Consider the following 112,427-nt stretch of genomic DNA (forward strand, 5'->3'; position numbering starts at 1 on the left):
CGGCGAGCGTCTCCGCGATCGGGGTGTGCGGGTCGGGACGGTGGATCTGGTACAGGTCGATGTAGTCGGTCCGCAGCCGCCGCAACGAGGCCTCGACGGCACGTCGGATATAGGCGCGGCTGCCCGGTGCGCCCGCGGCCGGACCGTAGCCCATCTCGCTCGCGAACTTGGTGGCCAGCACCACCTGGTCACGCCGGCCCTTGAGCACCTGGCCGAGCAGCTCCTCCGAACCGCCCCGGTTGCCGTAGGAGTCGGCGGTGTCGAAGAACGTGATCCCGGCGTCCAGCGCGGCGTCGACGACCGCGCGGGTGCGATCCAGGTCGAGCCGGCTGCCGAAGTTGTTGCACCCGAGGCCCACGACGGACACGCGCAGGCCGGACGTCCCCAAGAAGCGGTAGCGCATGACGGCGAGCCTATCCACGGCCCCGCGGTCACGCGCGGCACGCCGTTCACCCAGAGATCACCGCGTGGTGTGGCGGCGGGGAGCAGGATGGGCCCATGGGAGTCGACAGCGGCGGGACCGTCCGCGTGCGTGTGGACCGGCACGTCCTGCAGCTGTCCAACCTCGACAAGGTGCTCTATCCGCGCACCGGGTTCACCAAGGGCGAGGTCATCGACTACTACAGCCGGGTTGCCGACGTCCTGCTCCCCCACCTCGAGTCCCGGCCGCTGACGCGTAAACGGTGGCCGGACGGCGTCGAGGGCGAAGCCTTCTTCGAGAAGAACAAGCCTCGCGGCACACCCTCCTGGGTGCGCACGGTGACCATCGACTCCCCGGGCAGCACCCGCGGATCGGAGGTCGTCGAGTACGTCGTCGTGGATCGGCTCGCGACGCTGGTCTGGCTGGCCAACCTCGCGGCACTCGAGCTGCACGTGCCGCAGTGGCGCGTCGGCCCGCGAGGCCGGGTCCACCACCCGGATCTCGTGGTCGTCGACCTCGATCCCGGGCCACCCGCGGACCTGGTGGCGTGCTGTCGAGTCGCGCTCCTGCTCCGTGATCTGCTTGACGCTGACGGCCTGCGCGCGTGGCCGAAGACCTCCGGCTCGAAGGGGATGCAGCTGTACGTGCCCGTGGAGGAGACGCCGGGCGAGACCACCTCGGCCTACACGCGCGAGCTGGCTGAGCGGCTCGCGCGCGACCATCCCGACCTGGTCGTGGCATCGATGACCAAGTCGCTGCGCAAGGGGAAGGTCTTCCTCGACTGGAGTCAGAACAACCCGGCCAAGACCACCGTCGCCCCCTACTCGCTGCGTGGCCTGGAGCGACCGACCGTCTCCACGCCCGTGACGTGGGAGGAGGTGGAGGCGTGCCGGACCGTGGGCGACCTCACCTTCGAGGCGACCGACGTGCTCGACCGCATCCAGGCCATGGGCGACCTGTTCGCGCCGCTGACCACGACCCGGCAACGACTTCCCTGAGCCGGAGGATCCCCGGAGCTCGCGGGCTCAGGCGAACACCGCGAGGTGAGAAGCCGGGAGCAGGTGAGAAGCCGGACAGCGACCCCCTCGCCGGACCGTCCCGGGCGAGAGCCACTTTCGGCGGGTTGGTGGCGCTGCGTGGCGCCTGCCCCGGACGCCGTCCCGCTCGTCGTACCTTCCTGGCCGAATCACCGCTAGTGTCGTGGCTAGGCGGGCGGTCCCGGCCGGCGACGACCGTGGGGTGGTCATTCGTGGCCAACCTCGCAGGTGTCGCCGAAGGGCACCCGTCCGGCTCCCGGCGGTTCGAGTGGGCGACGGGAGTCGCCGACTGCCACAGACTCGGCCGAGCAGAGGAGGCGAGCGCCGTGTCCGACATCGAGGTCCCGTACGAGGACGCGCTGGAGAACACGCCGGTCGACGAGGAGGAGGACGACGAGCAGGTCGAGCTGCGGGCCGACCAGCTCGACCTGGAAGCGCCCGTCGCTGACGTGTTCGAACAGCAGCTCAGGGTCGACATCGACGAAGACGATGAGTACCAGTGAGGCCGCTGAGCCACCACGAGGTGGTCTCGACGAGATCGCCGTGGTGACCTGCCGGGGCCCGGCCTGCCCACGCCGGCGGTGACGAGGGCCGGCAGTGAGGAGGGATCGAGGTGACGATGTCCGACACTCGCCCACGGAGCGGCCGGATGCCCCGGCAGGAGCGGCGCGCGCAGCTCCTTGACGCCGCACGCGAGGTGTTCGTCTCAGTCGGCTACCACGCCGCCTCCATGGACGACATCGCCGAGCGCGCGGGCGTCAGCAAGCCCGTGCTCTACCAGCACTTCCCGAGCAAGCTGGACCTCTACCTCGCGTTGCTGGACGCCTCGTGCGAGGAGCTCGTCGAAGCGGTGCGCTCCGCGCTCGCCTCCACCACCGACAACCAGCAGCGCGTCTGGGCGACCATGGACGCCTACCTCGGCTTCGTGGGCGACGAGAAGGGCGCGTTCCGTCTGGTCTTCGAGTCCGACCTCACCAACGAGCCGGCCGTCCGCGAACGCGTGGATCGGGTCAGCCGCGATTGCGCGGAGGCGATCTCCCAGGTCATCGAGGAGGACACCGGCCTGCCCCGGGAGGAGTCGATGCTTCTCGCCGCTGGGCTGGCCGGGATGGGCCAGGTGACGGCCCGGTGGTGGGTGTCGAGCGGCGGCTCCATCGATCGTGAGGAAGCGGCGCGATTCCTCGCCACGCTCGCCTGGCGCGGCATCCGTGGGTTCCCCCGGGCCGGCACCGAAGGGTGAACCTGGCGCCCGGCGCGGGCTGGCCTGGCGCCCCGGGTCCTCCCAGCAGGCTTCGCCACCCTCGGCGAACCGGGGCGGGCCACCGACTGGTGGTGGTCTGGGCTAGCCTCGACAACGGCGGTCCTGGCTCGTCCCCCAGGGGCACGGACCGATCGCTCGGAACGACCGGGCCTGGCCGAGGCCCACTCGGAAGCGAAAGAGGGTGACCTGTGGAGGTCAAGATCGGCGTCCTGCACGCTCCGCGGGAGATCGTGCTCGAGAGCGACGAGCGGCCCGAGGACATCGAAGCCGCCGTGAGCAAGGCTCTCCAGGCGTCCGACGGCCTGCTCAGCCTGGTCGACGAGAAGGGCCGCCGCGTCTTGGTCCCCGCCGACCGCATCGCCTACATCGAGATCGGGCCGCAGCTGCGCCGCATCGGCTTCGGCGCCATGTGACGCCCCCGGGCCGTGCGGCACAGGGGAGCCCGTTTCGTCCTGGTTTTCTCCCTTCGACGCCACAACACAGCGTCATGTGCCCACCACTCTCCGCCTCTCCGGAGTAGCGTGGCCGGGGAGGGAGGGATGGCCCATGAGCATCATCGGCGTCATCATCGCGGGGATCATCATCGGCCTGCTCGGCAAGTGGGTGGCTCCCAAGCACCGCGACAACATCCCGCTGTGGCTCACCGTCATCTGCGGGATCGCCGGTGTCCTGGTCGGCTACTGGCTGGCTGGGCTCTTCGGGGTCGCCGAGACCTCGGGGGTCGACTGGATTCGGTGGCTGATCAGCATCGCGGTGGCGGCGATCTTCGTCATCATCGCGGCGAGCCTCACCGCGCGCCGCGGTAGCAGGATCTGACCGGCGGTTCGACGAGGGGGCGTCGCCTCGTTCAGGCGTCCAAGCCCAGCGTCGCCATGCGTTGGACGTGCTTCTCGGTGAGTCGGGCGAACATCCGCCCGATCGCCGCGAGGTCCATCCCCGGTCGGTCGACTCCGCCCACGAGGAGGGCGGTCAAGGCGTCTCGTTCGGCCGCGACTCGCTGGGCCTGGGCAAGCGCCTCCCCGACCAGGCGGCGTCCCCACAGTGCGAGCCGGCCGGCGACCCTGGGGTCGTCCGCGATCGCCTTGCGAACCCGGTCGACGACGAAGCTCACCTGCCCGGAGTTCTCGAGCACCTCGAAGACGAGCGCTCGGGTGTCGGCATCGACGAGGGCAGCGACCTCGCGGTAGAAGTCCGTGGCTATCCCGTCGCCGACGTACGCCTTGACCAGGCCCTCCAGCCAGTCCGACGGAGCGGTGTGGCGGTGGAAGGAGTCGAGCGCGGTCCGAAACGGCTCCATGGCGGCGACCGGGTCGACACCCAGGTCCTGCAGTCGGTCCCGGAGCCGCTCGAAGTGGTGGAACTCGGTCACGGCCAACGCCGCGAGCGCGGCCTTGTCCTCCAGGGTCGGTGCCAAGGTGGCGTCGTCCGCGAGCCGCTCGAAGGCCGTCAGCTCACCGTAGGCGAGGACCCCGAGCAGGTCGATGACGGCCTCCCGGTAGACCGGGTCGTCGTAGGCCGCGACACCCGCCAAGCTCGTGTCCTGCTCGACCGCTCGCGGCTCGCTCTCGCTCATAGCTCGAGCCTAGAGCGACCCGCGACGGGCGGTTTCAGTACCCGGCGCCCACACGTCCGAAGATGGTCTGGTTGCCTGCCCTGTCGACGCCGAGGAGGTGCCGCGCCAACGTCGCCCCGGACTCGGGGCGGACGACGGATAGACTGCGCAACGAGGAGGCGGCCGACCGCCTCCCCTGTGCCTAGAGGGTGGCGGCTCCTCGGCACCGCCGGGGAAGGCCCCTCTCCCACCCCGACTCCACCACGCCGCCAGGCGTCATGAGCAAAGGGCGAGAAGCACTGACGACGTTCAAGGATCTTGGGGCGCTGCCCGACATCGTTGAGGCGCTCGAGCGCGTCGGCATCTCCGAGCCGTTCCCGATCCAGGAGATGGCCATCCCCATCGCGCTCACCGGCAGTGACCTGATCGCGCAAGCGCGGACGGGCACCGGCAAGACGCTCGCGTTCGGCATCCCGCTGCTCCAGCGCATCGTCGGGCCTCGAGACCGCGACTACGCCCACCTCGACGCGCCCGGCAAGCCGCAGGCCCTGGTCGTCGTGCCGACCCGCGAGCTCGCGATTCAAGTAGCCGACGACCTCACCGCCGCCGCCGCGCTGCTCGGCACCCGGATCATCACCGTCTACGGCGGCGTCGCCTACGAGGCGCAGCTGGAGGCGCTGGCGAAGGGGGTCGACGTCGTGGTCGGCACCCCGGGCCGACTCCTGGACCTCGCCGACCGCGGCGCCCTGACGCTCTCCCACGTCAAGGTGCTGGTGCTCGACGAGGCCGACCGCATGCTCGACCTCGGCTTCCTGCCCGACATCGAGCGGCTGATCGAGCTCACCCACGAGCTGCGCCAGACGATGCTGTTCTCGGCGACCATGCCGGCTGACATCGTCGCGTTGGCTCGCCGGCACATGCGCCATCCGGTCAACGTGCGGGCGGAGGCGGCCGGCGAGAGCGAGGTCGTTCCGGCCACCGCCCAGTTCGTCTACCGCTGCCACGAGCTCGACAAGCCCGAGGTGCTCGCCCGTGTCCTCCAGGCCGAGAACCGTGGCAAGGTCATGGTCTTCTGCACGACCAAGCGTGCCGCGCAGCGGGTGGCCGACGACCTCGCCGAGCGCGGGTTCGCCGCCACCGCCATCCACGGTGACATGGGTCAGGTCGCCCGGGAGCGAGCGTTGGACGCGTTCCGGCAGGGCGAGGTGGACGTCCTGGTCGCGACCGACGTCGCGGCCCGCGGGATCGACGTCGAGGGCGTGACCCACGTCGTCAACTACACCTGCCCCGACGACGAGAAGACCTACCTGCACCGGATCGGACGGACCGGCAGGGCCGGCGCGGCCGGCATCGCGGTGGCCTTCATCGACTGGCCGGATGTCCCGAAGTGGAAGGCCATCAACGCCGCTCTCCAGCTGCCCTTCGACGAGCCGGTCGAGACCTACTCCACGTCCGAGCACCTCTACCACGACCTCGGCATCCCGAAGGACGCCGGTGGACGGGTGGGCGAGCCCCGCTCCTCGCAGATCACCGCGACCGGCCGGAGCCGGCGGCGTTCCCGCCGAGGGCGTGAGGACGATCGCCGAGGTCGCCGTGAGGAGCGTGGTCGGCGGTCCCGCCAGGGCACCGAGACGCGAGACGGCGAGGAGCGCACGGAACGCCGGACCAGACGTCGTCGTCGGCGCCGCCTGCGGCGCGGAGTCCCGGTCGAGGAAGGGACGCCGACCACTGACGCGCCAGCGAGGACCGACGCCGCATCGAGCGCTGAGGCCGTCGAGAGCACAGACGCAACGGAGGGGGCCGAAGCGGTGTCGTCCGATGCGCAGCCGGCTGACGCGTCGAACCCCGGTGCGCAGCGTTCGACGCGGCGGCGGCGTCGGATCCGGCGCTGGCGCGGTGTGATCCGTGGCGAGGCCACGACCTCCGGCCCCGGCGAGCAGGACACGTCCTCCACGTAGCCCAGGAGTGCACCCCTCAGCGGCACGGTTTGCTCAGGAGCGGGCTACGCGGGAGCGTCGCCGCAGGTCGGTCACCCGGCCCGCCACCCTCGGTCACGCCAGGACGATGACGGGAGTGCCGGGCGGCGCGAAGTCCCACAGCGCCTTGGCGTCCGGCCGCGCCTGGCGCACGCAGCCGTCGGACAACGACTGACCGAGCTGGTCCAGCCGCTGCACCGGCTTGCCTGTCTTGATGTCGACGGGGATGTCGTGGAAGCCGATGGCCGCGTTGCGCCCGAAGGTGAACGTCACCATGTACTGCATCCGCTCGGTGCCGTGCCAGCTCGTGGTGTAGCGCCGCTTGCGGATGACCTTGTACGTACCGGGCCGGACCTGGTTGAACCTGGTGCCCGAGACCAGGTAGGTGCGGACCACCTCGTTGCGCTCGTTCACCAGCCACACGCGGTTCGCGGACAACGCGTAGACGATGCGCTTACCGCTCCCGCTCCCCGGTGGCAGTGCCGTGGGGTTGGGGCTGGGGCGTCGTGGTGAGGGTGTGGCCGATGCGGTGGTCGTCCGCGGCGAGGGCGCTGGTGAGGTGTCCCGCCTCGCTCGGTCCGCGACGACTCGGGTGCGCTCGGCGAGGTCGGCCTCGGCCGTGACGCTGGTCGGCGACAGGTCCACCGGCAGCACGCCCGCACCGCCGAGGAGAGCGACCACGAACGTGAGGGCGGACGTCGTCGCCGCCACCACCCGTCCACGTCGACGACGCGGGCGCCGGTGGCTGGCGTGCTTCATCCGTGAAGCCCCTCCCTCCGTGCGTCCTGCGTGCGGTGGTCCGCCCAGGTCGTGGACGAGCACCAGGGCGTCCAGAACGTGGACGGGTGAAGATTGTCACGACTCGGCAACGATCGCAAATGTCCCGGCGTGGCGCCGTCACGCCACCACACGAAGCGCCCGTGCCTCCGCCTCACCGCCCCGTCCGCAACCCAGCGAACACGCCGGTCGGCGGCCTTTCACAGCCCCATCGGGAACAAGGCGCCGTAGGCGACGATGGCGAGCGCCCAGCCGACGAAGAGATAGAGCCACCCCTTGACGGCGCTCTCCACCTTCCACGCCACGACGCTGAGGACGACCACCGGCAGCAGTAGGTACATGCCGGTCGTGATGCGACCCTCCGACTGCCCGAACGCCCAGAGCCCGGCGAGGACCGCGAGCACGACGGTCGCGCCACCGAACAGCTTGCGCGGCTCAGCCAACAGCCGGAGCAGATCCATGCCTCTACGGTAGGGCGACGATGATCGCGATGCGAGCGTGTGCGGGCGTGGCGAGGTCCAGGCGCGTGACCCGGTCACCCCACGGTGGAGTCCAGCCCGTCCCAGGGGAGACGCGTCGGGTACGCGCGGCGTCCTTCGGGACAGTGCGCCGCGAAGTCACACCACTGGCACTGGGGTCCGGGTCGAGGCGGGAAGAGCTCGTCCTGCTCACTCGGTGACAGGCCTCGCGCGTATGCCTCCTCCGCGGCCGCCGCCTCCTCGCCGATGCTGTCGGCACGGGACAGATGCCGGGCCAACGACTCCGGTGTGTGGTCCCACGCCACCACCGCGCCTGTCGGCAGGTGATGCAGCTCCACGCGACGGCAGGGGCGTCGCAACGTGCGGCTCGCGGCGGCGGCGTAGATCGCCAGGGCCAGGGAGGTGCGGGCGTCCGCGGTGGTGAGCGTCCGACGTCCGGTCTTGTAGTCGACGACGACCAGCTCCACGCCCTGACCGTCGTCCAGCACCCGCTCATCGATGCGGTCGACCCGGCCGGACAGAGCGAGCGTCGACGTGGTCAGCGCGACCGTGCGCTCCACACCCACCGGCTCGTCCAACGGGTCGAGCTCCGCCACGTAGCGCTCGACCATCCCACGGGTGTAGTCGCGCCAGCGCAGGCTCTGCGCGGCGTCGCGGAAGCCCTCGTCGATCCAGGAGCGCACGAGGAGGTCGCCGGCCGCGTTCGGCGTCCGCTCGTCCGGTGGCAGCCGCCACCACCCAGCCAGCGCGGTGTGGACGGCGGCACCCACGCTGTTGTGGGCCCACGGCGGCCCCTTCGGCGGCGTTGGACGCTCGAGATAGCTGAAACGGTATCGACGCGGGCAGTCCAGCCAGCTCATCAGCCGCGTCGGCGTCGCCCGAAAGAGTCGGCGCGGCATGGCGTCGAAGCCGAGCTGCTGGGGTGCCGTCATACCGCCATCCTGCCAACCTCCACCCCCGCTGAACGCGACGGCGTGCCCGGGTGACCTCGCGGACGTCACCGTCGAGGCGGGATGAACTCCGGGACGCGTCGCTGCGCCCGCTCGGCGTTCGTTCGCGCGCGGTCGAGCAGCCGAGCGAACTCCTCCTCGGTCGTCGTGTGGCAGCCGAGCTCGTGCTCGACCTTGCCTCGACCGTGGTAGTCGCTGGAACCGGTGACGACCAGGTCCAGCTCGGCCGCCAGAGCGCGGAGCTCGGTTCGGACGTCAGGCGCATGGTCGTGGTGGTCCACCTCGATGCCGCCCATCCCCGCGGCGGTGAGTTGGCGTACGACCTGGTCGGTGAGCACGGTTCGGCTCTTCCGACCGCGAGGGTGTGCCAGGACGGGGACACCCCCAGCCGACAGGACCGTCCTGATCACCTCGGTCGGCTCGGGCGCGTCGTGCGGAACGTAGGCCGGCCTGCCCTCACCGAGCCACCGCTCGAACGCCTCCTGCCGGCTGGCGACGTACCCGGCGCTCACCAGCGCGTCCGCCACGTGCGGCCGCCCCACCGACGCCGTCGAGGGAGCGTGCGCGGCCACGTCGTCCATGCTGAGGTCCATGCCGTACGAGCGCAGCCGGTCCAGGAGGGCGGGCACCCGAGCGGCCCGGGCGTCGCGAACCCACTCCAGCATGGCGAGCAGCCCGGGATGGGTCGGATCCACCAGGTAGGCGAGCATGTGCACGCTGGCTCCGGCGAGGCGACACGAGATCTCCACACCGACCACGAGTCCCACGCCGTGACGCCAGGCGGCTCGGATGGCGTCATCCCAGCCGGCGAGCGTGTCGTGGTCGGTGAGCCCCACGACGTCGATCCCCGCCGCCGCGGCGTGCTCGACCAGCCCAGCTGGTGAGTCCGTGCCGTCCGAGCGGCTCGAGTGCGTGTGAAGGTCGATGCGCACCACGCCTCCTGGAAGTCACGCCCATTCTCACCCTGCGTCGCACGTCATCGACGTCTGCGACGCCCGGAACTGCCGCCTGTCGCCAGATGGTCGACTCACGGCTCGTACATGCGCGGCGTCAACGCGCCGTACGGAAGTAGCTCGATCTCGTGTCCCAGCCCTCGCATATCCGCCAACTGGAGCAGGTCGAGCAGCAACGCTCCAGCAGTCTCGGGATAGAACACCAGCCACAGCCAGTGCCCCTCAGCCTCCCCGACGTAGATCGCGCGATCGTCCGGACCGGGCACCACCCACAGCGGCGTGAGCCGTCCCGCGGCCTCCACCTTCGCCTGGGGGCCGCCCCGACCGATCGACTCGCCCGGATCCGGTCCGGGAAGTGCGGCGTATCCGGCGCCGACCCCGACACCCATGTCCTCGGCGACGAGCATCAACTCACCGGCACCACCGAGCGGGTTCGGCCCCGAGCAGGCGACGACGCTCGCCCGGGCGGACTTCGGGTCTCGCCCGGCGTATCCAGCGCCGGTGAGGACCCAGCCGTGCGGGAGGGGCCACGGCAGCCAGGCCGGCAGCTGGATCTCGTCGGCGAGCCAGGTGATGAACTCCGTAGAGGGCTGGGCGAACGGCCACAGGGGCTCCACGCGCCCGTGGACGGGACAGGTCCAGCTGGCTTCCCACACCGACGGCGATCGAAGCTTGCCGTGACATCTCGGACAAAGCGGATCGCCCCTCATGCGTTCGACGCTCCTCCGTGCGCCGTGGAGCGTCAAGGGTCCATGGTCACTCGTCGACCCAGCGGTCACTCGTCGACCTTGGTACGTGGCGACCCATGGTTCCTCGGCGACTGGTTCCTCGGCGATGCCGTATGCTGCCGCGGTGGCGAGCCGGCGGGTGCCCTGTGTGGGAGCGGTCGTCAAGGACGCGAGCGGCCGGATGCTCATGGTGCGTCGCGGCCGACCACCCGGGATGGGGCTGTGGTCGCTGCCGGGCGGACGGGTCGAGCCTGGCGAGAGTGATGAGGACGCGGTGGTGCGCGAGGTCTGGGAGGAGACCGGTCTCGCCGTCACGGTGGGGCGCCTGCTGGGGACGGCGCAGATCCCGACCGCTGACGGCGACATCCAGGTGGTGCGCGACTACGAGTGTGCCGTCGTCGACCCGTCTCGGTCCGACCCACGACCCGGCGACGACGCCGCCGACGCGCGCTGGGTGACGCTCGAGGAGGTGCGTCGCCTCCCCACGTCGCCCGGGCTGCTCGATGCCCTCACCCGATGGGGCGTCCTGCCGACCTAGGCGACATCACCGTTCGACATCATTTCCCGGCCGGACCTTACGCTCACGGCCGACGACCCGATCGTCGGGTGCGCCAGATCACGGTGATGTCCTCCTGACCATACGAGGGCCGCACGAACTCACGGGGGGGGTTCGTCATGAGCCGGCGCGCGTGGACGTTTGGGTGTCCGCTCGCGATCGTCCTGGCCTTCGTCGCCTCCCTCGGCGCGAGGGAGGCGCCGGCAACACCCGAGCCGAAGCCAGGAGTCTCGACGAAGGTGGGCCCCTACCTCGAGCACCCCATGGCCACGCTCGCCTTCGAGCGTCGGAAACTCATCGACGGCCCGGGCAGCTCCGGGATGGATCCCTACCTCAACGTCGCCTGCGGTCTCGCGGACATCACGACAAAGAAGCCGACGAAGCCGGTCGACCCGAAGAACATCATCGAGTGGACTGACTGAAGAAGGCCTTTCCGGGCCTCTACAAGGTGCTCGACCTCAGCCCGTCGGTGCGGGAGCTGCTGCTGGTCTGTCGGTTCAACAACACCAAGACGGACTCGGTGACCGACTCTTCCCACTCGGAGCGACGGATCAAGCAGTTCCTCGATGACCTCGACGTCCCCTGGACGAACCTCGTCGCCTTGTACACCGAACGACCGCCGTGCTCTCCGAAGAGGGCCAACTGCCAAGCTCTGGTCGCTCAGACGAACGCCAAGGTCTTCCGCTCGTTCGAGGGCCCAAAGCCACACTTCGAGATCACCGAAGAGCTCGAGAAGGCGTTGAAGAAGTACACCAAGACGTCTTCCACGACGCTCGCGCCAAGGCCGCCCAGGAGCGCATGGAACGGGAGTGCGGTGGCTCAGGCAAGGTCCCCGGCAACTGCGTCAGCACCGAGAGCGACAGCGCACTGTCCAGATCCTTGGTGAGGGCCGCATCGGAGACAGGGGGCATTGACTTCACTTCCCTCGAACTTCGTTTCCTGGCCGAACGAAGCGGCCAGGTCGAGTACGCGTCCAAGGCGACGTCGGACCAGGGCCCGCGCAGCCGGTCTCGGACGTGAGCGGCTACGCATGGTCCTTGGTTGCCGCCGCCATCACCACGCTGGGATGCGTTCCCGTCGTTGTGGGCCCGCTGCGCTCGCGGCGTACTTGATCGCCGGCGGTGTTCCCGGCCACGATTGCCCGCATGCCGCCTAGTCGCCGATCGCTGCTCGCCGGTGGTGCTGGATTCCTCGCCGCTGGAGCCGCCGGAGTCGGGTTCATCGAGGCCGGTTTGCTACCCGGTCGAGTTCACCTCCACGCCGCTCTCGGCCTCACCGGCCCGGACGGCGTGGTCCCGTCGGTGACTCCCGGCGCCCGGGTGACGAAGTCCTTCCGGTCGCGGGCGCGTCGCGGTCAGCGGGTCACCTGGTCCGCGTCCTACCCGCCCGACGTGCCCACGACCGCGCGCCTTCCGGTCGTGCTCGCTCTGCACGGCCGAGGCGGTGACCACCGGTCGGCCTTCACCGACTTGGGGATCGACCGGTTCGTGGCAGCCGCGGTCGCGGAGTGGCCCACGCCGTACGTCGTCGTCTCCGTCGATGGCGGATCGCTGAGCTTCTGGCACCGTCGCCGCGACGGTGACGACCCCCAGGCCATGATCGTCGACGAGCTGCTCCCCCGCTTGGCCGAGCGCGGTCTGCGCACCGACCGCATCGGGCTGCTCGGGTGGTCCATGGGCGGATACGGCGTCCTCCTGTTCGCCGAGCGGCACCCGGACCGGGTCGCCGCGGCGGCCGCGATGAGCCCGGCACTCTGGCGGGACTACGACGACGTCTGGCCGGGCGCGTTCGACGACGTCACCGATTTCCGCGCCCACGACGTGTACGCGCGTCAAGCCGCGCTGCGCGACATCCCGCTCCGCATCGATTGCGGGCGCGACGATCCCTTCGCGCCGGCGGCCCGGGCGTTCATTGCCGGGCTCGACCGGCGACCCGCGGGCGGCTTCCAGCGCGGCGCGCACACGTTGGGCTACTGGCGGAGGATGCTGCCCGCCCAGCTGGCGTTCCTGGCCTGGAATCTGTGAGCGACGTTGGCGCGGGCGAACGTCATCCGAACCGTCTGCCTCGCGTGGGCAGCCGGGAACCGACGCCGGTCACGTGTTCCACCGGACGACCGCCGGGGCCTCGCGCTCCCAGCCGAGGACCGACACCGTGGCCACGTCGAGCACCAGGTGAGCGCCGACCTCCGGCGGTAGGCCGACCCAGCGGGCCGCCAGGACCCGCAGAAAGTGGCCGTGCGCAAAGAGCAGGGCACGCTCGCGCACGTCACGTCGGATCCGTTCGATCAGCCGGTCGGCGCGCTGGGCCACGTCGGCAATCGTCTCCCCGCCCGGCACGGGATGAGTCCACACCGACCAGCCCGCGATCTCCCGGCGGATCTCCGCGGTCGTGCGCCCCTCGTAGGCGCCGTACCGCCACTCGTGCGCGTCGGGCTCGATCCTCACCCGGTCACCGAAGCCGGCCAACCGGGCGGTGTCGAGCGCCCGGCGCAACGGGCTGGCAAGGACCAGGTCGAAGCTCGTGCTCGCCAGCCGTTCGCCCACCGCTCGCGCGGCGCGTTCGCCCTCCTCGGTCAGCGGCAGGTCGGTGACGCTGGTGAGCTGCCGCGACCGACTCCACGCGGTCTCCCCGTGCCGGACGATCCACAGCTGTGCAGACGTCGGCACGTGTCCTCACAGCTTGCCGGTATGGAGCGCGAACCGCGCGAGCAGGTTGCGGGCCTCCTCCGCGTGCGCCGGTTCGCAGAGGATCTCGTAGCTGCCGGCCACGACCTGGGTTCTGGACGTGAAGTCGCGCTGGCCACCGGTCGCCCGGTACGCCAGCCACCCGAAGATCGCGCCGAACACCGCGCCGATCACCACACCGGCGACGATCAACGCGATCGCGCTCGCGCCGGTCGCGGCGAACAGGCTTATCAGCACACCGACGAACAGGCCCCACCACGCGCCACCACCGGCCCCGATCGCGACGGCCCGACCCTGCGTGAGCCGCCCCGTGACACGTTCGACCAGCCGCAAGTCGCTGCCGACGATCGTGACGTTCTCGACCGCGAACTTGTGGTCGGACAGGTAGTCAACCGCCTGTTGCGCCTCGGCGTAGGTGGGATACGAGCCGATTCGTATGCCCGAGGGCGGCTCTGGCAGCGGCAGTGACATGGACATCCGGGACCCCTTCCGGTTCGTGAGACTCCCCGAGAGGACACATCCGTCCAAGCGGTGTGACCACCACGGGCCCTCCTTCGAGGATGCCCCAGGCACCGTGCTCGGCGCTGCTAAACTGACGCGCGGGTCGTCTTGCCCGGCTTGCCTCGTGGTGTCCACCGAACGTCTTCCGGGCAGGCCCGTCTGTCTGTCTCATCTCGCCCCGTGGGGCCCGGCACGAAGGAGGTGGACCGGGTGAAATCTGCCCATTCTGGCAGTACCCGCGCCCTCCGACGCCGACGGTCCCGCGGTCGCTGAAGCACGCGATCTCGCTCGCCGGCTCGCACCGGTCGGCCTCGGAGGGCGTCCGCCCCGTTCGATCCGGTCCAGTGGACAGTTCCGTTCCGAGACCTTGGAGGAGGTGCGCACTCATGGCCGCGCGGAGCACTCCGATCAGCCCGAGCCGCAACGCCGTTCTCGCCAAGGGTCGTGCGCGCGCGATGATGCGCGCACTCCGCCGTCGCTCGGAACTCTCCGACCGCCACGGGTTGGTCGAATCGAGGACGCCGCACGACGAGCTCGAGTCCGCGGTCGTCGACTGGGCCCTCTACCGCGACGGCAAGCGCCGCGACGACGTGACCTCCTACGCCGAGGCCGTTCGTGAGGCGCGGGAAGGCGGCGGCTTCGTGTGGATCGGGCTCTTCGAGCCCACGCAGCATCAGCTCGCTGGGATCGCCGAGCAGTTCGGCCTGCACCCGCTCGCGGTCGAGGACGCCGTGACCACGCACCAGCGGCCCAAGCTGGAGCGCTACGACGACTCGCTGTTCGCGGTGTTCAAGACGGTGCGGTACCGGCCGGAGCCCGACCCGACGAGCACGAACGAGGTCGTCGAGACCGGCGACGTCATGGTGTTCGTCGGGCGGGAGTTCGTGGTGACCGTCCGGCACGGCGACCACAACGAGCTGCACCAGGTTCGCCGTCAGCTCCAGGACAACCCAGACCAGCTGGCGCACGGTCCCTCCGCGGTCCTCCACGCGGTCGCCGACCGGGTCGTCGACCACTATCTCGCCGCGGTGGACCGGCTCCAGGAGGACATCGAGGAGCTCGAGATCTCCGTGTTCTCCGCCCGCGGCGCCCGTGACGTCGGACGCGTCTACCAGCTCAAGCGGCAGGTGCTGGAGCTGAAGCGGGCTGTCGCACCCCTCGCTGGCCCACTTCGCCAGCTCGCCGAACGTCCCATCCGGCTGATCGCACCGGAGATCCGCGAGTACTTCCGCGACGTCGAGGACCACCTGACCCGGGTCCGCGAGCAGGTCGCGGCGTTCGACGAGCTGCTCACCTCGATCCTCCAGGCGAGCCTCGCGCAGCTCACGGTCGCCGAGAACGAGGACATGCGCAAGATCTCCGCGTGGGTGGCGATCATGGCGGTCCCGACGATGATCGCCGGGATCTATGGCATGAACTTCTCGTACATGCCGGAGACCGAGTCGCGGTTCGGCTACCCGGCGGTGCTCTCGGTCATCCTTGTCACGTGCTTCGCCTTGCACCGGTCGTTCAAGCGCAACGGCTGGCTCTGAGGCGCGTGTCCGTTCGCTGATCTCACCACCGCTCTGATCTCGCCAACTCTCTGATCTCGCCGACCCCTGGACTCGTCGGCCTCTGGACTCGTCGGCCGGCTGTGCTGTGCGGGCGAGCAGGCCCGCACAGCACCCGCCCTGGGGCGTGCCCGGACTTGGACACGCCCCAGGGCGGTCTGAGAGCACCACACGAACGTCGCCCTGACCACCCCTTGGGTTGGGACCCCGCCCCAGGCGATGCGAGAAGTGGCCGCCTCGGCACGGCGTGGGGTCGTCGACCCCACCGAGCCGCGCCCGCGACGGCCCTTCGGCCCCGGCTGCGCGACGTCACACTCGTCACTTGACAACGAGTGATCAATTCCTAATACTCGAAGTCGAATATTACTCACGAGATATTCTGTGGCGGTGTCCCAGCAGGCGGGGCATGAGCAGGCCCGGCGCCGGGAGGAGGACGAGCGCGATGAGCCGACGGAAGGTCTCCAACCCTCTGGCGTTGGTCGTCCTCGGCCTCCTGCTGGAGAAGCCGATGCACCCCTACGAGATGTCGCGCACGCTTCGGGAGCGCCACAAGGAAGGCAGCATCAAGCTCAACTACGGCTCCCTCTACTCCGTGGTCGACAAGCTCGTCGCCCACGGGTTCATCGAGCCGCAGGAGACGGTGCGCGAGGGCCGCCGTCCCGAGCGCACCATCTACCGGGCGACGGCGGCCGGCCGAGCCGAGTTCGAGGACTGGCTGTCGGAGCTGCTGATGACGCCGGTCAAGGAGTACACCCAGTTCGAGGCTGGGCTCTCGCTCCTCCCCGGCCTTCCCCCGGATGAAGTGGTCGCGCTGCTCGAACGCCGCTGCGAGCAACTCGAACGCACCCTCGCCAGCTTCGACGCGACGCACGCCAACATCAACCTCCCACGTTTGCTCTGGATCGAGTGGGACTACGTGCGCGCCCACCTCGAGACCGACCTGCGCTGGACCCGTCAGCTGGTGCAGGAGATCCGGGAGGGGTCACTCGAAGGCATCGAGCTGTGGCGCTCGTTCCACGAGCACGGGACGTCCATCGACGACGAGCTCGACCGCTCTGTCGACGGCGACAAGGCTGCCGGCACCCGGAAGGCCGGCGACACGGGGACGGCGGACGACGCCAGGGGCCCCGGCCACACCGACGAAGCTCGCAGCGTCGGCTCCCACGACGAGAGCGGGGCTGGTGAGACGTCGCGGTCCTCGACCACGGGAGCGAGGTTGAGGCGCGTGCGGTAACCGGCCAGCGACACGTACACACGAACGCGCCCCGGCCCATGGTGCGGCAACACCTCGAGCCGGGGCTCCATCCCGGATCGCTTCACCCGCGACCGAGCTCGCGACCCGGATCCGCGTCCTCACCATAGCGCGAGGTCGTGCGGGCGAAGTGGCCATGTCCCATGTCCGAATCGGCGCACGGAAAGGACGTTCATGTCGCGCACGACAAGCGCCACGGTGCCGAGCGGGCCGTCCAGGTCGACGGCGCCCGCCATCGAGGCACGTAAGCTCACCAAGACCTACGGCGAGGTCAAGGCCCTCGACGGGGTGAGCTTCACCGCGCAGGCGGGGACGATCTTCGCGCTGCTCGGCCCCAACGGCGCGGGCAAGTCGACCACCTTCAAGATCCTCACCACACTGACCAGGCCGGACTCGGGCACGGCCACGGTGGCCGGACTCGACGTCGTCCGACAGGCCGACCAGGTCCGGACGACGATCGGCTGCGTCGCGCAGAAGCCACAGTTCGACCCGGACGCGACCGGACGGGAGAACCTCCACCTCCAAGGCCGCCTCTACGGGGTCTCCCGCGCCGAGACCCGCGCTCGCGCGCAGGAACTGCTCGACCGGTTCGGGCTGACGAAGGCGGCCGACCGGGTCGCTCGGACCTACTCGGGCGGCATGCAACGCAAACTTGACGTCGCCCTCGGCCTCATGCACCGACCGCGAGTGCTGTTCCTGGACGAACCGACCACCGGCCTCGACCCCGAGGCGCGGGCCGAGATGTGGAAGGAGATCACGCACCTGGTCGCCGACGAAGGGCTGACCATCCTCCTCACCACCCACTACCTGGACGAGGCCGACCAGCTGGCCAGCCAGGTGGCGATCGTGGACCGGGGTCGTGTCGTCGCGCAGGGCAGCCCCGAGGCGTTGAAGAGCCAGCTGCGCGGTGACGCCATCCACATCGAACTGACCCATCCACCGCTCAACGGCGAGATCCACAGGGCGCTGGACCGCCTGGGCACCGTCCGCGAGGTCACCGTCGACGCCACCACGGTCCGGGCGCGCGTCGACGATGGCGCGCGGGCCGTCCCCGCAGTGCTCGCCGCGTTGGAGTCCGTCGGCGTCGGCGTCGCGTCGGTCACCGTGTCGCGGCCATCCCTCGACGACGTGTACCTGCGGTACGCCGGACGCGCGTTCGCCCAGGCTGACACGGAGGTGACCGCATGAGTGCCGTCCTCGTCCAGGCGGGCAACCTGACCCTGCGCGAGCTGCGCGCACTCGCCCGCCAGCCCTTCTACGTCGCCGTCTCGCTGGTCCAGCCGCTGATCTGGCTGCTGCTGTTCGGGCAGCTGTTCACGAGCGTGGCAGAACTGCCGGGTTTCGGCGGCGCCTCCTACATCACGTTCCTGACACCCGGGGTCGTCGCGATGACGGCGCTGTTCACCAGCGGCTGGAGCGGCATGGGCTTCATCGACGACATGGACCGTGGCGTGATGAACCGGCTCCTCGTCTCGCCGGCTCGCCGTGGCGCCATCGTCGTCGGCAAGCTGGCACATCTCGCGGTCACTCTCACCATCCAAGCCCTCATCGTGATCGGGGTGGGGCTCGTCGCCGGCGCGCGGTACCCCGGCGGCGCGCCTGGAGTCCTCGTGACGGTGCTCGTCACCGTCCTGCTCGCCGTCGGGTTCGGGTCGTTCTCCAACGCGGTCGCGCTCATGGTGCGCAGCCGCGAGAGCCTCATCGGCATCGCGCAGTTCCTCACCCTGCCGTTGTCGTTCCTCTCGACGGCGATCATGGCGGAGGAGGCGGCACCGGGCTGGATCCGCACCGTCGCTCGCGTCAACCCGGTCAACTGGGCGGTGTCGGCGAGCCGTGACGCCTTGTCGGCTGACCCGGACTGGGCGGCGGTGCTGACGAACTGCGGACTCCTCCTCGTGCTCGCGATTGTCTTGGCGTTCCTCGCCACCCGAGCGTTCCGGGCGTACCAGCGCTCGGTGTAGGAGGAGTCATGGGTCGGCAGGCCTCGACGCAAGAACGACTTGCGGCGTGCCGGCAAGGCGGGCACGCGCTCGGTCGAGGCGCCTGCGCGGCTCGACGGGGCGTGGGACGACCACCCGGTTGTTCCACGCCCCGTCGCCGTCTCGACGTGCAATCAAGCTCACCATGATCGAAAACCGTTTGGCCGACGGCCGAACCACGCGCCTAGGCTCGACCCATGAGTTCGCAGACTGTCGCCCCGTACGGTGAGTGGGTCTCCCCCATCACCGCCTCGATGCTGACCTCCGCCGTTCGCCCGCTCAGCTTCCCCACCTTCGTCGGTGACGAGATCTGGTGGGTGGAGGGACGTCCGCAGGAGGCGGGTCGCAGCACCGTCATGGCCCGACGCGCTGACAGCAGCGTCGTCGAGCTGCTGCCCGCGCCCTGGAACGTCCGCACTCGCGTGCACGAGTACGGAGGCCGGGCCTTCCTCGGCGTGCCGACACCGAGCGGACCCGCCCTCGTCTTCGCCCACTTCGACGACCAGCGGCTCTACCGGCTCGATCCGGGCGCGAGCGAGCCCGTGCCGCTGACCCCCGTGCCGACGATCCCGAGCGGCCTACGGTACGCCGACCTCGTCCTCGCGCCCGACGGGGCGACCATCGTCTGCGTCCGTGAGCGCCACACCGACAGCGACCTCGACCGGCACCTGGTGGCCGTGCCCCTGGACGGCAGCGCCGCAGAGGACGCGAGCGCGGTCCGTGAGATCGTGGGCGGCTCGCGGTTCCTCGCCTATCCGCGCGTCTCCCCCGACGGACGCCGGGTGGCGTGGCTGGCCTGGGACCACCCGCGCATGCCCTGGGACGGCACCGAGCTGCGCGTCGGGACCCTCGAGGACGGGCGCGTCGCCTCCTGGACCACGGTCCTCGGCGGTCCGGCGGAGTCCGTGTTCCAGCCCGAGTGGGCGGACGCGGAGACCCTGTACGCGGTCTCCGACGCGACCGGCTGGTGGAACCCCTACCGCGTGCCCGCGTCCGGAGGTCAGCCGGAGTTGCTGTACCAGGCGGAGGAGGAGTTCGGCTTTCCGCTGTGGATGCTGGGCCTCACCTCCTACGGCCTCCTTCCCGACGGCGCCCTGCTGTGCGTTCACGGCACGGGCACGCAGCGACTCGGTCGGCTCGATCCCCGCACGGGGGAGCTAGCCGACCTGGACCTGCCATATGACGTGTTCGGCTACACCGTCGAGGCGTCCGGCCACCGGGCGGTGGCGGTGGTCGGCGGCCCCACGGTTCCCAACCAGGTCGTGGTGGTCGACACCCGCTCCGGTGAGGCGGAGGTGATCCGCACGTCGATCGACCCCTCGGCGCTCCCGGACGAGGCCTACCTGCCGCGGCCGGAGTCGACCGCGCTGCGCGGCCCGGACGGCAGGGAGATCCACGTCCACATCTACCCGCCGACCAACCCCGACTACGTCGCGCCGGCGGACGAGCGGCCGCCGTACGTGGTGCACGTGCACGGCGGCCCCACCGCCAACTCCCCCGCGGCGCTCGATCTGTCCAAGGCCTACCTCACCAGCCGCGGGATCGGGGTCCTCGACGTCAACTACGGCGGTTCCACCGGCTACGGGCGTGCCTACCGGGAACGCCTGCGCGGTCAGTGGGGCATCGTCGACGTCGAGGACGCCGCAGCGGCGGCGCAGGCCCTGGTGGCTCGTGGGGACGCGGACCCCGCGCGGCTCGCGATCGAGGGCGGCAGCGCGGGCGGCTGGACGACCCTGTGCGCGGTCACCCGAACCGACGTGTTCGCGGCGGGAGTCTCCTTGTTCGGGGTGAGCGACCTGCGACTGCTGGCCGCCACCACGCACGACTTCGAGTCGCGCTACCTCGACGGCCTGGTCGGTGGCGACGTCACCACCCCCGAGTACGCCGCCATCGCCGACGAGCGGTCACCGCTCACCCACGCCGACAAGACCCGGTGTCCGGTCCTGCTCCTGCAGGGCGGGAAGGACCCGGTCGTACCGCTCGAGCAGGCGGAGAAGTTCCGCGACGCCTTGGCCCGGGCGGGGGTGCCGCACGCGCTCGTCGTCTTCGAGAACGAGATGCACGGGTTCCGCTCCGCGGAGGCGATCATCGCCGCGACCGAGGCCGAGCTGGCGTTCTACGGGCAGGTCATGGGCTTTCGCCCACCGGGGGTGGAGCCGATCGAGCTGACGAGCTGAGCCTCGTCCACGCTCACCTCGCGCGTAGGCCAGACGATCGGCCTTGCCGGGCCGGACAACGCCTCGACCGTGGTGGTGTCCGGCCCGGCATGGCGCCCTCAGCGTCGCGGGCCCAGCGCGGCGGCAGCTCACGTCGGAGACGACGGCCGAGCTGACACCGAGACCGGTGATGTGGGACGCTCCCACCATGGCCGGTGTGACGCCAGACGCGACGGCTGACGAGGTGACCACCGTGGGCTCCGACGTGGGTCGGGCGCTGGTCGAGGAGGCGGCTCGCCGCTCATCCGTGCTGTGGGTGCGACCGGACGGCGCCGACCGCGCCCGTCCCGCCTGGCACGTCTGGCACGACGGCGCGGCCTACCTCGTCGTGGCGCGCCAGACCGAGGCGCGCCCAGCCCCACGGGTGGCAGCCGAGGCCGCGTCGGAGGACGGTGCGTCGGAGCAGCTCGTGCCCGGCCTGGCTCAGGCCCGCGCCGCCACCGTGATCTGCCGAGCCAAGGACAGCCGCGCGCGCCTGGTCACCTGGCGGGCGTCCGTCACGGTCGTGGCACCCGACACCCCCGAGTGGCAGCAGGCGGTGGAGGTCCTGCGCGGCGAGAGGCTCAACGCCACGAACGCGACCGACCTGCCGACCCGCTGGTCCACCAGCGCGGACGTCATCCGCCTCACCCCGACCGGGGAGATCCTCGAGGAGCCCGGACGAATGCCGACCGACGACGGCGCCGCACCACCTCCACCCACCCCGGCCACGACAGTGCGCGGGGCCCCCTGGGTGGTCCACCGCAGACCACGCCACCGACCGCGCCTGTCCTGATCCCTGTCCTGATCGGCCACACATCGGACCGGCTCCCGCGGCCGCGCGCGAACTAACCCCTCAGGACGGGACGACCGGGACGAAGAGGGGCGGCCAGCCGGAGCAGAGGTCGAGGGTCGCTCTGGGCCTCGAGGTCCTTCCCCGAGCCGCGGCTCCGCGGCTGGCGCGAGGCGTTAGCCTGACCATGGCGACGAGAGGGGCGCAGGAGTGGGCGGAACCCCAGACAGAGTTTTCGTCGCGCGGTTGGCGGGCACAGCCGTCTTCGATCCTCGTGGCGACCAGGTAGGAAAGGTCCGCGACGTCGTCGTGATGCTCCGACCGCGCGGCCTCGTTCCGCGCGTCCTCGGGCTGGTCGTGGAGGTTCCCGGACGCCGTCGCATCTTCCTCCCCATGACGCGCGTCCTCAGCATGGCCGCCGGCCAAGTGATCACCACCGGGCTCGTCAACCTTCGGCGCTTCCAGCAACGCCCCACGGAGACACTCGCCCTCGGTGAGCTGCTCGACCGCACGGTGACCCTCCAGGAGACCAACGAGGAGGTCACGGTGGTCGATCTCGGCATGGAGCCGACCCGGGCTCGCGACTGGCTGATCACGAAGGTGGCGGTGCTCAAGCCCGGAAAGAAGCGGTTCCGGCGCCGGGGTGAGCTCCTCGTGGTCGACACCGACCAGGTCACCGGCCTCAGCCTGGTGGAGAAGAACCAGGGCGCCGTCCACCTGCTCGCCACCCTCGAGAGCATGCACGCCGCCGACCTGGCGAGCGTCCTGCACGACCTGCCGCCCAAGCGGCGGGCCGAGGTCGCCGCCGCCCTCGCCGACGATCGGCTCGCGGACGTGCTGGAGGAGCTGCCCGAGGAGGACCAAGTCCAGATCCTCAGCGTCCTCGACATGGAGCGGGCCGCCGACATCGTCGGGGAGATGTCCCCGGATGACGCCGCGGACCTGGTCGCCGAGCTTCCCCGCGAGACCGCCGACTACCTCCTCACCCTCATGGAACCGAAGGAAGCCGACGACGTGCGCCGGCTCCTGACCTACGAGGAGCGAACAGCCGGAGGTCTCATGACCACGAGCGCCGTCGTGCTACCACCCGACGCGACCGTCGCGGACGCGCTCGCCCAGATCCGCAACCCCGACCTGACACCCGCCCTCGCCGCCATGGTGTACGTGTGCCGGCAGCCGCTCGAGCCGCCCACCGGCCGGCTGCTCGGCATCGCTCACTTCCAGCGTCTGCTTCGTGAGCCGCCGTCCGCTCTGGTCTCGGGCGTGGTGGACACCGACCTCGAACCCCTCCGGCCCGACGCCCCGCTGGAGGAGGTGACCAGCTACCTCGCGACGTACAACCTCGTCGCGGCACCTGTGGTCGACTCCACTGGCCGGCTGCTCGGTGTCATCACCGTGGACGACGTCCTCGACCACCTGTTGCCGGAGAACTGGCGGGAGCGGTTCGCGGAGGTGTCGCGTGCACGAGCCTGACAGCCGGCCGAACACCGACGCCGCCCGCCGTCGACGGCGGGAGCTCATCCTCCCGACCCGGGAACGCGACCGTCTCGACATCCCACGTGTGCCACGGCGTTCGCTCCGGCCCCGATACGAGCCCGACCTCCTCGGCCGCTTCGCGGAGAGCTTCGCGAAGTTCATGGGGACCGGCAAGTTCATCGCCTACATGACGGTGTTCGTCCTCCTCTGGGTCGCGATCAACCTGGTCGGCGCCTTCGGCCTTCGATGGGACCCGTACCCGTTCATCCTGTTGAACCTGTTCTTCTCCGTTCAGGCGTCCTACGCCGCGCCGCTGATCCTCCTGGCGCAGAACCGTCAGGAAGCACGCGACCGGGTGCAGTACGAGCAGGACCGCGACATGACCGCGCGCACCCGAGCCGACATGGAGTTCCTCGCCCGTGAGATGGCGTCGTTGCGCACCGCCCTGGGTGAGTCCGCCACGCGCGACTTCGTGCGGTCGGAGCTGCGCGCGCTCCTCCACGAGCTGGACGCTCGGCTCGGACCACCCCGCGAGCAGTCCGACGAGAACCGACGCCGCGCGGAAGCCGACCCGCCGACCTCGGCGGCAAGGCGCGGTGATCGACGCTAGGCGGCGCTGGCGCGCTCCGCGTCGCGGCCGCCGCCTCCCGTTCACTGCCTGGTCTCCGGTCCCGGCGCGCCGAGTAGCGCGCCGTAGCATCGGGGTATGCAGAAGGTGCCCACCAAGGAGCAGGTCCTCGCCGCGTTGAACGGCGTCCTCGACCCGGAGATCCGCCGACCCATCACCGACCTGGGCATGGTCGAGTCGGTCGAGGTGCGCCCCGACGGCACCGTCCTCGTCACCGTGCTCCTGACCGTGGCCGGCTGTCCGATGCGCGACACCCTCACCAAGGAGGTCACGCGGGCGCTGTCGCCGCTGCCGGGCGTCACCGACGTGCGGGTCACCCTCGGCGTGATGTCCGACGAGCAGCGGCGCGATCTCCAGAATCGGCTGCGGGGTGCGGCGCCTGCGAAGCAGAACCCGTTCACCAGGCCGGACTCCCTCACCCGGATCTACGCGATCGCCTCCGGCAAGGGCGGTGTCGGCAAGTCCTCGGTGACGGTCAACCTCGCGGTCGCGATGGCCCGGCACGGGCTGAAGGTCGGCCTGCTGGACGCCGACGTCTACGGTCACTCGGTGCCGGCCATGCTCGGCATCGCGGACCAGCGTCCGACCCAGGTCGAGAACATGATCATGCCGGTGCCGGCCTATGACGTGAAGGTCATGAGCATCGGCATGCTCAAGCCGGGCCGGCAGCACGTCGTGGCCTGGCGTGGGCCGATGCTCCATCGCGCCTTGACCCAGATGCTGACCGACGTCTTCTGGGGCGACCTCGACGTTCTTCTGCTGGACCTGCCCCCCGGCACCGGCGACATGGCCATCTCGGTGGGCCAGCAGCTCTCCAACGCCGAGGTGGTGGTGGTGACGACGCCTCAGGAGGCAGCCGCCGAGGTGGCTGAGCGAGCCGGCACCATCGCGTCGATGCTGCGTCAGAAGGTCGTGGGCGTGGTGGAGAACATGTCGTGGCTGCCGTGCCCGCACTGCGGGCCGAGCCACCGGATCGACGTGTTCGGCAGCGGCGGGGGTAGCCGAGTCGCCGCCACGCTGACCCAACGATTCGGGTACGAGGTCCCCCTCCTAGGCGAAGTGCCACTCGACCCCCGCCTGCGAGCGGGTGGTGACAGCGGGGTCCCGGTCGTCCTCGACGATCCGGACTCGGCGGCCGCGGAGACGCTCACACTGCTGGCCAAGCAGCTCGCCGAACGGCGGCCCAGCCTGGTCGGGCGCTCGCTGACCATCACGCCGACCCGCCACCCCACCAGCGACACCGCCGCCAGCGGACGCTGAGCTGGAAGGTCAGGTCGCCTCGGTGTCGAACGGGGGCGTGGGCGGGTCTGCCGACGTGTCGTCGGTCGCCGTGGCGGTCGCCGTGCCATTCGTCGACGCAGCTGTCGCGTCGGCGCTGTTCGACGCGACGTCGCCACCGCTCGAGGTGCCGCTGCCGTTGGCCCGCACCGACGTCTTCTTCGGCGGGCTGTCGAGCCTGAGGTCGTCTCGGAGATCGAGGTCGCGGTCGAACCGCAGGTCTTCCTCGTCGAGCACGTCGAGCACGTGCTTGCGGACGAACGTGCGCGGGTTGAGGTCGCGGATGTCGAGGTCTTCGAACTCAGGACCCAGCTCGCGACTCAGCTCCCGCCGGGCATTGGCGGCCATGGAGCGCAGCTGACGGAGGCCACGGGCGGCCTGCCGGGCCATGTCGGGCAGCCGGTCGGGCCCGAAGATGAACAGTGCGGCGATCGCCAGCACGACGAACTCCAGGGCACCGATGTCGAACACGCGCCCAGCGTAGCCTTCCCGCGGCCAAACGGCGTCGCAGAGGAGGGCCAAGGTCCCTCGTCGGCCAGCGCCGGACAGTTCTCCGGGTCGAGCACGCGCCGTCGCGCGCCACGCTCACCCGGTCTCCTCACCGAGGGTGACGATCGCCTTACCCGTCTTTCCGCCTCGGGTGTAGACCAGCTCCACCCGCTGACCTGGCACGAAGCTCCGAATTCGAACGATCAGGTCCTCCGCCCCGGTGACCTTGTGTCCGTTGATCGCCGTCACGATGTCTCCGCGCTGCAAGCCCGCCTTGTCGGCCCCGCTGCCCGGCTGGATCTCGCCCAGCCGCGCACCGGGCCCCTGGTGACGGACGTCGACCACCGCGCCCACGACCGGATAGACGGCGCGCCCGGTGCGGATGATCTGGTCCGCGGTCCGTCGCGCCTGGTTGACCGGGATGGAAAAGCCGACGCCGATGTTGCCCTCCTGCTGGTCGGTGCGGAACGGCGCGCGGTCCCCCACGGTGGCGATCGCGGAGTTCACACCCACGACCTGCGCGCGCAGGTTGACCAGCGGCCCGCCCGAGTTGCCGGGATTGACCGCGGCGTCGGTCTGGATCGCGTTGATGAACGACATCTCGCTGTCGCCACCGCCGGCGGTCACGGGGCGGTTCCGGGCGCTCACGATTCCGCTCGTCACGGTGCCCGTCAGGCCCAACGGTGAGCCGATCGCGACCACCGGCTCGCCGACGCGTACCCGATCAGAATCACCCAGCGCCACCGGCTTGAGTGGACCGACTCCCTTGACCCGAACCACAGCGAGGTCGTACGAGGGGCTGCGCCCCACGACGGAGGCCTTCGCCTCCTCACCGTCGTGGAAGACGATCGTGATCGTGCCGTTCCGCTTCACCGCCGGGGCGATGACGTGGTTGTTGGTGAGGATGTAGCCATCGGCACGGATCACGAAGCCGGAGCCGCTCGAGTTCCCCTCGCTCGAACTGACCTTGATCTGCACCACGCTCGGCAGTACGGCGTCCGCGACCTCGGCGACACTCGACGGCTTGGGCAACGCAGATCCCGCCGACCCTAGGTCGTCGTCCGGCTCCGGCGGCTCGGTCGCGATCAAGGCGGGCCCGAAGCGCAGGGTCGCCAGGACCCCCGCGCTCGCGCCGGCCGCGGCGGCCACGAGAGCGATCGCGACGGCGAGCGCGACCAGGACGCCACGGCGCGGCTGCCACGGGCCACGTGCGGTGGGCGGCTGAGCGGGCGCTGTCTTCGGTCCGAGCGGCGAGAGACCGGTCACGCCGGCTGGAGGAGTCCCGTTCGTGGGCGTCGGACGAGCCCACGGCGGTGGCGGCTCGAAGTCCGGCCGGCCCGCAGGGTAGTTCGGCCCAGGCCCGGGCCAACGGTGAGGCTCGCCGGAGTGGGAGGTGGACTCGACCCTCTGGTGTCCTCGCGCGCGGTCCCCCCAGCCGACCGAAGACTGGGACATCGCCGGCCGGTCCCCGCTCTGGTCCACTCGGCGGACAGATGGCCCATCCCGTCGCTCACTCATCCGGCCCGCCCTTTCTGATCCGTCCATTCCAGAGAAGCGGCGCCGACCCCCGCGAACCCCCGCTCCATGGCGAGCCGCGAGAAGTCGCCGGGCTCCCCTCGGTCGTCAGTCGGAGGGATTCAACCAGGACACCACCCGTCCCAGCCCTCGGTCCAGCTGTTGGTCGAAGCCGGTCGGCCGCGACAGGGGATCTTGGTGAGATAACCCCACAACCACGGTATTCGGAGCCTGGGACGGATCAACCACCGTTGCAGCCACGGCACATCCGATCCCTCGCCGGCATACATCACGAGTCACCGCGGATCGGTTCGCCGACGGACATGTCACGACAGGCCCCTGCGGGCCGACGAGAAACCGCGATGCCTCGCGTGGCGCGTCAGCGGCGGGTGTCGATGTCGAGAATGCCTCGTTCGAAGACCGTGCTGACCACACCGGGGTCGGCGAAAGGAAGCCGTGCCGTGGTCCCAGGGTGCTCGACGATGTACCGCCGTCCCGGCGGCTCGACCGTGATCTCGGGCTTGTCGGCCGGCTGGCTCCCAGCCGCGAAGGCGCTCGCCACCGCCATGCTCGCGAGCGCCGCGGCGCCGAGGAAACCGATGGTCGCCCGACGGCGCCGAGAGGGTCGGCGCGCCGGCATTCTCCCCGCCGCACCCGGGCTCGGCCGACGGGAGCCGGGCTGACCGGGCGGGCGTCCGAATCCGAACGCGCCAGGCGGGACACCGTGGGTGCCGTCGGACCACGTCCGCGCCGTGTCGGCGATCGCGAGCAGCGAGACCCCGAGCCCGGGTGGCGGCGTCGGGTCGGCCAGGCCGGACAGCAGCGACTTGACCTGGCGTTCGGCCTCGGCGTCCGCGCGGCACTCCGCACAGTGGGCCAGGTGGACGAGCACCCGGTCTCGCGTGGCGTGGTCGAGCTCACCATCGACCAGAGCGGACAGCAAGTCGTGGGGGTGCTTCACCACTCTCCTCCGCCACGTCGTGCCCGCTGACCCGCCGGATGCGGCGTCCGGCCGACGTCTTCGTCATGGTCCGTGTCGCCCACCGGCGGGTGGTCCGCACGCTCGGCGTCGGCCGTGCCGGCCGCCTCCTCGCCGGACGCGACGGTGGCCATCTCCGCCCGACTGGGCATGCGATGCGCCAACGCCTCGCGCAACTGCGCGCGCCCGCGGTGGATCCGACTGCGCACAGTGCCGAGCTTGACGCCCAAGGTAGCGGCGATCTCCTCGTAGGAGAGTCCTTCGATATCACACAGGACGACCGCGGCCCGAAACTCCGGCGGCAGGGCGTCGAGCGCCGCCTGGATATCCGCGTCGAGGTGCCGGTCGTCGAACGCCTCGGCCGGACTCGGCTCCGCGCCGGGCAGCCGCTCTGGCGCGTCCTCCGGCAGCGCGTCGAACCGGATCCGCTGCCGACGCCGGGCCAAGTCGAGGAACAGGTTCGTGGTGATGCGGTGCAGCCAGCCCTGGAACGTCCCCGGCGTGTAGGTGGACAGCGACCGGAACACCCGCACGAAGACCTCCTGCGTGAGGTCCTCCGCGTCGTACCGGTTACCCGTCAGGCGATAGGCCAGGCGGTAGACCCGGGACGCGTGCGTGCGGACGATCTCGTCCCACGACGGAGGGGTCCACACCTCAGGCGCCGTACCGGCGAGGTCCTCAGACACTGGACCACCTCCCGTCATCCGTCACGCGGCCGTGGCCCGAAGGCCATTGTCACCCTCGTGCCCCACAGCTCCGCAACCGCCGCACCGAGTGGAAACGGCGGCACCGCCACCTGTGTGACACCTGTCCCCAGTGTCCACGGCGAACGGCCTGGATGGCTCCGGTTCGACCCCGGATTTATCACCTTTTCAGGTACCGGCGTCTCAGGGTTCTCCCGGAGGGCCGCAGGAGCCCATGTCCCACGAGTCCCCCACGAGGGCACGGCACGCACCGTACGCCCGGGACCGGCGCTAGGGATGACGTGGCGAAGGGCACTACGCTTCCCCCTTGACGCGACGTGTCCGGCATGACCGGAAAGACCCGCCCGCGGCACTCGGCCAGGGGCTCGACGAAGGAGGTAGCCATCTCCACTGAGATGAAGCCCGCCACCTGGGCATACGCCGAGAGCTACGTCGCCGAGGACGACGTTCTCGCTCGGGCGCGTCTACGCGCGGCCGAGGTCGGCGCCACCCCCATCGGTCAGGGCGGCGGAGCCGCGCTGCGGTTCCTCGCCGCCGTCCTCAACGCCCGAGCGGTCGTGGAGATCGGCACCGGCTGCGGTGTCTCGGGCATCTGGCTGCTGCGCGGCATGGCGCCCAACGGCACGCTCACCAGCGTCGATATCGAGGCGGAGCACCAGCGTCTGGCGCGCGAGTCCTTCGCCGAGGCCGGCTTCCCTCACCAGCGCACCCGCCTCATCACCGGCCGCGCCCTCGACGTCCTGCCGCGGTTGACCGACGGCGCCTACGACCTGGTCTTCTGCGACGGGGACAAGCGTGAGTACCCCGAGTACTACGAGGAGGCGCTCCGCCTCCTTCGTCCCGGCGGTGTGGTCGCGATCGACAACACGCTGTGGCACGACCGGGTGGCCGACCCGGCGCAGCGCGACCCGGAGACCGTCACGATCCGAGAGCTGGGCAAGCGAGTCCTCGACGACGACCGGGTCGTGCCGGTCCTCCTGCCGGTGGGTGACGGCCTGCTCTGCGCCGCGAAGAAGGCCTGACGTCGCCGACCGCCCGACCGCGTCCTGGTCAGCGTGGGACTGGCTGTCCCTTCCCGAGCACGGTGACACCGCCGGCGCTGATGGTGAAGCCGCGGGCCCGGTCCTCGGCGTGGTCCACGCCGATTCGTGCGCCAGGTGGCACCACGATGTTCTTGTCCAGGATCGCGTTGCGGACCACCGCGCCCTCCTCGATGACGGTGCCGTCGAGGATGACACTGCGCTCCACCACGGCCCCGCGTTTGACGACCACCCCTGGCGACAACACCGACTCGCGCACGACGCCACCCGCGACAACCGAGCCTGGCGAGAGGATCGACTCGCTCGCCTGGCCACCGTCGACGAGTTTCGCGCCCGGGTAGGCCGGCAGGTTGGTGTAGACCGGCCACTCCCGGTTGTGCAGGTTGAACGCGGGGTCCGCCGAGACCAGGTCCATGTGGGCCTCGTAGTAGGAGTCGAGCGTCCCGACGTCACGCCAGTAGTCCCGGTCACGCGCGGTCGCGCCCGGCACCTCGTTCGCCGCGAAGTCGTAGACCTGGGCGTCTCCACTCGCCACCAGGAGCGGGATGATGCTGCCGCCCATGTCGTGGGAGGAACCTTCGTCCTCAGCATCCCTGCGGAGCGCGTCGACCAACGCCTCGGTGGTGAAGACGTAGTTGCCCATCGACACGAAGCTCTCGTCCGGGCTGTCGGGAAGCCCAGGCGGGTCCGCGGGCTTCTCCAGGAAGGCCTGGATCGTGCGGCCATCCGATGCCGTCTGGATGACGCCGAACGCCGACGCCTCGCGGCGAGGCATCCGAATGCCCGCCACGGTGACGCCGGCGTGCGAGGCCACGTGAGCGTCGACCATCTGCGCCACGTCCATCCGGTAGACGTGGTCGGCTCCGAACACCGCCACCAAGTCGGGCTTCTCGTCATCGATGAGGTTGAGGGACTGGTAGATGGCGTCCGCGCTGCCCTGGAACCAGCGGGGCCCCAGCCGCTGCTGTGCCGGAACCGGGGTGACGTAGTTCCCGAGCAGCGTCGACATCCGCCACGTCAGCGAGATGTGCCGGTCGAGGGAGTGCGACTTGTACTGGGTGAGGACGCAGATCCGCAGGATGCGCGCGTTGACGAGGTTGGACAGCACGAAGTCGACGAGCCGGTAGATGCCGCCGAACGGTACGGCGGGTTTGGCGCGGTCCGCGGTGAGAGGCATGAGGCGCTTGCCTTCCCCGCCAGCGAGGACGATGCCGAGGACACGCCGATCCTTGCCCACGCCGGCCACCCTACGACGCGGGCACGGCCGTCACAATGAACGTCGTGCCCGCGCTGGTTGACCCCACGACGAGCGTCCACGCGTCCTTTCTCGCCGCCATGGAGGAGTTCCGCGCCGAGGGGCGAGGTGGTCCAGGGGACTACACCATGATCGGCCACGACCTTCGGACCTACGCCACCACATGGCAGACACCCGAGGGTTTCGCCGCCTACGTCGCGTCCCTGTTGGCCGACCGTCTCGAGGAGACGCCACGTCCGCGCGGCTTCGTGCCCGCCACGACCCTGTGGTACGTCGAGGGCACGACCTACCTCGGACGGCTCGCGATCCGACACCGACTCACCCCGGCGCTGCGTGAGCGAGGCGGTCACATCGGCTACGACGTGCGGCCGTCGGCTCGGCGACGCGGCTACGCCACCGCCATGCTGCGGGAGGCCCTCCCCATCGCCCGTCAGCTGGGAATCGACCGGGCGTTGGTCATGTGCGACGTCGACAACGAGGCGTCCCGGAAGGTCATCGTCGCCAACGGTGGCGTGCTGGAGGGCGAGCGCGGCGGCAATCTGCACTTCTGGGTGCCCACCGGTTGACGCCGCCACTGTGCGCCGACGACGCACGTCTCGGGCACTCCGACGGCCGTCCCGACCGCTCGCTCAACCGTCGAGCTGGGCCAGGAGCCGCTTGGGCGCGACCACCCGGTAGGCGTCCTCGACGATCTCGGCGACGCGGTTCCAGTCGACCGGCACGTCGAGGTAGACACCGAGCCAGCCACGGTGGCCGACGTACGGCGGACGGAAGAAGCGAGTCGGCTCGGCCGCCACGAGCATCTCCTGGACTCCTTCCGGCGCCGCACACCAGAAGGCCACTCGGTCGTCGTGGTGATGGTCGGCGTACTGGACGAAGACTCGGCGACCGACGAACCAGGTCGGTTCGCCGTGACTGAGTCGCTCACTGACCTCGGGGAGCGCGAGGCACAGGGCCCGCAGCCGGCCGAGAGGGTCGTCAGGGGGTTCGGGCGTCATCGGCCGATGGTCGCACACGGCACCGTCAGGTCGGGCCGCCCTGCCCTAAGGTCTGGGCCATGCGAGTCGCCCTGCTCACCCGGGAGTATCCGCCACACGTCTACGGCGGGGCTGGCGTGCACGTCGACCACTTGAGTCGCGAGCTCGCCTCACGTGTCGACCTCGAGGTGCACTGCCTCGGCGAGCCGCGGCCCGGGGCGATCGCTCACTCCGAGGACGACCCGCGGCTGGCCGGCGCCAATCCCGCGCTGCGGATCTTCGCGGCCAACCTCGAGATGACGGCGGCGGTCGCAGGCGCGGACATCGTCCACTCCCACACCTGGTACGCCAACCTCGCGGGTCACCTGGCGAGCCTCCTCCACGGCGTCCCCCACGTCGTCACCGCCCACTCGCTCGAGCCCGCGCGGCCCTGGAAGCAGGAGCAGCTCGGCGGCGGCTACCGGCTGTCGTCGTGGGCTGAGGAGACCGCCTATCGCGGCGCGGCGGCGGTGATCGCGGTCAGCGAGGCGATGCGAAACGACATCGTGCGCTGGTACCCCGGGCTGGATCCGGCTCGCCTGCATGTGGTCCCGAACGGCATCGACACCAGGACGTACGCGCCCGACCCCGGCACGGACGTCGTGAAGCGGCTCGGCATCGACCCGAACCGGCCGTCCGTCGTGTTCATCGGACGCATCACCCCGCAGAAGGGCCTCGACCACCTGCTCGCCGCGGCGCACCAGCTCGACGCCTCCGCCCAGCTCGTCCTCCTCGCCGGCGCCGCCGACACACCCGAGCTGGCCCGCGAAACCGAGCGCGCGGTCGCGCGACTCCAGGCCGCCCGGGCCGGCGTGGTGTGGGTCCAGGAGATGCTGCCGCGCCACGAGGTCATCCAGGTGCTCTCGAACGCCACGGTGTTGTGCTGCCCGTCGATCTACGAGCCGCAGGGCATCGTCAACCTCGAGGCCATGGCGTGCGAGACCGCCGTGGTGGCGAGCGCCGTCGGTGGCATCCCCGAGGTGGTGGTGGACGGAGAGACCGGCCTGCTGGTGCCGTACACCGAGGACGACCCGACCCGCTTCCGCCGCGATCTCGCGGCCGCCCTCAACGCCCTGATCCGGAACCCGGCGCGGGCGAGAGCACTGGGGCGGGCCGGCCGGGAGCGCGTGGTCCGCCACTACGGATGGGAGGCGATCGCCCGGCGCACCGTCGACATCTACTCCACCCTCACACCGCCGCGACGGCAGCACGGACGAGGCCCGGTTACCACGTGAGCTCTCCACGCGCCGCCGGGCCGGCCGCCATGGCGACGACCTCTCAAGGCCGAATCAGGCGATTCTGGTCACGCCAGGACGACGGACCGGCACACGAGGACCCCGGCCGGCTCGAAGGTCACGGCCGGGGTCCCTCGAGCGCACAGATCTGGTGTCGCTAGCCCACGACCGACTTGAGCGCGTCACCGAGCTCGTTGGCCTCGTCTGCCGTGAGCTCGACGACGAGCCGCCCGCCGCCCTCGAGGGGAACCCGCATCACGATGCCTCTCCCCTCCTTGGTGACCTCGAGCGGTCCGTCGCCCGTCCGCGGCTTCATGGCCGCCATGCGCGCACTCCTTCCTGCCATCCGTGCGCGACGACTCACACCGAGAAACGGTGACACGCCGCCGACGCGTGTCGATTTGAGTCGCCATTATCCCGCATGGCGTCACCCGGCCGGTAGCCAAGATCCGCCTCGCGCCCGCGCACACCCTCCGCATACCCATCCGGAGCCGCTCTGACCTGCGCTTCTTCCGATCCTTGCGGATGCCCCGTCGACTTCCGGCGGCCTGTGGAAGACCGGGCTCAGCCGCCCAGGACCTTGGCGAGCCGGCCGCGTCGGGTCTCCAGCACGGCCTCGGCTTCGATCTCGACCTTCCACCGAGGGTCGAGCAGGCCGGCCACGACCACCATCGTGCAGACCGGACGGATGTCACCGAAGACCTTGCCGTGGACCCGGCCGACCGCCTGCGCGTCAGCCGGGTCGGTGAGGTAGATCCGGGTGCGCACGACGTGCTCGGGGCCGGCGCCCACCTGTGCCAGAGCGGTCAGGATGATCTCGAGGCAGCGCCGAGTCTGGACCGCCGGATCCGGGTCGACGTTCCCGTCCTCCCAGATCGGCGCGGTCCCCGCGACCAGCACGCGGTCGTCGACGGCGACGACGCGACTGAACCCGATCTCCTTCTCATACGGTGAACCAGAGGCCACCCGGCGACGTGCCATGCGCCTACTCCCTCCGTCGAGGTCATCTCCTCGCCCGCCTGGACGGGCCGGCCGGCGCTCCCTCCGGAGCGCTGCCGCACACCTCTCGCACCACGCAGTCGGCCAGGTGATCGTTGACCATCCCGGTCGCCTGCATGAGGGCGTAGCAGGTCGTGGGCCCGACGAACCTGAACCCCCGCCGCTTGAGCGCCTTGGCCATGGCTTCGGACTCCGGCGTGTGGGACGGGATGTCGGCGGGCGTGCGCGGTACCGGACGCGCCCGGTCGGGCGCGAACGACCAGAGGAACGTGGCGAGCCCGTCGTCGAGCTCTGCCGCCGCCCTGGCGTTGTGGATGGCCGCGCGCACCTTGGCACGGTTGCGCACGATTCCGGGGTCGGCGAGGAGCCGAGCCTCGTCGTCAGCGTCGAAGCTGGCGACGGTGGCGATGTCGAAGTCGGCGAACGCTCGCCGAAAGGCCGGACGCTTGCGCAGGATCGTCAACCACGACAGACCTGACTGGAACGCCTCCAACGTGAGCCGCTCGAACAGTCCACGGTCGTCGTGGACCGGTCGGCCCCACTCCTCGTCGTGGTAGGCGACGTAGTCGGGCGCGATGCTGGCCCATGGGCAGCGTCGGACGCCGACGGGATCGGAGGCCGTCACGATCGGTCCGACCCTGAGGTCCAGCCTGCCCTGTCGCCAGTATCGGTCCGGCCGCCGGTCCCCGTCCGCCAGGTCGCCGGCGACTGGCTGGTGGGCTCGACGGGCCGCGGCGCGCCGTCGGCTGGCTGGTAGGGATGGGCCTGGTGAGGGCGGGGACGGTCGACAGGCTCGGCGCGGCCGGGTCGCTGCGAGCCGGAGACGTCCCAGCCTCGCCGCGTGTTCCCCTCCTCGGATGCGAGGGAGCGCTCCAGCGCGGCGATCCGGGCGTCCCGCGCGGCGAGCTCGCGGGCCAGGTGCTCGATCACCTCATCGACCTCGTCCATGCGGTAGCCGCGGAGCACGACCGAGAACCGCACCTTCGACAGGTCGGCGGCGGTCATGGGCCGGCCCGCGGGGAGTCGTACCTCACGTCGGTCCGGGTAGGCGCGCGCCATCGCGCCGCCGCGTCCCGCAGCGACGGCGGCGGTGAGGCCGATGATGACGACCACGAGCACGACCCACAGCCAGGTCATGCCCCCGATCGTGCCATGCCGGGTCGACGATGCGCACGCGTCGGCCAGGCGAGCGTCTCGAGCGCTTGGACATCCGCTGGCGGCGCCCACCGCGGTGCGCACCGCACGACGGGCGTCCCCGACCGGCCCCGCGGGACTCGATGCCGCATCCATCGACACGACACGGCAGGCTGACCCTCATGGCGGCGGGAGATGAACAGCGGCGATCGCGTCGGGCGACAGGGCCCGGTGGTCCACTACGGCTGGGGAGGCGCGAGTTCGGCCCCGACGAGTACGTCGTCATGGGGATCGTCAACCGGACACCGGACTCCTTCTACGACCGCGGCGCCACCTACGGCGAGTCCGCTGCCCTCGACCGCGTCGACCGTCTCGTCGAGGAAGGCGCGGAGATCATCGACATCGGCGGTGTGAAAGCCGGCCATGGCGAAGACGTCTCGGTCACTGAGGAGCTGCGACGCACGGCGTCGTTCGTCGCGACCGTCCGCGCTCGCTACCCCGACCTGGTCATCAGTGTCGACACCTGGCGTGCCCCGGTGGCGCGCGAGCTGTGCGCGGCCGGCGCTGACCTGATCAACGACACCTGGTCGGGCGCCGACCCCGAGCTGGTGGAGGTGGCCGCCGAGTACGGCGTCGGGCTGGTCTGCTCCCACACCGGCGGCCTCGCGCCTCGGACCGACCCGCACCGGGTCAGCTATCCCGACGTGATGAGCGACGTGATCGAGCGGGTGGTCGGACTAGCCGAGCGGGCGGTAGCGGCCGGTGTTCGCGACGACGCCATCGTGGTGGACCCGACCCACGACTTCGGGAAGAACACTTGGCACTCCCTGGAGATCACGCGGCGGCTCCCCGAGCTGGTCGCGACGGGATGGCCGGTTCTGGTCGCGATGTCGCGCAAGGACTTCATCGGCGAGACTCTCGACCTCCCGGTCGAGGAGCGCCTCCCCGGGACGCTCGCGGCGACCGCGATCTGCGCCTGGGCGGGCGCCCGGGTGTTCCGCGCGCACGACGTCCGGGAGACCCGTCAGGTGCTCGACATGGTGGCGTCCATCCGAGGAGTGCGCCCGCCCAGCGTGGCTCGCCGTGGCCTCGCCTGACCACCGTGTCGGGTCTCGTGACCGAAGCAGTCACGCATCGAGAAAACAGGACTACATCCCGGCCGCGTCGTGGCAAGCTCTGGCATGCCCTTCGACAGCCGGAGCTTCCGCGACCAGACCGTGCCCACCGGGTACGGCGCCGACCAGCGTGATCGAGCCCACCAGGCCGGCGGCCATCAGGCGAGCGCCGCCCAGCCCAGCGTCGACTGGGCCAGGGAGATCGTCGTCCGACACGTCCGCACGGCGTTCCCGACCCTGTGCGCGGCCCTGCTCTCTGGCTCGATCGTGCGTGCGGCCGCGACCGAGACGTCCGACATTGACGTCGTCGTCCTCCTCCCCGAGAGGGCCGGCAGCCGGCGGGAGACCACCACCTGGGACGGTGCGCCGGTGGACCTCTTCGTCTACGACCCGGACGGCCTGACCCGCTGGCTCGGCAAGGACACCCAAGGCCGTCGCCCGGTCCTCTGCTCGCTCCTCATCGACGGGCACGTGGTGGCGGGTGACGCGGCGGCCGCCGAGCAGGCCAAAGCGCTCGCCCGCAAGGTGTACGAGGCGGGTCCGGCGAAGCTCTCCGACGCCGAGCTGGACCGCCTGCGCTTCGAGGCGACCGATCTCATGCTCGATCTGCAGAGCACGGTCGACCGGTCCGAGGCGCTGCTGCTGGCCGCCATGCTCGTGCAGACGACCGGTGACCTGGTGCTCAACGCCGCGGGACGGTGGACGGGCCGGGGCAAGTGGCTTCCTCGCGAGCTCCGGGCATACGACCCCGAGCTCGCCAGGGACCTCGCCGCTGCTCACGACGACCTCGCGCGGACCGGGGACGCCGAGATGCTGATCCGCCTCGTCGACAACATCCTGGCGCGGCATGGCGGCCGGATGGTGGCTGGTCGCATGGAGGCCGGCTGAACCCACCGGGGTGCACCGCTCTCCGTCCGACGGTGCCAGCAAGGCTCAGCGGACGTCCAGGCGACGCTGCGCGGCGCACATGATGCGCACGACCTCGCTCACGTCGTCGGTGACGTGAAGGAGGTCCACGTCCTCGGGGCTGATGCGACCCGTCTTGGCCACCGTGTCCTGCAGCCAGTCCACGAGGCCGGACCAGTAGTCACTGCCCATGAGCACGATCGGGAACGAGGTGACCTTCTTGGTCTGGACCAGGGTGAGCGCCTCGAAGAGCTCGTCGAACGTGCCGAAACCACCGGGGAAGACGACGAAGCCCTGGCTGTACTTGACGAACATCGTCTTCCGGACGAAGAAGTACCGGAAGTTCAGCCCCAGGTCGACCCACTCGTTCAAGCCCTGCTCGAACGGCAGCTCGATGCCCAGGCCGACCGAGACCCCGCCGGCCTCGCTCGCCCCCTTGTTGGCGGCTTCCATGATCCCCGGGCCACCGCCGGTGATCACGGCGAATCCCGCCTCGGCGAGCGCCCGGCCAACCCGCTCGGCCAGGGCGTACTCGGGGGCGCCCGCCGGCGTGCGCGCACTGCCGAAGACGCTGATCGCCGGGCCGAGCTCGGCGAGCGCGCCGAACCCCTCGATGAACTCCGCCTGGATGCGGAGCACCCGCCAGGGGTCGGTGTGCACCCAGTCGGCTGGGCCACGGGAGTCGAGCAGGCGCTGGTCGGTCGTGGTCGGCTGGACCTGACGGCCACGACGCACGACAGGGCCTTGCCGAACCTCCGCGCGGTGCTTGGGGCCGGTGGACGTCGGCTTGGGGAGAGCTTCGTCTACCTCGGACATCGGTGGGAAGGGTACGTGGCGTCAGCAGCTCATGCGACACGAGCCCACGACCCGATACGGCACGTCACCGTCCGGATACACGGCATGGGGAGGGGTGTCCCCCGCAGAGCGTGGCGTCGTCGACTAGCCAGCCAGCCAGCCGCGCAGTCGCTCCTCACACTGGTACAGCTCGTCGACGTCGACGTACTCATCCGGGGTGTGAGCGAGCTGGGGCTCGCCGGGCCCGTAGTTGACCGCCGGAACACCCAGCTCAGCGAACCGCGCGACGTCCGTCCAGCCGAACTTCGGCCTCGGCTCCCCACCGACGGCCGCCACGAACGCGGCGGCCGCGGGTCGGTGCAGACCCGGAGCCGCGGCGGGGGCGCTGTCGCGCAGTTCCACCTCGTACCCGTGCATGAGCGACCGCACGTGTTCGAAGGCCTCGTCCGGCGACCGGTCCGGTGCGAAGCGGTAGTTGATCGTCACTCGGCACTCGTCGGGGATCACGTTCCCCGCGACCCCACCGCTGATCCCGACCGCGTTGAGGCCCTCCCGATAGACCAACCCGTCGACCGGTACCTGTCGCGGCTCGTAGCTGGTCAACCGGTTGAGCACGTCGGCCGCCTTGTGGACGGCGTTCTCCCCCATCCAGGCCCGCGCGCTGTGAGCCCGCTTGCCGCGCACGATGACGTCGGCGCGCAACGTGCCCTGACAGCCGCCCTCGACATGGGCCGCGGACGGTTCCATCAAGACGGCGAAGTCAGCGGCGAGCAGGTCGGGGTGCTCCCGCGAGAGCCGGCCCAGTCCGTTCCGCTCCGCCTCGATCTCCTCGCAGTCGTAGAAGACGTACGTCACGTCCCGGACGGGTTCGGTGACCGTCGCGGCCAGCCGGAGCGCCACCGCCACCCCACCCTTCATGTCGCACGCACCGAGGCCGTAGACACGATCGCCCACGCGACGCGACGGCAGGTTGCCCGCAGGCGGCACGGTGTCGAGGTGCCCGGCGAGCACGACCCGTTCCGATCGGGCCAGCTCGGTCCGGGCCACCACCGTGTTGCCAAAGCGCCAGGTCGTCAGGTGAGGGAGGGTGCGCAGCGCGGCTTCCACCGCGTCGGCGAGCTCGGCCTCGTTCCCGCTCACCGACTCCACATCGATGAGCGCGGCGGTCAACGTGGCGACGTCGGCGTGGATGTCGAGGCTGGCCATGGCGGCAGTCTGCCAGTCCTCGACGGCGCGGTCAGGGCGAGCCTCGTCCCGCCGCGGCGACGAGCTTGTCGAAGAGGGCGTCGGTCCGCTCGTCGACCACCTTGTGCTCCGGGTGGGCGTCGTACCACTCGACGATCTCGCGCGCGCCTTGGCTGAACGGCACCGTCGCCACGTAATCCGGTACGAGCGCCTTCACCTTCGTGTTGTCGAAGATCACCGAGTGCGCCTTGTCGCCCAGGAGCGGGCCGGCGAGGCGAGGCTCGGCCGCGGCGATCGTCTCCGAGGCGACGTGGACCAGGCGCGGCTCCACCCCGGCAGCGGACGCCATCGCGGCGTAGATCTGGTTCCAGGTCAGCACCTCGTCGGAGGTGATGTGGAAGCTGTCACCGATCGCCTGGGGACGGCCGAGAAGGCCGACGAAGGCCTTCGCGAAGTCGGTGTGGTGCGTCAGCGTCCACAGCGAGGTGCCGTCACCGTGCACGACCACGGGCAAGCCGCGCCGCATGCGGTCCACGGCGGTCCAGCCGCCGGTCAGCGGGACGGACGTTCGGTCGTAGGTGTGCGACGGTCGCACGATCGTGGCCGGGAAGCCGCTGTCGCGATAGGCCGCGACGAGCACCTCCTCGCAGGCGATCTTGTCCCGGGAGTATGCCCAGTACGGGTTGCGCAGCGGAGTGGACTCCACGATGGGCAGCCGCTCCGGAGGCTTCTGGTAGGCCGAGGCCGAGCTGATGAAGACGTACTGGCCGACCCGGCCGGCGAAAAGCTCGATGTCGGCTCGTACGTGGTCGGGCGTATACGCCACGAAGTCGACGACCACGTCGTACTCGCGGCCGCCGAGCGCCGACCGCGCAGCGTCGACGTCGCGAACGTCGGCTCGCAGGACTCTGGCGCCCTCGGGGAGCGGCCGTAGGGAGGTCCGACCGCGGGTGAGGACGGTGAGGTCGTGTCCCGCCTCGAGCGCGCGAGCGGCACAGGCGGAGCTGATGATGCCGGTGCCGCCGATGAACAGGATCGACAAGGACGCCATGCGCACCATCCTTTCGTCGGAGGCCCTTCGCGAGAGGCCCTTCATCAGAGGCCCTTCGCTGGGAAGGCCCCTCAGGTCGCGTCGTACAGGGGTCCGCCACCCTCGTCCCTCGGCGTTGTCCTCGTCGGCATTGGGAAGCGGCCCTCCTCCCCCTGCGTGGCCGGCATCCTTCCACCGATCCGGCGGCGAGCGGCGCTCGTGTCCGATCTTGGTGCCTGATCGCGCGCCCGACCGCGGTGGTGGACCGCGGTGTCCGATCAGGGCGACCGATCAGGGTCCGGCGGACGACCCGTGACGGCCGATCACGGCGGTCACCGGACGCCCACGACGAGCGGCTGGAGGACGGACCGATGTTCGTGGACCCCCGCCACGGCCGTCGACCTGGTCTGGCAGGCTGAGATCCATGAGCGACGCACCTGGCGCCTGGGGCTTTGGAATCGCCACGACCACGTTCGAGGGCAAGATCCTCGACACCTGGTATCCGGATCCGAAGCTGGGCCGACCCACGGCCGACAACGACGATCCACCGGCCGAGCTTCGGGCGCTCGAGGGTGACGACGAGCTGCGACGGGTCCGTCGGACCGTCGTCCGGACGGTCGTCGACTCACTCGACGAGCCGCCCGCCGACGTGCCCGACGCCTACCTGCGGTTGCACCTTTTGTCCCATCGGATCATCCGCCCGCGCGAGGCCAACCTCGACGGGATCTTCAAGGTGCTGCCCAACGTGGTGTGGACCAGCCTCGGCCCGTGCGACCCCGAGGGGTTCGAGGTGACTCGCCTCCGGCTCCGCGCCGCGGGACGCGAGGTCACCGTCCACGGCGTCGACAAGTTCCCGCGGATGGTCGACTACGTCGTCCCGACCGGGGTGAGGATCGCGGACGCCGACCGTGTGCGCCTCGGCGCTCACCTGGCGGAAGGCACGACGGTCATGCACGAGGGGTTCGTCAACTTCAACGCCGGGACGCTCGGTGCCTCGATGGTCGAGGGTCGGATCTCCGCCGGCGTCATCGTCGACGAGGGGTCCGACATCGGCGGCGGCGCCTCGATCATGGGCACCCTCTCCGGCGGCGGCACTCAGGTGATCTCGGTAGGCAAGCGGTGCCTGATCGGCGCGAACGCCGGCATCGGCATCTCGCTCGGCGACGACTGCATCGTCGAGGCGGGGTGCTACGTCACCGCCGGCGCGAAGGTTCGGCTGCGCGGCGGTGAGATCGTCAAGGCAGTCGAACTGTCCGGCACCCCCGGCCTGCTCTTCCGACGGAACAGCATGACCGGTGCGCTGGAGGCGATCCCACGAGGGGGCACGACCATCCAGCTGAATACGGCACTGCACGCCCACAACTGATGATCCGCAAGATCCTTGGCTACCTGCTCATCGCGCTCATCGCCGGTGGTCTTGTCGTCGTGGGCTCGGTCGTCGCGAGCGAGCTCATCCTCCGCCAGCCGCTCAAGGAGCACTGCTCGGCGTCGGCGGGTGGCGCGACGGTGCGGCTGACGGTCGAGGAGGCGGAGAACGCCGCGCTCATCTCCGCCCTGTCGATCCGTCTCGGGATGCCACCTCGGGCCGCGACCATCGCCCTCGCGACGGCGTTCCAGGAGTCGGGGATGCGCAACATCGACTACGGCCACCTCGACTCCCTGGGCCTCTTCCAGCAGCGACCGAGCCAGGGTTGGGGCTCCCCGGAGCAGATCCTCGATCCCTACTACTCGACGACGACCTTCTACACGGCGCTCGCGAAGGTCGACGGCTACACGGAGATGGAGATCGCGGACGCGGCTCAGAAGGTCCAGATCTCCGCTGACGGCAGCGCCTACGCCCAGCATGAGCCGGGCGCGCGGGCGCTCGCCTCGTCCCTGACCGGGTACTCCCCCGGCGGGTTCTTCTGTGCGTTGCGGGATGACGAGCCGCGGGCCGCGCGTCCGGACGGGTTGCGTGCCGAGCTGACCAAGGCGTTCGGCGACCGGGCGGGTCCGGCCAGGGTTCGTCGCGACGCCGACACCCGTGCCGCAGGTCTGGGACGAGGCGACGAGGCGACGGCCGTCGTCGAGGTCGACCCGCCCTCCTCGTCGACCGGGTGGGCAGTCGCGCAGTGGGCCGTCGCCTACGCCAAGCGGTACGGCGTCACGGAGGTCTCCTACGACGGACGCGTGTGGTCGCTGGAGGACTCGTCCGAGGGCTGGCACGACGGCGAGAACGCGCCATCGAACCGGGTCCTCATCGCCTTCGACGAGAGGCGCTGAGCCTCACGCCCACCCGTCGGGCACACGTGTCGGGGGTGGGGTCGACACACCCATCGACGAGCGGTACCAGTGCTGAGCGCGGCGAGAGGACGACCGTGCGCCGAGCGCCACCACGACCCAGACGACGCCCGCGAAGAGGGCCGTGGTTCCCGCGAGCGGGACGGCGACACTCATCAAGTCGTCGGGCAGGAGGAGGAACCCACACCGACCGCCAGCCCGAGGACGCCCGAGACCGCGAGCCAGCCACTGCCCAGCAAGCCCGCTGCTGCCAGCATCAAGTCGGCGAAGCCGGCCAGCAGCCACGCGATGGCGAGGGTCCCCATGACCAGGACGACGTCCGTCACCAGGCCTCGGAGGCTGAGCACGCCGGCGACCAGCGCGAGGGAACCCACCAGTGCGGAGTACGTCAGCTCCACCACGGTGCTGGTCTCCCGAGCCACGATGGCGGCGGTGACGCGGGTCGCCCCGGTGGTGAACAACCACGCACCGACGAGGAGGGCGAAGAACAGGAGGCCTCGCCGGCTCGAGGTGAGGACCGCCGCCCCGAACCCGAGACTCAGCACGCCGAGGCAGAACGGGAGACCCCACGGAACGGCCAGGACGACGAGCTCGTCGTCGAGCTCGTCGTCGAGCGTCGTGGTGAGCCCCGCGTCGGGCACCACAGCGCCGTTCGGTACGAGATCGCCACGGTGTGTCTCAACGGCGACGGCCTGGTCGTCGGCACCCCGCCCGTCCGCGGCACGGTCAGCCGACCCCGACGTCTTCGGGGACGCCGCGTCGCTGGTCGCCCCTATGTCATCGGTGGGCTTTAGGTCATCGGTGGACGCTGCGCCATCGGTGAGAGCGGTGTCATCGGTGAGAGCGGCGTCATCCCTCGACACGGTGTCGTTGGACGGCCCTGTTCCATCTGTCGACCCTGTTCCATCGGTCGAGCCCGTGCCCACGGGGGACACCGCGTCGTCGGCCGGCGCTGGGTCACGAGTTGGCGCTGAGTCACTAGTTGGCACTGGGTCACTAGTTGGCACTGGGTCACTAGTTGGCACTGGGTCACTAGTTGGCACTGGGTCCCTGGCCAGCGCTGGGCCAGCGGCCGGGTCAAGGGTCGACTCGGTGTCCCTCGCCGCCGCCTCACCGGTCGCCGCTGTCCCATTGGTGGCGGCCGCCTCACCAGTCGCCGCTGTCTCACTGTTCGACGCTCCGGTATCGGGCGCCCCTGGGACATCACGCTCCCCTGGGGCGACCACCGACGTTGTGTCACTCGCCCCTGGGTGACTCGTCGACGCCGGGTCGCTGATCGATATGGCGTTCGCAGACCTCGCGCTCGTGGACATGACGTCGCTCCCCCCACTGCTCACGCTCACGTACCCAGCCCGGCCGTGCCTGGCACATCAGCCCAGCGTCAGCGATGTGGGGCGCCACGCCCCGTGAGCCGACGCCTCGCGCCCCGTAGGCGAGGGCATGCACCCTCGGGAAGGCCTCGAGGAAGGCATCGATGGGCGGAGCAGTGCATGAGACGGGTGGAGCCGGGAGAGAACGCGAAGCATGAGCGACGTCACCGCGGAGGCCGCCGGCGCGGACGACCGAAGCGACGCGACCACGCTGGATTACGTGCGAAGGCTCCGCAGCCACGGCTGGGGACGGATCCTGCTCGGCGGCACCACACTGTGGGGGCTGGCCACCGCCCTGACCCTCGCGACAGGGAACGCCAACCTGCTGCCGGTGATCATCCTCGTCGGCGGCTTCCTGTTCCCGGTGACGTTCGTGGCCTGGGCCTGTCGACGCGAGGACCAGGGGGAGCTCACGCCGGAGATCCTCATCCGAGGGTTCCTGCTCGGCGGGATCCTCGGCACGGTGTCCGCCGCGACGCTCGAGGCCTACTTCCTCACCCCGTCGCCCCTGCTGTACGCGGGTGTGGCGATCCTCGAGGAGGCCGCCAAGGCGGCGATCCTGCTCCACCTCGCCCGTGCCCTCGTGCAGCGCACGCTCTGGGACGGCCTCGTCCTCGGCGCCACGGTCGGCTTCGGCTTCGCCGCGTGCCAGTCCGTCGGCTACGGGCTCAACGCGGTCTTCACCGTCACCGGCCTCTCCCTCCGCGAGGTCGTCGAGACCGAGCTGCTCCGCGGGGTCATCGAGCCCACCAGCCACGCCTTGTGGACCGCGATCATGGGCGCGGTCCTCCTCCCCGTCATGCGCGGCCGGACATCGCCTCGGGTGGGACCTGAGCTCGTCCTGACCTTCCTCGGGGTGTCAGCCCTGCACACGCTGTGGGACGCCACCCACAACATCGCGGTGGTCTTCACCCTGCTCGTGACCGACACCCCGTGGCAGGGCCGCCTCTTCGGACTCGGCTACCTGCCGCGGCCCACCGATGCCCAGGTCCACCTCTTCACCGCGGCACAGTTCGTCGGCTACGCCCTCGTCGGGGCGACGGGGCTGTTCTGGCTCGGCGTGCTACGCCGGCGGCTGGACCGGCTGCACCGACTGGCGGCACTCGTCGAACCGGCCGACTCCCTGATCCCCCAGGGGCCGGAGTACGCCTGACCGCTCAGCCAGGCCCTGACCACTCGGCCAAGCGTCGAGCCTCAACGCTCGTCGATCGGCACGTACGACCGCTCCGGCTCGCCGACGTACACCTGGCGCGGCCGGCCGATCTTGGTCATCGGGTCGTTGACCATCTCACGCCACTGGGCGATCCAGCCGGGGAGGCGGCCGAGCGCGAAGAGCACCGTGAACATCTTCGTGGGGAAGCCCATCGCGCGGTAGATCAGGCCGGTGTAGAAGTCGACGTTCGGATAGAGCTTCCGCTCGATGAAGTAGTCGTCGTTGAGGGCGACCTCCTCCAGCTCCTTCGCGATGTCGAGGAGCTCATCGGACTTGCCGAGCCGAGCGAGCAGGTCGTCGGCGGTGCGCTTGATGATGGCCGCCCGCGGGTCGTAGTTCTTGTAGACGCGGTGTCCGAAGCCCATGAGCCGGACACCCTTCTCTTTCCGTTTCACCCGCTCGACGAACTCGGTCACATTGCCGCCCTCGGCCTTGATGCGCTCGAGCATCTCCAGGACCGCGGCGTTCGCGCCACCGTGCAGCGGCCCGGACAGCGCGTGGATACCGGCCGAGATGGACGCGAACAAGTTGGCCTGGCTGGAGCCGACGAGACGCACGGTGGACGTCGAGCAGTTCTGCTCGTGGTCGGCGTGGAGGATGAACAACAAGTCGAGCGCTTGCGCGACCACCGGATCGACGACGTACGGCTCGGCGGGGAGCCCGAACGTCATGCGGAGGAAGTTCTCGACGTAGCCGAGAGAGTTGTCGGGGTACAGGAACGGCTGTCCGACCGTCTTCTTGTAGGCGTACGCGGCGATCGTGGGGAGCTTGGCCAGCAGCCGGACCATGGAGATCTCGACAGCCTCCGGGTCGAGCGGGTCGAGGCTGTCCTGGTAGAAGGTCGACAGCGCGCTGACCGCCGCCGACAACACCGCCATCGGGTGCGCGTCACGCGGGAACCCGTCGAAGAAACGCTTGAGGTTCTCGTCCAGCAGGGTGTGTCGACGGATCCGGTCCGCGAACTCCTCGTACTGCGAACGGGTCGGCAGGCTGCCGTAGATCAACAGATAGGAGACTTCGAGGAAGTTGCTCTTCTCGGCCAGCTCGCCAATCGGATATCCCCGATAGCGCAAAATGCCGGCCTCACCATCGATGTAGGTGATGGCCGACGTACAGGCTCCGGTATTGACGTAACCGGGGTCGAGCGTGACATACCCAGTGGCCTTGAGCAGCGACGAGATGTCGATCCCGGATGGGCCCTCGGTCGCGGTGACAACCGGGAGCTCGAGCTCCCCGTTAGCGTGCCTCAGCGTGAAATGTACGTCCGTCACGCTCCAGTCCTCCGTCCTACCCGCTGCTGGGGGTCGAAGGGCCCGCGCGGGCCCTGGGCGAACACCGTCGAGGTTCGGGCTTTCCCCGGCGCCTCACGTCGCGAGCCAGCCCGGTAGGGCTCCGGCTCGTGGTTCAGCATCCTCCCTCTCCTACCTGTCGGGTCCGGGCGGTCGAGCCCACCCTGTGCTTCCATTCGCCCCCGTTCCTGGTCACCCGTTCGGCACCCGTCACCTCGGTCGCGATCACCTCGCTTCGCGCCGGACCGGCTCACCCACGCCGGCCCGGCCAGGTCTCATCCCGCCTCCAGGCGTTCGGCCGCCGCGGCCACCCGCTCGTCGGTCGCGGTGAACGCCACCCGGACATGCCGGGCGCCCGCCTCGCCGTAGAAGTCGCCAGGCGTGACGAGAACGCCCCGGTCGGCGCACCACCGCACGGAGTCCCAACACGGCTCGTCGCGGGTCGCCCACAAGTACAGCGACCCCTCCGAGTGGTCGATCCGGAAGCCTGCCGCCTCGAAGGCGCGCCGCAGCACGGCACGACGCTCCGCGTACCGAGCCCGCTGCTCGTCCACGTGCGTGTCGTCGCGCAGGGCGGCGATCATCGCCTGCTGGACCGGACTCGGCACCATCATCCCGGCGTGCTTGCGCACCTCCAGCAGCGTCTCGATGACCTTCGGATCGCCTGTGACGAAACCGGCCCGGTAGCCCGCGAGGTTGGACCGCTTCGACAACGAGTGCACGGCCAGAATGCCCTCGTGATCTCCGCCACAGACATCCGGGTGGAGGACCGAGACCGGCGTGGCGTCCCAGCCGAACTCCAGGTAGCACTCGTCCGAGACGACGAGCGCGCGACGCTCCCGAGCCCACGCGACGACCTTCGCCAGGTGCTCAGGGGGAAGGATCCGGCCCGTGGGATTGGAGGGTGAGTTCAGCCACACCAGCCGGACCCGACGCGGCCCGAGCGCGAGCGTGGAGTCGGAGGGGACGACCTCGCAGCCAGCGAGCAGCCCTCCCACCGCATACGTCGGGTAGGCCGTTTCCGGCACGACCACCACATCGCCCGGCCCCAAGCCGAGGGTCGTCGGGAGCCAGGCGACGAACTCCTTCGAGCCGATCGTGGGGAGGACAGCGTCCTCCGCGACACCGGTGACCCCGAAGCGTCGACGCAGATAGTCGACGACGGCCTGGCGCAGCTGCGACGTTCCGTGGGTCGTCGGATAACCAGGAGCGTTCGAGGCCTCGCACAGCGCCCGCTTCACGACCTCGGGCGTGGGATCGACGGGGGTACCGACCGACAGGTCGACCAAACCACCTGGATGAGCCGCCGCGCGTTCCTTGTCAGGACGGAGCAGGTCCCAGGGGAAATCGGGCAGTCGGCCTCGCACGCTCCTCCTCTCCTCGTCATGGACCTCGGTCTCCGCCGCGCGGTCGGCCTCGGGCGGCTCGGCCGTCGGCGGACAGGCCGACCTCCCGTGGGTCGGACCGTCCCGCGCTCAGCCCTCGGTGTTCTGCGGCGGCAGCGCGGCGATCAGCGGGTGGTCCTTGTTGATCACACCCGTCTTCGACGCGCCGCCAGGGGAGCCGAGGTCGTCGAAGAACTCGACGTTGGCGGTGTAGTAGTCCTTCCACTGCTCTGGAACGTCGTCCTCGTAGAAGATGGCCTCTACGGGGCAGACCGGCTCACACGCACCGCAGTCGACACATTCGTCCGGGTGGATGTAGAGCATGCGGGCGCCCTCGTAGATGCAGTCCACGGGGCACTCGTCCACACATGCCCGGTCCTTCAGATCCACGCACGGCTGCGCGATGACGTAGGTCACCGGTTCCTCCTCTGTCGAGCTGACCTCCCCTAGTATCGCCGCCACCGCGTACGACACCGCAACGAAGGGTCCTTTCCGTGCCACTCTCACCGGCCGACGTCGGCCGCCGTGTCGTCGTCCGACGCAGGCTCGGCGTCGAGGAGGGTCGTCCCGTCTACGGCGACGTCCTAGGGGTCCTGGAATCGTGGACCGCCGGCGTGCTCACCATCCGGCGGCGTGACGGTCACCTCGTCCAGGTCGCGGAGGAGGACGTGGTCGCCGGCAAGCCGGTGCCGCCTCCACCCGCCCCCCGCCGCCGGCGACCGGCCCCACCCGAGGAGTCGGCGCCCGGCCAGACCGGCGGGGAGTCGGTGGACTGACTTCCGCGCGCCTCACGCTCGCGCGGGGAACGTTACGACCCCGGTGACGGAGGGGCGCTGCAGATGATGGTGTCCTCCGGCTTGTAGACCACGTGGTCCACCTCGGAGCGCACCCGCTTGCCGTTTCGGTAGAGCCAGCGGTAGACGTCGACCTCGAAGCCAGGCACACCGGACTGCGCGACGCAGCCGGGCTTCGGGTCGTAGTAGCGCTTCGGCGGGCGGACGTTGTAGCGGTCCGAGGTCCGGGTGCGCACCTCCCAGTACTTGGTGCTCCACAGCCGCACCGTGACCGACCCGCGCGTGCCGGGGCTGCTCCGCTCCCGCCAGGCCTGCACGTAGACCGCGTACGGCGTGTTGTTGCGCCACCTCAAATCGAGGGAGCCCCAGTAGACGGTCGCCTCCCGACCGACGGGGTAGCGGTCGATGTAGAACCCGTGCGGCCGGTGCTCCACGTCGTCCATGCCCGCGAAGAAGGCCGCGTTGTAGGTCGTGGTGGCCACCTGGGACACGCCGCCGCCAAGCTCCTCGCGGAGGCGCCCACCCTTGATCACCAGACCGTCGGTGAAGCCGTTCTCCCGCGTGCGCTCGCCCACCGTCTTGTTGAAGCTGAAGGTCTCACCGGGGAGGACGAGGGTGCCGTTGATGAGCTCCGCCGCCCGGCCGATGTTGACGTTGCGGTACTCGGCGTGCGGGTAGTAGGTGGTGAACTCACCCACCACCTCCTTGACGCCGAGGCCTTCGAGCTTCTCGGTGGTGAGCTTCGGCTGCTTGGTCACGGTCTCGACGACGGCGACCCGCTCGTCCCCGGACTTCTGCAGCGCTCCGAGCACGGCCTTGGCGAGACCTTCGGGCGGCACGGTGCGTCCGGGCCGACTCGGGCGGACCGTCGGCCGACCTCCCGACATGACGATCGAGGCGTCCCTCGGCTCCACCTCGACCTCGGCCAGCCGATCGGAGAGCGCCTTCGCCAGCGACCTCGCGTCGAGCTTCGGTGCCAGCTCCCCGTTCTCCACCCGCATGCTGAGCGCGGAGCCGATCTCTTCCGGAGTGGCTTCGAACGACTCGTCGTCGACTCGCACCGTCACCGGAGCCGACATCGCCGGCTCGGCGAACTCCCCCAGCGCCTGCCGCAGGTCCTCGGTGCTGACGGCGGGGCGAACCTGTCGGACAGGCAGCGCGATGGGACGGTCGGAGCGCAGGAACTCCGCCTCGATCCGGTCCGCGGCCGCCTCGCGATCAAGCTCCCGCCCGGGCTTGGGCTTGGTGATCCGTGGCTCCCCGTTCTCGAACGTGATGGCGCCCTCGACGGCGTCCTTGTCGACCTTGCTGGCCACCGACTGCAGCGTCTTCTGCAGGCGACGCTCGTCGACCACCACGACGGGGTCGACCTCCTCGCCGCCCACGATCGTCCGGACCATGGTGACCGGATTGAAGCTGCGCGGCGCCTGCGCGGACTCGACCGTGGCCGCCACGTCGAGGCTCAGACCGGCTTCTTCCGGTCGGACCGAGAAGGTCGCGCCGGCGGCGGTCAACGTGAGCGGCTTGTCGGCCCGTGGCAGCAGGTCACGCCGCAGCCGCGCCTCCGCCGCCTCGGGGGACAGACCTCCCACCGGGACGCCCGCGACCGTGGTGCCGCGTGGCACTCGGTTACCCAGCGAGTACGCCGTCAGCACGTAGGCACCGAGCAAGACGAGCATGACCGCGCCGGCCGCGGCCGCCACGATCCGTCCGGTGCGCCGGTCGCGCACCGCAGGTATGGGCTGGGTCGGGTCCCCCGATTGGTACACAAGCTCCTCCGCGTATCGCTAATCCGCGCGGGTAGGTCCGGCCGAGCGAACTCACCAAGCGTAGAGGCGTTGGTCGGAACATTCGCCGACCAGGGCGTTCGCAGCATTCGGCGAGGAGCCTAGAGCATTCGTCAGGCCCCACACGACGTCTACATTCAGGACAAAGGGCCAGATTGTTTCCTATTCGTGATGCAGAATTGATGGCGGCGCGATCAATCGCCGAGATCACCGAGCCGCCTCACCGTGTGGTACGCGGCGTTGACGTAGACCAACGGGCTCACGCTGGTCGAGGTCCCCGTCCCTGACTGGCCCTCGTCAGCCGGTCCACCGCCCTCGCCGCGAATCCGAGCCTCGACGACCTCGCCGACCACGATCGAGTGGTCACCGCCGTCGTAGACGGCCCACGTGCGGCACTCGAGCCAGGCGAGCGAGCGCCCCAGCAACGGCACCCCCGTTCTGCCGCGGTGGACGTCAGCGCCGTCGAGCTGGCCGTGGATCGGACGCCCCCGGTGCGCCAGATGTGACGCTACGCGAGCGGCATCCGCGGACAGGATCGACACCCCCCACACGCCGGTCGCCAGCACCGCGCCGTGGAAGCGCGCCACCTTCTCCACACAGACCAGGACGAGCGGCGGACGCAGGGAGACGGACGTCACGGCGCTCGCCGTCATCGCGTGGTCGACGTCGCCGTGACGGGTGGTCACCACCGTGACACCGCTGGCGAGGCGTCGAAGAGCGGTGCGGTAGCTCTGCTCGTCGACGGGCTGCCACGTTGGTGACGCCTGGGCGTCAGGCCCCCTCGGTGACGCCCTCCTCGGTGACGCCCCCCTCGGTGACGCCCCCCTCGGTGACGCTGCATCGGCACCGGTGGACATGCTCCGGAACCCTACCGCCGCCCGGATCACGCCCCGCTAGGTGTCGCTCGGGCCGGCCGAGGCGAGGCCACGGGCAACGTTCCAGACCACGGCCACGAGACCCAGCACCACGTAGCCGACGCCGTAGCCGTCACCGGCCAGCACGACGTCCCCCTCAGGCCGCTGTCCCATCGCGAGCACCACGGGCACGCTCCAGCCGAGGGCGGCCCCCAGCGCCCCGGCGACGCCGAGAGCGCGACGCCCCTCCGCGACGAGCGCGGCCACCGCGGCCACGGCCAGGACGAAACCGTACGGCACCGGGACGGCGGCCACGTCGGCCGTCATGCGCGACACGACGATCCCGAGCGCCCCGACGCACGCGCCCAGCAGGACGAGTGCCAGGACGCCGAGCGCTCGCACCACGCGCGACATGGGCGGTCAGGCGACACCAGCGAAGAGGTCCGTCTCGACGCCGGTCTCAGGGTCACGGACCGGGGTGCCGCGCACCAGGCGGTAGCACTCCGTCCCCCAGATGTGGTTGCCGATGTTGTTGGACAGCGCGAAGAACGGGCTGTGGACGGTGATCTGCGTGGCGTGCGCTCGCATCGCCGCCGCCTTGCGCTCGGTGTAGGCGGTGGCGTCGATCCAGGTGGTGATGAGCTCGTCCGGCACGAAGGTTCGGGGCAGCTCTCCGTCCGGATCCAGGCGCTCGAAGGTCACCGTGTCGTCGGCGTCGCGCAGTCGACGCAGCCCTTCGCGGTAGAGGGACTCGGGCACAGCGGACCAGTACACCTTCGGAACGTCCCAGGGCTCGCCCAGGTCCCGCCGGTAGGACGGCGCGCCGGCGAGCGCCTGGGCGTAGGTCGCCACCCGATGGGCCTGGATGTGGTCGGGGTGCCCGTAGCCGCCGAAGTCGTCGTACGTGACGAGCACCTGAGGGCGCACCTCACGGATGACCGCCACCAGGTGGTCGGCGGCCTCCCGCAGGTCGGCGCGCCAGAAACACTCGGGGCGCTCGTTCGCGGGCGTGCCCATCATCCCGGAGTCGCGATAGCGCCCGGCCCCGCCCAGCCAGCGTTGGTCGGTCACCCCGAGCTCGGCCAAGGCGTCGGCGAGCTCCTTCTCGCGGTACTCCCCCAACCCGTCGTCGCGGTCGGAGGCCAGGTGGGCGAGCTCCGGAACGAGGATCTCACCTTCCTCGCCGCGCGTGCAGGTCACGAGCGTCACCTGCGCTCCTTCGGCGACATACTTGGCCATGGTGGCGCCGTTCCCGATGGACTCGTCGTCGGGGTGGGCGTGAACGAGCAGCATCCTCCGGTCCGCAGGCATGCCACCACCCTACGGATTCCCCACCCCACGATGGCGGTCAGACGGCGCGCCCGCCGGACCGCGTCCAGAGCCGGCCGACGCCGGACATCCGACGTCGAGGCCCTCGGGGGCCCGGCGGGGCCTCCCGGCCCTCTCGGGACGCCCTGTGCCGAAGCTGGACGAGCGCGGAGGGCGAACGCGTCCCGCACGACGACGCGCGCGCCGTCGCGGCGTGCGAGGATCGACCACCGTGACCTACGAGGACTCCCGAGCTGAGCAGGCGCCGGGGAACGCCCCGCCGCCGACCTTCCCACGACTGTCGGCCCGTACCTTGCGCTTCACGTTGGGGGCACCACGGAACTTCTCCCTCGCCCCCGACGGGAGCCGGATCGCGTTCCTGCGCGCACCATCCGGGACCGACCGGCGCACCGAGCTGTGGGTCTACGACGTGGCGTCCGCCACCGAGCGTCGCGTGGCCAGCCCGACCACGCTCCTCGACACCGGCATGGAGGTGCTCTCCCCCGAAGAGCGCGCTCGTCGGGAGCGCGCGCGAGAGGGGGCCGGTGGCATCGTCGGGTACGCCTGTGACGCGCAGGTTCGCATCGCGACGTTCGCGTTCTCGTCCCGCCTCTGGCTCGCCGACCTGGTCGACGGGCGCGTCCAGGAGCTTCCGGCGGTCGGGCCGGTGGTGGATCCCCGACCCGACCCCACGGGTCGGCACGTCGCGTATGCGTCCCAAAGCGCCCTCCGTCTCGTCACCTTGGGTGAGGAGTCGGCGCAGGAGCGCGCCCTGGTCGAACCCGACGCCGAGACTGTCGTGTGGGGCCTGGCGGAGTTCATCGCCGCGGAGGAGCTGAGCCGCACCCGAGGCTTCTGGTGGGCACCGGACGGGTCGCGGTTGCTGGTCGAGCGGTACGACGAGGCGCCCGTGGAGCGCTGGCACCTCGCCGATCCGGCGCATCCGGAGCGGTCGCCTGTCCCCGTGCGCTACCCGGCGGCGGGCACGGCGAACGCGGCGGTGTCGCTGTGGCTGGTCGACCTCGAAGGAAACCGCCGCGAGGTGGAGTGGGACCGTGACCGCTTCCCCTACCTCGCGGAGGTGACGTGGACGTCGGACGGACCGCCGCTCCTCTACGTGCTGACCCGGGACCAGCGGACCGCACACGTCCTCACCGTCGACCCGGAGACCGGCAGCACGTCCCTCGTCCGCGAGATCACCGATGCCGCGTGGGTCGAGCTGATCCCCGGCGTTCCGACCTGGCTGCCGGACGGTCGGCTCGTGACGACCGTGGACGACACCGACACCCGGCGGCTGGCCTTCGACGGCACGCCGGTGACGCCGCCGGGACTCCAGGTCGGCGCGATCCTCGACGTCGACGAGCGCGGCGTCCTGGTCGCCGCCACCACCGAGCCCACCGAGCAGCACGTGGTCAGGGTGGCTCCCGACGGCACGATCACCCACCTGACCGACGACCCCGGTGTCCACAGCGGACGGGCCGCCGGCGACCTCGTCCTCCTCGTCTCCCAGTCGCTCCAGCACGACGGCGTCCGCACGCGGGTGCTCCGTGGGGGCGACGAGGTCGGCCAGATCGAGTCCCGGCAGCAGACCCCGCCGCTCACCCCGGCGGTCACCCTGCTCCAGCTGGGTCCGCGCCGGCTGCGCGCGGCGGTGCTGTTCCCCCGCGACCACACCCCCGGCTCCCGTCGCCTCCCCTTGCTGCTCGATCCCTACGGTGGTCCGCACGCGCTGCGGGTCCGTTCCGCCCGCGCCGCGTTCCTCGCCAGCCAGTGGCTGGCCGACCAGGGCTTCTGTGTCGTGGTCGCGGACGGACGGGGGACGCCGAACCGCGGGCCGGCCTGGGAACGGCAGGTCCGGAACGACTTCGTCAGCACCCTCGAGGACCAGGTGGAGGTGGTCCACGAGATCGTCGACCGCTACCCGGACGACGTGGATCCGGGACGGGTGGCCATTCGCGGCTGGTCCTACGGCGGCTACCTCGCCGCGCTGGCGGTGCTCGAGCGGCCGGACGTCTTCCACGCCGCCGTGGCCGGTGCCCCGGTGACCGACTGGCGGCTGTATGACACCGCGTACACCGAGCGCTACCTCGGCCATCCGGCCGAGCAACCGGAGGTTTACGAGCGCAACAGCCTCCTCGGTCGGGCCAGCCAGCTGCGCCGGCCGTTGTTGCTCATCCACGGACTGGCCGACGACAACGTGGTGGCGGCCCACACTCTGCGGCTGTCCTCGGCGCTGCTCGCGGCGGGGCGTCCCCACCAGGTCTTGCCGTTGACCGGGGTCACGCACATGACGCCTCAGGAGGTGGTCGCCGAGAACCTGCTCCTGTTGGAGCTGGACTTCCTGCGCTCGGCCCTGGCCCATCCCGAGCCGCTGTCGTAGCGGTAGCGCTCGAAGCGCCGGGCACGGCGTGGGTGCGGGTTCGGCTCGCACGGAGTGCCCGCACCCACGCCGTCCGTCGCGGTTGTCTACGCCGAGATGCCGTGGGCCTCCCGCACCGGGGCGAAGTACTGGTCGCCGCGAACCGCGACGAATTCCTCACCGAGCTGCTCCATGATCCAGACCACGTCGGTCGGCCCGAGGTTCCACGAAGGGACGCCGACCGCGATGAAGACAGGCGCGGTCCCGTCGAAGCTCTCCTCGGCGTTCGCCCGGATCCGAGCGAGGATCTCGGTGCGGTCGGTGTGCGCGATCTGGGTCGAGACAGGCAGCGTGCCGGCCAGGATGGTGGTCTGGCTGCGCTGGGCCCACATGTTGTAGACGATGCCGTCGATCTTGAGCTGCTCGACGTAGGCCCTCGCCGACGCCTCCTCGAGAGCGGGGATGTCGTCGAGGGCGTAGACGACGCGGATCCCGAGCTTGTCGAGGTACGGCTTGTTCTGTGCCAGGAACGTCGGCAGGTGGTCCTGGGGCCAGGAGGACGGATAGAAGTAGCCCGCGCCCGACGGCCCCGCGACGAGCAGGTCGTTCGGCGTGGCGGTGCGCAGGTAGTGGCCGATGATGAGCGGCGCGAGGTCGACGAGCAGCGGACTCACCGACCAGTTGAGCGGCACCACACCACGGTTGGGGTCGTCCCAGATCTGTCGGAGGCGATGCTGGTCGTACTGGACGTTGTCGCCTTCGGCGAACGTGAAGGTGAGGTAGATCTTGTTCGCCAACGGCGGCGGGCTCGCCGGCCGCTGAGGCTCGATCCGCGCCCGTAGGCCGCCGTGGACGGTCGCGTTCTCGAGGAAGTCCGCCGCCAGCACGTACACGCCCTCACTGGAGGCGAGTCGCACCCCCGCGAACTCGTCCGGGAACCAGCCGAGGTACGGCGTCCCTCTCTCGTGCGCGGCGAAGATCTGCCGCATGAGGTCCGCCTCCTCGGGACTTTCGGTGGACTGCATCCAGAACGGCATCGCCTTGAGCGCGACGGCGTAGTCGCGCAACGGCAGTGACGCCGGAACACGGTCGTCGGACGACACGGCAGGCGGGGTTTGCGACGCGGACACCAGGAACTGGTTGAACATGTCGATCGACGCGACGATCTCGCGCGCGCTGGTGGGGACGTCGAACTCGTAGATGAAGTAGGAGCTGCCGTCGGCGAAGCGATGGGAGTCCTCATTCGGACGCTGGGGTTTGAAGCCCGCCCCGCCGTGATCGAAGAGAGCCTTCCGCTCGGCCTCCTCGCCGGCTCGGAAGTCGGCGACCGTCTCCCCGTCGACGGTGAGGACGACGTGGTGCACGGCACCACCCCAGCCGTCCGACGGTTGGGAGTCCTGCATCCGCAAGAACAGCTTGCCGCTGCCCGCGAACGCGGACAAGTCCAGTTCGTAGATCTGTCGGTTCGACGCGTCGCGGATCGGGCGCTCCTCGCGCACGATCTCCACGAAGCTCTTCCAGTTGTCCGGCGGCAGCGGCGGGGCGTCCCGGGGTTGACCCCAAGGACGACGCGGTGGTTGGTCATGGGGAACAGGTGGGTGAGCTGCCACCGGGTCGCCTCGAGGTTGCTGGAGAACCTTCCGCGGAAGTCCTCGAGGACACGCATGCGGTAGGGCGGCTTGGCGAGCGTCGTCGCGAGCTCCGGACTGGCTACGACGCCATCGCGCAGACCAGCGAGCGTGGTGGCGACATTGATGGTCTCGACCACCTGTGGGTCGTAGACGACGACGCCCGAGGCGCGGCCCGCGAACACGCGCAGGAGCTTCCACGGATCGGTGTACTCCTTGTACGGCACGGTCGAGTCGCGGAGCCAGGTCCGTGCGCCCTCGCTTGGCTCGCCACGAACGACGTAGATCTGCGGCCGCGTTCGGTTGACCAAGCCCTGCAACGTAGTGATCAGGATCTGGAGGTCAGCCGGAGTGTCGCTGGCCATGAACAGCGCGTGAAGCCGCCGCGGGCGGGCGAACGTCGGAAGCTCCTGGCCTGCCGGCCACCGGATGCCGTCACGGCTCGATGCGTGGGCGACCGGGGCGACGACACCCGACACGGCACCGAGACCTTGGACGAGCGCGCCGGCGAGGACGGCTCGGCGGGGCATGCGAGGACCGGCCATCGTCCACCTCTCTCACAGATGGGGAGCAACCGAACGACGCGCCAGAGCCCTTCTCGCGGCGGCGACGCGGACTGGCGAGCCTTCGGACCGAAGGCTTGTCAGCCGGCATGCCCCCAGAACCGAGGGTCAGCCGGGTGACCTGAGCCTGTTGATCGTGAGGATGCGCGAGGTGGCACGACGGCAGAAGCCGCCGATCCCATGCTCGCCGTCCACTTTAGGTCACGGCCCAATAACGACCTCATAACGATGGTCGATCAATCGGGTGCCGATCACTCGGCCCCGAGGACTCGATCGCCCCACGCGAGCGGCGATGTGTCTGATACCACAGTGTGACGCCCGCTGCACAGTCCCCATTTCATCCCCTTAAGGGGGCACCATGCCGGACGGAGGTCACCAAGCGAGTACGGTGTGCAGGCCTAGAGGGAGCGCCCCGACCGACCGCAGGGGCCGACCCCGCCCCGGTGGCCGCGTTCGACCCATCGGACAGATGGCCCACCGACCACGTGGGGCCGACCCAGGCCCACCTTCGATGGGGGTCAACCCTGCTGGACGGATGGGGATGACTCTGGCACACACCGGCCGGGTCGCCCGGTGATCGCGCTGATCGCGCCACCACATCCGGGCGGTGCCGGACCCACACGTCGGGCCCAGCGGACCGAGGAGCACACTCGGGAGCGGGCCGTCACTTGCACCACGCAGGTGCGGGAGAGGATTGGCTTGACATGGCAACGGGAGTGCTGAGTCCCGGGCGCGCGCGGATCGAGAAGAAGACCCTGCGCCGAGACCGGTGGTGGCTGCCACCTCTGAACATGGCGGTAGTGCTGGCCTTCTTCGTCGTCTACGCGACGGTCCGGATCTTCATGAACAAGTACTACTGGGCCCCTGACGAGCACTACCTCACACCGGTGTACTCGCCCTGCATCAGCGCCGCCTGTGTGCCGGGCTCCAGCCACTTCGGTCAGCCCTTGCCGGCGCCGCCGCCGTTCGTTCCCATCGCGTTCATCACGTTCGTGATCCTCGCCGGGTTCCGGGCGACGTGCTACTACTACCGGAAGGCCTACTACCGGTCCTTCTTCCTGTCGCCGGCGGCCTGCGCCGTTCCGGAGCCGCACAAGAAGTACTCGGGCGAGACGCGGTTCCCCCTCATCCTGCAGAACTACCACCGCTACTTCTTCTACGGCGCGGTGGTCTTCGCGCTCATCAACCTCTACGACGCGATCCTGGCGCTGCACGGCAAGAACGGCGGTGTCGGAGTTGGCCTCGGCACGATCATCATCTGGATCAACGTGCTGATGCTGTGGGGCTACACCTTCTCGTGCCACGCGTGCCGTCACGTGTTCGGCGGCCGCCTGCGCAACTTCTCCAAGCACCCCGTGCGGTACCGCCTGTGGACGCTGATCTCGAAGCTCAACGTCCGCCACGGCCAGTTCGCGATGATCTCGCTCTTCACGGTCATCTTCACAGACGCCTACATCATGGCGGTCTCTGCGGGCTGGATCTCCGACCCGAGGTTGTTCAACTGAGGCTTCGACGACAAGGACGATCATGAGCACAGAGGCTCCCGACATCACCGCCGAACGGCACGTCTACGACGTCGTCGTCGTAGGCGCCGGCGGTGCCGGCCTGCGCGCGGCCATCGCCGCGCACGACGCGGGCGCGCGCACCGCGATCGTCTGCAAATCCCTCCTCGGCAAGGCTCACACGGTCATGGCCGAGGGCGGGATCGCCGCCGCGCTGGGCAACCTCTATCCCGAGGACAACTGGAAGGTCCACTTCCGGGACACCATGCGCGGCGGGAAGATGCTCAACAACTGGCGGATGGCGCAGATCCACGCCCAGGAGGCTCCCGCCCGCGTCCTGGAGCTGGAGGAGTGGGGCGCGCTGTTCGACCGGACCAAGGACGGCCTCATCTCCCAGCGTGACTTCGGCGGCCACCGCTACGCGCGACTCGCCCACGTGGGCGACCGCACCGGGCTCGAGATGATCCGCACCTTGCAGCAGCGAGCGGTCGCTCTCGGGATCGACGTCTTCATGGAATGCACGATCACCGAGATCCTCAAGGACGGCGACCGCGTGGCCGGTGCCTTCGGGTACTGGCGAGAGAGCGGTCGCTTCATCGTCTTCGAGGCTCCAGCGGTGGTCCTCGCCACCGGCGGCATCGGCAAGTCGTTCAAGGTGACCTCGAACTCCTGGGAGTACACCGGCGACGGGCACGCCATGGCGCTGCGCGCCGGGGCGAAGCTCATCAACATGGAGTTCGTGCAGTTCCACCCGACGGGCATGGTGTGGCCCCCGTCGGTGCGCGGCATCCTCGTCACCGAGTCGGTGCGCGGTGACGGCGGTGTCCTCAGGAACTCCGAGGGACGTCGGTTCATGTTCGACTACATCCCGGAGTTCTTCAAGGCCGAGACCGCCGACACCGAGGAGGAAGCCGACCGCTGGTACACCGACAAGAAGAACAACCGTCGACCGCCGGAGCTGCTGCCCCGGGACGAGGTCGCGCGGGCGATCAACGCCGAGATCAAGGCCGGTCGTGGTTCCCCGCACGGGGGCGTCTACCTCGACATCGCCTCCCGACGGGATCCGGAGTTCATCAAGCGGCGGCTGCCGTCGATGTACCACCAGTTCAAGGAGCTGGCTGACGTCGACATCACCAAGGAGCCGATGGAGATCGGCCCGACGTGCCACTACGTCATGGGTGGTGTCGAAGTGGACGCCGACACCGGAGCGGCCGCGGTGCCTGGTCTGTTCGCCGCTGGCGAGGTGGCGGGCGGTATGCACGGCTCCAACCGCCTCGGCGGGAACTCGCTCTCTGACCTGCTCGTCTTCGGGCGCCGGGCCGGTCTCAACGCCGCCTACCACGCGATCCGGACCAAGAACAACCGACCGCGGGTCCGCGACGACCAGGTGCGCGCCGCCGGCGAGACGGTCCTCGCCCCCTTCACCAGCAAGGGTGGCGAGAACCCCTACGACGTCCAGAAGGACCTGCAGGAGGTCATGCACAACCTCGTCGGCATCATCCGCAAGGCCGACGAGCTGGAGCAGGCCCTGGAGGACATCGCGAAGCTCCGCGAGCGCGCCGCGAAGGTCTCCGTGCACGGTGGCCGGCAGTACAACCCGGGCTGGCACCTGGCCATCGACCTGCGCAACATGCTCACGGTTTCGGAGTGCATCGCTCGCGCGGCGTTGACCAGGACGGAGAGCCGCGGCGGGCACACCCGGGACGACTACCCCATGGCGGACCCGGAGTGGGGCACCAAGAACATCGTGCTGAGCCAGGTGGACGGGCGGATCGACCTGGCCATCCAGCCGCTGCCGGAGATGCCTGACGAGCTCAAGGCACTGTTCGAGTAACAGGGGCGACCCAGCCCTGGGAGAAGGACTTCACATGGGATACGACCTCTCGATGAGGGTGTGGCGGGGCGACGTCAACGGCGGCTCGCTGGTGGACTACACCGTTCCAGTCGAGGAAGGCGAGGTCGTCCTCGACGCGCTGCACCGACTGCAGGCCACGCAAGCCAATGACCTGGCGATCCGCTGGAACTGCAAGGCGGGTAAGTGCGGGTCGTGCAGTGCCGAGATCAACGGACGTCCGCGGCTGATGTGCATGACGCGGTTGTCGACGTTCGACCGGAACGAGACCATCACCGTCACGCCGCTGCGGACCTTCCCGGTGATCAAGGACCTCGTCACCGACGTCTCGTACAACTACGAGAAGGCGAAGGAGGTCCCGGCCTTCGCGCCCGCGCCGCCTGACCCAGACGGCAAGCGCCGGATGATGCAGGAGGACGTCGAGCGCGGCCAGGAGTTCCGCAAGTGCATCGAGTGCTTCCTGTGCCAGAACGTCTGCCACGTCATCCGTGACCACGAGGAGAACAAGCGGGCGTTCGCGGGACCGCGTTTCTTCCTCCGCTACGCCGAGCTCGACATGCACCCGCTCGACACCCACGACCGGCGGGAGCTCGCGCAGTCCATGGCGGGCATCGGCATGTGCAACATCACCAAGTGCTGCACCGAGGTCTGCCCGGAGAACATCAAGATCACCGACAACGCGATCATCCCGATGAAGGAGCGCGTCGTCGACCGCAAGTACGACCCGCTGGTGTGGCTGGGTTCGAAGATCTTCCGTCGCGACCAGCGCGAGAAGCTCACCCCGGAGCAGGTGCGGGCGCCGCGCAAGCAGACTACGGCGGGAGCTCAGTCGCCTGAGCCTGCCCAATGACTGGGCCTGCCCAACGACTGGGCCTGCCCAATGACTGGGGCTGCCCGATTCACTGGGGCTGCCCGATGGCTGAGGCTGCTCAGTGACTGAGCCTGGCCGGTGACCGAGCCTGCGCGATGCTTGAGCCGGCGTCAGATTGGCCTGCGCGCACACCGGCGCGCAGGCCAATGCCGTCTCTCGGGAGAAGCCAAGGCCAGGACCTCAGCTCTCCACGTACCGGCTCAGGGCCGAATGCCGGTGCGGAGGTCCCGAAGCTCGTCAGCTCGTCCGTCGCCGGGCCGCTGCGGCGGAAGCCGCAGCTTCGACAACCGGCTCAGGTGAGAGCTGTAGGAGGCGACAAAGCGGCGTCCGCTCTGCCGGTTCCGTGGATAGTCACGTTCCGCGTGGCCCAGATAGGCAACCGCCACCGGTTGGTCCTCACGCTCCTGGAGGGCGCCGCGGAAGACTTGCACCCGCACCGAAGGAGTGATGCGGTCGGAGAGCTGGTGGGATCCGCGGTAAATGAACACCCGACCGCCGGGAAGCTTGCCTTGGTGGTCGATGATCCACTGCTCGAGCAGGCTCCGTGCGATCGACGCCGGGTCACGACTGAAGGTGTCATCGCGACGTAGGGCGGTGCGCCACTGGCCGTCCTGGGAACGAGTCGCGATTTCGTACGTGTATCGCTCCCTCATCGTGATCACCTCGCGGGGTCGCGTATCGGCCGCGGCCCGCGCCATCGGGAGCCGGTACCGTCCCGTCCGCCATCGATTTCCAGGATGCCCAACAATCCGGCAGCCAGTCAACGATCTTGCGAGAGGTATCGCGGACAACGAAGCGATCTACTCAAAAATTTTCGGTGATCGACTAGGCAAGCCGAAAAATCGCAGAATCATCCCTTGGGCACGACCGCCTGAGCAGACAGAAAGCGTCACTGGCGGATCGAGCCCTTCACGAGGACATCGCCCCGGCACGGCCACGCCGCCGCCCGGCGAGCACGCGTCGTCGAAACATCGACGTTACATGGATCTTACCCGGCCGGTGATCACAGGCGGGCCGTTCAGCGCTCACCCGACGACCTGCGCCACGACGAGGTTGATCTGCCTCGCGAGTTCGAGGTCGTTGTTGGTGACACCGCCCTGGGAATGGGTCGTCGACGAGAACGACACCGTCGTCCAGCGGATGTCGATATCGGGGTGGTGATGGAGCTGCTCGGCTACCTCGGCCACCTCATCGACCAGTCGGATGGCCGTCCGAAAGTCCGGGGCCCGCACCGAGCGCACGATCGCCCCCGGCCTGGCCTCCCAGCCGGGCAGCGTGCGCAGCGCTTCGGTGATCTGGTCATCGGTGAGGAGTTCGCTCATCGTCCCGGCTTCCGGTGGCCGATAGTCCCTCTCGTCGCCCAGAGTGCCACCTTCTGCGCCGCCTCGTCGAGGGTCGTCTGCCGTGGGGATCGACGACACCCGCGGCCTCCCGGCCGTGTACCGCTGTCTGCGAACTCGCTCGCGGCCCAGTGGCCTCGCCGTCTCGCGGCTCGCCGACGCTACGCGCCCGCCGCGATCCGCCCGAGCGGGTCGCTCGGGTCGGAGGCCTCGACGATCCCCATCACGCCGCCACCCGCAGGTCCTCCTCGTCGGCCAGGTTCCCCGAGCCGAGCTCAGCGCCGGCCAAGGCGTCAGAGGCATCACCGTCCGGCTCGGTGATACGGCATCGACCTGGGCCATCGGTTCCCTCCTTCAGCATGGGTCACAGCGGATCGCAGGAGCGGCCGCGACGTGTGCCCTCGTGGGTTCGTCGACCGTGCTGACACACCGGCGAGCCGGCGGTGAGGACACCCACGTTCGGGGTAGGAGCTGCGGGAGGCCGTCGCAGCGAGCGAGGTAGCCATGCGCAGCGAAACCGATGTCACCGCGGACCTGCGCCGGGTTCGTGCCCGCCGGTTGGCCCTGTTCTCCACACAGGCCGAGCCACTCAGTGAGAAATCAGCGCAACCGGCTGACTACTGGCACAACACACCTGGAGGCGAGATCACCGAGCTCCTCGAGCGGGAAGCCGAGCTGGTGATCGAACGTGCGGAGATCCGTCGCGCGAAGGGCATCCCCATCACCAGCGCCGACCAGGCCGAGGAGGCCACCGCCCGGCGGATCCTCGCCCGCGTCCGGGAAAAGCGCAGGACCTGACGGTTGGCCCACCGCCAGGGATCGCCCTCGACGTTTGCCTTCGCCGGCCCCCTCAGCGGCGGGTCGCCTGCTCCAGGCGCCGTCGCGCCGAGGCCAGCGTGCCCACCGCGCGGTCGTGCCGCCTGGACTCCGCGCGCACGCCACGATCCAGGGCTGCGAGACGTTTCTCGAGGTCGCGAACTCGGGCTCGAGCCGCGACGAGTTCGCGTTGCGCCTCGTCGCGGCGACGAGTCGCCTCCTCGAGCGCGGCCCGTCGCTCGGCGAGCTCCCGCTCGGCTTCCTCGAGCGCGGCCCGCGCGGCCTGGGCGCGCTCGTCCCGTCGTTCGGCGGGTCGCGGAGGCCGCTCCCCGCCTTCGGGCTCTCGCTCCGCGTGCCGCCGCGCGGATCGTCGACGGCGAGCGGGCTGCGGAGCGCCCGGAGCCTCCTCTGCCGGCCCACCGCGCCGGCCAGGGGCGGGAGGAGCCGACCACGCGGGACCGAAGCCGACGTACTCAGCCGGCGCGGCCAGGCGGCCGCCTCGCACCCGTCTCGCGACGTCGGGATCGACGAGGGCGGCACCGAGTGTGCGCTCGATCTCCCGCACGGTCTCGGCGGTGACCCGGACACCCCGGTTCGCCCCGATCCGTCGGGCCGCCCGCACCAGTTCCGTCGTCAGCCGCTCCCGACGAGCGGAGAGCTCACGGAGCAGGCCCCCGTCGCCGGATTCGTACGCCTCCTGGAACCGCTCCCGGCAGGCGAGCAGCTCCTCCACCGCGTCCGCGCGCTCCCGCACCAGCAGGTTGAGGAGCCACGCGGCATGCGTCGGCCGACGGAGGCGGCTCAGCGCGTGGGCGAGCTCACGCCGGCCCTGGTCGCGGGCACGTCGGACCTGCTCGTCACGCGCCGCGACGAACTGGTCCGGCGGCACCACGTACAGGCGCGCCGCCACCTCCTCGACATCGGCGTCCACCCAGCCATCGTGCCGCAATCACCGGCGGCCCGCAGGAGGCCTTGGCGATCGTGGTCAGCAGCCGTTCTCGCTCTTGACGATCGGCTCGTCGCCTGGACTGAGGCTGTACTTCACGCCCTGGATGACCGGATAGGTGATCTCCGCGGGGCTGCTTCCGTACCCGTCGTTGTTCTGGTCGTAGATCTGCTCGTAGTGCAGGTGCGCCACACCGGTGTTGACCGAGCCGACCTCGCCGATCTTCTGGCCCGCCTCGACGCGTTGACCGTCGTGGACGACGATCCTTCCCATGTGGATGTACATGGTGTACCAGCGGCCGCCGTGGTGGATCTTGACCTGACCGTTCGAGGGCTTCACCCGGTCAACCACCCCCGCGGCCGACGCCACGACGTCAGTGCCGCGGGACTCCCCGTCGGCGTTGAAGATGTCCAGCTTCATGTCGTCCGGGGCGTGACCGGCGTAGGTGGTCAGCCGGCCCCTCACCCCGCAGGCGAACGGGAGCGCGAACGCCGGACGACCGTCGCTGCTGGTCGGCTTGGGCGAGGGCTTCGGCTCGGGCTTCGTCGTCGTGGCCGCCACGGGCCGGGGGGTCCGCGTCGCCGAGCGACTCACCCGGGGAGTGCGCGTGGCGCTCGGCGTGGCGGTCCTGGTAGGGGTGGTCGAGGTCCGCGAAGCCGACGGGGTAGCCGCAGTGGCCGACGTGGCGTCCCCCGGTGTGGCGGGCGTCCCCCGTGGTGTGGCGGGGCGTACCCGCGCGGGAGCGTTCAGCATCCTCGCCTGCGTCTCGCCGGCCGGCAGGTCCTTGGCCTCGGACTGGAGCGCGGCGACCACCTCGACCGGCTTCCCATCGGTGATCCAGAAGGTGGCCGTGCCCACAGCGAAAGCGGTCACGCCAGCGATGACGGCGGCTCGCGCCGGCTTCCCGAATCGCTGCCGCGGCGTGCCGCGATGTCGAGGCTGATACGAGCGTCCGAGACTGTCGGGGCTTCCGAGATTGTCGGGGCTTCCGAGATTGTCGGGGTCGGTGGGCACCCTCAACCGATCTCCTTCCGTCAGCTGGCCTGTCGTCTCGCACGGCCTCCGACGAGGGCCCACGCCGGAACCCCCCGATGCAGCGAAGGACGATCACGCTGCGTGGCCGAAGTGAGGCCTCACCCACTCCCGGGTTGCCCGCCGGGAGCCGTGCTTCGGTTGTGCCGGTACGGCCCCCGTGGCCGACTCGCGCGGCATTGTGCCCGACAGGAGGGATTCGAGGCGGGTTGTGTCCACAATGCGGGAAGTTGATCCTGGTGATGGGCGGAACGAGCGCGCCTTGTATCGCAGGGGTGACGACGCGCGCTGATCACGATCCGTGATCGAAAGCGGCCTCCGCACTCGCGCCCTCAGGCCAGGCGATCGCTCAGCGACGCCGCCCAGACGGCATGGCGGGAGATCAGACGTTGAACTTGAACTCCACGACGTCCCCGTCGGCCATCACGTAGTCCTTGCCCTCCAAGCGGACCTTGCCGCGGGCGCGCGCCTCGGCCATGGACCCTGCCTCCACCAGGTCGTCGAAGGAGACGACCTCGGCCTTGATGAAGCCGCGCTGGAAGTCGCTGTGGATGACACCGGCGGCCTCGGGCGCGGTGGCGCCCCGGCGGATGGTCCACGCCCGGGCTTCCTTGGGCCCAGCCGTGAGGAAGGTCTGCAGGCCGAGAGTCTCGAACCCGACCCGGGCCAGCATGGCCAGCCCGGACTCGTCCTGGCCGATGGACTTCAGCAGCTCCAGCGCCTCGTCCGGCGACAGCTCCTGAAGCTCCGCCTCGAGCTTGGCGTCCAAGAAGATCGCCTCGGCGGGTGCCACGAGCTCGGAGAGCTCCGCTCGCAGCCGCTGGTCGGTGAGCGCCTCCTCGTCGCAGTTGAAGACGTAGAGGAACGGCTTTGCGGTGAGGAGGTTGAGCTCCTTGAGCTCCGGCCGGTCCAAGCCGGCGGCGAACACCGTGGTGCCCTTCTCGAGGGCGGACTTGACTTGGCGGACGAGGTCGACCTTCTCGCCCAGGTCCTTCTTGACTCGCGCCTCCTTCTCCAGACGCGGCAACGCCTTCTCGATCGTCTGGAGGTCGGCGAGGATGAGCTCGGTCGTGATCGTGCTGATGTCGTCCGCCGGCGAGACCTTGCCGTCGACGTGCGCGACGTTCGGGTCACTGAACACCCGCGTCACCTGGCAGATCGCCGCCGTCTCCCGGATGTGGGCCAAGAACTGGTTGCCCAGCCCTTCCCCCTCCGAGGCACCCCGGACGAGGCCCGCGATGTCGACGAACTGCACCGTGGCGGGGACGATCTTCGCCGAGTTGAAGAGGCGGGCCAAGACCTCGAGCCGGGGGTCCGGGACTCCGACGACGCCGACGTTCGGTTCCAACGTCGCGAACGGATAGTTGGCCGCGAGCACGTCGTTCGCGGTGAGCGCGTTGAACAGGGTCGACTTCCCGGCGTTGGGAAGACCCACGATCCCGATCGACAAGGCCACGACGAACAAGCCTACGCAGGGTCGCCGGCTCCGGAGCAGGTGGACCGCCTGGCCGCGCGAGCGCGCCGCTTGTCGACGCCCGTCTGCACCACGCGGTCTGCCCGCGCCACACGGACTGCCCACCTCACACGGACTGTCGGTGGCACGCGTCACAGTGATCGCATGAACGCGACGACCTTCCTCACCTTCCTGGTGGGGCTCGTGGTGGGCATGGTCATCGGCGCGCTCCTCATCCGCGTGCGCATCGGCGACGCGCTCGCCCGAGCCACCGCTGAACGGGACGCCGCGGAGAGCCGACTCGCCGAGCTGGCGGCCGACCGGCGTACGCTCGCCGAGCAGGTCAAGGCCGCCTCGGCGGACGCGATGACCCAGTCCAGCCAGCAGCTGCTCACCCTCGCGGACGCGCGGATGCGGGCCGCGGAGAGCGTGGTGGCACCGGTGAAGGAGAGCCTCGACCGGTTCGACGCGCGGCTGCGCGAGCTCGAGCAGTCACGTGTCGCGTTGGAGGCGACCCTGCGCGAGCAGGTCGACGCCGTTCGCCTGACCGGGGAGGCGCTCCGGCGGGAGACCGGTGCCCTCGCCACCGCACTGCGCAAGCCTCAGGTGCGGGGGCGGTGGGGAGAGCTCCACCTGGCCAGGGCCGCTGAGCTGGCCGGCCTCGTCGAGCACTGCGACATCACCTTCCAGCACAGCACCTCCACCGCCGACGGCGTCCACCGTCCCGACGCCGTCGTCCGCCTCGCGGGCGGCAAGCACATCGTGATCGACGCGAAGGTGCCCCTGGAGGCGTTCCTCGAGGCGGCCGAAGCCACCGACGACGAGGCCCGGGAACGTGGACTGGTCGCCCACGCTCGTCAGGTTCGCGCCCACGTCGACGCCCTGGCGAGCAAGGCCTACTGGCGGCGTCTGCCCGCAACGCCGGAGTTCGTCGTCCTCTTCATGCCGGGCGAGGCGTTCCTCTCCCACGCGCTCGAAGCCGACCCCACGCTCTTGGAGTACGCCGCCGAACGTCGCGTGATCCTCGCGACGCCGAGCACGCTCATCGCCCTCCTCCGCACCGTCGCGTACGCCTGGACCGAACAGTCCTTGACCCAGAACGCCCGCGAGGTCTTCGAGCTGGGGCGAGAGCTCTACGAGCGCCTCGGTCGGCTCGGCCGTCACCTCGATCGGCTCGGCAGGTCTCTCGCCGGGGCGGTCGGCGCCTACAACGAGGCGATCGGCTCGCTCGAGACTCGAGTCCTGGTCACCGCTCGCCGCCTCCGCGATCTCAAGGTCACCGCCGAGGAGCTGGAGAACCCCACCCCAGTCGACCAAGCGGTTCGCCCGCTGGCCGCGGCCGAGCTCGTCGCGTCGGCTGCCGAGGCTCGCGCCGTCCGCTCCCTCACGGACCAGAGGAACGAGCGGTAGCCCGGAGGCGCCACGAGTGTCGAAGTGGACGGGGGACCGCGAGCGGGACGAACCTCTTCTCATACCCCGCGAACCGTCCGGCAACACCCGGGAACGGCCCAAGGCCGCCCAGAGCAGGTGACGTGTCACCTTGTCGGGCAATATCGTGGCGTGGTGCAGGAATCCGGCCGGGACAGAGTGCTGCCACCGAGGCACCGCCCAGCGGGCCCTGCGGGCGGGCGACGGGCGGCGACCAACCGTCCCCTCGAGCCCGCACCCCCCGTGGACGGCCCCATGGCGGACGATTCACTGCTCGACGGTGTCGTCGGTTCGGAGGGCCGCCAGGTCGGCTTCGCCGGCACCCACCCCTCTCCGCCGGCTATGCACGTCGAGTTCGAGGACATCGAGCCGGGGCCGTGGGGCGCCAGGGCCCAGGTCGGGGGTCCCACCTACGGCCAGCCACCGTCGCTGGAGCCATCGCAACGGTCCTCGTCCAGGACACCGTCCCAGCCGTCTCCTCGACCGTCCGGTCAACGCGGCCGTCGCGCCGCCCCCATGCCGGAGGGCGTCGAGACCAACCGCCCGACTTTCGGCGCCGGGAAGCGGGCTCGCCTCGCGTCCGCGCCGTCGACGCCGGACCCTGCCGGCACCGGGTACGAACGGTCGGACAACCCCCAGCCACCCGCGCGTCACCTCGGTCCCTCACCAGGAGACGACCGCACGCCAGGGGATGACCTCCGGCCCCGGCCACGCCATGCCTCGTCAAGCCCGGCCTCGTCAAACCCGGCTCCTTCAAGCCCGGCCTCGTCGAGCTCGGTCCATTCGACCTCGTGGGAACCGGGCCCGCAGCCACCCGATGACACCCCAGGCTGGGACCGGTCCGGCGCGCACGCGACCTCCCCCACGTCCCATGCCGGCTCCCCCACGTCCCATGCCGGCTCCCCCACGTCCCATGCCGGGCCTGGGGACTGGACCCGGTGGACCGAGCCAACCGGCTCGTCGAGCCGACCTGCGGGACGACGCCGCAGAGACGTGCCGCCGGACTCCGAACCCGTGCGGGGCTCTCGGCACGCGGCTGGCGAGAACCCGCAGGGTGTGTCGGCGTTCCCCACGGCCACGCCGGCCACCCCGCACTCCGGCTCCCCCGGTCCGGTCGGCGATGAGACGTGGTCTCGGTGGACCTCCGCGGTCGGAGACCGGGCCGCTGACGATCCGGGAGCCAGCGCCCGGACCTGGTCTGCGACGGTCGGTGGGTCCGACCTCGGGGCGCACGCCGCCGAGCGTTCGCGCACGGATGGCAGCCACCGGAGCCCGACCGACGTCGAGGGCAGCGACGTCTCGCCCAGCTGGGCTGTGAGCGATCCCGTCGACCTTCTGGCCGACCTCCCCGACGTACCCACCTACCGAGACGACGAGCCGGGGGAGCCCACTCCCGACCACGTCGATTCCCGAGCCACAGCCTCCCACCCGCGCCCGTCTGGACCCGACCGCCCGGGCCCGGCCACCGAGCTCACCGCCCGGTTCGACGCCTCATGGGACCGCGGCGACGGCTGGCACCATGGCGGAGCGCACGCTGGCCCGCCTAGCACGTCTCCGCCCAGCACGTCGGAGCTGGAGACGTCCGGTCCGGCGACCCGGTTCGGCGACCGCGGCTCCCACGTCGACGACCGAAGCGGTCGCCATGACCCGGCGTCGCCCGAGGCCACTGATCGGTTCGCGGATCCCGCTGATCCGTGGGGACCGCGCCAGCCGACCACGGCGGGTCGCCACGCGCGGGACCCCGGACGCCAGACCCCGCACCTCGACTCGGACCAGCGGCCGACCGACTCTGCGGCTGCGGACCTGCCCACGCGCGCGGAGCGGTCACACGAGCGGCCCTCGCAACACACGGAGAGGCTGTACAGCCGCCGACGGGAGCTGCCCGACGACTACCCGGAATACCTTCGCCCCCGCGGTCACCGGCTGCCGGAGGCCAAGGAGGCCGACGCTACGAAGCAAACCGACCCGCGCCCGCTCTCAGCCGCCAGGTCGTCCCGGTCGACGCCGCACGCGCGCGACGCCCTCGCTCCTCGAGCGGACGAGCGCCTCCGGCGGAGCGGTCGACCGACGCCGCCGGAGCGTGGCCTGCCGGCCTGGGCCGCCGTGCTCATCGCGCTCGGCAGCGGGCTCGCCGTCTCAGTCGTGGATCTCCTGGTGACCGGGCGGCTGAGCGCGCTCTTCAGCCTGGGCTTCGTCCTGACGGCGTTCGGCATCGCGGCTGGAGTTCGGCGGTCCGACATGTTCACCGCCGGCGTCCTCCCACCGCTGGCCGCCCTCGGAACGTTCACTGTGTTGGCGGTGGCGATGCCTGAGCGACTCGGAGACTTCTCGCTACCGCTCGCCATCCTGGTGGGACTGGCGTCGAAGGCGTGGACGCTGGTCGCCGCCACCGCCCTGTCGCTGGGGACGATCGCCTTCCGCGTGCTGACTCGACGCGACGAGGACGACCCGGACGACCTCAACGGGAATGAGCCACCCGCAGGTCCTTCCGCAGCTCGGGCGGCAAGGCGAAGGTCAAGCTCTCGCTGGCTGTCCGCACTTCTTCGTGCGGCGGGAAACCGCGCTGCCGGAGGAACTCGAGGACGCCCTCGACGAGCTCGTCAGGCACCGAAGCGCCGCTCGTGACGGCGACGACGTTGACCCCTTCGAGCCAGGCCTCGTCAATCTCGGACGCGTCATCGACGCGGTACGCGGCTTTCGAGCCGGCGTCCAGGGCGACCTCGACCAGCCGAACGGAGTTCGAGGAGTTGGCCGACCCCACGACGATCGTCAGGTCGGCCTCACGGGCGACCTCCTTGACGGCCTGCTGGCGGTTCTGGGTTGCGTAGCAGATGTCATCGCTCGGCGGGTCGACCAACAGAGGGAAGCGTCGGCGGAGGCGCTGGACTGTCTCCATCGTCTCGTCCACCGACAGCGTGGTCTGGGAGAGCCAGGCCACCTTGCCGGGGTCGCGGACCTCCACCTTGTCCGCGTCGTCCGGGCTCTCGACCAGCTGGATGGCGGACGGTGCCTCCCCCGAGGTTCCCTCGACCTCTTCGTGTCCGGCGTGACCGATGAGGAGGATGTCCATGCCCTCGCTGGCGAACCGACGCGCCTCGTGGTGGACCTTCGTCACGAGCGGGCAGGTGGCGTCGATCGTCTTCAGGGACCGCTCCGCCGCCTGCTGACGCACCGCAGGTGACACGCCGTGTGCGGAGAACACGACGGTCGCACCTTCGGGTACCTGGTCGAGCTCCTCGACGAAGATCGCGCCACGCTGTTCCAGCGACTTGACCACGTGCTGGTTGTGCACGATCTGCTTGCGGACGTAGATCGGAGGGCCGTAGAGCTCGAGAGCCTTCTCGACGGTGATCACCGCCCGGTCGACTCCGGCACAGTAGCCACGGGGGGCGGCGAGCAGGACACGGCGCTCCGTCGACGTCATGCCCCTCATCGTAGGTGGCCGCGCCGGAAGCCACGCCCGCCCTCCGGCAGCGCCGTCGGCCGTGCGACAGCGATCAGAGACGGCGGTGATCGGGACGCGACGACGGCGTGCCCGCCTCGGTCAGGCGGACGATCTCACGACGGAACCGCCCGGACGCACCACGCCAGCGGGGATGACCTCGCTGTTCGCGAGCCTCCCCGGGCAACGCCGTATGGCTGACGTGGCGACCGCACGAGGCCCCAGCAGGCGGACACGCCGGCAGCCAGCCCTCGCGGTGTGACCTTCACCACGGCGCGCTGGCTGCCCGCACGATCCGTGTCGAACCTCCCGACCCGTCCGCTTTCGTCCGGCAGGGCACGCGGTGGGGTCGGGCGGGCGCTCGGCAGCGGGTGTCCTCAGTCGGCGTACTCGGGACGCAGCTTCTCCAGCCGCGCCACGCTGTCGCGGAGGCCACCGATCCGGCTGCGCGCCAGCCACAGACGGCGGAACTCCGCGATGATCTCCTCCAGGTCGTCGCGGAGCGCCCGGCGTGCCGCACTCGGGTCGGCCTCGGCGCCCAACGCCAGCAGCCCTCGCCGGCAGGCGTGTCGCAGCATCCGGGCCGTGTGCTGGAACTCCGCCGCCACGAGCTCGCTGTCCGCCGCACGCGATCGCGCGGAGGCCAGCGGGGTCATCGCCTCGTCGATGGCGTCCAGCGTGGCGCGCAGGGCATCGGGCGAGATCTCGCCCACCTTGGGGCCGTACGCCGGGGCGTTCTTGGTGAGCTGGTCCATCGTCCACTGCAGGAGCCAGAACAGCACCGACGAGTTGTGCGGCTCGACTCCCACGACGCGGTAGACGTTGCCCAGGTCGTACGCCACCTTCCCCAACGCGCCGGTCGGGTCCTGGAAGGCGTGCCGGCTCGTCACCTCCGCGACGTCGATGCTCCGGTTCGCTTCCAACGCCCACGCGTACGCCGCGCCAGCAGCAAATCCGAGGTAGCTGACCGGGAGAACCTGCCAGTGCCCGCGGTCGCCCCAGTCGGTGATGAGGTAGCCGGTGGCGCCGTGGCGCAAGCCGTTCTCCGCCGCGTTGAGCAGGTTGCCCAGCGCGTTGGCGGTCCGGCCGGCGATGCTGCACCACGACGACGTGCCGGGGCAGGTGTAGAACTCGACGCCGGCTGCCGCGTACCGCTCGCAGAGCGTGGCGAACGGATGGTCGGCCTCGTAGCCCCAGCCGAGTGCCACGACGTCCTTCGGCAGCTCGGGGATCAGCTCCGGGTGCTGCTCGATGATGTCGCCCCAGAACTGCATCCGCCTACCGCGCGCGGAGACCTCCCGATAAATCTGCAGGAGGAAGTCGAGGTAGACCCGACCAGTACCCCGCTCCTCACAGAGCTGCTTGCTGCGCCCTTGGCCGAGGTCGAAGGTCTCGTCGCATCCGACGTTGACCTGCCGGCTGGAGAAGTGTGGGAGCAGCTCGTCGAGCAGGCCGCGAACCAGCTCGAGGCTGCCCGGGTCGGTGGGCGCCAGGCTGAACGGGCCGCGCCGTTCGCCCCACGGCGTGGTGAACCCGTCGCTCACCTCCGCCAGGTGCGCGTACTCGGGGTGCTCCAGCCAGCGGTGCATGTGCCCGAAGCAGTTCTGGTTCGGGACGAGCTCGATGAAGCGTTCCCGGCAGAACGCGTCGAGCTCGAGGATCTCCTCGCCAGTGAACGGCGACGCCTCGGCCCACACCCGAGGATGGTTGCGGTAGGCGAAGGTGTGCTCGGTGTAGAGCTGAATCTGGTTGATCTTCCAGCCGGCGAGCATGTCGACGAGGTCGCGGACCGTCTCCATCGTCGGCACCCGGTCCCGGCTGACGTCCAGCATGACACCGCGAGCCTTGTGGTCGGGCCAGTCCGAGATGCGCAGGCACGGCAGGTCGGGTGCGGTCTGCTCGACGACCTGGATGAGCGTGCAGACACCGTAGAAGACGCCCTGCGGTGTCCCAGCCTCGATGACGAGGCGTTCCGGTGTGATGGACAGCTCGTAGCCCTGCTCCGGCAGCGCGCTCGTGGGCGTGACCCGTAGGACGGCCCCGATCTCGTGGTCCGGTCCGGCGCTGGTGGCCGAGATCTCCCAGTCCACATCCGCGTACGTCCGCAGCGCGTCACGCAGACGGCGAGCGGTGGGCACCAGGTCGGCCGCGACCGGCGCCTCGATGACGATCCGACGTCGCACCGTCGAGCTCGCCCCGGACCCACCCGCCGGGGTCAGGGTGCACTGGCCCGGATCGCGTTCGACGCTCCGCGGGCGGGGCAGCAGCGACAGCTCAGTCGTCCCAGGTGTCTGCACGGGGTCGTTCATCGAGGAGTCCTGTCCTGTCCTGTCGTCGACGGTTGGAAGCTGCGGTTGTCAGCACGTCAGTCGGTCGGTGAGGACGCGGTGACCGGGCACCAGCCTGGTCGGTGTGGATGCCGCACCACAAGGGCACGGTCGCGGAGCACGCTAACGCACACCCAGGCGGGCTCGCGCCCGATGGGTACGACCGCTGCCACAAGGGTGCGATCTTGACATCGTCGGTGCACGGACCGTCACGACCCGGTCGACCGGCGACCCGAGCAGGCGCAGCAGGTCGGGAGCGCGCTTCGGAGGCGACCCGCTTTGGAAGCAACGCGTGCTCACCGCCACGAGAACCGCGCCCGCGCCGGTCGGCTTGGCACGCCCGAGGGCGAGACCGCGACCAGCTCGAGGGTGGTGTCGACCTCACCGGGTCGCCGTTCGATCCCCGGGACGACGTACACCTCGTCGAAGACCCGGCCCAGCCATTCCCGGGCACCCCCTGGGAGCCGGCGGAAGATGTCGTAGTACCACACGTTCTCGGAGGCGAGCTGCCAGGCGAGGAACACCGTCGCGACGTCGTCGACGACGTGGGCCTGCTCGACGACGAACCCGCGAGGTGGCCGAGGCGGTCGGCCGACCGCGTCGGATCGGCGGGTGAGGCGCAGCTCACCGACGCGCAGGGCGTAGTCCTCGACGGCCACGGGGGACTGGAACCCGAGGCTGATCGCGGCGATGGTGCGCCCGGCGTAGCGGGCGAGCGGCACGCTGACCCGGCGCCATCCGGCCGAAGCGCTGTCGGGTAGGTCGAGCCAGGTCACCTGGTCCGGCTGATCCGCGAACGTGAGGCCGAGCCGAAGGCGCGCCGCGTGTCCAGTGCCAGGTGGCTCGGTGTCGCTTGCCGTCTCGCCCGCCTGCTCCACATCCGCTGGGTTCCCCGTCAGCACGGTGAGGGCGGCTTCGGCGTCCGCATGCACCGGAAGCCAGGTCTTGAACAACCGGAGCTCCACCGGCTCGCCGGCGGCGAGAGAGCCGGCGACCAGCAGCGAGGTTCCTCCGTCGTAGGCGACCTCGTAGTCGTAGTCGACGCTCAGGTTGGTCGCCGGGCCGCCGTCGTCGGCTGACCGTACCCACCACTGCCAGGTCGGCAGGATGTCTTGGATCCCGATGTTGAACCAGGGGCGCCGCCCCACGAGCGTCCCTTCGATGAAGAAGCGCAGCCCCGTGCCGGCGTTGAACCTGGTGACGAACGGATAGGAGCCGATGACGGACTTCTCCACGATCGTGTGCGCGACGCCGTCCCAGCGCTCGGGGTTGTGCTTGTCCTCGCCGGTCGGTGGAAGTGAGCGACCCGTGCGGGACGGGTCCTGCTTCGGGCCGGACCACCACTGCCGCTCCAGGACATACACCGGCCGCTGCGCCTCCACGGTGGACCGGTCCTCCCCGGGCGCGATCCGCCACGGGAACTCGGTCCCGAGAAAGGCCCAGCTCGTCCGCGGCTCCCCGGCCTCGGGGAAGATCCAGCGCGGGTCGTAGGGCTGGGAGAAGTTGTTGAGCCCCGCCTCCGTCCCGGCGAAGACCACCTCGTAGGGGTCGAGCCCCAATGCCACCGCGTAGTCGTGTGAGCGCTGCAGCCGCTCTTCCGACCACCAGTAGTTGAGGAAGATGCTGGAGCACACCCGCGTGCCGTCGGCGACCACCCACGGGGCGTTGACCTCGTTGAACTCGTTCTGGTAACGGACCCGGCCGTCCGTGGTGAGCGCGTCGTACCACTGGATGTGAAAACCCTCGGGCGCGATCCGGGCCATGAAGCCGAGCATCTCGTGGAGCGCCTCGGCCTGCTCCGGCGTGACCTGCCCCTCTTGGTTGATGAAGTAGCCGTCGAAGCCGAAGTAGACCGCCATCTCGACCAGCTTCTCGGCGACCGGGAACGACCCGTCGGGTCGACGCTCCACGAACTCGGCGAAGTCCTCCGGCCGTGGCCAGAACCAGCAGCCGAGGCTCTTCACCCCGTTGCGGTGGGCCGCGTCGGTCCACGCGGGGTTCGGCAGGTTGACCGTCCCGAAGCGCGGCTCGTCCTTGCCGGCGTCGCCGTAGACAGGGAGGCCGTGCCAGGAGCCCATCATGTCGAGGTACTGCCAGAAGCGGAGCGCGTACGCCTCGAAGGTGTAGCCGTACCGGTGCGCCAGCACGAAGTTCTCGGCCTCCATGTAGTCGTTGGCCAGGGTCATCAAGCGCGGGCGGTCGTCCAGGTCGGGGTTCGCTTGGGTCGGCCGGAAGGAGGGGATGCGACGGGCGAGTGGGACGCGCGAGCGGAAGTACTTCGCATAGGGATCGGTCTCCGGGCTCCACGCCTTGATCGCCGGGGCGTCGTAGCCGTGCATGAAGGGAATGCCGACCGGTGGCCGCTCCGCCGCCCACGCGGCCCGCGCCCCGACGCCCTGCTCCCTCGCGCCGGGCTGAGCGAGGTCCGCCGCGACCGCACCCACGACGCCGCCTGCCACCGCGAGGAACGCGCGACGGTCGATGGCACCACCTGTCGTCATCCAACAACCCCCTCACCAGTTCGAAGGCCGAGCTTCCGCCGAGCGAGCCGGCAGCGACGACTCGCGCAGTGGCGGCTCGAACGGATCACACACCGCACCGACCGAACCGGTCAACGCCGGTGCCGATATCGGGTCGGCCATCCCGTCCCGGCACCCACGCGCACCTGACCTAGGCTGCGACCATGCCGTTGCAGACGTCGCCGGACAAGCCAGCTCCGGTACGCCAGATCGCCAACCTGCTCGGTCAGTGGATCGGACGGCTCGGGGCGGTCTGGGTCGAAGGTCAGGTCGCCCAGCTCACCCGCCGGCCGGGGACGTCGACGGTCTTCCTCACCCTGCGTGACCCGGTGGCCGACATCTCCCTCCAGGTGACGTGCCCACGCACGGTGTTCGACGTCATCGACCCGCCGGTCCTCGAAGGCGCGCGGGTCGTCGTCCACGCCCGCCCCACCTACTACGTCCCACGGGGCACGCTCGCGATGGCCGCGACCGACATTCGACCGATCGGTCTCGGCGAGCTGCTCGCGCGGCTCGAGCGTCTCAAGCGGCTGCTCGCCGCCGAGGGGCTGTTCGCGCCGGAACGCAAGCGTCCCTTGCCCTTTCTGCCGACGAAGGTGGGGTTGATCTGCGGAAGAGGCTCGGCGGCCGAGCGCGACGTGCTGGAGAACAGCCGGCGCCGATGGCCGGCCGTGCGCTTCCGGGTCGAGAACGTCGCCGTCCAAGGACCGAACGCCGTGCCGCAGATTCTCGAGGCGTTGCGCCGGCTCGACGCCGATGCCGACGTCGACGTGATCGTGATCGCGCGGGGCGGCGGTTCGGTCGAGGACTTGCTGCCCTTCTCCGACGAGGGACTGCTGCGCGCGGTCGCCGCGTGTCGGACGCCGGTCGTCAGCGCCATCGGGCACGAGCAGGACATGCCACTGCTCGACCTGGTCGCGGACGTGCGCGCATCCACACCCACCGACGCCGCTCGCCGCATCGTGCCCGACGTGGTCGAGGAGTTCGCCCGCATCCGGGAGCTGCGCGCCCGGGCCTGGCGCCTGCTGACGACCTGGCTCGACCGCGAGACGCTGGTGTTGCAGGGTCTGCGTGCCCGGCCGGTCCTCAGCGCGCCGGAACGTGAGATCGACCGACGGAGGGAGGAGGTCGTCGCCCTCACCGAAAGGTCCCGGCGATGCCTGGCACAGATCCTGGATCGGGCGCAAGACAACCTTGACCATCAGCTGGCGCGAGTCCGTGCCCTCTCCCCCAAAGCCACCCTCGACCGGGGGTACGCGGTGTTGACCAAGGTGGACGGCAGCGTGGTCCGTGACCCCGCTGAGGTGACGCCCGGTGAGCGACTCGACGCGCGAGTCGCGGGCGGGCGCTTTTCCGTCGAGGTTCGCCCCGACGACGTAGGCGTCACGTCTGCGCGAAGCTGAGACACGCCGATAGGGTGCGGACTGTGACCGATGCCGAGGCCATGTCCTACGAGCAGGCGCGCGACGAGCTCATCGAGGTCGTGCGTCGGTTGGAGACGGGCGGGACGACACTGGAGGAGTCGCTTCGCCTGTGGGAGCGTGGCGAGGAGCTCGCCAGGATCTGTCAAGCCTGGCTGGACGGCGCGCGAGCCCGGCTCGAGGCCGCGCGAAGCGCCACAGGCACGGAGGACGAGGTCGAAGACCTCGACGAGGAGGAAACGCAGGGGGGCCACCATGTCTGACCCGTATCCCGCTTACGACGCCATGTCCGGCTCGTTCGCCCCGACCGACCCGTCCGCCTCCGCGCCGACCGCGGCGGGTCCGTCCGCACACGGGCCGGAGACGACGGCGCCGCCGTCGACAGGGGCGGGGCCGGCTGCGGCGGGGACGGGTGCGACGGCGCCCGAGGCGGCGATCCCGCCGCAGCTGCGCACCGGCGACGGCGTTCCCGACCGCAACCTCGCGCTGGAGCTGGTCCGCGTCACCGAGGCCGCGGCGATGGCGGCCGGCCGGTGGGTCGGACGAGGGGACAAGAACGGCGCCGACCAAGCCGCGGTCAACGCCATGCGCACGCTCATCGCCTCCGTGAGCATGCGGGGCGTCGTGGTGATCGGTGAGGGCGAGAAGGACCAAGCGCCGATGCTCTACAACGGCGAGGAGGTCGGCTCCGGTGAGGGCGCCGAGTGCGACGTCGCCGTCGACCCGATCGACGGCACGACGCTGGCCGCCAAGGGCATGAGCAACGCGATCTCGGTCCTGGCCGTCGCTCCCCGAGGGGCCATGTTCGACCCCTCGGCGGTCTTCTACATGGAGAAGCTGGCCACGGGGCCGGAGGCGGCTGACGTCATCGACATCACCGCGCCGGTCGGGGAGAACATTCGCCGGGTCGCCCGGGCCAAGCGGATGTCGCCCAGCGACGTCACCGTCGTCATCCTCGATCGACCTCGCCACGAGCAGTACGTCCGGGAGATCCGTGACACCGGGGCTCGGATCAAGTTCATCACCGACGGCGACGTGGCCGGCGCCATCATGGCCGCGCGCCCGGAGACCGGCATCGACCTGCTGGTGGGGATTGGTGGGACGCCGGAGGGCATCATCGCCGCCTGCGCCATGAAGTGCATGGGTGGCATGATCCAGGGCCGGCTGTGGCCGCGGGACGACGCCGAGCGCCAGAAGGCGATCGACGCGGGTCACGACCTGGACCGCGTGCTCACCACCGACGACCTCGTCCGGGGCGATGACGTGTTCTTCGTGGCCACCGGCATCACCGACGGCGAGCTGCTTCGCGGCGTCCATTACCGCGGGAACGGGGCGACGACGCACTCGCTGGTGATGCGGTCGCGGAGTGGCACGGTCCGGTCGATCTTCTCCGAGCACGCGTTGAGCAAGCTCCGGGCGTACGCGTCGATCGACTTCGAGCGCGCCAGCTGAGCCGTGGCCGCTCGGTCCGTCCGGCGGACCCAAGCGGCGACTCAGCGAAACCAGCGTCGCCGCTTGGGTCCGCGCGCGACGACTTCACCGAGCACGACGGTGCCGCGAACCCGAATCCGCGGGGTGCCGGGTTCGGGGAAGGCGCGAGACTTGTTCTTGGCCTCGCTCATGAACGTCGTCACACCGTCGATGTCACACGCGATGTCGTCCGGCACGACGAGCGTGACCTGGGCGAGGCCCACCTGCAGGTCGAGTGTCACATCCATGGGGAGCGCCGCCTCCGTGAAGTCGAGCGTGACGCTGCCGAGGACGGCGCGGACCCGCAGGCGTGGCGGCACGAGCCAGCGTCCCTTGATCTTCCGGTCGCTCAGGACGGCGGTGATCTCGTCCTGACCGATCCGTACGAGCCCGACCTCGCGGTCGGGTCCGGCGGCGTTGGGAAGATCGGCGGTGAGCAGCGCTAGCTCGGCGTACGTCTTCGCCGAGAAGGCGCGTTCCAGCCGCTCCTCGAGCTCGGTGAGGTCGAGCCGGCCTTCGGCCGCCGCCTGGCGCAAGACGGCGGCGGTCTGCTCCCGATCGGCGTCACTCGCGCGAAGGTTGCCGGCACCTTCGGCCGGCCACCGTTCTCCGCCGCCTATGGACATCATCGCGCTGCTGCTCCTGTCGTCGTGCGGGTCTCGCCCTCCCCGCGCCTCGAAGCCGCCGGTCGCTCCCCTGCGTCCGAGCGCAGTACCGAGGCTAGCCCACCTCGATCAGGGCGGTCGCTGACGCCGACGCTCGTCCACGCAAGCGGTACGCGATCACCGACGCGGGCGTGAGCGACGTCGAGGAGTGGCTGCGCACGTCGGAGAACCCCGAGCCGTACCTGAGAGCGTCCTCTACACCAAGTACACCAAGGTCGTGCTCGCCCTGCTGTCCGGCCGGAGCGCCATCGACGTGCTGGACATCCAACGCGCCGCCCACCTGCGGGTCATGCGCGAGTGACCCAGCGCAAGGCCAGCGGCGACCTCGTCGACCAGCTGATCTGCGCCTGTTCCACCTCGAGGCCGACCTGCGGTGGCTGGAGCTCACCGCCGCCCGTCTCGACCAGCTCGCCAAGGAAGTCACGGCATGACCAGCACGTCGCTCGACGAGCCCGCCGCAGGCGGCCCGCCGCTCCTCGAAGGCGTCGGCCTGCGCAAGACCTTCGGACAGACACCCGCGCTCCACGATGCCGCTCTCCAGGTACGCGAGAGCGAGATCGTCGCGGTGATGGGGCCCTCGGGCTCCGGCAAGTCCACCTTGCTGCACTGCCTCGCCGGCATCCTGCTGCCCGACGAGGGCCGAGTGACCTACGCGGGGAGAGATCTCAGGTCACTGTCGGACAAGGAGCGCAGCGCGCTTCGCCGCACCGACTTCGGCTTCGTCTTCCAGTTCGGCCAGCTCGTCCCGGAGCTCACCTGCCTCGAGAACGTCGCGCTCCCGCTGCGCCTGGGCGGCATGCGTCGCCGGCAGGCCGAACGCGTGGCGGCCGGATGGCTGGACCGACTGGAGGTGTCCGACGTCGCGAACAAGCGACCCGGTGAGGTGTCGGGAGGCCAGGGGCAGCGCGTGGCCGTCGCGAGGGCACTCGTCACGAACCCACGCGTGATCTGGCGTTCGCGCTCGTGGTGGCCGGGCTGACCGGTCTCGGCATCGGCGGCGCGCTGCTCTGGCTCGTCGAGTACCCGGTCGCGTTCGACTGGCCCTGGACCCTCACGCTCTGCGGGGCCGCAGCCGTGGCCGTCCTGGCCGTCACCGCCCTCACCCTTCCCGCTCTCTGGCGCACGACCGAGGCCGACGGACTGCGGACCGAGTAGCACAAGGAGGCTGCCGCCTGAGGAACGCGCGCAGGCGTCCTGCCCTGGCCGATGACGAGGGCGGCCAGGGCAGGCGTCGTGATCTCCGTCACTCGCGCCTACGAGGATGAGCGCAAGAACCGCGATATGTTGATGCAATCAACATTGACAACCTCTCGCCTTGACGACGACAGTCCTCTCGTCCACGGGAGGAGAGGACTGCATGTCGCCCACCGCAGCGAACGAGCGCCCAGATCTCATCACCGTTCCACCGGGCCTGGCCGGCGTCGCCGTCACCGACACCGCCCTCGGCGACGTCCGAGGGCGAGAGGGCTTCTACCACTACCGCCAGTACTCCGCCGTCGAGCTGGCTGAGCGACGCACGGTCGAGGACGTGTGGCACCTGCTCTTCGAGGGTGAGCTGCCGGATTCCCAGCAGCGGGACGCCTTCCTCGCCACCGTCGCGCCGCTGCGTCACCTCCAGGAGGACGTGCGAGCCGTCCTGCCGGCGATCGCGCGGGCGAGCGCCACACCCCTCGAGGGCTTGCGAACCGCGCTGTCCTTGGTCGGGTCAGGCATGCGCCCGTGGTGGGACCTCGACGAGACGGCCCGGCGCCGGGACGCGCTCCTCATCTGCGCGCAGGTGCCCACCCTGCTCAGCGCACTGCACCGGCTGGCACACGGCCAGGAGCCGGTCGAGCCTCGTGACGACCTACCGTTCGCCGCGAATTACCTGTACATGCTCAGCGGTTCCGAGCCGGAACCGCGCCACGTACGTGCGGTCCAGCGCTACCTCGTCTGCACCATCGACCACGGCTTCAACGCCTCGACCTTCACCGCGCGGGTGATCGCGTCCACCGGCGCGGACATCGCGGCCTGCGTCATCGGCGCGATCGGCGCGCTGTCCGGCCCGTTGCACGGCGGCGCCCCGAGCCGCGCGTTGGAGGCGTTGGACGCCATCGGTACGCCGGACCGGGTCGAGGCGTGGGTACGGGAGCGCCTCGCGGCCGGCGACCGGATCATGGGCTTCGGCCACGCCGTCTACCGCACGGAGGACCCGCGTTCCCGGCTGCTGCGCACCACCGCCCAGGAACTCGGCGGTGAGCGGGTCGAGCTCGCTGTCGAGGTCGAGCGTCGGGTCGTCGAGCTGCTCGCCGAGCTCAAACCCGGTCGCGAGCTGCGCACGAACGTGGAGTACTACGCGGGGGTGGTGATGGAGCAGTGCGGCATCCCGCGCCCGATGTTCACGCCCACGTTCACGTCGAGCCGGGTGATCGGCTGGTGCGCCCACGCGCTGGAGCAGGCGCGCGAACGCAAGATCATCCGGCCCGCCGCGCGGTACGTCGGGCCTCCTCCCCCGCAACCGGTGCCGCCGCTTGAGGAGACCGGCGCGGCGACCGACGTCTGACCAGCGGTCCTCCAACCCGCGCGACGCTCGTGACCGGCCGTCCCCAGTCAGGTCTCGGGTCGCGGCCCGACGTAGAGGGCCCGTGGCCGGAAGCGCATCCGGTGCGGGTACTCCTCCAGGGCGTGGGCGATGTGCCCGGCGATCCGCCCGAGCAGGAAGATCACCTCGCCGGCACCTTCCGTCAAACCGAGCTTGACAGTCAGGGAGGCGAGCGCGAGGTCGATGTTCGGTGCCGGTCCGCCGTGGCGACCGACCACGCTCACCAGCTCCTCGACGATCGCGTCGACCGGCCCAGGCCCGCCGGCGGCTCGGACCACGTCGAGCAGGACGTCGGCGCGCGGGTCGCGGTCGGTGTAGACCGCGTGCCCGAAACCCGGCACTCGCTCGGCGCGTCGGAGTCGCTCACCCACGAGACGAGCGACGTCGGCGGGATCGTGGGCCTCGCGCAGCAGCGCCTCCACCGCGGCCGACTGGGCGCCGTGCAGCGCGCCGCCGCCCACACTGAGCCCGGTGAGGACGACGAGGTACGGGTCCGCCCACACCGACGCCGCCACCCGAGCCGCCAATGTCGAAGCGGCGAGCTCGTGGTCAGCGAGCAGCACGAGCGCAGCGTCGAGCGCTCGGACCTCGCCACGTTCGGGAACCCGGTCCGCCAGCCGTGACCACAGCCGCTCCGCGATCGTCGGACCGGGCGCCTGGTTGCGCGCGGGAAGACAGTCGACGATGCCCGCGACGAGCGACCGAGCCGTCGCGGCGACGGCGGCGGGTCGGCGATCGTCCCGTACGGGATCGGTGGCGGCCAGCGCCGCGACGATGACCCGGATCCGATCGATGGTGCGCGCCTCCGCCGGGAGCGCCTCCTGCGCCCGCCGCCCTACCTCCACCGCGGACGGTGCCGCCTCCCAGGGACCGTTCGCCGGCGCCGCCCACAGCAGCTCCGCCACCTCCTCGAAGTGGCGGGTCCGGGCCAGCTCGGTGACGTCCTCGCCGCGGTAGTACAAGGCCCCGGCGGGGTCGAGCAGGGTGAGCTCGGTGTCGACGACGACCTCCAGGGCGCCGGCCCGGCCACCCTGACGGTGGCGCCGAGCCAGACGTTCCACCTCGATCCGGTCGAATCGCGACGACCGCCGGTCCGCGCCACGATGGCGGGTGAGCATGCCCCGGCTCACGTAGGCGTAGATGGTCTCGGGCTTCACCCCGAGCAGCTGCGCGGCCTGCCGCGTGGTCAACCAGCGTGGCGACTCACTCACACAGGCAACCTCATCACACGGTCGCGCCTGGCCTGGTCATAGAGTCGGGCCATGGTCGACGAGCAGAACTTCCGGATCGAACGCGACACGATGGGCGAGGTGCGGGTACCCGCCCACGCGAAGTGGCGAGCGCAGACCCAGCGGGCCGTCGAGAACTTCCCGATCTCGGGCCACACCCTCGAGAGCACGCACATTCGAGCGCTGGCCCTCATCAAGGCCGCAGCGGCGAAGGTCAACGCCGAGCTGGGTGTGCTCGACCCCGACGTGGCCAAGGCCATCCAGCAGGCCGCCGCCCAAGTCGCCGCCGGTGCGCACGACGACCACTTCCCGATCGACGTCTTCCAGACCGGCTCGGGCACCTCGAGCAACATGAACGCCAACGAGGTGATCGCCACGCTGGCCAGCGAGGCGCTGGGACGGCCGGTTCACCCCAACGACCACGTCAACGCCTCCCAGTCGAGCAACGACGTCTTCCCGTCGTCCATCCACATCGCCGCGACGGACGCCGTCGTGAACCTCCTCATCCCCGCCCTCGAGCACCTCGCGGAGGAGCTCGAGCGGAAGGCGGAGGAGTTCGCCGACGTGGTGAAGTCGGGACGCACCCACCTCATGGACGCCACGCCCGTCACGCTCGGGCAGGAGTTCGGCGGCTACGCCGCGCAGGTGCGCTACGGGATCGAGCGACTCCAGTCCACCCTGCCCCGCGTGGCGGAACTGCCGCTCGGTGGTACGGCCGTCGGCACCGGCATCAACACCCCGCCCGGGTTCGCCGCGAGAGTCATCGCCGAGCTCGCCGAGGTGACCAAGCTGCCGCTCACCGAGGCCCGCAACCACTTCGAGGCGCAGGGCTCGCGTGACGCGCTCGTCGAGCTCTCCGGCCAGCTGCGCACCATCGCCGTCGGCCTCTACAAGGCCGCCAACGACATCCGGTGGATGGGGTCCGGCCCGCGCACCGGTCTCGCCGAGATCAACATCCCCGATCTCCAGCCGGGCTCGAGCATCATGCCGGGCAAGGTCAACCCGGTGATCAGCGAGGCGGTCCGACAGGTCGTCGCCCAGGTCGTGGGCAACGACGCGGCGGTGGCCTTCGCCGGGTCGCAGGGCGACTTCGAGCTGAACGTCATGCTGCCGGTGATGGCGCGCAACCTGCTGGAGTCGATCCGGCTGCTGACCAACGCGAGCCGGCTCTTCGCCGACCGTCTGGTCCGCGGCATCACCGCCAACGTCGAGCGGTGCCGCGAGTACGCGGAGTCCTCCCCCGCCATCGTCACCCCGCTCAACCGCTACATCGGCTACGAGAACGCCGCCAAGGTCGCCAAGCAAGCGCTGGCGGAGCGGAAGACCATCAAGCAGGTCGTCCTGGAGCAGGGCTACGTGGAGCGCGGCGAGATCACCGAGGAGCAGCTCGACAAGGCACTCGACGTCATCTCCATGACGCATCCGTAGCGACACGCCCTCGCCAAGAAGGACGCGCCCGTCGGCTGGGACGGGCGCGGGAGCCGCGACGCTTGGGGCTCGGGGCGACGGTTGGCTCGTCCCGAGCCCGACCGCACGACCGGTTCCGTCCTTCGATCACCGGGCGATCCTCGCGAGCCGGCCCCTAGGTTAAGGTGGCTGGTCGATGATCGCGCCGACCTCTGGTATTCCTGCCCCAGAGCTGCCCGCGGGAGTGCGTCCGTCTGGAAGCCCGCCGTACTGGAAGCCAGGCGAGCAGATCTGGTGGCGTTACCTGCGGCCGCTGAGCCGTCGTCCGGACGCCTCAGCCGCCGCGCCGATCGCGAGTACACCGACGGACTCGTCTCGACTCGGCAGCGCCATCAGCTCGGTCCGGCCGATGACGGTGGTGCGCGACGACGCCGAGGGGCTGGTCGCCTGGTTGGCGCCGCAGACCCCGGTGTTGCGATCCGTGCTCGCGGATGGCAGCGACCTGCGGTCGATCCCGGTGAGCCCGGAGCGGTTCAGCGCCCCACGCGCGGTCAAGCGGGACGTCTGGCACGGAGGCGGCATCCTCAAGATCGCGCCGACGGGCGTGCCCTGGTCGGCCTGGGTGTTCTGGGACGACGACGGGTCCCACCGCAACTGGTACATCAACCTCGAGCAGGTCCACCTGCGGGACGACAAGAACGTCTACACGCGGGACCACGTCCTCGACCTCGTGGTGACTCCCGACCGGCAGGTGATCTGGAAGGACGAGGACGAGCTCGCCGCCGCGCTCGAGGCCGGCACGTTCACGCCCGAGGACGCCGAGCGGTTCGAAGCCGACGCCCGGGCGGTGGAGAAGCTGGTCGCGCGGTGGGCGTCACCCTTCTGCGACGGCTGGGAGAGCTGGCGTCCCGATCCTTCCTGGCCGATCCCCGACCTGCCCCCTGGCTGCACCGCCGACTACTAGGCACCGCCGATGACCAGGCACCGCCGAGCCACCGACGGCGCTGGGCGACCGATGCGACCCGGCGCGGCCGGGCGCTGCCACACTAGCTCACCGCGGCGGACGAGAGCGCCAGGTTCGCTCCGGTCCGTGGGTCGAACAGGTGCATGCGCCTGACGTCGACCCAGAAGCGCGCCCGCTGGCCCTCCTGGATCCGGCTCGCCGGATCCAGCGAGATGATCAACTGCGGATGCGCCGCCTCCATGTCGAGCTCCTGGGCGAGCGCCTCCACCTGCGCCCGAATCTCCGGCGGAGACTCGTAGGGCACGTAGGCGAACTGCTCGTTCCCCAGCCACTCGGTCACGTCGACCGTCGCCTCGAAGGTCTGCCCGAGCTCGAGCTTGCCGGCCTCGACGTACTCCGCGTCCTCGAAGTGGCCCGGTCGAAGGCCCGCGATGAGCAGGCGGCCTTCGACCTCGTCGGGGTCGACGCCTTGAGGCACCGGCACGGTGCAGAACGGGAGCTCGACCTGGCCGCCGCTGACCCGAGCGGGCAGGAGGTTCATCGGAGGCGCACCGATGAACCCAGCGACGAAGAGATTGACCGGGTTCTCATACAGCTCCCGGGGTGTGGCGCACTGCTGCAAGGTTCCCTTGCGCAGGACGGCCACGCGGTCGCCCAACGTCATGGCTTCGGTCTGGTCGTGGGTGACGTAGACCGTCGTGGTGCCGAGCCGCCGCTGCAGCCGAGAGATCTCGGTACGCATCTGCCCACGCAGCTTCGCGTCGAGGTTCGACAGCGGCTCGTCGAACAGGAACGCCTGCGCGTCACGGACGATCGCCCGCCCCATCGCCACCCGCTGCCGCTGGCCGCCGGAGAGCTGACTCGGCTTACGTCGCAGCAGCTCCTTCAGCTCCAGCATCTCCGCCACGTGCTCGACGCGCTCGGTGACCTCGTGGTCCGGTCTCTTCGCCAACCGTAGCGGGAACGCGATGTTCTCGAACACGGTGAGGTGCGGGTAGAGCGCGTAGTTCTGGAACACCATCGCGAGGTTGCGCTCACGCGGCGCCATCTCGTTGACGCGCACTCCACCAATGCGGATCTCGCCTTCGGTGATGTCCTCCAGTCCCACGATCATCCGAAGCAAGGTTGACTTGCCGCAGCCCGAGGGACCCACCAGGATCATGAACTCGCCGTCGGCGATGTCGAGGCTCACGTTGTTGACGGCGGGTTCACCGTCGCCGTAGCGCTTGACGACGTTGATCAACTCGATGGCTGCCATGGCGCATCAACCCTTCACTGCGCCGGAGGTCAGGCCGGCGACGATCTTGCGCTGGAACAGGAGGACGAGCACGATCACCGGGATGGTGACGACGACCGCGGCCGCGGCGATCGCAGCCGTGGGCTGTTCGAAGAAGGACTCACCCGCGAAGAACGCGAGCGCAGCGGGCACAGTGCGGGCCCGATCGGACGCGGTGAGCGAGATACCGAAGACGAAGTCGTTCCACGCGAAGAAGAACGTGAGGATCGCGGCGGTGAACACGCCGGGCGCCGCGAGGGGCACGATCACCTTCCGGAACGCCTGCCAAGGCGTCGCGCCATCGACTTGCGCGGCCTGCTCCATCTCCCACGGGATCTCGCGGAAGAACGCCGACAGGGTCCAGATCGACAGCGGCAAGGTGAACGACAGGTACGGGATGATGAGCCCGAGCCACGTGTCGTACAGCCCGAGGCTACGCCACATGTCGAACAGCGGCGGGACGAGCGAGATCGTCGGGAACATCGCGATCGCCAACGCCATCGACAACACCAGCCGCTTGCCGCGGAAGCGCAACCGGGCGATCGCGTAGGCCGCCAACGTGGCGAGGACCACCGACACCACCGTGGAGATGAGCGAGATGCCGATGGAGTTGCGCAAGGCGCTCACGAACAGGTCGGTGTCGAAGACCGTGCGGTAGTTGTCCAGCGTCCACGTCGCGGGGAAGAACTGACGGTCGCGGACGTCGGCCTTGAGCGACAGGGAGAGGATCCACACGACGGGGAAGAGCGTGTAGAGGACGATCAGCGCCCCCGCGACGCCCCACAGGACCTTGCGCCACCTCATCCGCGATCACCTCTCACCTGGGACAGGTCGGTCCGGAAGATCTTGATGAAGACGAAGGCGATCAGCACCACCGTCAGGAACAGCAGCACCGACACAGCCGATCCCAGGCCGACCGCGGTCCGCGCGATCATCTGCCGGTACGCGAGGAACGAGACCGTCTCGGTACCCTGCGCGCCGTTCGTCATGATGAAGATGTTGTCGAAGATGCGGTAGGCATCGAGGGTGCGGAACAACACCGCCACCATGATGGCGGCCTTCATGTTGGGGATCGTCACCTTCCACAACCGCTGCCACCACGTCGCGCCGTCGACCTTCGCGGCCTCTTGCAGCTCCTCAGGCACTTGAGCGAGACCGGCGAGCAGCAGCAAGGACATGAAGGGCGTGGTCTTCCAGATCTCCGACAACGAGATCGCGACGATGGAGGACCAGAACTGCCCGAAGAAGTCGAAGTTGGAGAGATTGAACCAGGGGTTGACGAATCCGGAGTCAGGCGCGAGGGCGAACCGCCACGCGAACGCCGATACCACGGTGATGATGCCGTACGGCACCAGGATCGAGGTCCGGACGATCGCCCGTCCGACCACGATGCGGTGCATCACCATGGCGAACGCGAAGCCGATGACCAGCTCCACCGCGACGGTGATGACCGTGATCAGGACGGTGACGCCGACGTCGCGCCACCACAGGCTGTCGGTGAGGATCACCTGGTAGTTGTGGAACCAGACGAACCGCCGCGACTCCGGGTCGGTGATGCGGTAGCTCTGCAGGGAGAGCCACACCGCGCGCAGCATCGGGTACGCGGTGACCGCGAGCATGACGAGGAACGCCGGCGCGCACAGGTACCAGCCGAGGCGCTGCTCAGCGCGGGACCGATCCGAGGCCTTCGTCTGGACGGTCGGTTCCACCGTGGACTGCACGGCTGCCATGGCTCGTCCCTTCCGCTAGCTCAGCTGCTCGTCGTGGAGGACGGCCACGATCAGCTCGGCCGCCCGGCCCGGGGTCTGCTCGGTCAGCGAGGCAGGTGGGTGCCACGTGCGCTGGATCGCCGCGGTGATGTCGGGGTAGTACGGCGTGACAGGTCGGGGCGCCGCCTCGTCCACCGACTCCCGCAAGAGGTCCGCCATCGGGAAGGCCTCTTGCACCTCGGGGTCGTCATAGACCGACTCCCTCGTGGCCAGCAGGCCCTCCGCGAGCATGTAGGTTCGCTGGCTCTCCGCCGAGGTGATGCACGCCACCGCGTCGACGGCCAGCTCCGGGTACTTGCTGAAGGCACCGATAGCGAGGTCGATACCGCCGAGCGGTGGCGCGCTGGGGCGCCCCTCCTCCACGGCGGGCCACCGAGCCCAGCCGAAGTCGTCAACGACCGCCTGCTGCCGGGCCAGCTCGCGCTCGGCCGCGGCACGCTCCCTGGTCGACCGCGCGTTCTCCACCTGAGCGCGGAGCTCGTCCAGCTTGGTGGTCTCGGCTGTGTAGACGAACGGCCAGTTCACCATGAAGCCGCCGTTCTCGGCCAGGAAACCGCTCTGCGTGGAACCCTCGTCGGCGTTGCTGATGTCAGCGGAGGCGGCTCGGGAGCGCGCGAGCGTGCGGATGATCTCGGCGGCGCGGCGTCCAGCCGCGGAGTCGATCGCTGGAGTGACGTCTCGACCGGCCTCGGGATCCCGCAACAGGGAACCTCCAGCGGAAGCCACGAGCGAGTTGATCAGGACCGTGTAGCCCTCGTAGCGCCTCGCCTGCACCTGGACGGTGGTTCCCGTCTTCTCCGCCGCTCGGATGACCTCGTCCCAGGTCACCTGTGTGCGCGGTCCGATGTCGAGGCCGGCCTCTCGGGCCACCGATCGCTTGTACCAGAGCAGCTGCGTGTTCGTGTTGAACGGGACCGCGTACAGCTCTCCCTGCCACAGCGCCGTCTCGAGCGGCCCTTCGAGCATGTCACGGGTGAGCCGCGACCGCTCGGCCTGGCTGAACGGACGGAGGAAGCCCGCGTTGGCGAACTCCGCGACGTACGGCACATCCAAACTCATCAGGTCGATGCCGGAGTCGCCGGCGGCGAGCCGACGAACCAGCTGCTCCCGCTGGGATGTCGACTCGCGGGGCAACAACGCCGTCCGGATCCGGTAGCGACCGTCAGCGGCCGCGGTACAGGTCTGCGCAAGCTCTTGTTGCGTTCCGGCGTCGGGGTTGATGTACCAGGTGAGGACGGGAACGGTGGACTCCTGGCCACATCCGGCCAATGCCGCGCCGGCGACCAGTGCCGCCGCCACGGCCAGTGCTCGACATCGCCTCCCCGCTCGTCGCCGATTGGTGGGGTCACCACCCTTGGTACCGGCGGCTCTCGGCTTCTGACGTGCGCGGTCGGCTGTGTCAGCCACGACGCCTCCCCGTCGACTCGTCCGTAGGCCTGCGGCCGTTACGGTCCGCCACCCATCTTGCCGATCTCGTGGCGACACAGCAAAGTCAACCACGCTCAGTCCGCAGGTGACAGCGAGAAGTGACGCGCGTCGGGAGACGTCCTCGCCAGAAGAGCTCCGAACCAGGCGGGAAGGAGCGGCCACGAGCGGAGGGAGACCGGCGAGCCGGACGCGCCGACTCGGCGTCGGTCACCCGACGGACGCTACGCGAGTATGACCACGGGCGTCGGGCGACGCCCACGTGCCTAGTACCAGCCGTTGCGCTTCCAGAACTCCCAGGCGCCACAGGGGGTCGAGTAGCGCGAGGCGATGTAGTCCAGGCCCCACCGGATCTGGGTCCGCGGATTGGTCCGCCAGTCCGAGCCGTGGCTCGCCATCTTGCTGCCCGGCAACGCTTGCGGGATGCCGTACGCGCCGGAACGGGGGTTCGTGGCGTCCACTCGCCACCCGCTCTCCCGCGTCCAGATCGCGTCCAGACACGTGAACTGCACGGAGTCCCAGCCGCGCTGGCGCACCAGCTCGGCCGCGATCTGCTTGGCGGAGCCGGCGGGGAAACGCTCCATGTACCGCGCGGCGCGCTCCTGGGCACGCCGGCGCTCGGCCGCCGTCCGGTCGTGGACGACCGTCCCCGTCGCCGGAGTCGGGTCACTCGTGACCGTGGGGGTCGGAGTCGGGGTGACCGTGTGTGTGGTGAACCGAGGGGTCGCCGAAGGGGTCGCGCTCTGCTTCGGTCGTGCCTTCTTCGTGGGGAAAGCGCCGGGGACGCTCAAGTCCGACAGCACCAGGGTGTTCTTGGAGTCGGCGTACGCGCCCGACACCAGGATTCCGCCACCGACGGCGCCGGTGACGCCGATGGACGCCGCCGTCACCGCGGCGACGGTGGGGTTCAGCCGCGCCGACTTGCGTGCCGGAGGAGCGAGCTGAACTCCCAGGTCGCCGCCCGCGACAGGTGGAACGTTCAGGGGCGGCACGCCCGCCGACGGCTCACTCGCACCCGCCGTGAGCGCCGGCGTGGGGCGCTCGGCCGCACGCGCCGTGGGAGGTGAGGAGGCTGCGGGAACGGGAGACCGCCCGGCCACTCGCTTGCCGCCGGACTTCGTGCCCGAGGGTCGGGTGAGGAAGAGAGCGCGTCCACGCGCTCTGTGCTTCGCTGGTGCCTTGTGCCTAGCCGAATAGCCGGCCACCCATGCCTCCAGACTCTCCGCGCCCGTCGGCGACGCCTCGCCTGATCATAACGAGATGTCCTCCAACATCTCGGTGACCAGCGCCGCGATCGGAGACCGCTCCGAGCGCGTGAGCGTCACGTGGGCGAACAACGGATGCCCTTTCAGCTTCTCGACAACTGCGACGACACCGTCGTGGCGACCGACCCGCAGGTTGTCGCGCTGCCCTACGTCATGGGTCAGCACGACGCGCGAGCCGGAGCCGATCCGTGACAATACCGTGAGAAGAACGTTGCGTTCCAGTGATTGCGCCTCGTCGACCACGACGAACGCGTCGTGCAGTGACCGGCCGCGGATGTGGGTGAGCGGGAGCACCTCGAGCATCCCGCGGTCGAGGACCTCATCGAGGACGTCCGCGCTGGTCACGGCGCCGAGGGTGTCGAAGACCGCCTGCGCCCACGGCTGCATCTTCTCCGCCTCGCTCCCCGGCAGGTACCCGAGGTCCTGACCGCCGACGGCGTACAAGGGGCGGAACACGATGACCTTGCGATGCTGGCGGCGCTCCATCACCGCCTCGAGGCCGGCGCACAGCGCGAGAGCCGACTTGCCCGTGCCGGCGCGTCCACCGAGGCTCACGATGCCGATCTCAGGATCGAGCAGCAGGTCGAGCGCGACCCGCTGCTCCGCCGAGCGACCGTGGATGCCGAAGGCCTCCCGGTCGCCGCGGACCAGCCGGACTCGCTTGTCGACCGTCACTCGTCCGAGACCGCTGCCACGCTCGGAGTAGAGCACCAAGCCGGTGTGACATGGCAGGTCACGTGCGGCTTCGAGGTCGAGAACGCCCTCCGCGTACAGCTCGTCCAGCTCGGCAGCGGTGACTGGCAGCTCGGCCATACCGGTCCAGCCGGTCTCGACGGGCATGTCAGCCCGGTACTCCTCGGCCGCGAGACCGGCGGCCGACGCCTTGACCCGGAGCGGGAGATCCTTCGAGACCAGGACGACGTCCCGACCTTCGATCGCGAGGTTGCGCGCGACGGCGAGGATGCGCGTGTCGTTGTCGCCGCCACCGCTCCAGCGGCCTGACGTGGAGCCCCGCATGTCCGGGGGCAGCACCTCGGGATTGGTGTGGTTGAGCTCGACTCGCAGGGTTCCGCCGGCCTCGGTGACCGGGACCGGCACGTCGAGCCGACCGTGCCGGACACGGAGCTCGTCGAGCAGCCGCAGCGCCGTTCGGGCGAAGTAGCCGAGCTCAGGGTGATGCCGTTTCCCCTCCAGCTCGCTGATGACCACGATCGGCACGACGACCTCGTGCTCCTCGAAGCGCTTGAGCGCGTGAGGATCGGCGAGGAGGACACTGGTGTCGAGGACGTACGTGCGAACACCCCGGGGGCGGCTCACCGGTGTCCGCTCGTTGTCCCGTGCCAGACCCTCGTCCCGAAGTGGTTCGTTCTCGGGCGTCGCTGTGCCGGCCACATCTGAACCAATGGAACGTTGGTTATCGGAGAGGTAGCCGTTCGAGGAACGGTTGAGACTGTGGTCGGCACCGGTGCTCGGCTTCGCAGCAGCCACGTTCGCCCCTCCGGACCCGCGACGCGCACCCAGCGTCCGGTCCTCGCGTGATCGATGGTGGACCGGGACCAGGCCGCAGGGCCGGGTGCCGGCCCTCCCGCGGCCGGGTCTCCTGATCCCAGACCGCGATCTCCGCGCGACTCCCGTCCCGCCGTGCGGCGGGAGGAGGGCGACTTCGCACGCATCAATGGGCCTCCCGGGCGGTCGAGTCGACCGTCACGTTCGAAAATACGTGGCTTGAGGCCTTGGGAACAGAGGGACGCGGAAGCCCGTGACTCTATCTCGGTCTTTCAGAGTCCGTATCGCCGGTTTCGGGCGGCGTAGGACCGAATCGCGCGCAAGAAGTCAACCTTCCGGAAATCCGGCCAGAGGGCCTCACAGAAATAGAACTCACTGTGTGCGCTCTGCCACAGCAGAAAGCCGGACAGCCGTTGTTCACCCGACGTTCGGATGATGAGGTCAGGGTCGGGTTGCCCCTTGGTGTAGAGGTGACGGGAGATGTCGTCGACGTCGAGCGTCTCGGCCAGCTCCTGCAGCGTGGTGCCACGGTCGGCGTGCTCTTGGAGCAACGAGCGCACGGCGTCGGTCAGCTCCTGGCGTCCGCCGTACCCCACCGCGACGTTGACCAGCATGCCGTCGACGTCGGCGGTGCGTTCGAAGGCCTCCTTCAACCGCCGCGCGACCGACTCCGGGAGCAGGTCCGCGGCACCGACCGGGTGGAGCCGCCACCGACGGGTCGCGGCCAGCCTGTCGACGATGTCCTCGATGATCCTGAGGAGCGCTTCCAGCTCGTCCGCCGGTCGGGCCAGATTGTCCGTGGACAGCATGTAGATCGTGACCACCTCGACCCCGAGCTCCTCGCACCAGCCGAGGAACTCCGGGATCTTCTCGGCGCCGGCCTGGTGACCGCTGGAGACGTGGTTGCCGAGCGCCCGCGCCCACCGGCGGTTGCCGTCGATCATGACCGCGACGTGGCGCGGCACCTTGTCGGGCGGGATGGACGCCATCAACCGCCGCTGGTAGATCCGGTACAGCAGGCCGGGTAGCCCCATGACGCGCTCCTCACCTCCTCGCACCGTGCACGCAGGCTACCGCCGCCTGTCGTGCCGGTGTCGGGACCGGGCGGTCCGTGGACCTTCGGACGGTGACGGACCGACCGGGTGGGCCAGCAGGCGGACCGACGGATCCTAGACTCAGCGGGAAGGGATCGATTCGAGGTCGGTTCGAGGGACGAGCTGAGGGAACCGCATGCGCGTCATCAAGTACACCCACGCGTGCGTTCGGGTGGAGAAGGGCGACCGGGCATTGGTCATCGACCCGGGCACCTTCAGCGAGGAGGAGCCTCTCGACGGCGCGGAGGCGGTCCTCATCACGCACCAGCACACCGACCATCTCGACACGGACAAGCTCGCGCGTCACCCCGATGTCCAGATCTGGACGAACGCCGCCGTCGCGACGCTCCTACAGGACGTCGACCCGGAGCGGGTGCACGTCGTCGCGAACGGCGACCGGTTCTCCGCGGCCGGCTTCGACGTGAGCGTGCTGGGCGAGCGCCACGAGGTCATCCACCCGGACCTGCCGCCGGTGCCGAACATCGGCTTCCTGCTGGACGACTCGTTCTTCCACCCCGGTGACGCGTTCACCGTGCCCGACCGACCGGTCCGCGCGCTCATGGTGCCGACGAGCGCCCCGTGGCTGCGTGCGGCCGACTCGATCAACTACATCCGCACTGTCCGACCCGAGCTGGCGCTGTCGGTGCACGACGGCCTCTACAACGACATCGGTCAGGGCATCGTCGACTCGCTGATCGCCTCCATGACCGAGAGCATCGAGTCGACCTATCGCCGGCTGACTCCGGGCACCTCCGTCGAGATCTAACGACCCAGACTGGCCACGTCCTCATGCCCCGCTACGCTCTGCTCATCCTGCCTGCCGCCAACCGGGTCTACGCCGACGCCGCTCCCGCGTTGACGCGAGCCGAGCTCGACGTCTTCGCCACGACCGTGCTCTCGGGTCGCCTCCACGACATCGACGACGTCGAGATCGGCGGCGTTCCGTACCTCGCGTTCTCCACCGAGACACCCCTGATCCCGCGCGACATCGGCTACCTGTCGCAGTTGTCGTCGCTGTACGCCCTCTTCGAGCTCGCCGACGACTGTTTGCGGCCGGTCGTCATCCGCCCGCTGGCCTGGTTCGACGACGACCTGCTGACCGTCCAGAAGTACGCCGGCAAGACCAACGAGCAGTTCACGAAGCTGCTGCTCAACGTGACCGTGCTGTCGTCGGCGTCGGCGGAGCGGATGCTGGACGGCAAGCTCCACGTCCTCGATCCGGTCTGCGGTCGTGGGACCACGCTCAACCAGGCGCTGATGTACGGCTACGACGCCACGGGGATCGAGATCGACGACCGGCACGTCGAGGCCTACTCGGGGTTCATCCGCAGCTGGTTGAAACGCAAGCGGCTCAAGCACCAGGCCCAGTTCACGCCGATCCGCCGGGAGGGCAAGGTGATCGGCCGGCGGCTGCACGTCACCTTGGCGCCGACCAAGGAGGCCTACAAGGCGGGGCAGACCCTGTCGCTCACCGTGGTGAACGGTGACACGGTGCACGCCCGCGACTACTTCCGAGCCAACCTGGTCGACGTCGCGGTCGCCGACCTGCCGTACGGCGTCCAGCACGGCAGCCGAACGCCTGGCGGCCCGCTCTCCCGTCGCCCGCTCGACCTGCTCCGAGCGGCACTGCCCGGCTGGGTCCAGATCCTGCGCCCTGGTGGGGCGCTCGGCATCTCGTGGAACACCTACCTCGCGAGCCGCGAGGACATGGCGAACGCCTTGGCGCGGGCGGGCCTGCGGGTCTGCGACGACCCGCCCTACCAACGGTTCCGACACTGGGTCGACCAGGCGATCGTCCGGGACGTCCTCGTCGCGACCAAGCCGGGCCGCGGCTAGCTGGCCTCGGCCTCGGTCGACGACTCGTCCCCGCGCTCGGCGGTCTCGGAGACGTCCGGGCCGTGGGCGCGGATCCGCTCGACCTCGGCCATCGCCTCCCGCAGCTCCCGAAGCCAAGCCTCGGCGTTCCGCCCGACGAGCTTGACGCACCAGGCGAGCGCTTCGGAGCGGGTGCGTGCCACGCCGGACTCCACGAGGGTGTCGAGGACCATGCGCTCGGGCTGACGGAGCCGGGTCATGACCGGAAGAGACAGCGTGGTGAAGGTCTCCCGGGTGCCACCGCATTGAGCGCCCCAGGCGACTTTCTGCTTGGTCGCGTGCTCGAGCTCACGCGCGATGCGGATGCGTTGCTCGCGAGTTCGTTCACGGAACTCCTTGATGCGCCCGGCCTCCGCCGCCGCTCGTTCGGCCGGGGACGCGTCGTCTGGGAGCTTCGGCGGAGCCAGCCGGCCGACGACCGTGATCTCCTCCCGGTCGATCGTGAGTTCGACGGGCCCGATGAACCACCCCTCCGGCAGGCGACCGGCCAACCAGCCGCGGATTCGTTCCTCGCGTTCTCGGCGTGTCATGTAACGATGATTACACCGTTACAGACCCAACGCCAAACGTGGCCACCCTCGTCCCCGCCTGCGGTCCGAGCCGGCGCCACGACACTCCGGGCTCCGCGGCGCCCGTCAGCGACGGCTGGCGGCCCCGTTGGGCGACCTCACACCGTTGGAGGCGAGAGCGCTCGAGGCCAGCTTCACCACCCGCCCGACGTTGAGATCCCATCCCAGCCCGTACGCCGTCGGCTGCAGGATGCGCTCGTCCTCCGGCGCCCACCAGGTCGAACGGAGTCGATCAGCGGTTGGGGGCCGGTAATCGTACGGGATCCCCAAGATCCTGCCCCGCCACGTCCGCTCAGCCGGAGGACGGCGAAGCTCCCGCACCACGGACGTCGTCACGAGCGCGCCGACCGCCCCCAGGAGCAGCGTGTCGACGGTGCTCCACCGGCGTCGCTTCTTGTCCTTCTTCTTCCGAGCCATCTCGGGGCTACTCCGTTCTGTCGCCGACTGCTCATGGTCGCCGCTCGCCCCCTGAACCCCACGGACGTCCGCGAGGGCGGAGCCGTACCTAGACGTCGGCCACGCCGACCATCGCGGCCAGCTCCGCCGGGTCGGTCACGGGTCGCTCGCACACGAAATCCCTGCACACGTACGCCGCGGCGTGTCCGCGCACGAGCGTCCGACCAGCGAGCAGGGGGATCGAACCGGCCTCTGGCGTCGTTGTGCCCCGTTCTGATTGGTCCGACACCTTTCTGTCGAATCCGTCGGATCCATCGTCCGCCGGCGCTCCAGCGGCCGACGTGTCGTCCGGCGGCCCGGCGACGACCACCGCGCCCGGGGAGGGCGTGCGCCTCGCGACCGAGCACAAGGCCTCGAACGCCGGATCGCCGGGCGTCCCGACCACGGCGACCTCGAGCGGCCCCGCGGCCAGCGCCTCGGCGACAGCGAGACCCCATCCCGCGGCTCTCGGCGCCTGCTCGGCGAGCCGTCCCGCCACACCGAGGGCGTGCTCGGCCGCCTCGCGGTGGAGGGCCGATCCGGTGAGCGCGGCGTAGGTGAGCAAGGCACCCGCGACCGCGGACTGCCCCGATGGCGCCACGCCGTCGGTCGGGTCCTGGGGACGACGAACCAGTTGCTCGGCGTCGTCGGCGGTGTCGAAGAAGCCGCCTCGCCCGTCGCCGAAGTGGGACAAGACCCGGTCCAACAGCGCACCAGCGCGCTCCAACCACCTCGGATCACCCGTCACCGAGGTGAGGGTGAGGTAGGCCTCGGCGACGTTGCCGTAGTCCTCGAGCACGCCCTGGCTGGGTCCCGGCAACCCGTCCCGCGAGGTCCGGATCAACCGGGCACCATCCACGGTGTGCACCGCGGCGAGCAGCTCGGCCGCCCGCACCGCCGCGTCGACGTAGGACGGCTCTCCCAGCAACGCGCCAGCCTCGGCCAGCGCGGTGATCGCCAACCCGTTCCAGGAGGCGACCACCTTCTCGTCGCGGTCGGGTGGCACCCGCTGGGCGCGCGCCTCCCGCAGCCGCGCGCGCAGCTGGGCGAACCGTTCGGGGTCCGGTGGATCCTTCGGCAGGCGCAGCGTCGACGTCCCACGCTCGAACGTGCCCTCCTCGGTGACGCCGAACAGCTCCGCCGCGTACCTCCCGTCGACCTCGCCGAGGACCTCGCGCAGCTCCTGCGGAGTCCAGACGTAGAACTTTCCCTCCACGCCCTCGCTGTCGGCGTCGAGCGCCGAGGCGAAGCCACCCTGGGGCGTCCGCATGTCCCGCAGCAGGAAGTCGGCGGTCTCACGCGCGACGCGCTCGGCGAGCGGCACGCCGGTCAGCCGCCACCAGTGCAGGTAGACACGGAGCAGCAGGGCGTTGTCCTCGAGCATCTTCTCGAAGTGCGGGACGACCCACGCTTCGTCGACGCTGTAGCGGGCGAAGCCACCGCCGAGCTGGTCGTAGATCCCGCCCCTGGCCATGTGCTCGCACGTCGACGCCACGATGTCCAGCGCCTGTTGCGAGCCGGTCCGGGCGGCGTGGCGGAGCAGGAACTCCAGGACGACCGACGGCGGGAACTTCGGTGCCCGGCCGAGGCCTCCGTGCACGGGGTCGACGTCGCGCGCGAGAACCTCGACCGCGGTGTCGAGCTGGTCGAGGGTCGGCGGCTCGCCGGTGCGGATGCGTGGCGCGGCGAGCTGCAGGTTGATCTGCTCAGCCGCCCGCACCACCTCGTCGCGGCGCTCCCGCCAGGCGCGCGCGACCGCTTCCAGGACCTGGGTGAACGACGGCAGCCCGTGTCGCGGGGTGGGCGGGTAGTAGGTGCCACAGTAGAACGCCTCCCCCGAGGGGGTGAGGAAGCACGTCATCGGCCAGCCGCCCTGGCCGGTCATCGCCTGAGTCGCCTGCATGTAGATCGCGTCGACGTCAGGGCGCTCCTCGCGGTCGACCTTGACCGGCACGAAGTGCTCGTTGATCCAGGCGGCGATGCGCGGGTCCGAGAAGGACTCGCGAGCCATCACATGGCACCAGTGGCAGGCGGCGTACCCGACCGAGAGCAGGATGGGGACGTCGCGTCGGCGGGCTTCGGCGAACGCTTCCTCTCCCCATGGGTACCAGTCGACCGGATTGTCGGCGTGCTGGCGGAGGTACGGAGACGTCGCTGTGGCGAGACGGTTCACCCTTTCCACCGTAGACCAGTGGCCTGCCGGGCCGTGGCGGGGCGCCGCCCTCACCGCCGACGGGCGACGACGGCGCGGGTGACGGTGCGGTGACGGTGTGGCAGCCGTCGGACGGCTCGGCGCGCTGAGACGGGTTCGACGCCGTCGCTGGCATTAGCCTGCGATACGTGGAGGATCACGGCACGGTTCGCGACGACCACACCCCCAGCGCCTCACAGCCTCCGTTCGACCTCCACGTCGGCGACGCGCTCACCGCCTACTCCCGCTGGCCGACCCCGGTGACCATCATCAGCGACGGCGCCTACGGCGTGCGCGGCTTCCACGGCGACCCCGCCGGTCCCGAGGGGCTGGTCGACTGGTACCGGCCGCACGTCGAGAGGTGGTCGAGGGCCGCTCACCCGGCGACCACGCTGTGGTTCTGGAACACCGAGGTGGGCTGGGCCAACGTGCATCCCCTGCTCGTCGAGCACGGCTGGGACTACGTCCAGACCATCACGTGGGACAAGGGCATCGCGCACGTGGCGGGGAACGTCAACAGCCGATCGATCCGCCGCTTCCCGGTGGTCTCCGAGATCTGCGTCCTCTACCAGCGCCGGTTCGTCGTCGAGACGCCCGACGGCCCGCTGCCGGTCCAGGAGTGGCTGCGGCGCGAGTGGCTGCGGACCGGCTTGCCGCTGTCGAAGGCCAACGAGGCGTGCGGGGTGAGGAACGCCGCCACCCGCAAGTACCTCACCCGGGACTGGGTGTGGTACTGGCCCCCGGGCCGCATGTTGGAGCGACTCGCCAAGTACGCCAACGAGCACGGTGAGCCCACCGGCTGGCCGTACTTCAGTCTCGACGGCAAGTCGATCCTCACCGCCAAGCAGTGGGACTCCCTGCGCTATCGCTGGAACCACCAACACGGCCTCACGAACGTGTGGCGGCGCGGTCCGCTCCACGACGAGGAACGCCTCAAAGGCACGCGCCGTCGGGTCGCTCCGCGTGTGCACCGCACGACACCCGCCAGCTCCGCGCACCTCAACCAGAAGCCGTTGGAGTTCATGGAGCGTCTGGTGCGGGCCGTCACCGAGCCGGGCGACGTGGTGTGGGAGCCGTTCGGTGGGTTGGCGTCCGCCTCCGTCGCCGCGGTGACGCTGGGTCGTCGGGCCTACGTCGCCGAGATCGACGCCGAGTTCGCCGCGCTGGCACGGGAACGCTTGCAAGCCGCGTGGGAAGCCGTCCGCCGCGACGCGACGACCGGGACGTAGCACGTGGCCGAAACCGCTCAACCCGACCGAAAACCTGGTGGCCTCCGCCGAGCCGGCATAGGTTAGCGCTGCTTCAGCCGGGTGAACAGCCGTTCACACTCGTGAACACGGACGCCAGCCGCCTCGGGAGCACGCCGGTGAACGACATGGCCACGGGTGGGGTGAAGTCGGCGGAACGCGCCCTCGCGATCCTCGAGCTGCTCACCCGACACGAACGTCCGCTCACCTTCACCGAGATCGCGCGCACCTTGCGCTATCCGCGCTCGAGCCTGCATGGCCTGCTGCGGACCCTCGTCGATCGCGGTTGGGCGGAGTTCGACCCGGCGCGCCGGTCGTACACGCTCGGCATCCGCACCCTCGAGGCGGGCAACGCCTACAACAGGTCGCTGGGCCTGGTCGACCGCGCGCTCCCGCTCATGGAGCACATCCGGGACACCCTCGACGAGACCGTGCACCTGGCCGTCCTCGACGGCGTCCACAACGTCTACATCGCCAAGGTGGATGGGCGACAGACGTTGACCCTCGCCTCCGAGGTGGGACGCCGTCTCCCCGCCTACGCGACGGGTGTCGGCAAGGTCTTGCTCGCGGGCCTGCCACCTGAGGAGCTGGAAGCCCGGCTGAACGAGATGGACCTGGTGCCGGTGACCTCGCGCACCATCACCGACAAGGACAAGCTGCGCCGGCACCTGGCCCTCGTGCGGCAGCGCGGCTTCAGCGTCGACAACGAGGAGTACACGCTCGGGATCCGGTGCCTCGCCGTCCCTATCTACGACGTCAACCGTCGGACGGTCGCCGCGCTCAGCGTCTCGGTACCCGCGATCCGGTTCACCCCCGCACACCGCCAGCGCGCGCACCGGTTGCTCGTCGACGCGGCGTATCGGCTGTCGGCGGCTTTGGGCTACCGGAGCGGAGCGCGGCCGCAGCCGTCGACGGGTGACCACCGTGGGTCGACCACTGGGGACACTCGCAGCCGGGCGTCAACCAAGGCTTGACAGCTGGTCGTACTCGTCGTCGTCCAGCTCGATCAGCGCGGCGGCGGTGTTCTCCTCCAGGTGGTCGACCTTGGATGTCCCCGGGATCGGCAACATGACCGGCGAGCGACGCAGGAGCCATGCCAGTGCGAGCTGTCCCGGAGCCAGCCCACGACGCCGCGCCAGCTCGTCCAACGGACTGCCGGGTCTGGCCAGGTCACCCGTCGCGATCGGGTTCCACGGCAGGAAGCCCAAACCCTCACGCTCGGCGTAGTCGAGCACCGGCTCCCACGTCCGGTTGACGAGGTTGTAGAGGTTCTGCACCGACACGATCGGGGTCATCCGGCGCACGCCGGCCAGCTCCTCGACCGACACCTCCGAGAGTCCGAGGTGCCGGATCTTGCCCTGGTCGCGCAGCTCGATGAGCGCCCCGACCTGATCCTCGACCGGCACCTCAGGGTCGATCCGGTGGAGCTGCAGCAGATCGATGCGGTCCACCCGCAGCCTGCGCAGGCTCATCTCCACCTGCTGGCGCAAGTAGTCCGGACGGCCCACGGGGACCCAGACCCCCGGCCCGGGGCGGACCAGGCCGACCTTCGTCGCGATCACCAGGTCGTCGGGATAGGGGTGGAGCGCCTGCCTGATCAGATCCTCGCTCACCTCGGGGCCGTACGAGTCCGCGGTGTCGATCAGGTTGATCCCGAGCTCGACCGCTCGCCGCAGCACACGGATCGCCTCGTCGACGTCCTCCGGCGGGCCCCAGATCCCGGGGCCGGTGAGCCGCATCGCGCCGAAACCCATACGGCGTACGCGTAGATCTCCTCCGAGCGCGAACTCTCCGCTGGCGAGCGCGGGACGGGTGGCAACGTCCATGCTGGCGACGCTACGCCGACGACGACATGCGGCTGATCCACCATGAGCCCATGCCAGGAGGGGCGAAGTGCCCCGATGCGGCGGGTGCGCGGCCTGCTCGCGGCTGGGTGGTACGCGTCGATCAGCGTGGTTGGCCTCCACTCGGCTGGTTCGAGGTCGCGCCGCGAGGTTCGAGCCGAAGCCGAGTGGTGGTGTGTCGCTCGACCGCCGCTCGGCTGTAGAGGAGCGGGACGTACTCACCGCGCCGCCACAGCTCGACCAGGTCCCGGTAGTGCGGGCTGCGCGGATCGCCCGACTGCCCGGGTGTGTTGATGACGACGCTGTTGTCCCAGGCGCCCACGTCGAGCACCATGCGAAACGAGGCACCGATCGTCTGCGCGAAGTCGGTCCGGATGTAGGGCGCGGCGTTCACGGTCGAGGCCGAGCCGCCCACCGGCAGCGGACCTACGTCGAGGGCGGGGTCGAGGAAGCCGAGCGGATGCCGCTGGTGGTTCTTGTGCAGGTCACCCCACGCCCAGGTCGAGGGATCCTTCCCCAGCAGGCTCTCCACCTCCTGGTAGGCGGACCGAAGTGTGTCGAGGAGAATCCGGTCCCGACGTTCCTCGCCGTCAGGACCGAACCAGCGCGTCGGCTCCCGGAGTCCTTCCCGTAGACCGGCGCGGTCGATGTCGGCGTGGGGCGGGAGGAGCCCTGCCGGCACCAAGGCGTGGATGAGCGCCGGCGTGAGGTGCCGCGACACCCAGACCTCGAACAACGCCGCGGCGGCCGAGTCGGCGGCGAGTTCCGCGTTCCAGGAGTCCAGCACCGCCATGGCCGCGGCGACCGTGCGGTCGGCGTGGGCCGCCTCCACCGTCCCGTCCACGCCGCCGCGGCGCGTGACCTCCCTCAGCAGCCGCAGGAGCTCCTCGGCCGCGAGCGAGCGCACGTCGGTCTGCAGGCGCATGGAGTCGACGAGCGTGTGCTTCTCACTGGACCGCAGGCGTTGAACGATTCGGCGGTAGCGCGCGTCGTCTGGCCACTCGAAACACAGCTTTCGGTCCGCCGGGAACTCCTCGGGGAGGATGTACTGGTTGGCCGTCGCGACGAACCCGCGCGGAGGGTCCACCACCCCCGGAAAGTCGTCCGCGGTGTGGAAGCCGTCCCACTCGTAGCGCCCATCGCCCGGCACGGGCAGCAGCCCGTCCCAGCCGGGGCGCCTCGGGACCCAACCGGCGGCCTGCCATCCGATCTGGCCGGTCACGTCGGCGTAGACGTGGTTCTCACCAGGACCGCGCCACTCGCGCAAGGCCGCCCGGAACTGGCCTCCGTCGTCGGCTCGCAGGTAGCGCAGGCTGCCCAGGTACGGCGCGGTGCCGGGCTCGAACCACATCGATCGCAGGGCGTACGCCAGCCCTCTGTCAGCATCGACGTGGAGCACCGGGCCGTGCCGGGTGAACGCCAGCTCCACCTCGCGCGGCTCCTCGCCGCGGACCGCGACGGCCTCGGTGAGCACGCGCATGGCCTCCCAGCGGTCGCCGTACCGGTAGCGCGTGGGGTCGTCCGGGTGGAGCTGGTAGACGTAGAGATCCTCGACGTCGACCGGCACGATCGTGAAGCCGAACGCCACTCGGCCGTTGTGCCCCAGGCAGATCCCTGGGAGGACGGGTTCGCCCGCTCCCACCACGTCCAAGCCCGGGGCGGACAGGTGCGCGATGTAGCGAAGCGACGGGGTGGAGAACGCGCGGTGCGGGTCGCTCGCCAGGATGGGGCGGCCGGTGGCGGTCCGGCTCGGCGCGACCGCCCAGTTGTTGCTGCCCTCCCCCGCGCGAACATCGACCGGTGGGACCGCCAAAGGAACGCCGAGGGGCGGCCGAGTGTCCTCGACGAGGACGAGCGGCTGGGTGGCCAGGTCGTAGACGCGCAGCACCTCGGCGGGAAGCCGAAAGTCCATCCCCTCGGCGTGGTGCGGCTCCCGGTGCGGACGCAGCCGCTGGCGGACGAGGTCCCTCTCCCATCCCACGGCCGCCACGGTGGCGGCGCGCGCGACCTCGTGGCGCACGTTGTGCGCGATGCCGTGACTGCGGATACGCACGACGTCCTCCGGCTCCCAGCGGGCCGGCCGGTAACCGAGCATGCCGAACTCGGGCGGCATCGCCTCCGGATGGTCGGCAAGCCAGTCGACGTAGGCGTTGATCCCCTCGGTGAACCTGGTCACGATCCGCCGGGCGTCCGGGCCGTACGCGGCCCACTCCCGCTCCATGTCCCCGCGGTAGAGGAAGAGCCGCGCGGCGCGGTCGCGCTCGACGTATGCCGGCCCCAGCACCTCGGCGAGCCGCCCCAGTCCGCGACGTCGCCACAAGTCCATCTGGAACAGTCGGTCACGGGCGGCGTTGAAGCCCTGGGCGAAGAACAGGTCGTCCTCGGACTCGGCATACAGGTGGGGAATCCCCCACTCGTCCACGAGGACGTCGACCGGACGCTCCAGACCGGTCACGGAGAACGTCGACACTTCGGCATCCACCCACCCGATCCTCTCGTCCCCTCGAGGCGCGGGGAAGGGAAGGCGAGCCTCCTGGCTCGGATCGGACGGAGCTCGTCCGCCTGATTCGGACGGCGGCTCGGAGGTGTCGTCCGCCGCCCGCGGGCAGGCGTCTACAGTGCCAAGGGAGAGCGCCAGGACGAGCGGGCCCGGAGCTGGGGGCCCGGAGAGCGGGGTCACGAAGGCGAGCCCGAGGCGGACCCGAAGGCCAGCCGGCCCCTGGATCGGGAATCGCTGGGAGACGGCCATGGACAGCGGTCACCGGGCCGTGCCACACACGGCGGACATCCGGATCGAGGCGTGGGCGCCCACCCGCGAGGAATGCGTCGCCCAAGCCGTCCGTGGGCTGGTCGAGTCCTTCGCCGACGTCTCACGCGCCGTGCCGACCGACACCACCACGTTCGAGGTGACCGCGGAAACGGTCGAGGACCGTCTCGTCGCCGTCCTCGACGAGGTGCTGTTCCTCCTCGACACCCAGGACGTGCTCCCGCTGTCCGCGGTGATCGAGCCAACCGACGGTGGTGACACGGTGCGCTTCGAGGTCACCGGCCTCGACCAGGTTGAGCTCGTGGGAGCCGCCCCGAAGGCGATCTCGCTGCACGAGCTCAGGATCGAGGAGGGGCCGGACGGCTGGTCCTGTGGCGTCACGGTCGACGTCTGACCCATTCGGCGCGTGGTCCTCGCACCCGCGGAGACGCCGACCCAGCGCACGACGCCGGAGTCCTCGACGCCTGAGTCCTCCAGCGGCACCGCCCTCGCTGACTCGGCCGCTACCCCTTGACGACCCCGACCGGAACCAGCCGCGCGACCGGGCGGGCCAGCCCTGCCCCCGCGGCCGCCTCGATCACGGCGTCGATGTCCTTGTAGGCCTCCGGTGTCTCCTCCGCCAAGCCACGCGCCGACGCGCCACGCACGGCGATCCCCTGCGCCTCCAACCGGCGCCGCAGCTCCGCTCCACGCACCGAGCGCGCGGCCTGGTGGCGGGACAGCGCGCGGCCGGCGCCGTGACAGGTGGAGGCGAACGCCGGGCCTCCCTCCACCCCGCTCAACACGTACGACGCGGTGCCCATCGAGCCCGGGATCAGCACCGGTTGGCCGACACCGGGGACGTCACGAAGGTCGGGCGGCAGGTCGGGATGGCCCGGAGGCAGCGCCCGCGTCGCGCCCTTGCGGTGGACGCACAGCCGGCGCTCCTCGCCGTCCACGACATGGGTCTCGATCTTGGCCAGGTTGTGCGAGATGTCGTAGAGCAGGTCGAGCGTCCGCCCGGTCTCCTTCTCGAAGACCTGGCGCGCCGCCTGCCCCAGCATCTGGCGGTTGGCCCGCGCGTAGTTGGCGGCCGCGGCCATCGCGCCGAGGTACGCCTGACCTTCCGGCGACGTGACGGGCGCACACGCCAGCTGCCGGTCCGGGACCTTGATGTCGTAGGCAGGCATGACCCGCTCCATCCTCGCCACGAAGTCAGAGCAGATCTGGTGCCCGAGCCCGCGCGAGCCGCAGTGGATCATCACGCAGATCTGGTTCACGCGGAGCCCGAACGCCTCCGCCAGGCGCTCGTCGAGCACCGCGTCCACCGCCTGCACCTCCAAGAAGTGGTTCCCGGAGCCGAGACTGCCGAGCGACTTCATGCCGCGCTGCGCCGCCCGCTCGCTCACCTGGCTCGGATCGGCGTCCGCGACGGCGCCGAAGTCCTCGCAGCGGTCGAGGTCTCGCTCCACCCCGTGGCCCCGTTCGACGGCGTAGCGCGACCCGCCCCGCAGGACCGCGTCCAGCTGGTCGCGACCCGACAGCGTCCAGACCCCACCGGTGCCCATTCCGCGCGGAATCACCCGTGCGAGGCCGTCCATGACCGGCCCCACGACCTCGGCGAACCTGGATCGGTCCAGGTCGCAGGTGTACAGCCGCACACCGCAGGAGATGTCGAAGCCGACACCGCCCGGCGAGACCACGCCACCGCGGTCGATGTCGGTGGCGCACACGCCCCCGATCGGGAAGCCGTACCCCCAGTGGACGTCCGGCATGGCGTACGAGGCCTCCACGACGCCGGGAAGCGTCGCCACGTTCGCCACCTGCGTCAGCGCCTGGTCGTTCGACAGGTCAGGGAGCAACCGTCGGGACGCGAAGACGACGCCGGGGACCCGCATGCCGTCGACGGGGTCGATTCGGAACCGATAGGGCGTCTCCTCGACCAGCTTCACCGCCACCACCGTCCTGCCGGAAACCCAGACGACACACGTCCACCGGGATCATGGCGCATGGGGGATCCCCGAGCCACCGGGGTCGTCGCCGCGATGCGGGCCATCACGATCATCTGCCCGTCGAATCATGCGCCCGGATGACGAGCGACGCGGACGCATGGCCCACTCGAGGTCGGGTCAGTTGTCGAGTCTAGGCAGCCGCCCGCGCTCGCCCAGGGCATTCGGTCCCACCCCAGGGTTCGGCCGGCGTCCCGCTCAGTGGGCGAATCGGGCCTCCTCGAGGAAGCGCACCGCGACCGGTCCGGCGTCCCGGCCACCGGCCCCGCCGCCCTCGATCACGATCGCGAACGCGATGTCGCCGCGGAACCCGATCATCCACGCGTGGGTGTGCGGCGGGTTGGCGGAGCCGTACTCGGCGGTGCCCGTCTTGGCGTGGACCGGCTCGCCGATCAGGTCCAGTTGGCGCGCCGACCCGGTCTCCACGACCGCCCGCATGAGCGCCCGCAGGTCCTGGTGCAGCCGCTCGGGCAACGGCTCGCCGACGGGGCCGCCAGGCGCGTCTTCCGGCAGCAGGACAGGAACGCGCGGTTGCCCGGACGCGACGGCGGCCGCCACCATCGCCATACCGAGCACGCTCACCTCGACCCGGCCCTGGCCGATCATGCTGGCTGCCTTCTCCACCAGGTCGCGTGGCGGCGGAACCGACCCGGAGAAGGCGGGGAGACCGAGCTGCCAGGTGGCGCCGATGCCGAATCGCTCGGCGACGTCCCGCAGGGCGTCGTCGCTCAGCCCTTCCGCGCGCTCGACGATCGTCGTGTTGCACGAGTGCGCGAACGCGACGCGGAACGGCCCGTCCGACCGGCTGCCGCCGTAGGCGTTCTTGAACCGCTTACCACCGACGAACGTCTCCGCGGGGCAGGACACCCGGTCGTCGATACCGAGGCCGGCTTCCAACAGAGCGGCGGCGCTGATCACCTTGAACGTGGAGCCGGGCGGGTAGCGCCCGACGAAGGCGCGGTTGTAGGAGGTGACCCCAGGGCCGTTCGCGACGGCCAGGATCTCGCCGGTGCTCGCACGAACGGCCACGATCGAGGTGGGCTTCGTCTGGCCCGCGACGACGTTCTCTGCCGCCTCCTGCACCATCGGGTCCAGGGTCGTCTTGAGCGGAACACCCGGCCGCGGGGCCTGTCGGAACAGCACGTGTCGATCGCCGGTGTTGGGGACCTCCACCACGACGCGTCCGCCCGGCGTTCCGGCGAGCCGCCGTTGGAAGGCGCGCTGCAGGCCGGTCAGTCCCACGTCGTCCGTCGGCGCCGCCAACGGTCCGGCGTCCTCCAGCGCCTCCGGTGTCGGCGGGCCCACCGTGCCGAGGACGGCGCGGGCGTACGTCGGCGTGGGCGCCAGCGGCATGGTGTCCTCACGCGTGACCACACCCGGCGTGTCGTCGAAGTGGCCCGCGACGTTGTCCCACACCTCCTCCCGCACCGTGATCGCGGGGACGAAGCGCGCCCCCGCACCCGCGGCCTTCACCCGCTGGCGCAGCTCGCCGGGATCGACGCCCAGGTGCAGCCGCAGCTGGCGATAGGTGACGTTCGGGTCGAGCTTGGTGGGGTCGACGCCAACACGGATGACGGGGCGCTCCTCGGTCAAGGGATCGCCGTTGCCGTCGAGGATCGGCGCGCGGGGCGGTAGCTCACGACGTCGGACCAGCTTGGCGGTCGGGGTGAGCTTGGGATGGAACGTCGCGTGGGTCCACCACACCCTCCAGTCACCGTGAGCGTCTTCGCGGACCTCCGCGGTGGTGACGTAGCTCCACGTGCCGAGTCCCTTCAGGTCGTGCGCCACGCTCAGCCGGTGGCGGCACACGCCGCGCCCGTCGTTGAGCCGCGCAGCCTCCTCGTCCGACAGACACCGCAACGACCCGGTGGGGCGCACGGTCGTCCGCTCGATCGCGAGGGCCCGCGCGGCGGAGGCGAGGGTGGTGTCGGCGGCTTCACGGGTGCGTTCGTCGACCGTGGACCCCAGGTCACCCTTCGACCACGCGGACGCGAACGCGACGACGGCCGAGCGCGCCTCGGGAGGCGGACCCTGCGGCTCGCTGGCGCAACCAGCGAGGACAGCCGACGCGGCCGTGGCCACTGCGACCCAGCGACGCGGACTGTGGCACATGCGCTCCTCCTCGGGCCCGCCGCTTCGCGTTACGGCAATCGCCAGTCGATCGGCTCACCGCCCTGCTGGTGGAGCAGGGCGTTGGCCCGGCTGAACGGCCGCGAGCCGAAGAATCCGCGGTCGGCCGACATCGGGCTCGGATGCGGAGACTCGATGCGCGGGACGTTGCCGAGCAACGGCCGAAGGCTCTGCGCGTCTCGTCCCCACAGGATGGCCACGAGGGGTGTCCCTCGCGCGACGAGCGCGCGAATGGCCTGGTCGGTGACCTTCTCCCAGCCCTTCCCGCGGTGGGAGGCCGGTCGCCCGGGTGTGACCGTCAGGACTCTGTTGAGCAGGAGGACGCCCTGGCGCGTCCACGGCGACAGGTCACCGGTGGACGGCATCGGATAGCCGAGGTCGTCGACGTACTCACGGAAGATGTTCTGCAGGCTGCGTGGGAGTGGCCGGACGTCGGGAGCGACGGAGAAGCTCAATCCGACAGGATGCCCCGGCGTCGGGTAGGGGTCCTGTCCGACGATGAGCACCCGGACGTCAGCGAACGGCTGCTGGAACGCGCGCAGGATGTTCGGACCGGCCGGCAGGTAGCCCCGGCCCGCGGCGACCTCCCGGCGCAGGAAGTCACCCATCGCCGCGATGTCAGCCGCGACAGGACGCAGCGCCTCCGCCCACCCGGCCTCGACCATCTCCTCCAGGGGTCGCCTGGCCTGCTCACGCGCGACCGGAGCCCGCTCGGCCGCGGACGGAGCGGGCGGGGACGGATCGGGCGGGGACGAGGCCGCGTCACCAGCGGGCGCCGAGACGGTCGTCGCCGGACCGCCGGGCTCACCGAAGAGCACACCCTGGCCATCGACGCTGTCGGCTGGAACGGGGAACTCGACCCGTGCCGTGAGCGGAGCGCCAGCGTCGGGGGAGTCGATCACGCACACCTCCTGTCGGACCCTGTCCCCAGCCGGACGGCCCTCCACGTCGACAGGACTGGCCGGTGGGACGAAAAGCCAGTCACGTCGACTTTACGGCGAACGTCCGACCTTGCCCGCGCGATCGTACGCCGGTGAGTCGCTCACGGCACCGTCCCGGTGCCACGCATCCAGCGAGCTCGCCCGTGAGGTCGATCGGGCCGGCCACGTCTGTCGGCGGCCGTGGCCGTCAACCGCCACCGTGGCCAGCGGCCACGTGATCGTCAGCAGCCAGGGTGATTTCAGCGGTCACGATCTTCAGCGGCCATTGGGGCCGCCTCCTCCACGCCCGGGCTCGCCGGGTCTGCCGTCCCCAGGTCGATCGCCGCGACGCGGTCCGTCCGAACCGCCAGCGCCCGACCCGCCGTCGCCCCGGGCGGCATCGCCTGGCTCGGCATCGCCCCGCTCCGCGCGGTGGTCCGCGGGCCGGTCGGGGCCGTCCGTCCGTTCGTCAGGCCGCTCCTCGAAGGTGACCTTGCGCAGCTGCTTGTTCATGCTGCGCCAGAGCAGGACGGTCGCCACGCCGAGAACGGCAAGCACCACGAAACCCAGCAGGCCTGGGCCCACCCAGTCGTCCGAGTTCCGGGGACTGGCCACGACGGCGCCTGAGGAGACAGCAGCCGACGCAGCCGGCGAGACGGTGGCCCGCACGAGCCCGATCAGCGACAGCACCGACAGCACCCTTCCTTCGTTGGGTCCTTCGTTGGGCAACCCCTGGTGGCACGACCTAGCCCACCGCCGACCGGCTCGCACCGTCGGCGAGCGCCGAACCGCACTCTCCCATCCTCCGCCTCGTTGAGCGGGCACGACGGCACCCGCCGCGTCGCGTCGTGGGGCCGCCAGAGGCCGACACGCGTTGGACGTTCCCGTCGTCCCACCACGGAGCGTCGCCTCGCTGCGCGATCGTGACGGCGGCGCGAGACGGCAGGGCTGGGTCGCCCTCGCCTACGCCGACGAGCCGCGGATCCCGGCGAACAGGTCGTCCTCGGGCAGCTCGACGTCGACCAGGCTCCGCGCGAGCTCGTAGTCCTCGGTCGGCCACGCCGCGATCTGCACCTCGAGGGGGCAGGCGAACCACGGGCCGTCCGGGTCGATCTGGGTGGCGTGGGCCAGGAGCGCCTTGTCTCGGACCTTGAAGAACTCCGCACACGGCACCCGGGTGGTCACCCGAGCGGCGTGGGCAGGGTCGGGCTTCCATTCGGCGAGCCGCTCAGCGTACGGAGACTCCAGCCCACGACGGACCATCTCGTCGTGCAGCGCCTGGAACCGCTCCCGGTGGAAGGTGTGGTGGTAGTAGAGCTTGAGCGGCTGCCACGGCGGTCCCGCCTCCGGGTAGGCGTCCGGGTCACCGGCCGCCTCCCAGGCCGCGATCGTGATCTTGTGGCACATGATGTGGTCGGGGTGCGGGTAGCCGCCGTTCTCGTCGTACGTGGTGACGACGTGCGGCCGGAACTCCCGGATCGCCGCGACCAGGGGCGCCGCGGCGACCTCCACCGGCTGGAGAGCGAAGCACCCCTCGGGCAGCGGGTCGGAGGGGTTCTCGGGGAAGCCCGAGTCGACGAATCCCAGCCACCGCTGCTCCACGCCCAG

The 112,427-nt window shown here is 70.3% G+C and carries 108 protein-coding genes and 2 pseudogenes (2 of these 110 only partly in view); 50 read left to right on the forward strand and 60 right to left on the reverse strand.

Annotated features, from left to right (window positions below; genetic code table 11):
* Window positions 1-403: the 5' portion of an aldo/keto reductase gene (locus DFJ64_RS04465; protein ID WP_115849299.1), read on the reverse strand. The gene continues 539 nt to the left of window position 1, outside the view; only the first 403 of its 942 coding nucleotides appear in the window; the start codon lies at window positions 401-403; its stop codon lies beyond the left edge, outside the window.
* 95 nt (window positions 404-498) lie between these two features.
* Between DFJ64_RS04465 and ligD the strand changes: the two genes are divergently transcribed.
* The 5 genes from ligD (at window position 499) to DFJ64_RS04490 (ending at window position 3,535) form a co-directional block, all read left to right on the forward strand.
* The gene (gene ligD, locus DFJ64_RS04470) at window positions 499-1,419 is read left to right on the forward strand and encodes a non-homologous end-joining DNA ligase (protein ID WP_115849300.1); all 921 of its coding nucleotides are present in this window, start codon (window positions 499-501) and stop codon (window positions 1,417-1,419) included.
* Between the two features lie 251 nt (window positions 1,420-1,670).
* Window positions 1,671-1,961: a hypothetical protein gene (locus DFJ64_RS04475; protein ID WP_115849301.1), complete on the forward strand. Its 291-nt coding sequence runs from the start codon at window positions 1,671-1,673 to the stop codon at window positions 1,959-1,961.
* A 146-nt stretch (window positions 1,962-2,107) separates the two neighbouring features.
* Window positions 2,108-2,698, forward strand: a complete 591-nt coding sequence (locus DFJ64_RS04480; RefSeq protein WP_211310492.1) for a TetR/AcrR family transcriptional regulator — start codon at window positions 2,108-2,110, stop codon at window positions 2,696-2,698.
* A gap of 209 nt (window positions 2,699-2,907) precedes the next feature.
* Window positions 2,908-3,132: a DUF3107 domain-containing protein gene (locus tag DFJ64_RS04485; RefSeq protein ID WP_115849302.1), complete on the forward strand. Its 225-nt coding sequence runs from the start codon at window positions 2,908-2,910 to the stop codon at window positions 3,130-3,132.
* A gap of 133 nt (window positions 3,133-3,265) precedes the next feature.
* Entirely contained in the window at window positions 3,266-3,535 is a 270-nt protein-coding gene (locus DFJ64_RS04490; protein WP_115849303.1) for a GlsB/YeaQ/YmgE family stress response membrane protein, read from the forward strand.
* A gap of 31 nt (window positions 3,536-3,566) precedes the next feature.
* Here DFJ64_RS04490 and DFJ64_RS04495 read toward each other — a convergent pair whose 3' ends face one another.
* Entirely contained in the window at window positions 3,567-4,292 is a 726-nt protein-coding gene (locus DFJ64_RS04495) for a ferritin-like fold-containing protein (protein ID WP_115849304.1), read from the reverse strand.
* A 257-nt stretch (window positions 4,293-4,549) separates the two neighbouring features.
* Between DFJ64_RS04495 and DFJ64_RS04500 the strand changes: the two genes are divergently transcribed.
* Complete coding sequence (locus DFJ64_RS04500) at window positions 4,550-6,229, forward strand: DEAD/DEAH box helicase (RefSeq protein WP_115849305.1); 1,680 nt, start codon at window positions 4,550-4,552, stop codon at window positions 6,227-6,229.
* 93 nt (window positions 6,230-6,322) lie between these two features.
* Here DFJ64_RS04500 and DFJ64_RS04505 read toward each other — a convergent pair whose 3' ends face one another.
* The 5 genes from DFJ64_RS04505 to DFJ64_RS20145 form a co-directional block, all read right to left on the reverse strand.
* On the reverse strand, window positions 6,323-7,006 hold the full coding sequence (locus tag DFJ64_RS04505; RefSeq protein WP_115849306.1) for a L,D-transpeptidase: 684 nt from the start codon (window positions 7,004-7,006) through the stop codon (window positions 6,323-6,325).
* A 218-nt stretch (window positions 7,007-7,224) separates the two neighbouring features.
* Entirely contained in the window at window positions 7,225-7,485 is a 261-nt protein-coding gene (locus tag DFJ64_RS04510; RefSeq protein ID WP_115849307.1) for a hypothetical protein, read from the reverse strand.
* 74 nt (window positions 7,486-7,559) lie between these two features.
* Window positions 7,560-8,435 carry a RecB family exonuclease gene (locus DFJ64_RS04515; protein WP_115849308.1) on the reverse strand — a complete coding sequence of 292 codons (876 nt, stop codon included), beginning with the start codon at window positions 8,433-8,435 and terminating at the stop codon, window positions 7,560-7,562.
* A 65-nt stretch (window positions 8,436-8,500) separates the two neighbouring features.
* The gene (locus tag DFJ64_RS04520; RefSeq protein ID WP_115851818.1) at window positions 8,501-9,385 is read right to left on the reverse strand and encodes a PHP domain-containing protein; all 885 of its coding nucleotides are present in this window, start codon (window positions 9,383-9,385) and stop codon (window positions 8,501-8,503) included.
* A 95-nt stretch (window positions 9,386-9,480) separates the two neighbouring features.
* Entirely contained in the window at window positions 9,481-10,323 is an 843-nt protein-coding gene (locus tag DFJ64_RS20145; RefSeq protein ID WP_342768099.1) for a DUF6758 family protein, read from the reverse strand.
* Between DFJ64_RS20145 and DFJ64_RS04530 the strand changes: the two genes are divergently transcribed.
* From DFJ64_RS04530 to DFJ64_RS04545, 4 genes are all read left to right on the forward strand, one after another.
* Entirely contained in the window at window positions 10,259-10,672 is a 414-nt protein-coding gene (locus tag DFJ64_RS04530) for an NUDIX hydrolase (protein WP_245940942.1), read from the forward strand. The two genes, DFJ64_RS20145 and DFJ64_RS04530, sit on opposite strands and share 65 nt — an antisense overlap.
* A gap of 137 nt (window positions 10,673-10,809) precedes the next feature.
* A complete protein-coding gene (locus DFJ64_RS04535; RefSeq protein WP_115849311.1) occupies window positions 10,810-11,112 on the forward strand; it encodes a hypothetical protein in 303 nt (100 codons plus the stop codon).
* A 26-nt stretch (window positions 11,113-11,138) separates the two neighbouring features.
* Window positions 11,139-11,576: a nucleic acid/nucleotide deaminase domain-containing protein gene (locus DFJ64_RS04540; RefSeq protein ID WP_170152492.1), complete on the forward strand. Its 438-nt coding sequence runs from the start codon at window positions 11,139-11,141 to the stop codon at window positions 11,574-11,576.
* A 259-nt stretch (window positions 11,577-11,835) separates the two neighbouring features.
* Window positions 11,836-12,714, forward strand: a complete 879-nt coding sequence (locus DFJ64_RS04545) for an alpha/beta hydrolase (protein WP_115849313.1) — start codon at window positions 11,836-11,838, stop codon at window positions 12,712-12,714.
* A gap of 69 nt (window positions 12,715-12,783) precedes the next feature.
* On the opposite strand, the gene DFJ64_RS04550 is transcribed toward DFJ64_RS04545, so the two are convergent.
* Window positions 12,784-13,356 carry a histidine phosphatase family protein gene (locus DFJ64_RS04550; RefSeq protein WP_115849314.1) on the reverse strand — a complete coding sequence of 191 codons (573 nt, stop codon included), beginning with the start codon at window positions 13,354-13,356 and terminating at the stop codon, window positions 12,784-12,786.
* A 6-nt stretch (window positions 13,357-13,362) separates the two neighbouring features.
* Window positions 13,363-13,851, reverse strand: a complete 489-nt coding sequence (locus DFJ64_RS04555) for a YflT domain-containing protein (protein WP_115849315.1) — start codon at window positions 13,849-13,851, stop codon at window positions 13,363-13,365.
* A 410-nt stretch (window positions 13,852-14,261) separates the two neighbouring features.
* On the opposite strand from DFJ64_RS04555, the gene DFJ64_RS04560 reads away from it, so the two are divergent.
* From DFJ64_RS04560 to DFJ64_RS04600, 9 genes are all read left to right on the forward strand, one after another.
* Window positions 14,262-15,407 carry a magnesium and cobalt transport protein CorA gene (locus tag DFJ64_RS04560; RefSeq protein WP_115849316.1) on the forward strand — a complete coding sequence of 382 codons (1,146 nt, stop codon included), beginning with the start codon at window positions 14,262-14,264 and terminating at the stop codon, window positions 15,405-15,407.
* 460 nt (window positions 15,408-15,867) lie between these two features.
* Window positions 15,868-16,659, forward strand: a complete 792-nt coding sequence (locus DFJ64_RS04565; protein ID WP_245940943.1) for a PadR family transcriptional regulator — start codon at window positions 15,868-15,870, stop codon at window positions 16,657-16,659.
* A gap of 192 nt (window positions 16,660-16,851) precedes the next feature.
* Window positions 16,852-17,865 (forward strand): ATP-binding cassette domain-containing protein, encoded by a 1,014-nt coding sequence (locus tag DFJ64_RS04570; protein ID WP_115849317.1) that lies wholly within the window; start codon window positions 16,852-16,854, stop codon window positions 17,863-17,865.
* Window positions 17,862-18,638: an ABC transporter permease gene (locus DFJ64_RS04575; RefSeq protein ID WP_115849318.1), complete on the forward strand. Its 777-nt coding sequence runs from the start codon at window positions 17,862-17,864 to the stop codon at window positions 18,636-18,638. Before DFJ64_RS04570 ends, DFJ64_RS04575 begins: the two co-directional genes overlap by 4 nt.
* Before the next feature lie 215 nt (window positions 18,639-18,853).
* A complete protein-coding gene (locus DFJ64_RS04580; RefSeq protein ID WP_115849319.1) occupies window positions 18,854-20,833 on the forward strand; it encodes a S9 family peptidase in 1,980 nt (659 codons plus the stop codon).
* Window positions 20,834-21,020: 187 nt separating this feature from the next.
* Entirely contained in the window at window positions 21,021-21,647 is a 627-nt protein-coding gene (locus tag DFJ64_RS04585) for a hypothetical protein (protein WP_115851819.1), read from the forward strand.
* A gap of 207 nt (window positions 21,648-21,854) precedes the next feature.
* The gene (locus DFJ64_RS04590) at window positions 21,855-23,117 is read left to right on the forward strand and encodes a magnesium transporter MgtE N-terminal domain-containing protein (RefSeq protein ID WP_115849320.1); all 1,263 of its coding nucleotides are present in this window, start codon (window positions 21,855-21,857) and stop codon (window positions 23,115-23,117) included.
* A gap of 46 nt (window positions 23,118-23,163) precedes the next feature.
* The gene (locus tag DFJ64_RS04595) at window positions 23,164-23,730 is read left to right on the forward strand and encodes a DUF1003 domain-containing protein (protein WP_115851820.1); all 567 of its coding nucleotides are present in this window, start codon (window positions 23,164-23,166) and stop codon (window positions 23,728-23,730) included.
* A gap of 96 nt (window positions 23,731-23,826) precedes the next feature.
* Window positions 23,827-25,008 (forward strand): Mrp/NBP35 family ATP-binding protein, encoded by a 1,182-nt coding sequence (locus DFJ64_RS04600; RefSeq protein WP_115849321.1) that lies wholly within the window; start codon window positions 23,827-23,829, stop codon window positions 25,006-25,008.
* A gap of 9 nt (window positions 25,009-25,017) precedes the next feature.
* Here DFJ64_RS04600 and DFJ64_RS04605 read toward each other — a convergent pair whose 3' ends face one another.
* The 4 genes from DFJ64_RS04605 to sigE form a co-directional block, all read right to left on the reverse strand.
* Window positions 25,018-25,497, reverse strand: a complete 480-nt coding sequence (locus DFJ64_RS04605) for a sec-independent translocase (protein WP_115851821.1) — start codon at window positions 25,495-25,497, stop codon at window positions 25,018-25,020.
* Window positions 25,498-25,611: 114 nt separating this feature from the next.
* A complete protein-coding gene (locus DFJ64_RS04610; protein ID WP_245940944.1) occupies window positions 25,612-26,781 on the reverse strand; it encodes a S1C family serine protease in 1,170 nt (389 codons plus the stop codon).
* Between the two features lie 628 nt (window positions 26,782-27,409).
* On the reverse strand, window positions 27,410-27,991 hold the full coding sequence (locus DFJ64_RS04615; RefSeq protein ID WP_211310493.1) for an anti-sigma factor family protein: 582 nt from the start codon (window positions 27,989-27,991) through the stop codon (window positions 27,410-27,412).
* The gene (gene sigE / locus DFJ64_RS04620) at window positions 27,988-28,695 is read right to left on the reverse strand and encodes an RNA polymerase sigma factor SigE (RefSeq protein ID WP_245940945.1); all 708 of its coding nucleotides are present in this window, start codon (window positions 28,693-28,695) and stop codon (window positions 27,988-27,990) included. The genes DFJ64_RS04615 and sigE overlap by 4 nt, the downstream gene beginning before the upstream one ends.
* Before the next feature lie 344 nt (window positions 28,696-29,039).
* Here sigE and DFJ64_RS04625 point away from each other — a divergent pair, with 344 nt between their 5' ends.
* Entirely contained in the window at window positions 29,040-29,735 is a 696-nt protein-coding gene (locus DFJ64_RS04625) for an O-methyltransferase (protein WP_425452167.1), read from the forward strand.
* Between the two features lie 28 nt (window positions 29,736-29,763).
* Here DFJ64_RS04625 and glgC read toward each other — a convergent pair whose 3' ends face one another.
* Complete coding sequence (glgC, locus tag DFJ64_RS04630; protein ID WP_115851823.1) at window positions 29,764-30,990, reverse strand: glucose-1-phosphate adenylyltransferase; 1,227 nt, start codon at window positions 30,988-30,990, stop codon at window positions 29,764-29,766.
* 35 nt (window positions 30,991-31,025) lie between these two features.
* On the opposite strand from glgC, the gene DFJ64_RS04635 reads away from it, so the two are divergent.
* Window positions 31,026-31,574: a GNAT family N-acetyltransferase gene (locus DFJ64_RS04635; RefSeq protein WP_211310494.1), complete on the forward strand. Its 549-nt coding sequence runs from the start codon at window positions 31,026-31,028 to the stop codon at window positions 31,572-31,574.
* Window positions 31,575-31,637: 63 nt separating this feature from the next.
* Here the strand turns inward: DFJ64_RS04635 and DFJ64_RS04640 are convergent, their stop codons facing one another.
* Window positions 31,638-32,006 carry an MmcQ/YjbR family DNA-binding protein gene (locus tag DFJ64_RS04640; protein WP_115849325.1) on the reverse strand — a complete coding sequence of 123 codons (369 nt, stop codon included), beginning with the start codon at window positions 32,004-32,006 and terminating at the stop codon, window positions 31,638-31,640.
* A 59-nt stretch (window positions 32,007-32,065) separates the two neighbouring features.
* Here DFJ64_RS04640 and glgA point away from each other — a divergent pair, with 59 nt between their 5' ends.
* The gene (gene glgA, locus DFJ64_RS04645) at window positions 32,066-33,259 is read left to right on the forward strand and encodes a glycogen synthase (RefSeq protein ID WP_115849326.1); all 1,194 of its coding nucleotides are present in this window, start codon (window positions 32,066-32,068) and stop codon (window positions 33,257-33,259) included.
* Window positions 33,260-33,416: 157 nt separating this feature from the next.
* Here the strand turns inward: glgA and DFJ64_RS04650 are convergent, their stop codons facing one another.
* From DFJ64_RS04650 to DFJ64_RS04665, 4 genes are all read right to left on the reverse strand, one after another.
* Window positions 33,417-33,584 (reverse strand): DUF3117 domain-containing protein, encoded by a 168-nt coding sequence (locus DFJ64_RS04650; protein ID WP_211310495.1) that lies wholly within the window; start codon window positions 33,582-33,584, stop codon window positions 33,417-33,419.
* A 239-nt stretch (window positions 33,585-33,823) separates the two neighbouring features.
* Complete coding sequence (locus tag DFJ64_RS04655) at window positions 33,824-34,240, reverse strand: RidA family protein (RefSeq protein ID WP_115849328.1); 417 nt, start codon at window positions 34,238-34,240, stop codon at window positions 33,824-33,826.
* 22 nt (window positions 34,241-34,262) lie between these two features.
* A complete protein-coding gene (locus DFJ64_RS04660) occupies window positions 34,263-34,883 on the reverse strand; it encodes a DNA-3-methyladenine glycosylase I (RefSeq protein WP_115849329.1) in 621 nt (206 codons plus the stop codon).
* Window positions 34,880-35,395 (reverse strand): DivIVA domain-containing protein, encoded by a 516-nt coding sequence (locus tag DFJ64_RS04665; protein ID WP_115849330.1) that lies wholly within the window; start codon window positions 35,393-35,395, stop codon window positions 34,880-34,882. The genes DFJ64_RS04660 and DFJ64_RS04665 overlap by 4 nt, the downstream gene beginning before the upstream one ends.
* 179 nt (window positions 35,396-35,574) lie before the next feature.
* Between DFJ64_RS04665 and folP the strand changes: the two genes are divergently transcribed.
* Entirely contained in the window at window positions 35,575-36,489 is a 915-nt protein-coding gene (folP, locus tag DFJ64_RS04670) for a dihydropteroate synthase (RefSeq protein ID WP_115849331.1), read from the forward strand.
* Between the two features lie 84 nt (window positions 36,490-36,573).
* Window positions 36,574-37,395 carry a nucleotidyltransferase domain-containing protein gene (locus DFJ64_RS04675; RefSeq protein WP_115849332.1) on the forward strand — a complete coding sequence of 274 codons (822 nt, stop codon included), beginning with the start codon at window positions 36,574-36,576 and terminating at the stop codon, window positions 37,393-37,395.
* A gap of 45 nt (window positions 37,396-37,440) precedes the next feature.
* On the opposite strand, the gene DFJ64_RS04680 is transcribed toward DFJ64_RS04675, so the two are convergent.
* From DFJ64_RS04680 to DFJ64_RS04690, 3 genes are all read right to left on the reverse strand, one after another.
* Complete coding sequence (locus tag DFJ64_RS04680; protein WP_115849333.1) at window positions 37,441-38,229, reverse strand: LOG family protein; 789 nt, start codon at window positions 38,227-38,229, stop codon at window positions 37,441-37,443.
* A 123-nt stretch (window positions 38,230-38,352) separates the two neighbouring features.
* Window positions 38,353-39,414 carry a succinyl-diaminopimelate desuccinylase gene (dapE, locus tag DFJ64_RS04685; RefSeq protein WP_115849334.1) on the reverse strand — a complete coding sequence of 354 codons (1,062 nt, stop codon included), beginning with the start codon at window positions 39,412-39,414 and terminating at the stop codon, window positions 38,353-38,355.
* A 31-nt stretch (window positions 39,415-39,445) separates the two neighbouring features.
* A complete protein-coding gene (locus DFJ64_RS04690) occupies window positions 39,446-40,444 on the reverse strand; it encodes an SDR family oxidoreductase (protein ID WP_115851825.1) in 999 nt (332 codons plus the stop codon).
* 403 nt (window positions 40,445-40,847) lie between these two features.
* Here DFJ64_RS04690 and dapD point away from each other — a divergent pair, with 403 nt between their 5' ends.
* Together dapD and DFJ64_RS04700 are read left to right on the forward strand one after the other, a co-directional pair.
* Window positions 40,848-41,789: a 2,3,4,5-tetrahydropyridine-2,6-dicarboxylate N-succinyltransferase gene (dapD, locus tag DFJ64_RS04695; protein ID WP_115849335.1), complete on the forward strand. Its 942-nt coding sequence runs from the start codon at window positions 40,848-40,850 to the stop codon at window positions 41,787-41,789.
* Window positions 41,789-42,685, forward strand: a complete 897-nt coding sequence (locus DFJ64_RS04700) for a VldE C-terminal domain-containing protein (RefSeq protein WP_115849336.1) — start codon at window positions 41,789-41,791, stop codon at window positions 42,683-42,685. The genes dapD and DFJ64_RS04700 overlap by 1 nt, the downstream gene beginning before the upstream one ends.
* 173 nt (window positions 42,686-42,858) lie before the next feature.
* Here DFJ64_RS04700 and DFJ64_RS19365 read toward each other — a convergent pair whose 3' ends face one another.
* Window positions 42,859-43,344, reverse strand: a complete 486-nt coding sequence (locus DFJ64_RS19365) for a hypothetical protein (RefSeq protein WP_170152493.1) — start codon at window positions 43,342-43,344, stop codon at window positions 42,859-42,861.
* A gap of 883 nt (window positions 43,345-44,227) precedes the next feature.
* Between DFJ64_RS19365 and DFJ64_RS04710 the strand changes: the two genes are divergently transcribed.
* Window positions 44,228-45,226: a PrsW family intramembrane metalloprotease gene (locus tag DFJ64_RS04710; protein ID WP_115849338.1), complete on the forward strand. Its 999-nt coding sequence runs from the start codon at window positions 44,228-44,230 to the stop codon at window positions 45,224-45,226.
* Between the two features lie 41 nt (window positions 45,227-45,267).
* Here DFJ64_RS04710 and DFJ64_RS04715 read toward each other — a convergent pair whose 3' ends face one another.
* From DFJ64_RS04715 to fdxA, 3 genes are all read right to left on the reverse strand, one after another.
* The gene (locus DFJ64_RS04715; protein WP_115849339.1) at window positions 45,268-46,557 is read right to left on the reverse strand and encodes a citrate synthase; all 1,290 of its coding nucleotides are present in this window, start codon (window positions 46,555-46,557) and stop codon (window positions 45,268-45,270) included.
* Between the two features lie 293 nt (window positions 46,558-46,850).
* Window positions 46,851-47,942, reverse strand: coding sequence for a succinyldiaminopimelate transaminase (dapC, locus tag DFJ64_RS04720; protein ID WP_115849340.1), 1,092 nt, complete (start codon window positions 47,940-47,942; stop codon window positions 46,851-46,853).
* Between the two features lie 108 nt (window positions 47,943-48,050).
* Window positions 48,051-48,377 carry a ferredoxin gene (gene fdxA, locus DFJ64_RS04725; protein ID WP_115851826.1) on the reverse strand — a complete coding sequence of 109 codons (327 nt, stop codon included), beginning with the start codon at window positions 48,375-48,377 and terminating at the stop codon, window positions 48,051-48,053.
* 77 nt (window positions 48,378-48,454) lie between these two features.
* On the opposite strand from fdxA, the gene DFJ64_RS04730 reads away from it, so the two are divergent.
* Complete coding sequence (locus DFJ64_RS04730; protein WP_115849341.1) at window positions 48,455-48,736, forward strand: putative acetyltransferase; 282 nt, start codon at window positions 48,455-48,457, stop codon at window positions 48,734-48,736.
* A 32-nt stretch (window positions 48,737-48,768) separates the two neighbouring features.
* Here DFJ64_RS04730 and DFJ64_RS04735 read toward each other — a convergent pair whose 3' ends face one another.
* The 4 genes from DFJ64_RS04735 to mshB form a co-directional block, all read right to left on the reverse strand.
* Window positions 48,769-50,484 carry a VanW family protein gene (locus DFJ64_RS04735; protein WP_115849342.1) on the reverse strand — a complete coding sequence of 572 codons (1,716 nt, stop codon included), beginning with the start codon at window positions 50,482-50,484 and terminating at the stop codon, window positions 48,769-48,771.
* Window positions 50,485-50,735: 251 nt separating this feature from the next.
* The gene (locus DFJ64_RS04740; protein WP_115851827.1) at window positions 50,736-51,398 is read right to left on the reverse strand and encodes a flavin reductase family protein; all 663 of its coding nucleotides are present in this window, start codon (window positions 51,396-51,398) and stop codon (window positions 50,736-50,738) included.
* A gap of 36 nt (window positions 51,399-51,434) precedes the next feature.
* Complete coding sequence (locus DFJ64_RS19370) at window positions 51,435-51,809, reverse strand: DUF6113 family protein (RefSeq protein ID WP_170152494.1); 375 nt, start codon at window positions 51,807-51,809, stop codon at window positions 51,435-51,437.
* Window positions 51,810-51,815: 6 nt separating this feature from the next.
* The gene (mshB, locus tag DFJ64_RS04750; protein ID WP_115849344.1) at window positions 51,816-52,706 is read right to left on the reverse strand and encodes an N-acetyl-1-D-myo-inositol-2-amino-2-deoxy-alpha-D-glucopyranoside deacetylase; all 891 of its coding nucleotides are present in this window, start codon (window positions 52,704-52,706) and stop codon (window positions 51,816-51,818) included.
* Between the two features lie 229 nt (window positions 52,707-52,935).
* Here mshB and DFJ64_RS04755 point away from each other — a divergent pair, with 229 nt between their 5' ends.
* On the forward strand, window positions 52,936-55,083 hold the full coding sequence (locus DFJ64_RS04755; protein WP_245940947.1) for a S9 family peptidase: 2,148 nt from the start codon (window positions 52,936-52,938) through the stop codon (window positions 55,081-55,083).
* Window positions 55,084-55,169: 86 nt separating this feature from the next.
* Here the strand turns inward: DFJ64_RS04755 and DFJ64_RS04760 are convergent, their stop codons facing one another.
* Window positions 55,170-56,570, reverse strand: a complete 1,401-nt coding sequence (locus DFJ64_RS04760) for a GxGYxYP domain-containing protein (RefSeq protein WP_115849346.1) — start codon at window positions 56,568-56,570, stop codon at window positions 55,170-55,172.
* Between the two features lie 140 nt (window positions 56,571-56,710).
* Window positions 56,711-57,235 (reverse strand): annotated as a pseudogene (locus DFJ64_RS19830) (GxGYxYP domain-containing protein); the annotation flags it as partial.
* 722 nt (window positions 57,236-57,957) lie between these two features.
* Here DFJ64_RS19830 and DFJ64_RS04770 point away from each other — a divergent pair.
* The 3 genes from DFJ64_RS04770 to DFJ64_RS04780 are packed head-to-tail and all read left to right on the forward strand — an operon-like array spanning window position 57,958 to window position 61,457.
* A complete protein-coding gene (locus tag DFJ64_RS04770) occupies window positions 57,958-58,758 on the forward strand; it encodes a hypothetical protein (protein WP_115849347.1) in 801 nt (266 codons plus the stop codon).
* A 22-nt stretch (window positions 58,759-58,780) separates the two neighbouring features.
* On the forward strand, window positions 58,781-60,589 hold the full coding sequence (locus tag DFJ64_RS04775) for a fumarate reductase/succinate dehydrogenase flavoprotein subunit (protein WP_115849348.1): 1,809 nt from the start codon (window positions 58,781-58,783) through the stop codon (window positions 60,587-60,589).
* Between the two features lie 34 nt (window positions 60,590-60,623).
* Window positions 60,624-61,457, forward strand: a complete 834-nt coding sequence (locus DFJ64_RS04780; protein ID WP_115849349.1) for a succinate dehydrogenase/fumarate reductase iron-sulfur subunit — start codon at window positions 60,624-60,626, stop codon at window positions 61,455-61,457.
* Between the two features lie 221 nt (window positions 61,458-61,678).
* Here DFJ64_RS04780 and DFJ64_RS04785 read toward each other — a convergent pair whose 3' ends face one another.
* The 3 genes from DFJ64_RS04785 to DFJ64_RS19375 form a co-directional block, all read right to left on the reverse strand.
* Window positions 61,679-62,131, reverse strand: coding sequence for a hypothetical protein (locus DFJ64_RS04785; protein WP_147304598.1), 453 nt, complete (start codon window positions 62,129-62,131; stop codon window positions 61,679-61,681).
* A gap of 372 nt (window positions 62,132-62,503) precedes the next feature.
* Window positions 62,504-62,800 (reverse strand): 4a-hydroxytetrahydrobiopterin dehydratase, encoded by a 297-nt coding sequence (locus tag DFJ64_RS04790; protein WP_115849351.1) that lies wholly within the window; start codon window positions 62,798-62,800, stop codon window positions 62,504-62,506.
* A gap of 241 nt (window positions 62,801-63,041) precedes the next feature.
* A complete protein-coding gene (locus DFJ64_RS19375) occupies window positions 63,042-63,179 on the reverse strand; it encodes a hypothetical protein (protein ID WP_170152495.1) in 138 nt (45 codons plus the stop codon).
* Between the two features lie 143 nt (window positions 63,180-63,322).
* Between DFJ64_RS19375 and DFJ64_RS04795 the strand changes: the two genes are divergently transcribed.
* Window positions 63,323-63,616, forward strand: coding sequence for a hypothetical protein (locus DFJ64_RS04795; RefSeq protein WP_115849352.1), 294 nt, complete (start codon window positions 63,323-63,325; stop codon window positions 63,614-63,616).
* Between the two features lie 52 nt (window positions 63,617-63,668).
* On the opposite strand, the gene DFJ64_RS04800 is transcribed toward DFJ64_RS04795, so the two are convergent.
* Together DFJ64_RS04800 and DFJ64_RS04805 are read right to left on the reverse strand one after the other, a co-directional pair.
* Window positions 63,669-64,565 (reverse strand): hypothetical protein, encoded by an 897-nt coding sequence (locus DFJ64_RS04800; RefSeq protein ID WP_115849353.1) that lies wholly within the window; start codon window positions 64,563-64,565, stop codon window positions 63,669-63,671.
* Window positions 64,566-64,619: 54 nt separating this feature from the next.
* Window positions 64,620-65,000, reverse strand: coding sequence for a M23 family metallopeptidase (locus tag DFJ64_RS04805; RefSeq protein WP_147304599.1), 381 nt, complete (start codon window positions 64,998-65,000; stop codon window positions 64,620-64,622).
* Window positions 65,001-65,025: 25 nt separating this feature from the next.
* On the opposite strand from DFJ64_RS04805, the gene DFJ64_RS19380 reads away from it, so the two are divergent.
* Window positions 65,026-65,523, forward strand: a complete 498-nt coding sequence (locus DFJ64_RS19380; protein ID WP_170152496.1) for a hypothetical protein — start codon at window positions 65,026-65,028, stop codon at window positions 65,521-65,523.
* A 471-nt stretch (window positions 65,524-65,994) separates the two neighbouring features.
* On the opposite strand, the gene ychF is transcribed toward DFJ64_RS19380, so the two are convergent.
* Entirely contained in the window at window positions 65,995-67,068 is a 1,074-nt protein-coding gene (gene ychF / locus DFJ64_RS04815; protein WP_115851828.1) for a redox-regulated ATPase YchF, read from the reverse strand.
* A gap of 162 nt (window positions 67,069-67,230) precedes the next feature.
* Here ychF and DFJ64_RS04820 point away from each other — a divergent pair, with 162 nt between their 5' ends.
* Together DFJ64_RS04820 and DFJ64_RS20190 are read left to right on the forward strand one after the other, a co-directional pair.
* Window positions 67,231-68,475, forward strand: coding sequence for a DNA recombination protein RmuC (locus tag DFJ64_RS04820; RefSeq protein WP_115849356.1), 1,245 nt, complete (start codon window positions 67,231-67,233; stop codon window positions 68,473-68,475).
* A 534-nt stretch (window positions 68,476-69,009) separates the two neighbouring features.
* Window positions 69,010-70,917: pseudogene (locus tag DFJ64_RS20190) on the forward strand (DUF6542 domain-containing protein); the annotation flags it as partial.
* A 34-nt stretch (window positions 70,918-70,951) separates the two neighbouring features.
* Here the strand turns inward: DFJ64_RS20190 and DFJ64_RS04825 are convergent.
* The 3 genes from DFJ64_RS04825 to DFJ64_RS04835 form a co-directional block, all read right to left on the reverse strand.
* Complete coding sequence (locus DFJ64_RS04825; RefSeq protein ID WP_115849357.1) at window positions 70,952-71,926, reverse strand: 4-hydroxy-3-methylbut-2-enyl diphosphate reductase; 975 nt, start codon at window positions 71,924-71,926, stop codon at window positions 70,952-70,954.
* A 386-nt stretch (window positions 71,927-72,312) separates the two neighbouring features.
* Window positions 72,313-74,244 carry a glycoside hydrolase family 20 zincin-like fold domain-containing protein gene (locus tag DFJ64_RS04830; protein WP_115849358.1) on the reverse strand — a complete coding sequence of 644 codons (1,932 nt, stop codon included), beginning with the start codon at window positions 74,242-74,244 and terminating at the stop codon, window positions 72,313-72,315.
* 314 nt (window positions 74,245-74,558) lie between these two features.
* A complete protein-coding gene (locus DFJ64_RS04835; protein WP_115849359.1) occupies window positions 74,559-76,763 on the reverse strand; it encodes an endo-beta-N-acetylglucosaminidase in 2,205 nt (734 codons plus the stop codon).
* Window positions 76,764-76,945: 182 nt separating this feature from the next.
* On the opposite strand from DFJ64_RS04835, the gene xseA reads away from it, so the two are divergent.
* The 3 genes from xseA to glpX are packed head-to-tail and all read left to right on the forward strand — an operon-like array spanning window position 76,946 to window position 79,654.
* Window positions 76,946-78,184 carry an exodeoxyribonuclease VII large subunit gene (xseA, locus tag DFJ64_RS04840; RefSeq protein ID WP_115849360.1) on the forward strand — a complete coding sequence of 413 codons (1,239 nt, stop codon included), beginning with the start codon at window positions 76,946-76,948 and terminating at the stop codon, window positions 78,182-78,184.
* Between the two features lie 23 nt (window positions 78,185-78,207).
* Window positions 78,208-78,465 (forward strand): exodeoxyribonuclease VII small subunit, encoded by a 258-nt coding sequence (locus DFJ64_RS04845; RefSeq protein WP_115851829.1) that lies wholly within the window; start codon window positions 78,208-78,210, stop codon window positions 78,463-78,465.
* The gene (glpX, locus tag DFJ64_RS04850) at window positions 78,458-79,654 is read left to right on the forward strand and encodes a class II fructose-bisphosphatase (protein WP_281268486.1); all 1,197 of its coding nucleotides are present in this window, start codon (window positions 78,458-78,460) and stop codon (window positions 79,652-79,654) included. The genes DFJ64_RS04845 and glpX overlap by 8 nt, the downstream gene beginning before the upstream one ends.
* A gap of 41 nt (window positions 79,655-79,695) precedes the next feature.
* Here the strand turns inward: glpX and DFJ64_RS04855 are convergent, their stop codons facing one another.
* Window positions 79,696-80,301 carry a DUF1707 SHOCT-like domain-containing protein gene (locus DFJ64_RS04855; protein WP_115849361.1) on the reverse strand — a complete coding sequence of 202 codons (606 nt, stop codon included), beginning with the start codon at window positions 80,299-80,301 and terminating at the stop codon, window positions 79,696-79,698.
* Between the two features lie 184 nt (window positions 80,302-80,485).
* On the opposite strand from DFJ64_RS04855, the gene DFJ64_RS19625 reads away from it, so the two are divergent.
* The 4 genes from DFJ64_RS19625 (at window position 80,486) to DFJ64_RS04875 (ending at window position 82,879) form a co-directional block, all read left to right on the forward strand.
* The gene (locus DFJ64_RS19625; RefSeq protein WP_211310496.1) at window positions 80,486-80,638 is read left to right on the forward strand and encodes a hypothetical protein; all 153 of its coding nucleotides are present in this window, start codon (window positions 80,486-80,488) and stop codon (window positions 80,636-80,638) included.
* Window positions 80,639-80,764: 126 nt separating this feature from the next.
* Window positions 80,765-81,316 carry an ABC transporter ATP-binding protein gene (locus DFJ64_RS04865; protein ID WP_115849362.1) on the forward strand — a complete coding sequence of 184 codons (552 nt, stop codon included), beginning with the start codon at window positions 80,765-80,767 and terminating at the stop codon, window positions 81,314-81,316.
* On the forward strand, window positions 81,304-81,492 hold the full coding sequence (locus tag DFJ64_RS04870) for a hypothetical protein (RefSeq protein ID WP_147304600.1): 189 nt from the start codon (window positions 81,304-81,306) through the stop codon (window positions 81,490-81,492). Before DFJ64_RS04865 ends, DFJ64_RS04870 begins: the two co-directional genes overlap by 13 nt.
* Window positions 81,493-81,694: 202 nt before the next feature.
* On the forward strand, window positions 81,695-82,879 hold the full coding sequence (locus tag DFJ64_RS04875) for a citrate synthase/methylcitrate synthase (RefSeq protein WP_115849364.1): 1,185 nt from the start codon (window positions 81,695-81,697) through the stop codon (window positions 82,877-82,879).
* A gap of 47 nt (window positions 82,880-82,926) precedes the next feature.
* Here the strand turns inward: DFJ64_RS04875 and DFJ64_RS04880 are convergent, their stop codons facing one another.
* Window positions 82,927-84,129 carry a citrate synthase gene (locus DFJ64_RS04880; RefSeq protein WP_211310497.1) on the reverse strand — a complete coding sequence of 401 codons (1,203 nt, stop codon included), beginning with the start codon at window positions 84,127-84,129 and terminating at the stop codon, window positions 82,927-82,929.
* A 51-nt stretch (window positions 84,130-84,180) separates the two neighbouring features.
* On the opposite strand from DFJ64_RS04880, the gene DFJ64_RS04885 reads away from it, so the two are divergent.
* Together DFJ64_RS04885 and DFJ64_RS04890 are read left to right on the forward strand one after the other, a co-directional pair.
* Window positions 84,181-85,575 carry a class II fumarate hydratase gene (locus DFJ64_RS04885; protein ID WP_115849365.1) on the forward strand — a complete coding sequence of 465 codons (1,395 nt, stop codon included), beginning with the start codon at window positions 84,181-84,183 and terminating at the stop codon, window positions 85,573-85,575.
* A 175-nt stretch (window positions 85,576-85,750) separates the two neighbouring features.
* Window positions 85,751-86,518 carry a ribonuclease FAU-1 family protein gene (locus DFJ64_RS04890; RefSeq protein ID WP_115849366.1) on the forward strand — a complete coding sequence of 256 codons (768 nt, stop codon included), beginning with the start codon at window positions 85,751-85,753 and terminating at the stop codon, window positions 86,516-86,518.
* Between the two features lie 82 nt (window positions 86,519-86,600).
* Here DFJ64_RS04890 and DFJ64_RS04895 read toward each other — a convergent pair whose 3' ends face one another.
* The 7 genes from DFJ64_RS04895 to DFJ64_RS04925 form a co-directional block, all read right to left on the reverse strand.
* Window positions 86,601-87,776 carry an ABC transporter ATP-binding protein gene (locus tag DFJ64_RS04895; RefSeq protein ID WP_115849367.1) on the reverse strand — a complete coding sequence of 392 codons (1,176 nt, stop codon included), beginning with the start codon at window positions 87,774-87,776 and terminating at the stop codon, window positions 86,601-86,603.
* 6 nt (window positions 87,777-87,782) lie between these two features.
* The gene (locus DFJ64_RS04900; protein ID WP_115849368.1) at window positions 87,783-88,598 is read right to left on the reverse strand and encodes a carbohydrate ABC transporter permease; all 816 of its coding nucleotides are present in this window, start codon (window positions 88,596-88,598) and stop codon (window positions 87,783-87,785) included.
* Window positions 88,595-89,524: a carbohydrate ABC transporter permease gene (locus DFJ64_RS04905; RefSeq protein ID WP_115849369.1), complete on the reverse strand. Its 930-nt coding sequence runs from the start codon at window positions 89,522-89,524 to the stop codon at window positions 88,595-88,597. The genes DFJ64_RS04900 and DFJ64_RS04905 overlap by 4 nt, the downstream gene beginning before the upstream one ends.
* A 15-nt stretch (window positions 89,525-89,539) precedes the next feature.
* Window positions 89,540-90,862, reverse strand: a complete 1,323-nt coding sequence (locus DFJ64_RS04910; protein ID WP_211310498.1) for an extracellular solute-binding protein — start codon at window positions 90,860-90,862, stop codon at window positions 89,540-89,542.
* A gap of 392 nt (window positions 90,863-91,254) precedes the next feature.
* Window positions 91,255-91,980, reverse strand: a complete 726-nt coding sequence (locus DFJ64_RS19630; protein WP_211310499.1) for an aggregation-promoting factor C-terminal-like domain-containing protein — start codon at window positions 91,978-91,980, stop codon at window positions 91,255-91,257.
* A gap of 258 nt (window positions 91,981-92,238) precedes the next feature.
* Entirely contained in the window at window positions 92,239-93,645 is a 1,407-nt protein-coding gene (phoH2, locus tag DFJ64_RS04920) for an RNA 5'-3' helicase PhoH2 (protein WP_425452212.1), read from the reverse strand.
* 386 nt (window positions 93,646-94,031) lie between these two features.
* On the reverse strand, window positions 94,032-94,793 hold the full coding sequence (locus tag DFJ64_RS04925) for an isoprenyl transferase (RefSeq protein ID WP_115849371.1): 762 nt from the start codon (window positions 94,791-94,793) through the stop codon (window positions 94,032-94,034).
* A gap of 196 nt (window positions 94,794-94,989) precedes the next feature.
* On the opposite strand from DFJ64_RS04925, the gene DFJ64_RS04930 reads away from it, so the two are divergent.
* Together DFJ64_RS04930 and DFJ64_RS04935 are read left to right on the forward strand one after the other, a co-directional pair.
* Window positions 94,990-95,619, forward strand: coding sequence for an MBL fold metallo-hydrolase (locus tag DFJ64_RS04930; protein ID WP_115849372.1), 630 nt, complete (start codon window positions 94,990-94,992; stop codon window positions 95,617-95,619).
* Window positions 95,620-95,642: 23 nt separating this feature from the next.
* A complete protein-coding gene (locus tag DFJ64_RS04935) occupies window positions 95,643-96,689 on the forward strand; it encodes a TRM11 family SAM-dependent methyltransferase (RefSeq protein WP_115849373.1) in 1,047 nt (348 codons plus the stop codon).
* Here DFJ64_RS04935 and DFJ64_RS04940 read toward each other — a convergent pair.
* The 3 genes from DFJ64_RS04940 to DFJ64_RS04950 form a co-directional block, all read right to left on the reverse strand.
* Window positions 96,686-97,258 carry a hypothetical protein gene (locus DFJ64_RS04940; RefSeq protein ID WP_115849374.1) on the reverse strand — a complete coding sequence of 191 codons (573 nt, stop codon included), beginning with the start codon at window positions 97,256-97,258 and terminating at the stop codon, window positions 96,686-96,688. The two genes, DFJ64_RS04935 and DFJ64_RS04940, sit on opposite strands and share 4 nt — an antisense overlap.
* Before the next feature lie 105 nt (window positions 97,259-97,363).
* Window positions 97,364-97,714, reverse strand: coding sequence for a DUF5808 domain-containing protein (locus DFJ64_RS04945; RefSeq protein WP_115849375.1), 351 nt, complete (start codon window positions 97,712-97,714; stop codon window positions 97,364-97,366).
* A gap of 88 nt (window positions 97,715-97,802) precedes the next feature.
* Window positions 97,803-99,905 (reverse strand): thioredoxin domain-containing protein, encoded by a 2,103-nt coding sequence (locus tag DFJ64_RS04950; RefSeq protein WP_115849376.1) that lies wholly within the window; start codon window positions 99,903-99,905, stop codon window positions 97,803-97,805.
* Between the two features lie 167 nt (window positions 99,906-100,072).
* On the opposite strand from DFJ64_RS04950, the gene DFJ64_RS04955 reads away from it, so the two are divergent.
* Both DFJ64_RS04955 and DFJ64_RS04960 read left to right on the forward strand, forming a co-directional pair.
* Entirely contained in the window at window positions 100,073-101,152 is a 1,080-nt protein-coding gene (locus DFJ64_RS04955) for a DNA methyltransferase (RefSeq protein ID WP_170152497.1), read from the forward strand.
* A gap of 146 nt (window positions 101,153-101,298) precedes the next feature.
* On the forward strand, window positions 101,299-102,144 hold the full coding sequence (locus tag DFJ64_RS04960) for an IclR family transcriptional regulator (protein WP_115849378.1): 846 nt from the start codon (window positions 101,299-101,301) through the stop codon (window positions 102,142-102,144).
* Here DFJ64_RS04960 and DFJ64_RS04965 read toward each other — a convergent pair.
* Together DFJ64_RS04965 and DFJ64_RS04970 are read right to left on the reverse strand one after the other, a co-directional pair.
* A complete protein-coding gene (locus DFJ64_RS04965) occupies window positions 102,130-102,996 on the reverse strand; it encodes an aldo/keto reductase (protein ID WP_115849379.1) in 867 nt (288 codons plus the stop codon). The genes DFJ64_RS04960 and DFJ64_RS04965 overlap by 15 nt on opposite strands.
* A 121-nt stretch (window positions 102,997-103,117) precedes the next feature.
* A complete protein-coding gene (locus DFJ64_RS04970) occupies window positions 103,118-105,496 on the reverse strand; it encodes a penicillin acylase family protein (RefSeq protein ID WP_245940948.1) in 2,379 nt (792 codons plus the stop codon).
* Window positions 105,497-105,761: 265 nt separating this feature from the next.
* On the opposite strand from DFJ64_RS04970, the gene DFJ64_RS04975 reads away from it, so the two are divergent.
* Window positions 105,762-106,175, forward strand: coding sequence for an archease (locus DFJ64_RS04975; protein ID WP_115849381.1), 414 nt, complete (start codon window positions 105,762-105,764; stop codon window positions 106,173-106,175).
* 109 nt (window positions 106,176-106,284) lie between these two features.
* Here DFJ64_RS04975 and DFJ64_RS04980 read toward each other — a convergent pair whose 3' ends face one another.
* The 5 genes from DFJ64_RS04980 to mca form a co-directional block, all read right to left on the reverse strand.
* On the reverse strand, window positions 106,285-107,712 hold the full coding sequence (locus tag DFJ64_RS04980; protein WP_115851832.1) for an RtcB family protein: 1,428 nt from the start codon (window positions 107,710-107,712) through the stop codon (window positions 106,285-106,287).
* Between the two features lie 255 nt (window positions 107,713-107,967).
* Window positions 107,968-109,881 (reverse strand): penicillin-binding transpeptidase domain-containing protein, encoded by a 1,914-nt coding sequence (locus tag DFJ64_RS04985; protein WP_115849382.1) that lies wholly within the window; start codon window positions 109,879-109,881, stop codon window positions 107,968-107,970.
* 29 nt (window positions 109,882-109,910) lie between these two features.
* Window positions 109,911-110,573, reverse strand: a complete 663-nt coding sequence (locus tag DFJ64_RS04990; protein WP_281268528.1) for a uracil-DNA glycosylase — start codon at window positions 110,571-110,573, stop codon at window positions 109,911-109,913.
* Between the two features lie 522 nt (window positions 110,574-111,095).
* A complete protein-coding gene (locus tag DFJ64_RS04995; RefSeq protein ID WP_147304602.1) occupies window positions 111,096-111,509 on the reverse strand; it encodes a hypothetical protein in 414 nt (137 codons plus the stop codon).
* A 273-nt stretch (window positions 111,510-111,782) separates the two neighbouring features.
* Window positions 111,783-112,427, reverse strand: the 3' portion of a protein-coding gene (gene mca / locus DFJ64_RS05000; protein WP_115849384.1) for a mycothiol conjugate amidase Mca. It continues 252 nt past the right edge of the window; 645 of the gene's 897 nt are visible here — the last part of the coding sequence; the start codon falls outside the window, past its right edge; its stop codon occupies window positions 111,783-111,785.

This window comes from Thermasporomyces composti (assembly GCF_003386795.1).
In the GTDB taxonomy this organism is placed as follows: domain Bacteria; phylum Actinomycetota; class Actinomycetes; order Propionibacteriales; family Actinopolymorphaceae; genus Thermasporomyces; species Thermasporomyces composti.

Excerpts from the sequence above, each read along its gene's own strand:
- ligD (WP_115849300.1), top strand. The coding sequence starts at position 499 with ATGGGAGTCGACAGCGGCGGGACCGTCCGCGTGCGTGTGGACCGGCAC.
- DFJ64_RS04480 (WP_211310492.1), top strand. The coding sequence starts at position 2,108 with ATGCCCCGGCAGGAGCGGCGCGCGCAGCTCCTTGACGCCGCACGCGAG.
- DFJ64_RS04490 (WP_115849303.1), top strand. The coding sequence starts at position 3,266 with ATGAGCATCATCGGCGTCATCATCGCGGGGATCATCATCGGCCTGCTC.
- DFJ64_RS04495 (WP_115849304.1), bottom strand. The coding sequence starts at position 4,292 with ATGAGCGAGAGCGAGCCGCGAGCGGTCGAGCAGGACACGAGCTTGGCG.
- DFJ64_RS04500 (WP_115849305.1), top strand. The coding sequence starts at position 4,550 with ATGAGCAAAGGGCGAGAAGCACTGACGACGTTCAAGGATCTTGGGGCG.
- DFJ64_RS04505 (WP_115849306.1), bottom strand. The coding sequence starts at position 7,006 with ATGAAGCACGCCAGCCACCGGCGCCCGCGTCGTCGACGTGGACGGGTG.
- DFJ64_RS04510 (WP_115849307.1), bottom strand. The coding sequence starts at position 7,485 with ATGGATCTGCTCCGGCTGTTGGCTGAGCCGCGCAAGCTGTTCGGTGGC.
- DFJ64_RS04515 (WP_115849308.1), bottom strand. The coding sequence starts at position 8,435 with ATGACGGCACCCCAGCAGCTCGGCTTCGACGCCATGCCGCGCCGACTC.
- DFJ64_RS20145 (WP_342768099.1), bottom strand. The coding sequence starts at position 10,323 with ATGAGCATCCGGCCGCTCGCGTCCTTGACGACCGCTCCCACACAGGGC.
- DFJ64_RS04535 (WP_115849311.1), top strand. The coding sequence starts at position 10,810 with ATGAGCCGGCGCGCGTGGACGTTTGGGTGTCCGCTCGCGATCGTCCTG.
- DFJ64_RS04545 (WP_115849313.1), top strand. The coding sequence starts at position 11,836 with ATGCCGCCTAGTCGCCGATCGCTGCTCGCCGGTGGTGCTGGATTCCTC.
- DFJ64_RS04555 (WP_115849315.1), bottom strand. The coding sequence starts at position 13,851 with ATGTCCATGTCACTGCCGCTGCCAGAGCCGCCCTCGGGCATACGAATC.
- DFJ64_RS04560 (WP_115849316.1), top strand. The coding sequence starts at position 14,262 with ATGGCCGCGCGGAGCACTCCGATCAGCCCGAGCCGCAACGCCGTTCTC.
- DFJ64_RS04565 (WP_245940943.1), top strand. The coding sequence starts at position 15,868 with ATGAGCCGACGGAAGGTCTCCAACCCTCTGGCGTTGGTCGTCCTCGGC.
- DFJ64_RS04570 (WP_115849317.1), top strand. The coding sequence starts at position 16,852 with ATGTCGCGCACGACAAGCGCCACGGTGCCGAGCGGGCCGTCCAGGTCG.
- DFJ64_RS04575 (WP_115849318.1), top strand. The coding sequence starts at position 17,862 with ATGAGTGCCGTCCTCGTCCAGGCGGGCAACCTGACCCTGCGCGAGCTG.
- DFJ64_RS04580 (WP_115849319.1), top strand. The coding sequence starts at position 18,854 with ATGAGTTCGCAGACTGTCGCCCCGTACGGTGAGTGGGTCTCCCCCATC.
- DFJ64_RS04585 (WP_115851819.1), top strand. The coding sequence starts at position 21,021 with ATGGCCGGTGTGACGCCAGACGCGACGGCTGACGAGGTGACCACCGTG.
- DFJ64_RS04600 (WP_115849321.1), top strand. The coding sequence starts at position 23,827 with ATGCAGAAGGTGCCCACCAAGGAGCAGGTCCTCGCCGCGTTGAACGGC.
- DFJ64_RS04625 (WP_425452167.1), top strand. The coding sequence starts at position 29,040 with ATGACCGGAAAGACCCGCCCGCGGCACTCGGCCAGGGGCTCGACGAAG.
- DFJ64_RS04635 (WP_211310494.1), top strand. The coding sequence starts at position 31,026 with ATGAACGTCGTGCCCGCGCTGGTTGACCCCACGACGAGCGTCCACGCG.
- DFJ64_RS04640 (WP_115849325.1), bottom strand. The coding sequence starts at position 32,006 with ATGACGCCCGAACCCCCTGACGACCCTCTCGGCCGGCTGCGGGCCCTG.
- glgA (WP_115849326.1), top strand. The coding sequence starts at position 32,066 with ATGCGAGTCGCCCTGCTCACCCGGGAGTATCCGCCACACGTCTACGGC.
- DFJ64_RS04650 (WP_211310495.1), bottom strand. The coding sequence starts at position 33,584 with ATGGCGGCCATGAAGCCGCGGACGGGCGACGGACCGCTCGAGGTCACC.
- DFJ64_RS04655 (WP_115849328.1), bottom strand. The coding sequence starts at position 34,240 with ATGGCACGTCGCCGGGTGGCCTCTGGTTCACCGTATGAGAAGGAGATC.
- DFJ64_RS04665 (WP_115849330.1), bottom strand. The coding sequence starts at position 35,395 with ATGACCTGGCTGTGGGTCGTGCTCGTGGTCGTCATCATCGGCCTCACC.
- folP (WP_115849331.1), top strand. The coding sequence starts at position 35,575 with ATGGCGGCGGGAGATGAACAGCGGCGATCGCGTCGGGCGACAGGGCCC.
- DFJ64_RS04675 (WP_115849332.1), top strand. The coding sequence starts at position 36,574 with ATGCCCTTCGACAGCCGGAGCTTCCGCGACCAGACCGTGCCCACCGGG.
- DFJ64_RS04680 (WP_115849333.1), bottom strand. The coding sequence starts at position 38,229 with ATGTCCGAGGTAGACGAAGCTCTCCCCAAGCCGACGTCCACCGGCCCC.
- dapE (WP_115849334.1), bottom strand. The coding sequence starts at position 39,414 with ATGGCCAGCCTCGACATCCACGCCGACGTCGCCACGTTGACCGCCGCG.
- DFJ64_RS04690 (WP_115851825.1), bottom strand. The coding sequence starts at position 40,444 with ATGGCGTCCTTGTCGATCCTGTTCATCGGCGGCACCGGCATCATCAGC.
- dapD (WP_115849335.1), top strand. The coding sequence starts at position 40,848 with ATGAGCGACGCACCTGGCGCCTGGGGCTTTGGAATCGCCACGACCACG.
- DFJ64_RS04700 (WP_115849336.1), top strand. The coding sequence starts at position 41,789 with ATGATCCGCAAGATCCTTGGCTACCTGCTCATCGCGCTCATCGCCGGT.
- DFJ64_RS04710 (WP_115849338.1), top strand. The coding sequence starts at position 44,228 with ATGAGCGACGTCACCGCGGAGGCCGCCGGCGCGGACGACCGAAGCGAC.
- DFJ64_RS04740 (WP_115851827.1), bottom strand. The coding sequence starts at position 51,398 with ATGTCCACCGGTGCCGATGCAGCGTCACCGAGGGGGGCGTCACCGAGG.
- DFJ64_RS19370 (WP_170152494.1), bottom strand. The coding sequence starts at position 51,809 with ATGTCGCGCGTGGTGCGAGCGCTCGGCGTCCTGGCACTCGTCCTGCTG.
- mshB (WP_115849344.1), bottom strand. The coding sequence starts at position 52,706 with ATGCCTGCGGACCGGAGGATGCTGCTCGTTCACGCCCACCCCGACGAC.
- DFJ64_RS04770 (WP_115849347.1), top strand. The coding sequence starts at position 57,958 with ATGGCAACGGGAGTGCTGAGTCCCGGGCGCGCGCGGATCGAGAAGAAG.
- DFJ64_RS04775 (WP_115849348.1), top strand. The coding sequence starts at position 58,781 with ATGAGCACAGAGGCTCCCGACATCACCGCCGAACGGCACGTCTACGAC.
- DFJ64_RS04780 (WP_115849349.1), top strand. The coding sequence starts at position 60,624 with ATGGGATACGACCTCTCGATGAGGGTGTGGCGGGGCGACGTCAACGGC.
- DFJ64_RS04785 (WP_147304598.1), bottom strand. The coding sequence starts at position 62,131 with ATGAGGGAGCGATACACGTACGAAATCGCGACTCGTTCCCAGGACGGC.
- DFJ64_RS04790 (WP_115849351.1), bottom strand. The coding sequence starts at position 62,800 with ATGAGCGAACTCCTCACCGATGACCAGATCACCGAAGCGCTGCGCACG.
- DFJ64_RS19375 (WP_170152495.1), bottom strand. The coding sequence starts at position 63,179 with ATGCTGAAGGAGGGAACCGATGGCCCAGGTCGATGCCGTATCACCGAG.
- DFJ64_RS04795 (WP_115849352.1), top strand. The coding sequence starts at position 63,323 with ATGCGCAGCGAAACCGATGTCACCGCGGACCTGCGCCGGGTTCGTGCC.
- DFJ64_RS04805 (WP_147304599.1), bottom strand. The coding sequence starts at position 65,000 with ATGAAGCTGGACATCTTCAACGCCGACGGGGAGTCCCGCGGCACTGAC.
- DFJ64_RS04820 (WP_115849356.1), top strand. The coding sequence starts at position 67,231 with ATGAACGCGACGACCTTCCTCACCTTCCTGGTGGGGCTCGTGGTGGGC.
- DFJ64_RS04825 (WP_115849357.1), bottom strand. The coding sequence starts at position 71,926 with ATGAGGGGCATGACGTCGACGGAGCGCCGTGTCCTGCTCGCCGCCCCC.
- DFJ64_RS04830 (WP_115849358.1), bottom strand. The coding sequence starts at position 74,244 with ATGAACGACCCCGTGCAGACACCTGGGACGACTGAGCTGTCGCTGCTG.
- DFJ64_RS04835 (WP_115849359.1), bottom strand. The coding sequence starts at position 76,763 with ATGACGACAGGTGGTGCCATCGACCGTCGCGCGTTCCTCGCGGTGGCA.
- xseA (WP_115849360.1), top strand. The coding sequence starts at position 76,946 with ATGCCGTTGCAGACGTCGCCGGACAAGCCAGCTCCGGTACGCCAGATC.
- glpX (WP_281268486.1), top strand. The coding sequence starts at position 78,458 with ATGTCTGACCCGTATCCCGCTTACGACGCCATGTCCGGCTCGTTCGCC.
- DFJ64_RS04855 (WP_115849361.1), bottom strand. The coding sequence starts at position 80,301 with ATGATGTCCATAGGCGGCGGAGAACGGTGGCCGGCCGAAGGTGCCGGC.
- DFJ64_RS04865 (WP_115849362.1), top strand. The coding sequence starts at position 80,765 with ATGACCAGCACGTCGCTCGACGAGCCCGCCGCAGGCGGCCCGCCGCTC.
- DFJ64_RS04875 (WP_115849364.1), top strand. The coding sequence starts at position 81,695 with ATGTCGCCCACCGCAGCGAACGAGCGCCCAGATCTCATCACCGTTCCA.
- DFJ64_RS04885 (WP_115849365.1), top strand. The coding sequence starts at position 84,181 with ATGGTCGACGAGCAGAACTTCCGGATCGAACGCGACACGATGGGCGAG.
- DFJ64_RS04890 (WP_115849366.1), top strand. The coding sequence starts at position 85,751 with ATGATCGCGCCGACCTCTGGTATTCCTGCCCCAGAGCTGCCCGCGGGA.
- DFJ64_RS04895 (WP_115849367.1), bottom strand. The coding sequence starts at position 87,776 with ATGGCAGCCATCGAGTTGATCAACGTCGTCAAGCGCTACGGCGACGGT.
- DFJ64_RS04900 (WP_115849368.1), bottom strand. The coding sequence starts at position 88,598 with ATGAGGTGGCGCAAGGTCCTGTGGGGCGTCGCGGGGGCGCTGATCGTC.
- DFJ64_RS04905 (WP_115849369.1), bottom strand. The coding sequence starts at position 89,524 with ATGGCAGCCGTGCAGTCCACGGTGGAACCGACCGTCCAGACGAAGGCC.
- DFJ64_RS04925 (WP_115849371.1), bottom strand. The coding sequence starts at position 94,793 with ATGGGGCTACCCGGCCTGCTGTACCGGATCTACCAGCGGCGGTTGATG.
- DFJ64_RS04930 (WP_115849372.1), top strand. The coding sequence starts at position 94,990 with ATGCGCGTCATCAAGTACACCCACGCGTGCGTTCGGGTGGAGAAGGGC.
- DFJ64_RS04935 (WP_115849373.1), top strand. The coding sequence starts at position 95,643 with ATGCCCCGCTACGCTCTGCTCATCCTGCCTGCCGCCAACCGGGTCTAC.
- DFJ64_RS04940 (WP_115849374.1), bottom strand. The coding sequence starts at position 97,258 with ATGACACGCCGAGAACGCGAGGAACGAATCCGCGGCTGGTTGGCCGGT.
- DFJ64_RS04945 (WP_115849375.1), bottom strand. The coding sequence starts at position 97,714 with ATGGCTCGGAAGAAGAAGGACAAGAAGCGACGCCGGTGGAGCACCGTC.
- DFJ64_RS04960 (WP_115849378.1), top strand. The coding sequence starts at position 101,299 with ATGGCCACGGGTGGGGTGAAGTCGGCGGAACGCGCCCTCGCGATCCTC.
- DFJ64_RS04965 (WP_115849379.1), bottom strand. The coding sequence starts at position 102,996 with ATGGACGTTGCCACCCGTCCCGCGCTCGCCAGCGGAGAGTTCGCGCTC.
- DFJ64_RS04975 (WP_115849381.1), top strand. The coding sequence starts at position 105,762 with ATGGACAGCGGTCACCGGGCCGTGCCACACACGGCGGACATCCGGATC.
- DFJ64_RS04985 (WP_115849382.1), bottom strand. The coding sequence starts at position 109,881 with ATGTGCCACAGTCCGCGTCGCTGGGTCGCAGTGGCCACGGCCGCGTCG.